Consider the following 108,911-nt stretch of genomic DNA (forward strand, 5'->3'; position numbering starts at 1 on the left):
CGTGAGGTCGAAGGTACCGCGCCCCGGAGGGCCCCTCGGACCAGGTGCGGGCGCCACCCCGGCCACCGAGCGGCCCGTGCCGATCACCACCGGGCGCAGCCGCGGGGCAATCCCTCAGGGCGGCCTCGGGCCGGCCGGCAGTGGCCTCAGACGGACCCGGCGGAGGTCGGAGACGGCGTCGGCCGGCCGCCGGGGCGCGGGCGGGGGCTAGGAGTGTCCGAGTTCCGCCGTCGACTCGTCCTCCGTGACCGGCACGGACCCCGAGTCAGAGGCCGGGCGCAGCGGGAACGGGTCCACCCGGGTCTCGTCGATGACCGGCGGGGCCGGCTGCGGGGGGCGCGGCATGACGGCGGCCTCGGAGTGTCCGCCGCAGCCGTAGGCCAGGGAGACCACGCGGCCGTCGGCCGGGGAGAACTCGTTGGCGCAGACGCCGAAGGCCTGGCCCAGGGAGCCGCCGACGGGGACGAGGAAGCCGCAGCTGACGCAGGCGGCCGGGGCGGACTGGGCCATGGGGGTCTTGGGGCCGAACGCCTCCTCCCAGCGGTCGGCCGCGGTGTGCAGCCCGTAGCGGGACAGGACGCGGGCCCGGCGCATGCCCAGTTCCTCGGCGACCGCCGCGATGGAGCCGCGGGACGGCGTGACCGCCAGGCGGGACGGGGGCTCCTCGGTGACGTCGGCGTCCTCGGCCTCCACCAGGTCGGCCATCTCGTGGGAGACCGGGGAGTTCGGCGCGGGCTCGTCCTCGCCCGAGTAGCCGGGCTCCAGGCGCAGATCCTCGGCGTCCGTGGGCAGCAGGTCGCCCGGGCCCATGTCGCCGGGGCGCAGCCGCTCGCTCCACGGCACCCACTCGGGCGCGAGCACCGCGTCCGGGCCGGGCAGCAGCACCGCCTCGTCCACCGTGACGATCTTCGCGCGGGAGGCCCGGGCCACCGTCACGGCCCAGCGCCAGCCCCGGTAACCGAGCTCGCGGCAGGCGAAGAAGTGCGTGACGACACGGTCGCCCTCGGAGACCACGCCCACGTGCTCACCGACGATGCCCGGCGCGGCGGCCTCCTCGGCTGCGGCACGCGCGAGGTCGACGGCCTCGGCGCACAGACGGTCGGGGGTGCGGCTTCGCGTTGTCGCTGCGCTCACAGGTATCGCTTCTCTCCATACGCCGTCTCGAGTGCGCCACTCCCAGCGCCAAGGCGGGACGGAGCGGACCAGGGGACCGCGTCGACGTCCTTCATCCATTCTGCGGGATGGCTGAGATACGCACGCTACCCTTCCGCCCCACTTCGCGTACACCGACCGGTTCCATGAACGACAACCCGGACAGTCACCCCACAGGCCCTATACAAGCGGTAATGGCACTACCCATCGCGTTCTCGGGGCACTATGACGACGTGGCAGCCGCGAAGACGCCCCAGGGCGCCACCGGGACCGGTGGGTCGAAAGGGGTCAAGGGAAGCAGCCGACCGAGCGGACCGGGCCGTCCGGGCGGCCCCCTTCGCGCGCTCGGCCGCGCCCTGCACTTCCCGGTGACCGGCACCGCCCGCGGCATCCGCAAGGCCACCCACGCGCACGGCGCCGGGGAGTCCGGCCTCGGCAAACTGATCGAGCTGCACGGCGTGAACGGCGCCGGGGACGTCATGATCACCGTCGCCCTCGCCTCCACCGTCTTCTTCTCCGTCCCGACCGACGAGGCCCGCGGGCGCGTCGCGCTGTACCTCGCCATCACCATGGCGCCCTTCACGCTCCTCGCGCCGGTGATCGGACCCCTCCTCGACCGCATCCCGCACGGCCGCCGGGCCGCGATGGCCGGGGCGATGCTGGCCCGGGCGCTGCTCGCGCTGGTCCTGTCCGGCGCGGTCGTCAGCGGCAGCCTGCAGCTCTACCCGGCCGCGCTCGGCGTGCTCGTCGCCTCGAAGGCGTACGGCGTGGTCAGAAGCGCCGTCGTGCCGCGCCTGCTGCCACCGCGCTTCTCCCTGGTGAAGGCCAACTCGCGGGTCACCCTGGGCGGCCTCCTCGCCACCGGCATCGCCGCGCCCATCGGCGCCGGTCTGCAGCAGATCGGCCCGCGCTGGCCGCTCTACGGCGCCTTCGTGATCTTCGTGGCGGGCACGGTCCTGTCGTTCACGCTGCCGCCGAAGGTCGACTCCGCCAAGGGCGAGGACCGGGCGCTGCTCGCGGCGGACGAACAGCATCTGCACGGGCCGCACCGCAAGCCGGTCAAGCGCCCCGGGCTGCGCACGGTCGGCCCGGCCGTCACCCACGCCCTGGGCGCCAACGCCTCGATCCGCTGCCTCACCGGCTTTCTGATCTTCTTCCTCGCCTTCCTGCTGCGCGAGCACCCGATCTCCGGCCAGAGCGCCGCCGTCTCCCTGGGGATAGTCGGCGTCTCCGCGGGCGCGGGCAACGCGCTCGGCACGGCGGTCGGGGCGTGGCTGCGCTCCCGGGCGCCGGAGATCATCATCGTGACGGTCGTGGCGTGCGTGCTGGGCGCGGCGATCACGGCGGCGGTGTTCTTCAGCGCGGTCCTGGTCGCCGGCCTGGCGGCGATCGCCGGCTTCGCGCAGGCCCTGGCCAAGCTGTCCCTGGACGCGCTGATCCAGCGGGACGTGCCGGAACTGGTCCGCACCTCGGCCTTCGCCCGCTCCGAGACGCTGTTGCAGGTGTCCTGGGTGCTGGGCGGGGCGGTCGGCATCGCCATGCCGCTCAACGGCACGCTCGGGCTCGCGGTGGGGGCGGCGATCGTCGGCACCGGGTGGCTGACGACCGTGCGGGGGCTGGTCGGCTCGGCGCGGCGCGGGGGCTCGGGGCGGGCCCGGGTGGCGTAGCGGAACGAGGGGGTCCGGGCACGCCGTACCCCGCGTGGGCGGTCCGGCGGGCGGGCCCGATAGCCTTCGGCCATGAACACGTTGCAATCCGCTGTGCGACGCCGCCGCGCCGTCGCCGTCGCCGGTGTCGTATCCGCCGGACTGCTCGTCCTGTCGGCCTGTGACAAGCCGACGCCGATGGCCACGGTCACCGTGGGCAGCGACTCGGTGAACTCCGAGGCCACCTGTGGTGGTGAGGGCGACGCGCTGAAGCAGTCCGACCTCACGCAGTGCCTGAAGGACAAGGGCATCAAGAGCATCTCCGTCGACCCGGACGAGACCGTCCGCTTCGGCGTCGACCCGGAGATCGCCGACAAGGGCTGGACGATCCTGATGAACGGTCAGCCGCTGACCGACGCCAGCAAGAAGACGTACCGCACGATTCCGGGCAGCGTGTTCTTCAACGCCCAGTACGGCGCGCAGGGCAACTCCACGCTCGTCTCCATCAAGGAGGGCGACAAGGAGCCGTCGGGCCTGTGGAACTTCAAGCTGAAGAAGGACGCCTGATCGCTGCCGCCGGGCCCGGCCGGGTGCTGGTCGCCACCGCTGTTCCCGTGGAGCGGGACGCGGTGGCGGCGGGTCTTCCGGCTGCCCGTGCGGGTGGCGAGGCCCCGCTCGACGTGATCACCGTCGGCGTGGGCCCCGCGTCGGCCGCCGCCGCCACCACCGCCGCCCTCACCGCCGCCGCCCTGCGGGACCGGCCCTACGACCTGGTGGTGTCCGCCGGGATCGGGGGCGGGTTCCAGCCGGACGCGCCCGTGGGGTCGCTGGTCGTCGCCGACGAGGTCGTCGCGGCCGATCTGGGCGCCGAGACCGAGGACGGGTTCCTGCCGGTCACCGAGCTGGGGTTCGGTACCGTCCGGCACCGGCCGCCCGGGGAACTGGTGCGGCGGGTCGCCGAGGCCACCGGGGCCCGGGCCGGGGCCGTGCTCACCGTGTCCACCGTGACCGGGACGGCCGCCCGGGCCGCCGCGCTCCGTGAGCGGCACCCCACCGCGCTCGCCGAGGCCATGGAGGGTTTCGGGGTCGCCGAGGCCGCCGCCGCGCAGGGCGTGCCCGTGCTGGAGATCCGGGCGGTCTCCAATCCGGTCGGCCCCAGGGACCGGGACGCCTGGCGCATTCCCGACGCGCTGGCGGCCCTGACCGAGGCGTTCGGGAAGCTCGCGCCCGTACTGGAGGGTTGGAACCGGCATGACCGCTGAGCAGCTGCAGATCGCGTACTCCCCCTGCCCGAACGACACGTTCGTCTTCGACGCCCTGGCCCACGGCCGCGTCCCCGGCGCCCCCGCGCTGGACGTGACCTTCGCCGACATCGACCTCACCAACGGCATGGCCGAGCGCGGCGAGTACGACGTGCTGAAGGTGTCGTACGCCGTGCTGCCGTACGTGCTGGACGACTACGCCCTGCTGCCCTGCGGCGGCGCGCTGGGGCGGGGCTGCGGGCCGCTGGTGCTGACCCGGGAGGCGGACGCCGACCTCACCGGGCGGACCGTCGCCGTGCCGAGCGAGAAGTCCACGGCGTACCTGCTGTTCCGGCTGTGGGCCGCGGACACGCTGGAGGGCGGGGTCGGCGAGATCGTCGTCATGCCGTTCCACGAGATCATGCCGGCCGTGCGGGACGGGAAGGTCGACGCGGGGCTCGTGATCCACGAGGCGCGCTTCACCTACCGGAACTACGGGCTGCACAAGCTCGCCGACATGGGCGAGCACTGGGAGCACACCACCGGCCTGCCGATCCCGCTCGGCGCGATCATCGCCAAGCGGTCGCTGGGCGAGGAGCGGCTGCGGGGGCTCGCGGACGCGGTCCGGGCGTCCGTGCGGGCCGCCTGGGACGACCCCGAGGCGTCCCGGCCGTACGTGATGGAGCACGCCCAGGAGATGGACCCGGCCGTGGCCGACCAGCACATCGGGCTGTACGTCAACGAGTTCACCGCCGACCTCGGCGAGGACGGCTACGCCGCCGTACGCGGACTGCTCACCCGCGCGGCGGCCGAGGGGCTCGTACCGCCCCTCGGCCCGGACGCGCTGCGGTTCCCCTGAGGCTCAGACGTCCAGCTGGTCGGCGACCGCGCGGAGCAGGCCCGCGATCTTCTTGCCGGCGGTCTTCTCGGGGTAGCGGCCGCGCTCCAGCATCGGCGTGATGTTCTCCAGGAGCGTCGTCAGGTCCTGGACGATCGAGGCCAGCTCGTCGGGCTTCTTGCGGGTCGCCGCCGCGACGGACGGGGTCGGGTCCAGGATCGTCAGGGACAGCGCCTGGTCGCCGCGCTGTCCGGCCACGACCCCGAACTCCACGCGCTGTCCCGGCTTGAGCGTCTCGACTCCGGCGGGGAGGACCGAGGAATGGACGAAGACGTCACCGCCGTCGTCGCGGGAGAGAAAGCCGAAGCCCTTCTCGCTGTTGAACCACTTGACCTTGCCAGTCGGCAAAGCACACGCTCCCTCGATCGCTCCCGGACTGGCCGGACACCCTTGATCTGCCGTTGAGACAGCCTACCGGGGGTCTCTCCACCGGAACACGCCTTAAAACGACACTGAGCCCCTACCAGTGAAGGCAGAGGCTCAAAGTGGTGGGGGAAGCGTGAGGGCTAGCCAAGGTGCCGGTAGAGGGTGGCGCGGGAGACTCCGAGAGCCTTGGCAATGGCAGTGATGCTCTCCCCCATAGCCTTACGAGCCTTGGCAACAGTCAGCACGTCCTCAGTGATGACGGAGGGACGTCCACCGGTACGCCCCTGAGCCTTGGCCGCGTCGAGACCAGCGCGGGTGCGCTCAACAATCAAGGAACGCTCGAACTCCGCCATGGCTCCGATGACTTGGAGCATGAGCCGCCCATCAGGAGTGCTGGGGTCAATGTTGGCGAGAGCGCCCGTAAGCACCTTGAAGCCAATACCGCGCTCCCTCAGAGCGCACCGTGGTCACCAGGTCGATAAGGGAGCGGGCGAACCTGTCCAGCTTCCAGACACAGAGGGAGTCACCCTCTCGCATGTAGTCGAGAGCCTTACCGAGTTCGGGACGGTCGGTGTTCTTGCCAGAAGCCTTGTCTACGAAGATGCGGGAGCAGCCAGCAGCCTTGAGAGCCCTTGATGAGGAGACCTACAAGCACGGAACGGCACACGTGGAAGTGACCGTGAAGGACACAATCATGGAAAAGGACAAGAAGGCATGGTGCGGGATTGAGGCCAAGGGAAGTGACGTTGCCCCGCGTCTGGCCGTGTCAGCCAACCGTATGAAGCTGGAGATGGACAGGCGCAAGATGGGGGTAGCCGGAATCCCGGCTAGGGGGGGGTAGCCGGAAAACCGACCAGGGGGTAGCCGAGAAACCGGCTACAAACAATAAGAAAGAACTAGAAGAAGTAACAAGACGAATGGAAAAATCGCTGCACCTGGCGTAGCCAGGGACAGCGAATGATTACAGGGAGAGTAATTCACTAGACCAGGGGAAACCAAGGGATAGACAGATTTGGGGTATGCCCTGGTTGAGACTAATACCCGCCTTCGGCGGATTGGGTTTCCCTGGTTTGCTTGATTAGGAATCCCCCGACTTCTCTATTGGCATTCCTCTGGTAATGGAATATCTCAGCCGGCTGGGGTACATTAATTCCCTTAGGAATGTCATTGAATAAGGCTACTGAATGGCAATTCCAAAGGAATTCCAGCCGTGACACCAAGGAAAGTGGGTAGTTCACGGGGTATCTCGACCAGATAGAGTTACTCCTGTTGGACACCACCAACTAAGGGAGCCAGTACCTCCAAGTTTGGAGATACCGGCTCCACGCCACTCTAGTTACTACTCTGGATAGTGCATGTTCATGTACCTATCCCGCTTAACAACCATGGTTCCTGCCTTGTACAGGCGCAGGATGAGAGCCTTCCTCCCTACCTGGTTCACCGCTTCCTCAATCGCCAGAATCTCGGCAGTCTTGCCGTTCCAGAGCCTCAGATGGTCACCCGCCTTCAACTTCCTCGCTGGCTTACGCGTTGGTCTGTTGATGTTGTTTACCTCCCTTCCTCAACTTCCCTTCTATCTTCTCACGCACCACTGACAAACAGACATGAGTCATTCCGCTTACCTGTGGCCGGGGCCGACGATTGCGGTCGACAGTGTTTCGTGAGCTGACCACAGGGGTAGGACCGGGACTCTGATCACGTGGGGGCTCTATGGATTCACAACTAATTGCTGCCCTGCTCGGAGGTACAGGCGTAGCTACGGGTGGACTTATAGCTGGTGCGTTCAGCCTCCTGAAGGGGAGGCAGGAGAACGCTACTCAGGAGCGTAAGCACCTCCTTGAGGAACGGTCACGGCATCGTGACGTACGGCGGGATATCTACGCTCAGTTCCTCAAAAAGGCAGGCCAGGTTTCTGAGCTGGAAGCTAAGAGGCTTCACGACACAGATTCCCGAGTCACCATGAGGCACCACTCATCAAGCGGCACCCGCGAAGATAGGGAATTTACAGATCAGTACGCTGCCCCTCTGAAAGACGCTATGGGAGAACTGATTGGGCTTGCTTTCCTTGTGGAGCTGAAAGGACCCGTATCGCTTGTCCCGCTCGCGCAATCTGTGGTGGTAGTTCACAAAGAAGTGCAGGACGTAATTCAGAGGAACCGAGCCGAGCATGGCCCGGGAGTCGGAGAGGCGTACAGCCAGGAGCTACAGGACGCAGAAACAGCCAGGGTGAATATTGAACGAGAATTCATCCAGGCTGCACGTTCTACGCTGCAAACGGATATAGAAGCCAGATGACAGAGGGCCCTTGGACCCTGGCTTGAGGAACATCTGCGCTTGGGCATGAGAGAGCCCCCAGACAAGGCGTCCAGGGGCTCTCTGAGGGCTTGGGCTACTCCCCCGGCTCCTCGTACGCCGGGAGCCTCTGTGCACGGCTCTCAGCGATGTTCAGAACGTCTGTCAGGCTCTCGATGAGCCGTCCGGCGATCCAGCGCAGCTCATCCGCTGTCAGCTTGGCTTCCTCCCCCACCATCGGCCGCGCCAACTCCACGATCACGGCTGCTGATTCGATCTGCTGAGTCTCGATCTTGTCTGCCAGGAGAGACAGGGGTGTGGGAGTGCCGTCCGTGACGAGATGCGCTGGCTTCCCTTCCGGCCCCTTCCAGGGCACCAGCCGGACATGACTAGGCTGGCTCACTGTCATCAGCTCCTCATAGCTGGTGGCCATGCCCCCGGACCGTTCGCCCGGTCGCGGGGGTCCTTCCGGAGCTGAGGATACGCGCATACGCGTATACGCGGTCGCGTGAATGCGCGTACTCACGGATGCTCGGTCCCATGGATCTTGACCGCAGCAAGCCCGTATGGCCCCAGGTTGCTGCCGAGCTACGCCGACGACTGGACGCCGGTACGTACGCCCCTGGCGAGAGGTTCCCTGCCGTGGTCGACCTTGCTGCGGAGTTGGACGTGGCTCCGTCGACCGTGCAGAAAGCCGTAGCGGCTCTCAGGGAAGAGGGGCGGCTCTATACCGTCCTGGGACAAGGATCGTTCGTCTCCAAGCCATAGAAAGCCGTACAGAGGTTCTGAGGACGGTTCTCGGCTACTGCCCCTCCCCTAAGAGACCCTAGGCACGCGAAAGACCGGACCACCCCGAATTGATATTCAATTGTTAAAGATAGGGGGGCGAATTCATAAACAATTCCATAAAAGAATAAGGCCCCACCATTTGGCAGGGCCTTTCTTTATGCCTCTCTTTATCGAGCGAACCCCAATGCCTTCCATCGGTATTCTTCGGTGACGTTATGACTAATCACCATTCTAGTCATCTTGCCTTTCTTTCCAGGGCGGGTAAGGGCAAGCTCATTAGCCATGGTCTGGATATCTCCCAGATCCATAACCATTCCCCTTTCGTTTTCATCCGCCCCCTTATCCCAAGCCCAGATCTTTACGCCATAGGTGCGGAGGAATTCCCTACGGTCTTCCTGGTCTTTGGACCCCCAGACTTCCCCGTACTTCTTACCCGTGGCTTTCAGTGTGGGGTTAGCCCTTTCCTCTTCCTGCTTAGCGAGTAGCGCGACCTTTGCCGACAGCCCTTTATGCATACGCCGGTAGGACTCTTCCTGTCCCTCCCCGTCGTACTCACCTGCCAGGAAGTCAGCTTCCAGCTTTTCCAGGCGTGCCCTAGCTGACTGGAGTTTCCTTGCCTGAGAGGGTCCCTTACCGGCTCGCTCGTACATGTCCCACGTGCCTACGCTCCCGCGAATCTCCTGGTCAACCCACGTATCGAGCACGTCAGCACGGACGTAAAGACCGACAGTGCAACCACCGCCCTTGAACTTGTTGGAGCAGCGGTAATACCTGTGTCCGGGAATCCTTTCTCCGTCTTTCCTGGTGTGGCCGGAATTCAGAAGGGAAGTAACCGGCGCTCCACAATTGCCACACCGGGCAATACCGGCAAGCAGGCTCTTTCCACCGGTGCGGCTTTCCGTTCCTACAGGCTTGGGAGCCGGTTTGATTCTGTCGACCAGGTCTGTCCATTCATCCATAGAAGCCAAAGGCTTTTCAGGAAGAATCACCGGCTCTCCCTGGTCGTCTAGAACGGCCTCCCCTTTGTACGTGTAGATACCGGGAACCCAAGAGGAGCGGATGAACTTATTGATGATGGTCGACTGCCATTGCGTTCCCTTGGTTGCCTCCCCCTTCAATTTCCTGAGGTGGTCTCCCCATGTGAGTACGCCACGCGCATTGAAGTCTCGGGCGATCCTGTGTGTGGACTGTCCCTCACGGACACGAGTGAAGATCTCTTCCACGTAAGGATAGAAGTCCTGGTCAATCTCCAAAACCTTCCTCTTGCCGCCCTCTACGGCCTTGATGCGGTAGCCGGTAGGCGGAGCGCCCGTAAGCCAGGAACGGTTCTCTAGGCGGCTCTGTACGCCGTTGAGGATGCGTGCCTGAATGGTGTCCCACTCAGCCTCAGCGAATACGGCAGTCATGCGAGCCATCATCTTTCCCTGAGGGGTGCTCAGGTCGAACCCCTCTTCAACACAGACGATGAACTTGCCGTGTTCCTGTGCCCACTCCAAGAGTTCGTTGAAGTGCATCGAGCGACGCGTAAGCCTGTCCATCTTGGCTGCAATGATCACGTCGAACTCATCAGCCTTGGACGTGAGCCAGCGTCCAAGCTTCGGACGCTTGAAGGGGCTCATCGAGCCGGATACGTCCGTGTCCTCTGCCTCCCCCACCAGGACGCCGGACAGGTGAGGAGAGCTGACGTGGTGTCGGATCACGCCACGTTGCCACTCGATGGACGTAGAGCCGTCCGAGTCGGCAGACAGGCGGAGACAGGCGAGGTAGCGCAGACCAGGTGGCATGAGGGGAGGCTAGCGGAGTCTGTGTGCCTAGGTAACCGGCTTGCTTGTGCTTCTGAAACGGCTCTTGATAGCACTCGGGCGGGTCGTACGACCCGCCGGTACCAAGGCTAATGCTCTTACAGCCGGTGACAAGACGTCACCGGGTTGTTCCTTCGCGCTGGGAACTACCCTGGTCGGGTGCGTGACAAAACCCAAACGAATTCCGCCGCGCCCGGTGACCGTCTGGTCCGTGCCGGAGCCGTCGTCTTCTTCATCGGTGCCGTGGCCACACTGGTCACGGTCGCCCCGCTGTTCCTCGGAACGACGCCCTTTCCGACGTACATGTTCGGATTGAGCATGCTCATGGCGGTCGGATTCCTGATGGCCGGTGCGGGAGTACTGCGTTCCGTCTCGGCCGGCCGGCGTCAGGCGCGCGCGGGACGGTAGTCCGAAAGCCACCCGGGGAATTCGCTCAGGCCGGTGAGGACGACGTCCGCGCCCGCCGCGCGCAGTTCCTCCGGGGAGCAGGGGCCGGTCGCCACGGCGACGGAGAGCGCGCCGGCCGTACGGGCCCCGCGGACGTCCCCGACGTGGTCGCCGACGTAGACGGCCGCGCCGTGCTCGCGCAGGGCCTCCGCCTTCTGCTCGGCCCACAGGTCGCCGATGACCGCGTCGGGCTCCAGGCCCAGGTGGGCGAGGTGCAGCTTGGCGTTGGGCTCGTACTTGGCGGTGACGACGATCGCGCGCCCGCCGGCCTCCCGGACCGCGGCGACGGCCTCCCGGGCCCCCTCCAGCGCCGGGGTCGCCTCGATGGCGATCGTCGGGTACATCGCCCGGTACAGGTCCGCCACGGCCGCCACCTCCTCGGCCGGGAACCAGTTGACCAACTCCTCGGCCAGCGGCGGCCCGAGCCGGGTGACCGCCAGATCGGCGTCGATGTACGTCCCCGTCCGCTCGGACAGCGCCAGGTAGCAGGCGCGGATGCCGGGACGGGAGTCGATGAGGGTCATGTCGAGGTCGAAGCCGACGGTGAATGCCATATGGGCCATTGTGCCCAGCCGGTCCGCACGGCAGACGCGCGCCCGGGGCGGCCGGCGGCGGCGCGCTAGCGGCGGCGCTGCGAACGCCAGACCAGGAACAGGGCCGACGTCACCGCCGCGCCCCGCACCACCCAGGGCCATGTCTGCGCCACCGCGTCGTTCATCGCGCCCTCGGCGATCGGCTCGCCCCAGCGGTCGTTCATCCGTCCCCACAGCCACACCAGGCCCGCCACCACCGCCGTACTGGGCAGGATCACCACCGCCCACTTCGTCTCCGCCGGGGTCAACCGGCGTGAGGCGTAGGCGATGAGCCAGCCGAGGAGGAGCACGAACCAGTTGCCGAGGACGGCGCCCGCGACGAGGAGGCCGGCCGCGATCAGGAGCAGGGGGTTGCTCCAGTTCCCGGCGGCGGGCAGCCCCGGGAGGAGACGGCGGCCCTTCTTCCCGGTCTCCTCCACCGGCTCGGCCGCCTCGACGGCGGGGGCCGGTTCCTGCTTCTCCGGCTCGGCCTTCCGCTGCGGCGGCGGCTTCAGCAAATCCGGCAGCTCCACCCCGCCCACGAAGCCCGGCACCTCGTCGCCCACGCCGAAGGGGCTGCTGTCGACCCGCCACCAGTCCGGCTGGAGCGCGCTGTCCCCGAGCTCGTGCCCGGCGGCCAGGTGCGGCGGGGCCGGGCCGTCGAAGGGCGCGGGCTGCGCCTGCTCGGCGGGCCGCGCCGGGCGGGGCCGCGGCACGACGCGCCGCACCCCCTTGGCCCGCTCCCGCCCCTGCGGTTCGCGGTCGGGCTGCACGGGCACGGCGGCGGGGGCGGCGCCCGGCTCGCGCCCGTCCGCCGCGGCGGCCACGACATCGTCGGGGCTGCCCAGACGGGTCAGGATGCGGCGGACGGCGGCGGGCGAGTCGACGGTGGCCCTGGCGCGGCGCCGGTCGATCTCGTTGCGCAGGTCCGCGACCAGGCGCATGCGGGTGGCCGACGACAACTGCTGCTGCTGGGCCACGTCGCCGACGCGGCTCAGATACTCGTAAACGACCTGGTCGCTCTCAATCCCCACGAAGTCCCCTCCGGGGCGGGTGCGTTGCGTGACGCCGTCGGACGACGGTACCGCGCGGACCGGCGGGGCTTCCAAAAGCACGGGGGGTGTCCGGGTGCGAGGCCGCGCACAGTCGGCCCGGCCGCCGGAGGCGACCCGCTACCGTGGACCGGATGAGCACCGAGGACAGGCCTGTGGCCCCCCGCTCCCTCGCGGAAGCGCTCCGCGCGCGGGGCGACGCCGCGCTGGGCGCGCTCCTGCGCAGCCGACCGGACCTCATCACGCCCGTGCCCACCGACCTCACGCAGCTCGCGACCCGCGCCGGCACCCGCGCCTCGGTAGTGCGGGCCCTGGAGCGGCTGGACCGCTTCACGCTGCAGACGGCGGAGGCGCTGGCCGTGGCGGCGGACCCGGCGGCCTACGACGAACTGCTCGGGCTCATGGCGGGCGACGCGGCCGACCCGGCAGTGGTGGCCGCCCTGCCGCACGCCCTGGACACGCTGCGCGAGCAGGCCCTGGTGTGGGGCGGCGACGACCGGCTGCGGCTGGTGCGCACGGCCCGTGAGCTGCTGGCACCCTCGCCGCAGCACCCCTCGCCGACGGGGCTGGGACCCACCGTGCAGGAGGCCACCGCGGGGATGTCCCCGGGGCGGATCCAGGAGATCGTCACGACGGCCGGGCTGCCCTCCACGCACGACTCGGTCTCGGCGGTGACCGCCCTGGCGGGGCTGTTCGGCGACCGCCGGCGGATGGCGGCCCTGCTCGCACAGGCCCCGGCCGACTCCCTGGAGGTGCTGGAGCGGCTGGTGTGGGGACCGCCGTACGGGCAGGTCACGGCCGATCCGGCGCCCCGGCTGCGCTGGCTGCTGGACCGCGGGCTGCTGCTGCCGACGGCGCCCGGGACGGTCGTGCTGCCGCGCGAGGTGGCGCTGCACCTGCGGCGGGGGCTGGCGCACCGGGCGCCCGAGCCGGTGCCGCCGGCGGTGGAGGCGGCCGCGGTACACCGTCCACAGGTTGTGGACAGCACGGCGGCCGGGCAGGCGTACACCGCGCTCGCGACCGTCGAGGAGCTGCTGAAGGACTGGGACGAGGGCGGCCCGGCGGTGCTGCGGGCCGGGGGCCTGAGCGTGCGGGACCTGAAGCGGACCGCCGTCGCCCTGGACGTGCCGGAGCCGGTCGCCGCGTTCTGGGTGGAGCTGGCGTACGCGGCGGGCCTGATCGCCTCGGACGGGGAGGCCGACGAGCGGTACGCGGCCACCCCGGCCTACGACGAGTGGCGCGAGCAGCCCCCCGCCGAGCGCTGGTCGGTGCTGGTCACGGCGTGGCTCGCGGCGACCCGGACGGCCGGCCTGGTCGGCGGGCGGGACGCCAAGGACCGGACGCTGTCGGCGCTCGGGCCGGGCCTGGACCGCTCGGCGGCGCCCGAGGTGCGCCACCGGGTGCTGGCCCTGCTGGCCGCCCTGCCGGAGGGGGCCGCGCCGGACCCCGAGTCGGTGCTGGCCCGGCTGCGCTGGGAGCGCCCGCTGCGCGGTGCCCGGCCCGAGGACGACCTGCGCGGCCGGCTCGCCCGCTGGACGCTGTCCGAGGCGGAGCTGCTGGGCGTCACCGGCCGGGGCGCGCTGTCGGCCCACGGCCGGGCCCTGCTGGGCGCGCCCGCGGCCGTGCCGAAGGACCGGCCGGCCGAGTCCTCCGGCCCCGGGGACAAGCTGCCCGTCCACCACCACCGCCCCGCCCCGCTGACGCCCCTGTCCCCCGCCGAGCAGGCCGTCGCCTCCGCGGCGGCGGCCCGGGTCCTCGCACCGCTGCTGCCCGAGCCGCTGGACCACGTGCTGCTGCAGGCCGACCTCACGGCGGTGGCGCCCGGGCCGCTGGAGCGGCCGCTCGCCGACATGCTGGGCGTGCTGGCGGACGTCGAGTCCAAGGGCGGGGCCACCGTCTACCGGTTCACGCCCGGGTCGGTGCGGCGCGCCCTCGACTCCGGACAGACCGCCTCCGACCTGCACGCCTTCCTCGCGGCCCACTCCCGTACGCCGGTGCCGCAGCCGCTGTCGTACCTGATCGACGACGTGGCCCGCAGACACGGGCAGTTGCGCGTGGGCGCGGCCTCGGCGTACGTGCGCTGCGACGACGACGCGATGCTCGGCGAGATCCTCGCCGACAAGCGGGCCGCCGGTCTTGGGCTGCGCCGGCTCGCGCCGACCGTGCTGGCCGCGCAGGCCGACCCGGCGGGTCTCCTGGAGGGCTTGCGGGCGATGGGGTTCGCGCCGGCCGCCGAGTCCGCCGAGGGCGACGTGCTGATCACCCGCGCCCTGGCCCGCCGCACCCCGCCGCGCTCCGCGCCCGAGCCGGTCCCGGACGGCCCGCCCGTGCCCGACGACACCCTCCTCGCGGCGGCCCTGCGCGCCATCCGCGCGGGCGACCTCGCCTCCACCACGCCGCGCAAGCCCGGCACGGCCCCGGCCGCCGACGGGGAGCTGCCGCGCACCGGCTCCGCCGAGACCCTCGCCACCATGCAGGCCGCCGTCCTGACCGGCGAGGCCCTGTGGATCGGCTACGTCAACGCCGAGGGCGCCGCCAGCCAGCGGGTCATCGCCCCGATCCGCGTCGAGGGTGGTTTCGTCACGGCGTACGACCACACCGCGGACGAGGTCCGTACGTTTCCGCTGCACCGGATCACCGGGGTGGCGGAGCTGGCGGACGACGCGGGCTGACGGCGCCGCGCCGGGCCTCTCACCCGTTCGGGTGCACGCCGGCGTTCATGCACGCCACGCCGGGGATGTCCCACCCTCGGGCGACCTTCCCGGGCCTGTCGCATCACGCGGGGTGCCCGGGGGCAGCCACGGGGTGTCCCTGTGAGCGCTGTCGAAAGGAACTTCCCGCATGCGCGCTGTTCGTCGAGTCGCCGCCGTCCTGGCCACCGCCGCCCTGATGACGTTCGGAGGGCTGGCCACCCCGGCCGCCGCGGTGAGCATCGATGTCGCCGGTCTGGTCCTGGAGACGCCGCAGATCTGATCGCCCGTCCGCGCGTTCACGGGCCGGCCCCGCGCCCGCGGGCCGGCCCGCGGCGACCGCGCCCGCCGTCGCCATCGCTGTCGCCGTCGCTGTCCTTGTCGCTGTCGCCGTCGCCGTCGCCGTCGCCGTCGCCGGGAAAGGTCCCGTCCGTCGTCTCCAGAAAGGCCCTGTCGTCCGCATGCGTGAAAAGCTGCCCGCCGTCGCCCTCGCCGCCGTCGCCCTCGTGGGCGCGCTCGCGTCCCCCGCCGCGGCGGCCGGGGCGCTGCCGCTGCCGCTGCCTGCCGCCGGTCCCGAGTCGCTGGTCACCGAGCCGCTGGTGACCGAGGGGGTCACCATCGAGGGTCCGCTGGTCCAGAACGTCAGTCTGCCCACGCTGCGCTAGCGCGCCGCGTCCGGTAGCTCTCGCCGTCCAGCCGCACCACCTCGGCGTGGTGGGCGAGGCGGTCCGTCAGCGCCGGGGCGGACGCGCCGAAGACCTCGTTCCAGCGGCCGAGGGGGCGGTCGCTGGTGACGATCAGGGAGGCCCGCTCGTAGCGGTGGGCGACCAGCTGGAAGAAGAGCCCGGCGGTGTCCGGGTCGAAGGGCGTGTAGCCGACCTCGTCGACGATCAGGAGGGGGTGTTCGTCGAGCGCGGCCAGCTCCGCGTCGAGCCGTCCGGCGGCCCGGGCGTCGGTCAGCCGGGCGGCCCACTCGGCGGCGGTGGCGAACAGCACCCGGTGCCCGGCCTGGCAGGCCCGTACGCCCAGGGCGACGGCCAGGTGGGTCTTGCCGGTGCCGGGCGGGCCGACGAACACCACGTTGCGCCGGGCGGCGACGAACTCCGCCTTGCCGAGCCGGGCGACGGTCTCCCGGTCGAAGCCCCGCGGGTGCCGCTCGTCGAAGTCCTCCAACAGCTTGCGGGCGGGGAAGCCGGCGGCCCGGATCCGGGCCTCCGCCTCACCGTCCGGGTCCGGCTGCCGGGGCACCGCGGGCGCGTCCGTGACGGCCTCGGGCCGGGGCTCGGGGGTGTGCTCGGTCCTGGGGCGCTCCACCGGCGGCCGGGCGGCGTGCGCGCGGTCGCCGTGCGCGGCCATCGGCCCGGACATGTACGCGAGGATCGCCGCCGAGAAGATGAACGCCATATGGATCACCGTCCCCCACAGCAGGGCGTGCTGCGAGGTGTGGTGGACGTCCACGAACATCTGGAGCAGATGGACCGAGGAGATGCCCACGATCGCCGTGGCGAGCTTGACCTTCAGCACGTTGGAGTTGACGTGCGAGAGCCATTCGGGCTGGTCACGGTGGCCCTGGAGGCCGATGCGGGAGACGAACGTCTCGTAGCCGCCGACGATCACCATGATCAGCAGGTTGGCGATCATGACGACGTCGACCAGCTTCAGCACGGCGAGCATGACGTAGGTCTCGGTGGCGTGGCCGCCCACGCACATGAGGATTAAGGTCCACAGCTCCTTGAAGAACTTGTAGACGTAGACGCCCTGGGCGGCCACGAGCCCGAAGTACAGCGGGGCCTGGAGCCAGCGGGTGGCGAACAGGGCGTATCCGAGCGTGGTGGTCGGGGGGTTCTGCACCCGCGCCATTCTTCGGGGCCGCGCCGGAAAAACTGAATTCACACCACACGTTGGGATGAATAGGCATTCAGTACGACCGCAGTCGCTTCCGGGACGCCCACGTCACACCCCCGCACGCCGACGATCAGGCACACTGGACGTTTGGCCGAGCACTCATGCCAGGGTGCCGCCTCCAGAAGGGACCCGCGTTGAACGGACCTCTCATCGTCCAGTCCGACAAGACCCTGCTCCTGGAAGTCGACCACGAGCAGGCCGACGACTGCCGCCGGGCCATCGCTCCGTTCGCGGAGCTGGAGCGGGCGCCGGAGCACATCCACACCTACCGGGTGACCCCGCTGGGCCTGTGGAACGCGCGCGCGGCCGGGCACGACGCCGAGCAGGTCGTGGACGCGCTCGTGCAGTACAGCCGCTACCCGGTGCCGCACGCGCTGCTCGTCGACGTCGCCGAGACGATGGACCGCTACGGCCGCCTCACCCTCTCCAAGCACCCCGCGCACGGTCTGGTCCTGACGACCACGGACCGCCCGGTGCTGGAGGAGGTGCTGAAGTCCAAGCGGATCGCGCCGCTGGTCGGCGCCCGGATCGACCCGGACACGGTCGCCGTGCACCCCTCCGAGCGGGGCCAGATCAAGCAGACGCTGCTGAAGCTGGGCTGGCCGGCCGAGGACCTCGCCGGGTACGTGGACGGCGAGGCGCACCCGATCGAGCTGGCCGAGGACGGCTGGGCGCTCAGGCCGTACCAGAAGCAGGCCGTGGAGAACTTCTGGCACGGCGGTTCGGGCGTCGTCGTCCTGCCCTGTGGTGCCGGGAAGACGCTGGTGGGCGCCGGGGCGATGGCCCAGGCGAAGTCGACGACGCTGATCCTCGTCACGAACACGGTCTCGGCGCGGCAGTGGAAGCACGAGCTGGTGAAGCGGACCTCGCTCACCGAGGACGAGATCGGCGAGTACAGCGGGACGAGGAAGGAGATCCGGCCCGTCACGATCGCCACGTACCAGGTGCTGACGACCCGGCGGAAGGGCGTCTACCCGCACCTGGAGCTGTTCGACTCGCGGGACTGGGGCCTGATCGTCTACGACGAGGTGCACCTGCTGCCCGCGCCGGTCTTCAAGTTCACGGCGGATCTGCAGGCGCGCCGCCGGATCGGTCTGACCGCCACGCTGGTCCGGGAGGACGGCCGCGAGTCGGACGTGTTCTCGCTGATCGGGCCCAAGCGGTTCGACGCGCCGTGGAAGGAGATCGAGGCGCAGGGCTACATCGCGCCCGCCGACTGCGTGGAGGTCCGGGTCAATCTGACGGACTCCGAGCGGCTCGCGTACGCCACGGCCGAGACGGAGGAGAAGTACCGCTTCTGTGCGACGACCGCGACCAAGCGCAAGGTCACGGAGGCGATCGTGCGCCGCTTCGCCGGGCAGCAGATCCTGGTGATCGGCCAGTACATCGACCAGCTGGACGAGCTCGGCGAGCATCTCGGGGCGCCCGTGATCAAGGGCGAGACGTCGAACGCGCAGCGGGAGAAGCTCTTCGACGCCTTCCGCGAGGGCGAGATCAGCGTGCTGGTGGTGTCCAAGGTCGCGAACTTCTCGATCGACCTGCCCGAGGCGACGGTGGCGATCCAGGTCTCGGGCACCTTCGGCTCCCGGCAGGAGGAGGCCCAGCGCCTCGGCCGGGTGCTGCGGCCCAAGGCCGACGGCCACCAGGCGCACTTCTACTCCGTGGTCGCCCGGGACACGATCGACCAGGACTTCGCCGCGCACCGGCAGCGCTTCCTGGCGGAGCAGGGGTACGCGTACCGGATCATGGACGCGGACGAGCTGCTCGCGGAGAGCTGACGCCGGCCGGGGCCCGTCACTTGCGGCGGACCACGCCGACTTCCTCTCCGTACTCACCGAGGATGACCACGTCGAAGGCGGCCACCGCGAAGACCTTGACGGCGCGCAGGGCGTCGCCGAGGCGGTGGCGGTGACTGCCGGACACGGCGGTGGCGCCGGGCGGGCGGCCCGGTGCCGGGGCGGGGTGGATGGTTGCTGCGCTCATGTCTCCATGGTGCGTTTCGTCCCGTAAGACCTGCGTCGGTCTCGGGACCGAACCTCGCGGGGCTCGGGTACGCCCCCGGGCGGACGCGGGCCCCTCGGGAGGAGGGCGGCGTCCCCTAGGGGACGAGAAAAGCGTTCGCGTCCACCGCGCCCGCTCCCCTAAAATCTCCGCTCTTGCCCGCCTCCCTCGACGGAGTGCCGCCGACCGGACGGAAACCGGCCGGCATCTCACCGCCCTTCCCCAGCAGGTCCCTTCCGGAGGCAGTCCCTTGTCCACGCCCGTCGACGACCCGCTCGCGCGTGAGCGCTCCCACCTCGCCGCGTCCCGTTCCGCCCTGCGCGCCATGCGCGAGGACGTCGAAGCCCTCGACATCAGCGACGTCACCGCGAACTGGGTGAACGCGGAGGTGCTCGCGCGCCAGATCGAGGAGCGCATCAAGGCCCTGGCCGACCTCAGCGAGACCCCGCTGTTCTTCGGCCGGCTCGACTATCTGCACGCGCCGGGCAGCGAGCAGGCCGAGGGGGCGGAGGGTGAGCGTTTCTACGTCGGGCGGCGGCATGTGCACGACCACGACGGCGACCCCATGGTCGTCGACTGGCGCGCCCCGGTGTCGCAGCCGTTCTACCGGGCGTCCAAGAAGGACCCGATGGACATCGCGCTGCGCCGCCGCTTCGGCTACACGGGCGGCGACCTCACGGCGTACGAGGACGAGCACCTCTCGGACCCCGCGGAGGCGGCCCGTACCAGCAAGCTGCTCCAGCAGGAGATCGAACGGCCGCGCGTGGGCCCGATGCGGGACATCGTCGCGACGATCCAGCCCGAGCAGGACGAGATCGTGCGGTCCGGCCTGTCCGGCACGGTGTGCGTGCAGGGCGGCCCCGGCACCGGCAAGACGGCCGTCGGCCTGCACCGGGTCGCCTATCTGCTCTACGCCCACCGCGAGCGCCTCGCCCGCACCGGCACGCTGGTCATCGGGCCGAACCGGTCCTTCCTGCACTACATCGAGCAGGTGCTCCCGGCCCTCGGTGAGCTGACCGTCCGGCAGGCCACCGTCGAGGACCTGGTCGCGCACGTCGAGATCAAGGGCACCGACGACGCCACGGCCGCGGTCGTCAAGGGGGACGCCCGCATGGCCGAGGTGCTGCGCCGGGCCCTCTACTCCCACGTCACGCTGCCCACCGAGCCGGTCGTGGTGGTGCGCGGCTCGCGCCGCTGGCGGGTTCCGGCGCACGAACTGGAGGACATCGTCCGGGAGTTGCTGGACCGCGACATCCGCTACGGCGCCGCCCGCGAGGCCCTGCCGCAGCGCATCGCGCACGCCGTGCTGGTGCAGATGGAACGCTCGGGGGAGGCGCCCGACGACCGGGTGCAGGACGCGGTGGCCCGCAACAGCGCGGTGAAGGCGGCGGTCAAGGCGATCTGGCCGCCGGTCGACCCGGCGAAACTGGTGCTGCGGCTGCTGTCGGACGCGGAGTTCCTCGCGGCCCACGCGGAGGGGATCCTCGACGCGGACGAGCAGAAGGCGATCCTCTGGGCGAAGCCGGCGCGCAGCGTGAAGTCGGCCCGGTGGTCGACCGCGGACGCCGTCCTGGTCGACGAGGCCACCGACCTGGTCCAGCGCACGCACTCCCTCGGCCACGTCGTCCTCGACGAGGCGCAGGACCTCTCCCCCATGCAGTACCGGGCGGTGGGCCGCCGCTGCACCACGGGCAGTGCGACGGTCCTCGGCGACCTGGCGCAGGGCACCACGCCGTGGGCGACGCGCAGCTGGGAGGAGGCGCTGTCCCACCTGGGCAAGCCGGACGCCGTGATCGAGGAGCTGACGGCGGGTTTCCGCGTCCCCACGGACGTCATCACCTACGCCTCACGCCTGCTGCCGCACATCGCGCCGGGCCTGACGCCGGTGGTGTCGATCCGCGAGAACCCGGGCCACTTCGAGGTCCGCCCGGTCTCCGGCACCGCCGACGTGGTCGCCGCCTGCCGCGAGTCGCTGCGCCACGAGGGCTCGACGGGCCTGATCGCGGCGGACGCCCGCGTGCCCGAACTGGCCGAGGCCCTGAAGGAGGCCGGCCTCCCGTATGTGGGCCCCGGCGAGGAGACCACCCGTGAGACCCGCCTGACCCTGGTCCCGGCGTCCCTGGCGAAGGGCCTGGAGTACGACTACGTGGTGCTGGACGAGCCCGGCGCGGTGGTCGACGGCGAACCCGACGAACGCACCGGCCTGCGCCGCCTGTACGTGGCCCTCACCCGGGCGGTCTCGGGTCTGACGGTGACCCACGCGGCTCCGCTGCCGGAGCAACTCGGGTAAGCGCCGGGCACCCTTCAGGAAGCGTCCACCGCGGCCCGCCACTCGGCCACGGCCTCGGCGGACACCGGCTCGTCCCAGCCCCCGGGGCGAGCCGCCCCGCCGATGTGGAAGCCGTCCACCCCGGCCTTCAGCAGCACCGGCACATGGTCGAGCCGCAGCCCGCCGCCCACCAGCAACTGCTGCCCGTACCCCGGCTCCCCGGCCCGCCCGGCCTCGGCGAGCAGCACGGGCAGTCCGCCGTCGACCCCGTCCGCCGACCCGGCCGTCAGGTAGGTGTCCAGCCCCGGCATCCCGTCCAGCTGCTTGCGCAGGGCGGCCCGGTCGGCGGCCCGGTCGATGGCCCGGTGGAACGTCCAGGGGCAGCCGTCCAGCGCGGCGACGACCCGCTCCACGGCCGCCAGGTCCACCGAGCCCCCTTCGTCGAGGAACCCGAGCACGAACTCCTCCGCCCCGGCCTGGCGCAACTCCGCGGCCGTGTCGGCGAGCCGGTCGACGTCCCCGGCCGCGAAGCCGTCCGCCAGCCGGATCATCACCCGCAGGGAGAGGTCCACGGCCCGCCGGATCCCGGCGACGGTCGCGGCCGACGGGGTGAGCCCGTCGGCCGCCATGTCGGTGACCAGTTCAAGGCGGTCCGCGCCTCCCGCCTGGGCGGCGACCGCGTCCTCGACGCCGAGGGCGATCACCTCCAGGACTGCACGCTTGCTCATGGGGCCCCTTCGTCGGCATGGCGTCGGCGTTCGGCGACAGGTCTAGTCCAATCAAAGACTACGCTGCCCACTCCGGCCGGCTCCCAAGCACCCTCCGGGGCCCGGGACCTCACCCGTAGATGTTCAGCTCGGCCGCCTCCACCCCGGCCAGCTCGAACGCGGGCGCCCCGTCGACCGGCCGCCCGGTGTACAGCCGCACCAGGGTCGCCCCGTCCCCGATGAACCGCCCCGGGGGCCGCTCCCCGCCGCTCTCGCCCAGCCGCAGCGGCTCGTCCAGGTCGTCGAGGTCGGCGTGGAGCGGCACGTGCCCCCGCTCGCGGGTGAGGCGGGCCAGCAGGGCGAGCGCGTCCGGCAGCCCGGCCCCGCCGTAGGCGCCCGCCTCCCCGAGGGCCTCGCGCACGTCACCGGCGTGCACCCACTCCCCCAGCGCCAGCCCGTCCAGCCGCCCGTCCGCCCCGGCGATCACCGGCCCGGCCTCGGTCATCCCGCGCTCCAGCTCGTCGACGACCTGCGCGTCGCTCCAGCCGGCCCGTTCGGCGATGTCCCGGTCGTTGGACCCGGGCGAGAACACGCCCGGCTCGAACCGGCCCTGCACCACCCGCGTCAGGGCGGCCGAACCGTGCGCCAGCACGTCCCGCACCGTCCAGCCCGGGCACGCGGCGACGGGCCGCGCGAAGTCCTCCCCGGTCCTGCCCCGCAGCAGCGGGATCAACGCGTCACGCTCGATCGTGAGCAGCCGGCCGGGCTGCTCGGGGTCCCGTACGTCGTGCACATCAGCAGGAGTCGTCATGCACCCCACGCTAGGTCCCCCACCCGGGTCGGCGGGAGAATGACCCCATGGCCGATCTCGACACCCTGCGCACCCGCTTCGCCCGCACCCTGGAGGCGGCCCGGGGGCCGGCCGGCGGTCCCGACCCGGCGCCGTACGCCGAGGACCTGCTCGGCCGCTGGCGGGAGCCGCAGCGCCGCTACCACACGGTCGAGCACCTCACGGCGGTCCTGGACCGCGTCGACCTGCTGGAGCAGTACGCGCGGGACCCGGAGGTGGTCCGGCTGGCGGCCTGGTTCCACGACGCGGTCTACCTGCCCGACCGCTCCGAGAACGAGGAACGCTCCGCGCGGCTGGCCGAACGGGCCCTCAGGGAAGCCGGCCTTCCCGACGCGAAGACGGCCGAGGTGGCCCGGCTGGTGCGCCTCACCGTCACGCACGACCCGGCGGACGACGACCCCGACGGCATGGTCCTGTGCGACGCCGACCTGGCGATCCTGGCCTCGCCGCCGTCGGCGTACGCCGTCTACACCACCGCGGTCCGCGAGGAGTACCACTTCGTCCCGAACGACGCATTCCGCACGGGCCGGGCCGCGATCCTGCGCCAACTCCTCGCCCTGCCCCGGCTGTTCCGGACCCCCTACGGGGCGGAGCACTGGGAGGCGACGGCCCGCTGCAACCTCGCCGCCGAGCTGGAAATGCTGTCGCTCCCGCCCCTGGACGCCTCGTAGCCTGCCCACCATGTGGACAACGGGTGCGGAACAGGTGGAGCAGGCCGTCGCCGAGTGCGTGGGCGTGCTGGGGGCGGTCGCCGGGCGGGACTGGGCGGGGGTGCGGGCCGGGCGGCTGGAGTGGAGCTGCCGGGAGACCGCGGTGCACATCGCGGACGATCTGATCGCGTACGCGGGGCAGCTCGCGGGGCGGGAGTCCGAGGCGTACGGCCCGTTCGAGATCGTGCTGGAGGAGGGGACCGACAACTCGGGCGTGCTGCGGGTGATCGGCACGATGGGCACGCTGCTGGCCGCCGCGGTCCGGACCACCCCGCGCGAGGTGCGGGCCTTCCATCCGTATCCGTTCCGCAGCGCGAACCGCGAGGGGTTCGCCGCCATGGGCGTCGCCGAGGTGCTGCTGCACACCCACGACATCGCCGAGGGACTCGGCATCGCCTACGAACCCGACCCGGCGCTGTGCGACTTCGTCCTCACCCGGATCTTCCCGCACGTCCAGCCCGGCCCCACGCCCTGGCGGACCCTGCTGTGGGCCACCGCGCGCGGCGAGCTGCCCGGGCGCGCGCCCGTGACGCAGTGGCGGTGGAGCAACAACCTGGTCATCGAGGCCGAGCGGCTCACCCTCCAGGGCGTCACCCCGGCGGCGGCCACCGATCTGTCCACGGTCGGCGACGGCGGCTTCGCCTGGCTCGACGGCGGGCCGGTCGAGGGCACCCGGGTCGGCGCCGGACTGGTGTACAAGCAGTACGAGGACGGCGTCCACCGGCCGGAGTGGGGCATGTACGTCCTGGTCCGCCGGGAGGACGGCCGCGCGCTCGGCGCCATGGGGTTCCACAGCGTCCCGGACGCCACGGGCCGGGTGGAGGTCGGCTACGACCTCGTCGAGGCGGCCCGCGGCCACGGCTACGCCACCGAGGCCCTGCGGGCGCTGTCGTCCTGGGCGCTGGACCGGCCGGAGGCGCGGGTGGTCGTCGCCACCGTGGAGCGGGACAACCTGCCCTCACAGCACGTCCTGGCGCGGGCCGGCTTCACCCGGGTCGCCGAGGACCCCGAGCACCTCACCTACGAACTGGGCGCACCCGGCGAGCGGTAGCGCCTCTTCGGCCGCCGCAGCCCCGCCCCGTACAGCAGCCGCACCACCTCGCGGCTGCTGACCTCCACGGCCCCGGCCTCCACCGCGTCCGCGTAGCGCTGGGCGGGCAGGTCGTAGTGGTCGCGTTCGAAGGCGCGGCGGGGCACGCCCAGGCGGGCGGCGAAGGTGTGCAGTTCGTCGAAGGAGACGTCGCTGACCAGGTGGGACCACAGGCGGCCGTGGCCGGGCCAGGTGGGCGGGTCGATGTAGATCGTCACGCCGGTCTCACGAGGACGCCGGCCCGCCGAGGGCCTCGCCGAGCGATCCCACCGCCGCGACCTTCACGCCGGCCTCGGTGCACACCCAGTGCGGGTCGGGCCCCAACTCCGGTTCCACGTCCAGCGCGTGCGGCTCGCCCGTGCCGCACACGGGGCACAGCGGCCAGCGGCCGTACCGCTCCAGCAGGGCGTCCTGGACGTCCTGCGCGACCAGGCCGGCGACGAACTGCGCGCCCTCCGGCCACTGCTCGACCCACCACCGCCGCTGGGTGATGGACTGCTCCACCAGCGACACGACGTCGGCGTCCGCGACGCGTCCCGCGACGAGGTCGGCGAGCACGAGGGCGCGCGCGGCATGCAGCGTCTGCTCCAGGGGGCTGATGGGGTCCATGCCCCCATTGTGCGCACTCTTGACCCCGACGCCGAGCCGAAAATATCTTTCAGAGGTGACCCAGAGAGTGAAGGAAATTTTCGCCAGGGAGCGCGGCGGCCCGGGCGGCACCCCGCCCGCCCCCGCCGCCCTCGCGGCCAAGGTCCGCACGCTCGCACCGTCGATGACGCGCTCCATGCAGCGCGTGGCCGAGGCCGTGGCGGGCGACCCGGCCGGCTGCGCGGCCCTCACGGTCACCGGCCTGGCCGAACTCACCGGCACCAGCGAGGCGACCGTCGTACGCACCGCCCGGCTGCTGGGCTATCCGGGTTACCGGGACCTGCGGCTGGCCCTCGCGGGTCTCGCCGCGCAGCAGCAGTCCGGCCGCGCCCCGGCCATCACGACGGACATCGCGGTGGACGACCCGATCGCCGACGTGGTCGCCAAGCTCGCCTACGACGAACAGCAGACCCTCGCCGACACCGCCGCCGGGCTGGACACGGTCCAGCTGGGCGCGGCCGTCACCGCCCTGGCCGCCGCCCGCCGCACCGATGTGTACGGGGTCGGGGCGTCCGGGCTCGTCGCCCAGGACCTCACGCAGAAGCTGCTGCGCATAGGGCTGATGGCGCACGCCCACAGCGACCCGCACCTGGCCGTCACCAACGCCGTGCAACTGCGCGCGGGCGACGTGGCGATCGCCATCACGCACTCCGGGTCGACCGGGGACGTCATCGAGCCGCTGCGGGTCGCCTTCGAGCGCGGGGCGACGACCGTGGCGATCACCGGCCGCCCGGACGGCCCGGTCACGCAGTACGCCGACCACGTCCTCACCACGTCCACCGCGCGCGAGAGCGAGCTGCGTCCCGCGGCCATGTCGTCCCGGACCGGCCAGCTCCTCGTGGTGGACTGCCTGTTCGTGGGGGTGGCGCAGCGGACGTACGAGACGGCGGCGCCGGCGCTGTCGGCCTCGTACGAGGCGCTGGCCCACCGGCATCGTCCCTGAGCCGCCGCCCCGCCCAGCACCGGAAAGACACGGAAAGAGCCGTCCATGACCTCCACCTCCAACCCCCGTGACCTCAGAGCCGAGTTGGAGTCCCTGACCACCGAGGCCTTCCGGCCGGACCTGGCGGACATCGACCGGCTGCCCACGCTGCAGATCGCCCGGCTGATGAACGGCGAGGACGCGACCGTCGCCGGGGCGGTCGCGGCCCGGCTGCCCGAGATCGCCGCCGCGATCGACGCCATGGCGCAGCGCATGGGCCGGGGCGGCCGCCTGGTCTACGCGGGCGCGGGCACGGCGGGCCGGCTCGGCGTGCTGGACGCCTCCGAGTGCCCGCCCACCTTCAACACCGACCCCTCCCGGGTCGTCGGCCTGATCGCGGGCGGCCCGGGGGCCGTGGTCACCTCGGTCGAGGGCGCCGAGGACTCCCGGGAGCTGGCCGGGGCCGATCTGGAGCCCCTCGGCCTGACCCCCGACGACACGGTGGTCGGCATCTCGGCGTCCGGCCGCACGCCCTACGCCATCGGCGCGGTCGAGCACGCCCGAGACCGCGGCTGCCTCACCGTCGGCCTGTCCTGCAACCCGGGCAGCCCGCTGGCGGCCGCCGCCGAGCACGGCATCGAGATCGTCGTCGGACCCGAACTCCTCACCGGCTCGACCCGCCTGAAGGCCGGCACGGCGCAGAAACTCGTCCTGAACATGCTGTCGACGATCACGATGATCCGGCTGGGCAAGACGTACGGGAACCTGATGGTCGACGTCCGCGCCTCCAACGACAAGCTCCGCGCCCGCTCCCACCGGATCGTCGCCCTGGCCACCGGTGCCGGTGACGAGGAGATCGAGCGGGCCCTGGCCGCCACCGACGGCGAGGTGAAGAACGCGATCCTGACGATCCTGGCCGACGTGGACGGCCCGACGGCGGCCCGGCTGCTGGAGGAGTCCGGCGGGCACCTGCGAGCGGCCCTGGAGGCCCGCCCGTAGGGGCGCCCGCGGACACCCCGGGCCCGTTCAGCCGGAGAGCTGGACGACCGCCTCCCGCTCGCCCTCCTGCTCCTGCTGTTCCCGCTCCGCCGCGGCCCGTTCGGCCAGGGCGTTGACGGCCGCGTTGAACCGCTCCGTGGAGGTCGGGTGGTCCGGGCCCAGCACGTACTCCTTGAGGACGCGGCGCTCGGGTGCCATCGGGTCGTGCAGCGGTGCCCGGACCGCGCGCAGGATCTCCGGCAGCCGGACGCACTCCCGGTCCAGGAGGTAGGCGCCCCCGGCGGTGGTGTACGCGGCCCGGAAGGCCTCGTCGGGCAGATCGTCGGCGTTGGTCAGGACGTACGGCTTCAGGCTCGCCACGAAGTCCGCGACCACGGACGACACATCGCTGATGAGCAGGTCGGCCCGGTCGAAGCACTCGTAGAGCGTGGGCAGTTGCCGGACGATCACCTGGTGCCGCACCGCGCCCCGGCTCTCCCAGAAGATCCGGTGCCACTCGGCCCGCAGCTCGTGCCACTCGGCCTCGCCGCTGCGGTCGGGCAGCCGGGCCTCGCGGGTCTGCTGCGCGTCGTCGCCGCCGAGCCGCCCCGACAGCTCACCGAGCCGGGCCTGGATCTCCGCGAGCCGCGACCGGGCGGCGGCGACAGCGGCCTCCACGCGCTCGCGGTCGCCCCGTTCGCCGTCGCGCCGCTCGTTGTCCGCGCGCAGCAACTCCCGGATCGCCCGGTCGGCTTCGGCCGCGGCGCGCGAGCGCTTGCCGGTCAGCGGATGCGGCTTGTAGAGGACCCGGACGTTCTCCGCCAGCAGCTTCTCGACCAGCGTCACGCCCATCGGGATCAGGGACGTGTGGCAGTCGTCGTCGCTCCAGCCCTCCCAGGTCGGCGCGTACAGGACGGTCGGCAGCGGCCCGGGCACGTGGTCCGCGTGGAGCCGGATCGACGACAGCTGCGGACGGCCCACCTCGACGATCGCGGAGTCGCTGATGGCGTGCCGCACCCGCTGGTACCGGTCGCGCCCGGCCCGTCCGGCGACCCAGATCTCGTCGTACACCTTGCTCACCCGGTTGCTGCTGGCGAGCTTGTCGCTGTCCCCGTGCCCGATGAACACGTGCTTGGCCTCGGCGACGCGCAGCATGTGCACGTTCTTGCCCGCGTTGCCGGGGTAGAGCACGACCCGCAGCTCGGGCAGTTCCAGCTGGGCCACGTCGTCGGCCTTCGGCACGCACAGCACCGGGATGGAGGTACGGCTCAGATAGCGGAACGAGGCCCGCTCGCGCAGGATGATCAGCGGCCTCCGGTCGAGCCGCTCCAGCGTCTCGATCCACATGTTCACCTGGTACATGAAGTCCCGGGAGACGGACGCGAAGCTGAAGTACAGCGCCACCTCGGGCCGGTACGCGGCCAGTTGGCGGTTCACCTCGGCGATCACCTGGTCGTCCGTCGGCATCCGCCGCGCCCGGCGCAACTGCCCCAGCAGCGCCAGCACGGCCGCCGCCGTCAGCCCGGCGGTCAGCGCGAACCCGGCACCGGCGGGCTGCCACGCCCCCACGGCGAGCGCGGTGAGCACTCCGGCGTGCGCCGGCAGGTCCAGGTGCAGCAGCTTGCGCAGGAAGCGCCGGTAGAGGAGGGCGGGCGGCGCCTGTGGAATGCCCGCCGCGCTCATGTCGAGGTTGCGCACGACCACGGGCAGGATGCGCCGGCGCCGGATGGCGTGATGCACGGCGGTGTAGAGGACCACCAGCGCGAAGTGCACGCTGAACACGGCCAGCGCGGTCACCAGCACGGCACCGGGCGCGTCCATCCGGTCGGCCAGGGCGAGCAGCATCACCGTCCGCACGGCGAACCGCATGGTGCGCGTCAGCTGCAGCGCGGCCAGCCGCCGCACGAAGGCGGGAGCGCGGGTGTGCAGCACCTCGTCGGCGGCGTAGCTCACGGCCGAGGCGGCGGCAAAGCCCCACAGCGACGGGAGCAGCGCGAAGGCGGGCAGGGCGGCGAAAGCGGCGGCGAACAGGAGTACGAGAAACAGGTCGGTCTTCCCACGCACACGCAGGACACCGCACCACCAACGGAGCGTCATGGCAGGCTTTCTCTGAGGAGATCGGTCTTCCGGAGTGGCGTGCGGTGGGGCGGACGCCGGGGTGTACGCGCGATACGCCTGTTCGACGACGCTGACGGCCCAATGGTTGTAGTCCACCCCCCGATCACCCTCACTTCACCGCGACTTCACCTCCCGATTGACCTGCCGCACGCGAGCCCGCAGTGCCTCCGAGACGGGCAGCGACCGCAGCACCTCGGTCAGCTGCTCGGCCGTCCGCACGTTGCACCGCCCCAGATCGACCAGGGCGAACGGCTCCCCGCTCGCGGCCGTGACGGGGTCGACCCGCAGGGACGGCAGTACGACACCGACTCCCGCGAGTGCGTCCCGCAGTGACTCCACGATCTCTTCGGTCGAGCGCACGCTTCCCTACCTCCACGCTGAGTTGTCAATTCACCACACAGCGTGTCCGAGCCGCCTCTAACCTGGCCAGATACGGCGGCCCAACAACCCGATGTGTACGACAGGGAGTTGCCCATGCCCGGATCCAGGGATCTCGACCCGTCCTCCTCCCCGCGGGCCCTCCTGGGCGCCGAACTCCGCCACGCCCGCGAGAAGGCCGGCCTCAGCCAGGAGGAACTCGGCCAACGGCTGTTCGTCAGCGGCTCGTTCATCGGCCAGCTGGAGGCGGGCACGCGCAGGATGCAGCGGGAGTACGCCCGCCTGCTGGACGAGGCGCTGAGGACGGAGGACTTCTTCCAGCGGCACTGCGGGGCGGCGGCCAAGTCGAGGTATCCGGAGCATTTCGCGGAGGCGGCGGAAGCGGAGGCGGAGGCGACCGAGATCCGGGAGTACGCACCCCTCCTGATCCCCGGCCTGCTCCAGACGCCTGCCTACGCGCGAGCCGTCTGCCGGGCCTACCAGCCAACGGCTCCCGAAGAGAAGATCGAGGAGCTCGTGACCGCGCGGATCGAGCGCGCCCGCCTGCTCGACCATCCAACAGAGCCCTTGTTGTGGGCCGTGCTTGACGAATCCGCACTCCGGCGGGTGACCGGGGGACCCGGGGTGATGGCAGAGGCGTTACGCCACATCGCGGACCTGGGCCGCCGCGGCCGGGCCATCGTCCAAGTGCTGCCGTTCGACGCGGGGGCACACCCCGCGATGGAGGGCTCGGTCAAGCTGATGGACTTCGAGGACGCCCCACCGCTGGTCTACTTCGAAGGCGTGGGCACCGGACGGCTGGACGACGACCCGGCGGTCGTCAAGCACCAGAAGTTCACCTACCAGCTCCTCACGGCCTGCGCGCTCTCCCCGAAGAACTCCCTGGCCGTCATCGAGGCGATGGCGGAGGATTACGCCCATGAGGAGCATCACTGAGGCCCGCTGGCACAAGTCCAGCTACAGCGGCGGCAGCGGCGGCAACTGCCTCGAAGTAGCCGACGGTCACCCCACCGTCGTCCCCGTCCGCGACTCCAAGAACCCCCACGGCCCGAAGCTCGTGTTCCGGGCCACCGCCTGGGCCGCGTTCGTCGCGAACCTCAAGGACGAGACGGCCTGAGCTTCGGGACCCGGGCTTCGAGCCCTGTTTTCAAGGAATGGGTGGAGGGCCTCAACCCGCCCTCCCACCCCGAGAGTTGACGGGGAGCGCTCGGCTTGCCACGGACGGTGACCAACCTCTAGCGTTCCCGCATACGCAACAGCCCCCGCCCGGTGCGCCAACACCTGCGGGGGCTTAACCAACGAGATCGAAGAGACCGATCCCATGGCTGACGCCCACTTTAGTGCTGCCCTCCCCTCCGCGCACCCCATGGCCAACCCCGGCTACGGCAAGCGCTCCACTCCGGACCAACTCCGGTCCACACCGCACGACTTCGCGCACCTCCCACCCCGCGAAGCCGCCATCGCCGCCTACCTCGACCGACTCCCCGACGGCGCCGACATCTCCGTGAAGACGCTGGCCAGACAGCTCCCGTACGGCCAGTGCGCCCTGAGCACCGCCCTCAACCGCATCCAGCAGGCGGGCCATCTGCGCCGGGGCCGGGAGTGCGTCACGGCCGACGACGGCAGCTCGCGCTGGATCACCCGATCGTGGTGGTCCCGCACGGCCCGGGATGACGACTGGTGGACGGCCTTCACACGCGGGGACGTGCCGAAGGCACCGCAGCGCCCCACCCGGTCCCGGGCGCAGATCCTCCTGGCCGCCCTCGGCCGCACCGCACCCGTGCTGTCGCTCTCCCAGGCCGACTGCGCGGCACTCGCCCCACTGGTGACGGAGTGGTTCGAGCGGGGCGCGTCGGAGGACGACGTGCTGCACGCCCTCACGGCCGGCCTGCCGACACCCGTGCACCACCCCGCCGCCCTGGTCCGCACCCGCCTGACAGGCAAACTCCCGCCCCCACCCGCCCCGCGCCCGCCACTGCGCGTACTGGAGTGCGCAAACTGCGGCGCACCGGGACGCCCGGAGTCCCTGCCGGGAGGGCGTTGCAGCGCCTGCCGGGGCGAAAGCGCCCCCGCGCAACCCCCCGCACCCCTGCCCGCCCCCTCCGTACACGATCACGCGGCCCGCATCCGCGCGGCGATGGACCAGCGCCGCCGGGAGAGGCTCGTGCGAACCGAGGACAATGGACGGTATGAACCACGCCCAGCTGACCGCACTCGGCCGTGCCCTCCGGCTTCTCGGTGAGCACGGGGAGGCCCTCACCGCCGACACCCCGGACGCCAAGCTGCACGAGGTGAAGGCGGATCTGCGGCGGGCCCTCGACCTGCTGGAGGAGAGCGTCTCGAACGCCGCGCCCAGCACCCGGTGCCCCGAGCATCCGAACGGCCCCGTGGACGAGGCCGCCCCGGACCTGTGTCTGCTGTGCGAGACCCGGCGCCGGGCGGCCCGCCGGAACGAGTTCAACGGGCCCGCTCCGCACCAGCCGCCGTCCGAGCCCGCCCAGTCGCGCTACGGCGTGCGCGGCGACCGCCCGCAGCCCCAGCAGCGCTGGCTGCCGGAGCTGTGGAACGGCCAGACGTGGCAGCTGTGCGGCACCCCGCGCCGGGACCGCCGCGAGGCCGAGCTGTACATCGCCGCCCAGCGCCGCGCGCCCCGGGCCGCCATGGCGTACCGGCTGGTGCACGAGTTCACGGACTACGAGGTGCTGCGGGTGTGGGGGACGCCCGTGCGGATCGACATCGAGCCGATGGGCAACCTCTAGGTCACAGCAGGGGCAGGGCCTCGAAGTCGTGCCCCTGCCACAGGCGCCGCGCGGTCTCCTCCGGGTAGGCCGTGACCACCGGCTCCGCGTCCAGCACCTGCACCAGCCGCCGCTGATCGTCGTACGCCGGCCAGCCCGGGTCGCCCGTCCTGGCGAACGCCGTCCAGGAGGAGCGGAAGCGGGCCGACAGCGCCAGGGCCTCGGCGGACGGCTCGGTCCCCGCGAACAGCAGCGCCCCCAGGTCCGCCCCGTACGTGCCGAACAGCAGTGGGAGGTCCAGGCCGTGGCAGGCGCCGAGCGCGCCGTCGTTGCCGGGGGCCGCCCAGGTCAGTTCGTAGACGTGCGCGGTGCCGCCGCCCGCGCGGTGTGCCTCGGCCAGGCGCAGGGAGGGCATGGCGAACAGCCAGTCCGTCTGGACGCGTTCGTACAGCTCGCTCGCGGAGGCGCCCGGGAAGGCCGTGCGGTAGGCCGCCTCCCCGTCGGGGCCGGGGCCGAACAGGCGCAGGGCCGCGCTCGCCCGCTCGTCGGTGATCCGGCCGAGCTGTCCGGCCAGGGTGAGGAAGAGGCGGTACTCGTCGCGGTTGTGGCCGACGAGCAGGTCGACGTCCTTCGCCGCTCCGGACGTCAGGGCCTGCCAGGGCGTCGCCGGGAGGACCTCGCCGTCGACCACCGGGGAGAAGGGGGTCACCGTGGGCGCCGCGCGGCCCCAGCGGTCGAGGTACTGCGGCATCTTCGGGCCCAGTGCCTCCCCCGCCGCCGTCAGCCGGCGCGGCTCCACCGACGACAGATCGGCGACCGTGGGGCGCAGACCCAGCTCGGCGGCCAGGGCGGTGCCCAGGTCCCGGGCCAGCTCGGCGGAGAAGAACGTCCCCGGCACGCTCTGCGCGATCGCCCGCCGGAACAGCCCGGCCGCGCGGTCCATCACCAGCAGCGAGGCCACCGATCCCGCGCCCGCCGACTCGCCGAAGACCGTGACCTGCCGAGGGTCCCCTCCGAACGCCTCGATGTTGTCGCGCACCCACTCCAGCGCGGCCACCTGGTCGAGCAGGCCCCGGTTGGCGGGGGCGCCCTCGATGTGGGCGAACCCCTCCATGCCGACGCGGTAGTTGAGGGTGACGACCACGACGTCCCCGTCGGCCGCGATGTGCCGGGCGTCGTAGCCGGGGCTGCCGGCGTGGCCGAGCTTGTAGGCACCGCCGTAGATCCACACCATGACCGGGCGGTGGGCGGCCGGGTCGGGGTCGGGGGTCCAGACGTTGACCGTGAGCCAGTCGTCGCCCTGGGGGACGTGGAACAGGTTCGGGCCGCCCATCAGGCCGAGGTCCTGCGGGGGCGGCGGGCCGAAGGCGTACGCCTCCCGTACGCCGTCCCAGGGCCGGGCTGGGCGCGGCTGCTGGAAGCGGGCCTCGCCCACCGGCGGTGCGGCGAAGGGTATGCCGCGGAAGACCGCGAGCCCCTCCTCGCGGCGTCCGCGCACCGCACCGGCGGTGGTGCGCACCACCGGTCCGGGCTGCTCGCAGGGGCCGTCCGCGGGCGGGCGGGGCTCGGTCGTCGTCATCTGGGTCTCCTCACGGATGCCGGTGATCAGGCGCTCGGCCAGTGTCCTTGACCGAGGCAACCGGATCCAGGCACCCGTGGGCGGACCCCGGGTCAGCTGAGGGTCTTCAGCGCCGCCGCGTCGTACGGCGCCAGCTCGTCGAAGCGGCCGTCGAGGACCTTGCGCGCCCACTGCGGGTCCTGCAGCAGCGCGCGGCCGACGGCGACCAGGTCGAACTCGTCGCGCTCGAAGCGGTCCAGGAGGTTGTCGAGGTCGCCGAGCTCGGCGCCCTGCCCCTGGAAGGCCTTGAGGAAGTCGCCGTTGAGGCCGACGGACCCGACGGTGATGGCGGGCTTGCCGGTGAGCTTCTTGGTCCAGCCGGCGAGGTTCAGGTCGGAGTCGTCGAATTCGGGCAGCCAGTAGCGGCGCGTGGAGGCGTGGAAGGCGTCGACACCCGCCGCGGCCAGCGGGGTGAGGATGGACTCCAGCTCCTCCGGGGTCTCGGCGAGGCGGGCGCCGTAGACGTCCTGCTTCCACTGCGAGTAGCGGAAGATGACGGGGAAGCCGGGGGAGACGCTCTCGCGGACGGCCGCGACGATCTCCGCCGCGAACCTGGTGCGGGCCACCCGGTCGCCGCCGTAGGCGTCGGTGCGGCGGTTGGTGCCCTGCCACAAGAACTGGTCGAGCAGGTAGCCGTGGGCGCCGTGCAGCTCCACGCCGTCGAAGCCGATGCGCTCGGCGGCCGCGGCGGCCTCGGCGAACGCGCCGACCACGGCGTCGATGTCGGCCTGCGTCATGGCCTTGCCGGTGGGCTCGTCGGCGCCGATGCGCAGCCCGGAGGGGCCGACGGCGGGGGCGTCCGCGACGGGCGGCTCGCCCTGCTTGCGGACCATGCCGATGTGCCACAGCTGGGGCACGATCCTGCCGCCCGCGGCATGCACCGCCTCGGCGACCTTCGCCCAGCCCGTCAGTTGCTCCTCGCCGTGGAACCGCGGCACGCGGTCGCTCTGCCCGGCCGACTCGTGCCCGACGTAGGTGCCCTCGGTGACGATCAGCCCGACTCCGGCGGCGGCGCGTCGCGCGTAGTAGGAGACGACGTCCTCGCCGGGCACGCCGCCCGGGGAGAACATGCGCGTCATGGGCGCCATCACGATCCGGTTGGGGACGGTCAGACCGCCCAGGGTGACGGGCCGGGACAGGATTTCGGCGGCACGGGAGGCGGCGACGGTCACGTGGGGGCTCCTTCGGATACCGGACAGTATGCTCATACCAGGCAGTATGTGCACGTGCATCGGACCCCAGGTTCAACCATGCGGCCCGCCGCCGCCATCCCGTGCCCCCTGTGATCCCGCACACGCCGAAGGGCGGCACCCCTGCCGGAGCAGGAAGTGCCGCCCTCCGAAAGGACGTCGACCGACTCAGTCGATCAGAAGTCCATGTCACCGCCCGGCATGCCGCCGCCGGCCGGCGCGGCGGCCTTCTCCGGCTTGTCGGCGATGACGGCCTCGGTGGTGAGGAACAGCGCGGCGATGGAGGCGGCGTTCTGCAGCGCGGAACGGGTCACCTTCGCCGGGTCGATGATGCCCTCGGCGATCATGTCGACGTACTCACCGGTCGCGGCGTTCAGGCCGTGGCCGACGGTGAGGTTGCGGACCTTCTCCACGACGACGCCGCCCTCGAGACCACCGTTGACGGCGATCTGCTTCAGCGGGGCCTCCAGCGCGAGCTTCACGGCGTTGGCGCCGGTCGCCTCGTCACCCTCGAGCTCCAGCTTCTCGAAGACCTGGGAGGCCTGCAGCAGGGCCACGCCACCACCGGCGACGATGCCCTCCTCGACGGCCGCCTTGGCGTTGCGCACGGCGTCCTCGATGCGGTGCTTGCGCTCCTTGAGCTCCACCTCGGTGGCGGCACCGGCCTTGATGACCGCGACACCGCCGGCGAGCTTCGCCAGGCGCTCCTGCAGCTTCTCGCGGTCGTAGTCCGAGTCGCTGTTCTCGATCTCGGCGCGGATCTGGTTCACGCGACCCTGGACCTGGTCGGCGGAGCCGGCACCGTCGACGATGGTGGTCTCGTCCTTGGTGATGACGACCTTGCGGGCCTTGCCCAGCAGGTCGAGCGTGGCGTTCTCCAGCTTGAGGCCGACCTCCTCGGAGATCACCTCGCCGCCGGTGAGGATGCCGATGTCCTGCAGCATCGCCTTGCGGCGGTCGCCGAAGCCCGGGGCCTTGACGGCGACGGACTTGAAGGTGCCGCGGATCTTGTTGACGACCAGGGTCGACAGGGCCTCGCCCTCGACGTCCTCGGCGATGATCAGCAGCGGCTTGCCCGACTGCATGACCTTCTCCAGGAGCGGGAGCAGGTCCTTGACGTTCGAGATCTTGGAGTTCGCGATCAGGATGTACGGGTCGTCGAGGACGGCCTCCATACGCTCCATGTCGGTGGCGAAGTACGCCGAGATGTAGCCCTTGTCGAAGCGCATACCCTCGGTGAGCTCCAGCTCCAGACCGAAGGTCTGGGACTCCTCGACGGTGATGACGCCTTCCTTGCCGACCTTGTCCATGGCCTCGGCGATGAGCTCGCCGATCTGGGTGTCGGCGGCGGAGATGGAGGCCGTGGAAGCGATCTGCTCCTTGGTCTCGACGTCCTTCGCCTGCTCCAGCAGGGCGGCGGAGACGGCCTCGACGGCCTTCTCGATACCGCGCTTGAGGGCCATCGGGTTGGCGCCGGCGGCCACGTTGCGCAGACCCTCGCGCACCAGGGCCTGGGCGAGAACGGTCGCCGTGGTCGTACCGTCACCGGCGACGTCGTCCGTCTTCTTGGCGACTTCCTTGACCAGCTCGGCGCCGATCTTCTCGTACGGGTCCTCGAGCTCGATCTCCTTGGCGATGGAGACACCATCGTTGGTGATCGTGGGCGCGCCCCACTTCTTCTCGAGGACGACGTTGCGGCCCTTGGGGCCGAGCGTCACCTTCACGGCGTCCGCGAGCTGGTTCATGCCGCGCTCGAGGCCGCGCCGCGCCTCCTCGTCGAACGCGATGATCTTGGCCATGTGAAGTGGTCCCTCCAGGACTGGGGGTGATTACTTCGGACCGCGCCCGCGCCCGCGACGGACGGCCCCCGACCGGTGGTTCCTTGCCCCACCTGGTCCGTGGCCTCACCGACCCGGTCCTTACGTTGTCACTCTCACCTTCAGAGTGCTAACGCAATGATTAGCACTCGGGCATGGCGAGTGCAAGCGCCTCCGGGGGATCGACCGGGGGCGTCAGCCACCCGCGAACACCCCCCTGCACCCCCCGCGAGCAGGCCGAAGGGCCCGCACCCCAGGGGGTACGGGCCCTTCAGAGAAGACCTGTCGCTTGCGCGTTGGTCGTGGTGCGCGTTCAGGCGGTGACGCGAACCATGTCGGCCTGCGGGCCCTTCTGGCCCTGCGAGATCTCGAACTCGACCCGCTGGCCCTCTTCCAGGGTGCGGTAGCCGTCCATCTGGATCGCGCTGTAGTGGACGAAAACATCCGCACCACCGTCGACCGCGATGAAGCCGTACCCCTTCTCCGCGTTGAACCACTTGACGGTGCCCTGAGCCATGCCTAACTCCCCTATTACTGGCCCTTGCACAGATCCACACTTCGCGGACCCGGGTCAGACCTCACCCCCCACGGTTGGGGGCGTGCGCCGGAACGCGTCGACCGCGGCTGAATGTATCTGTCCAACTGCCGTCTGCAACAGGTCAATCGGACGAGAATTCTGGACGCGCAGGGTCCGGAATGTGGGGAGAATTCGCCCGAATTCAGGGCAAGTCGGGCCACACAAAATGCGCAAAAGCCGCGAAAGACAAGCGCACTTTGGCTACATCTTGTCGGGCTCGCGGCAGGAATTCAGGGTTCCGATCAGGGGATCGGGATCGCGTTCCCCAACTGTACCGCGCTCAATCACGCAGAATTGCCCCCTCCGCTTCTCTCACGGTGGGGGCAATTCGATGAACTCTCCGTGACCGGCATTACTCCAGGTAACAATCAAGCCGGTCGACCGGTCGCGACCGGCTCAGCCTCCGGCGACGGCCGGGATGATCGAGACGCCGGCACCGTCCGGGGTGGCCGTCTCCAGCCCCTGCTCGAACCGCACGTCGTCGTCGTTCACGTACACGTTGACGAACCGGCGCAGCTTCCCCTGGTCGTCCAGCACGCGCGCGGCGATACCGGTGTGGTTCTTCTCCAGATCGGCGATGACCTCGCCCAGGGTCGCCCCCTCGGCGGCGACCTCGGCCTGCCCGCCGGTGTAGGTACGCAGGATGGTGGGGATACGAACGGTGACGCTCATCGGATATGTCCTCCGGTTCTTTTTGAGCAACGGCTGGGGCACGCCCTCAGGGGCGCGGGGAACTGCGCGACCAGCCCCCACCGGCCCGCAGCGAACAACGATGCTCAGACGAGCCCGGCCTCACGGAACGACTCCAGGCTGGGCCGAATGGTCGCCGTGAGCCCCGTGCCCGCCACCGCGTCCAGCGTCTTCAGACCATCCCCGGTGTTGAGCACCACAGTCGTCTTCGTCGGGTCGAGAACCCCGTTCTCGATCAGCTTCTTGGTGACACCCACCGTCACCCCACCGGCGGTCTCCGCAAAGATCCCCTCGGTCCGCGCAAGGACCTTGATCGCATCGACGACCTGCTCGTCCGTCACGTCCTCCACCGCACCGCCCGTGCGCCGCGCGATGTCCAGCACATACGGCCCGTCCGCCGGGTTGCCGATCGCCAGCGACTTGGCGATCGTGTCCGGCTTCTGCGGCCGCACCACGTCGTGCCCGGCCTTGAACGCCGTCGACACCGGCGAGCAGCCGAGCGCCTGCGCGCCGAAGATCTTGTACGGCTTGTCCTCGACGAGCCCGAGCTTGATCAGCTCCTGCAGGCCCTTGTCGATCTTCGTGAGCTGCGAGCCGGAGGCGATCGGCACCACGATCTGGTCGGGCAGCTCCCACCCGAGCTGCTCGCAGATCTCGTACGCCAGCGTCTTGGAGCCCTCGGCGTAGTACGGCCGCAGGTTGACGTTGACGAAGCCCCAGCCCTCCCCGGCCGGGTCGCCGATCAGCTCGGAGCAGAAGCGGTTCACGTCGTCGTAGTTGCCCTCGATGCCGACGAGCTCGCCGCCGTATACCGCGGCCATGACGACCTTGCCCTGCTCCAGGTCGTGCGGGATGAACACGCAGGAGCGGAAGCCGGCGCGGGCCGCGGCGGCGCCCACCGCACCGGCCAGGTTGCCGGTGGAGGAGCAGGAGAGCGTCGTGAAGCCGAAGGCGCGGGCGGCCTCCAGGGCCTGCGCGACGACGCGGTCCTTGAAGGAGTGCGTCGGGTTGCCGGAGTCGTCCTTGACGAAGAGCTTGCCGGCGTCGACGCCCAGCTCGCGCGCGAGGTTGTCGGCCTGGACGAGCTTGGTCCAGCCCGGGTTGAGGTTCGGCTTGTCCGCCACGTCGGCCGGGACCGGCAGCAGGGGGGCGTAACGCCAGATGTTCGCGGGGCCCGCTTCGATCTTCTTGCGCAGCTCCTCGGCGTCGTAGGCCGAGAAGTCGTAGGCGATCTCCAGCGGGCCGAAACACTCCTCGCAGGCGAAGACCGGGCCGAGGGGCACGCGGTGACCGCACTCGCGGCAGCTCAGAGCGGCGGCCGGGCCGAGGTCTACGGTGGAGTTCGTGGTGCTTGCAACAGTCTGCACAGCCATGTGAGGCGAGGCCCTTTCTCCTCATCTTCCTCACGACGCATCTCGCCGTGAGACGGATTTGGCACCTTCCCTAGCCGGGAGCCTCGCGCTGTGGTCGCCAGTGACCTACGAGAACCGACTGGAGGGTTGCCGGGGCTTCATCGGGCCGTTTCCCTCTGCCCCTCTGGATGAGCTGTATGTGGTTGTAAACGACGGCCGACCCCGGACATGCGATGGTCACCCGCGTTGTTCAAGACTGTAACCGACGACCAGGACAGTTGAGATAGTCGTCCGAACCGCGAGACGCGTCACATTCCGTCCCGCCGAGAGAACGCTAAGGAGCCGCCACGGTGCTGGAAGAAGTCGAGCGCTGGCTGAGCACCCGTTCCTGGTCCGCGACCGAGCGTCCGCTCCACCGGATCATGGCCGCCAAGCAGCGCACGGGCCGCACGGTGAGCGTGGTGCTGCCCGCCCTGAACGAGGAGGAGACGGTCGGCGACATCGCCGCCGTCATCCGGCACGACCTGATGCTGCAGGTCCCGCTCGTCGACGAACTGGTCGTCGTGGACTCGGGATCGACCGACCGCACCGCCGAGGTGGCCGCCGCCGCGGGCGCGACGGTGGTGCACCGCGACGCGATACTCCCGCGCGTCCCGGCCGTGCGCGGCAAGGGCGAGGTGCTGTGGCGCTCGCTGCTCGTCACGCACGGCGACATCGTCTGCTTCATCGACGCGGACCTGCGGGACTTCTCGTCCGACTTCGTCTCGGGGATCGTGGGCCCGCTGCTCACCGACCCGGACGTGGCCCTGGTCAAGGGCATGTACGACCGTCCCCTCGGCGGCGCCGCCGGGCAGGGCGGCCGGGTCACCGAGCTGATGGCCCGCCCGCTGCTCAACATGCACTGGCCGCAGCTGGCCGGGTTCGTGCAGCCGCTGGGCGGGGAGTACGCGGCCCGCCGCTCCCTGCTGGAGCAGCTGCCGTTCCCCGTGGGGTACGGCGTCGAGCTGGGCATGCTGGTCGACGCCCTGCACCTGGCGGGCCTCGACGCCCTCGCCCAGGTGGACGTCGGGGTGCGCAAGCACCGGCACCAGGACGGGCAGGCGCTGGGCCGGATGGCCGCCGAGATCTACCGCACGGCACAGCTGCGGCTGGCCCGGGGGCATCTGATCCGGCCGTCCCTGACCCAGTTCGAGCGCGGCGGGGACGGCTTCGAACCGCGCACGTACTCCGTCGACACCGAGGAACGTCCGCCGATGGTGGAGATCACCGAGTACCAGGCCCGGAAGGCGGCCTGACCGGGGCCGTTTTCGGCCGGACGCGGCAGGTCCGTACGTTTGAGCGTTTACAGGCCGGGCTAGGTTGAGGCCTATGGGTTCGACGTACGGTTCTGCACGGGTACTGGTGGCCTCCAACCGGGGCCCGGTCTCCTACACGGTCGGTGAGGACGGTTCGCTGGACGCCAAGCGGGGCGGCGGCGGACTGGTCTCGGGGCTCTCCGCGATCGGCTCCGACGCGGACGCGCTGTGGGTCTGCTCGGCGCTGTCCGACGGCGACCGGGAGGCGGTCCGGCGCGGGGCCGGCGAGGACGGCGTGCGCATGCTGGACATCCCGGCCGACGTGCACGCCGACGCCTACAACGGCATCGCCAACTCGGTGCTGTGGTTCGTGCACCACATGCTCTACCAGACACCGCTGGAGCCGGTCTTCGACGCGGAGTTCCGGCGCCAGTGGGCGTCCTACGAGACGTACAACCGGGCGTTCGCCGAGGCGCTGGCCGAGGAGGCGGCGCAGGGCGCGGTGGTCGTGGTGCAGGACTACCACCTGACGCTGGTGCCGGGCATGCTCCGCGAGCTGCGCCCGGACCTCAGGATCGGGCACTTCTCGCACACGCCGTGGGCGCCGCCCGAGTACTTCCGGATGCTGCCGGACGACGTGGCCGGGCAGGTGCTGCGCGGCATGCTCGGCGCGGACCGGCTGGGCTTCCTCACCCAGCGCTGGGCGGACGCCTTCACCGCGTGCGCGGAGCGGTTCGCGGGCGGGCTCGGCGGCACGCGCATCGGCGTGCACGGGCTGGGCGCCGACGCGGACTTCCTGCGCGAGCGCGCGCACCGGCAGGACGTCGAGGAGCGGATGGCCGCGCTGCGCGAGGAGATCGGCGAGGGCCGGCGCACCATCGTCCGGGTCGACCGCACCGAGCTGTCCAAGAACATCGTGCGCGGCCTGCTGGCCTACCGGCGGCTGCTCCAGGCCCACGGCGAGTGGCGCGAGCGCGTGGTGCACGTGGCTTTCGCCTACCCCTCGCGGCAGGACCTCGCGGTGTACCGGGACTACACGGCCGAGGTGCAGCGCCTCGCGGACGAGATCAACGCCGAGTTCGGCACGCCGGGCTGGACACCGGTCGTGCTGCACGTCAAGGACGACTTCGCCCGCTCCCTGGCCGCCTACCGGCTGGCCGACGTCGCCCTCGTCAACCCCATCCGCGACGGCATGAACCTGGTCGCCAAGGAGGTCCCGGTGGTCTCCGACGGGGGCTGCGCGCTGGTGCTGTCCCGGGAGGCCGGGGCGCACGAGGAGCTCGGCGAGGACGCGATCACGGTCAACCCCTACGACATCACGGGCACGGCCGCCGCCCTGCACGAGGCGCTGTCGATGCGCCCCGAGGAGCGGGCCGAGCGCAGCAAGCGCCTCGCGGCGGCGGCCACGGCGCTGCCGCCGGCGCGGTGGTTCCTGGACCAGCTGGAAGCACTGCAGGGATGAGCGGCCCGATGCCCGCGTCGCAGCCGCTGCCCACGCCCACCACCAAGGCGGGCCTGGAGGGCCTGGACGCCCTGCTGGCCCGCCCCGGCAAGGCCCTGATCGGCCTGGACTTCGACGGGACGCTCGCGCCGATCGTCGCCGACCCGGAGCTGGCCCGGGCCCACGCGGACGCCGTGCCCGCGCTGGCCGCGCTCGCGCCGAAGGTCGCCGCCGTGGCGGTGATCACGGGCCGGCCGGCCGCGGTCGCCGTACGCAACGGCGCCTTCGCCGGCGTACCGGGCCTGGAACACCTGGTCGTCCTCGGGCACTACGGCGCCGAGCGCTGGGACGCCCGCAGCGGTGAGGTGAGCACGCCCGAGCCGCATCCGGGTGTGGCGGCCGTCCGCGCCGAGCTGCCCGGGCTGCTCGACGGCACCGGGACCTTCGTCGAGGACAAGGGCCGGGCCGTGGCCGTCCACACCCGTCGGGCGCCCGATCCGCAGGCGGCCTTCGAGGCCCTGCGCGCACCGCTGACGGCCCTGGCGGACCGGCACGGCCTGATCGTCGAGCCCGGCCGCATGGTCCTGGAACTGCGCCCGCCCGGCATGGACAAGGGCGTCGCCCTGCGCGCCCTCGCCCGGGAGATCGGCGCGGAGTCCGTCCTCTACGCCGGGGACGACCTCGGCGACCTGCCCGCCTACGCGGCCGTCGACGCCCTGCGCGAGGAGGGCACTCCGGGCCTGCTGGTGTGCAGCGGCAGCGACGAGGTGACCGAGCTGCGGGAGCGGGCGGACGTGGTGGTGGACGGCCCGGAGGGCGTCGTGGCGCTGCTGCGCGAGCTGGCCGATCGGATGGGCTGAGCCCTCTCGCCGCCGATCAGCGTTCCGACCGGCGCCGCTCCCGTATCCGCCGCAGCCGGTTGACCGTCACCGGATCGTGGGCCAGGGCCCGCGGGTCGTCCAGCAGGGCGTTGAGGAGCTGGTAGTAGCGCACGGGCGCCAGGCCCAGCTCCTCGCGCACGGCCCGCTCCTTCGCGCCCGGCCCGGGGAAACCGCGGCGCTCCAGCGCGAGAATGTCCAGCTCCCGCCGCCCGAGCCCACCGCCGCCCGTGCCCCCGCCGGCGTCGCTGCCCGCGCTGCTGCCCGCGTCCCTGCCTGCGTCGCTGCCCGCGTCCCCGCCCGCGCCCTTGCCCGCGTCGCTGCCCGCGCTGCCCGCGCCTCCGCCGGCGTCGCTGACCGCGCTGGTACCCGCGTCCCTGCCCGCGTCGCTGCCCGCGCTGCCCGCGCCCCCGCCGCCGCCCCTGCCCGCGCCCTTGCCCGCGCCCCCACCGGCGTCGCTGACCGCGCTGGTGCCCGCGTCCCTGCCCGCGCCCCCGCCCGCGTCCTTGTCCTCGTCCATGGACGGCACCGTAACGCCCGCCACCGACAGGGGGCCTACTCCGCGCTCTCCGCCCGGACCGCCGCCGCCTGGAGGTGGCCGAGGACGCCCGTGGGGCTGCCGCCGGGGGCGACGGCCTTGCCGATCTGCGTCTTGACCAGGGCACTGACGTCGGCCCAGGAGGTCTTGCCGACCGGATACAGCTCCGAGGACAGCAGCTCCTCCAGGAACGGCCTGAGGTGCTTGTCCCGGTCGGCGGCGGTCATGGTCGCCGACGCGGAGGCGGTGACCGGCAGCAGGTCGTACTCGCGGGAGAAGGCCAGCACGTTCTTCTCGCTGTAGACGAAGTCGAGGAAGTCGCCGATCTGGTCGCGGTGCCCGTTCTCGCGGAAGGCCATCATCCAGTCGGCCACACCGAGCGTGGACTTGCTCGGGCCCTCCTTGCCGGGCATGGGCACCATCCCGTACTTCACGCCCTTGTCCCCGGCCATCTTCATCAGGGAGGGGTGGCCGTTGAGCATGCCGACCTGGCCCTTGGCGAAGGCGGCGAACGCGTCGGCCCGGTTGAGCTCGCCGGGCGCGACCGGCCCGGTCAGGTCCTTGCCGACCAGTTCGTCCTTCAGCCAGGTGAAGGTCTCGATGTTCTCCGGGGAGTCGATGCCGTAGCTGTCGACGCTGTCGGTGTAGCCGCCCCCGCCGCTGAGCATCCACTGCATGGTCTCGGCCTGCGCCTCCTCGGGGCCGAGGGGCAGCGCGTAGGGGTACTTCACGCCCTCGGCCTTGAGCGCCTCGGCGGCGTCGGCCAGGTCGTCCCAGCTCTCGGGCGGGGTGACGCCGGCCTTCGCGAAGAGCGTCTTGTTGTAGAAGAGCACGCGGGTGGAGGAGGCGAACGGCATGCCGTACTGCACGCCCTTGACCTGGCCCGCGGAGGCCAGCTGACCGACGAAGTCGGCCTGCACGGGTATGGAGAGCAGCTCGTCGGCCTTGTAGAGCTGGTTCTGCGCCGCGTAGTCCGCGTAGGCGCCGATCTGCGCCATGTCCGGCGGGTCACCGGCCGAGACCATCTCCCGGACCTTGCGGTCGACGTCGTTCCAGGAGTAGACGCTGACGTCGATCGTGACGTCCGGATGGTCGGCCTCGTACTCCGCGGCGAGCTTGTCCCAGTACTTCTTCGAGCTGTTGGCCGCGCTGTCGCCGTAGTCGGCGGCGACCAGCTTCAGGGTGACGTCCCCCGAGCCGCCCGTGACGCCGCAGCCGCCGAGGACCGCCGTCATGCCCAGTGCGGACGCCACCGCGATCGTTCCTGCCATACGCCGACGCTGCACCGCAGTTCTTCCCCAACCCTGGCGTCCCGCACCGCACTCCGGCCCGGTCCGCCACCCGAAACTTTTCGATATCCGGATTAAGGTCTACACCACGTGAGTGGACTAGACCTCTTGCGGGTCCCCGGGTCACACTGTTCTCCGTGAGACATGTCATCGCCCTCGACGTGGGCGGCACCGGGATGAAAGCCGCCCTGACCGGGCCGGAGGGCGAGGTCCTGCACCGGGCCCGCCGGGCCACCGGGCGCGCCCAGGGACCGGACGCCGTGGTCGCCGGCATCCTCGACTTCGCCGCCGAGCTGCGCGCCTACGGCACCGAACGGCTCGGCACGCCCGCGTCCGCCGCCGGCGTGGCCGTCCCCGGCATCGTCGACGAGGCCGAGGGCACCGCCGTCTACGCGGCCAACCTCGGCTGGCGCGACGTCCCGCTGCGCGGCCTGCTGACCGAGCGGCTGGGCATCCCGGTCGCCCTCGGGCACGACGTGCGCACCGGCGGCCTCGCCGAGGGCCGGGTCGGGGCGGGCCGGGGTGCCGACCGCTTCCTCTTCGTGGCGCTGGGCACCGGCATCGCGGGCGCCATCGGCGTCGACGGCCGGGTGGAGGCGGGGGCGCACGGCTTCGCGGGCGAGATCGGCCACATCGTCGTACGCCCCGGCGGGGCCCCCTGCCCCTGCGGCCAGCGCGGATGTCTGGAGCGCTTCGCGTCGGCGGCGGCCGTGAGCGAGGCGTGGGCGGCCGCCTCCGGCACCCCGGGCGCGGACGCGGCGGACTGCGCCAAGGCGGTGGACGCCGGCGACCCCCGGGCCCTCGCGGTCTGGCAGCAGGCCGTGGACGCCCTGGCCGACGGCCTGGTCACGGCCCTGACCCTGCTGGACCCGCGCACGCTGATCATCGGCGGCGGTCTGGCGGAGGCGGGGGACACCCTGTTCACACCCCTGCGGGAAGCGATCCGCAGCCGCATCACCTTCCAGAAGCAGCCGTCACTCGTCCCGGCAGCGCTGGGGGACGGTGCCGGCTGTCTGGGGGCGGGCCTGCTGGCCTGGGATCTTCTGGCATCGACCGACCGTATGGAGGTAACGCCCTGATGGCAGCCCACCCAGGGGCGCGGGGAACTGCGCGACCAGCCACCCACCACCCGCACCCCGCCACGGCCGACCGCCCCACGGTCCTGACCGGCGCGACCGTGGTCCTCCCCACAGGAACCGTCGACAACGGCCGGCTGGCCGTCGACGGCACCCGCATCGCCGCCACCGCCCCCGAGAACGCCCACGTCATCGACGCCACCGGCCACTACGTGGTCCCCGGCTTCGTCGACCTCCACAACCACGGCGGCGGCGGAGCGTCCTTCACCTCCGGCTCGGTCGACGACATCCTCAAGGGCATCCACACCCACCGCCTGCACGGCACGACCACCCTGGTCGCCTCCACCGTCACCGGCGGCATGGACTCCCTCGCCCGGCGCGCGGGCCTGCTCAGCGAACTCGCCGAGCAGGGCGAGATCGCCGGCATCCACTTCGAGGGACCGTTCATCTCCCCCTGCCGCAAGGGCGCCCACTCCGAGGAGCTGCTGCGCGATCCGGACCCCGCGCAGGTCCGCAAGCTGATCGACGCCGCCCGGGGCCGGGCGAAGATGGTCACGCTGGCCACCGAGCTGCCCGGCGGCCTGGACTCCGTCCGCCTGCTCGCCGACCACGGCGTGATCGCGGCCGTCGGCCACACGGACGCGACCTACGAGCAGACGGTCGAGGCCATCGACGCGGGCGCCACCGTCGCCACGCACCTGTTCAACGCGATGCCGCCGGTGGGCCACCGCTCCCCCGGCCCGATCACCGCGCTCCTGGAGGACGAGCGGATCACGGTCGAGCTGATCAACGACGGCACGCACCTGCACCCGGCCGCGCTGCAGCTGGCGTTCCACCACGCGGGCGCCCACCGGGTCGCCTTCATCACGGACGCGATGGACGCCGCAGGCTTCGGCGACGGGCGCTACTGGCTGGGCCCCCTGGAGGTGGAGGTCGCCGACGGCGTGGCCCGGCTGCTGGCGGACGGCACGATCGCCGGCTCGACCCTCACGCTGGACCGGGCCTTCCAGCGGGCGGTCACCGTCGACGGCCTGTCCGTCGAGGACGCCGTGACGGCGCTGTCGGCCACCCCGGCCCGCCTGCTCGGCCTGGACGACACGATCGGCTCACTGGAGCCCGGGAAATCCGCCGACCTGGTCCTGCTGGACTCCGCGTTCGAACTCAAGGGCGTGATGCGCCGGGGCGAATGGGTGGTCGGTCCCCAACTGGGCTGATCCATCCCGCAGTCGGGAGACGGTGGCCGGCTCCAGGACTGGGCCGACCGCCGTCTCTTTGGCATGATCGAGCTTCCGGACCGTTCATGTCAGCCAGCGCATCGGGGGAGGTCGGCCCAGGTGATCCTCACGGTCACACTGAACACCGCTCTCGACATCACCTACCGCGTGGGGTCCCTCAGGCCGCACGCCTCCCACCGCGTCTCCGAGGTGACGGAACGCCCCGGCGGCAAGGGCGTCAACGTCGCCCGGGTCCTGGCGGCGCTCGGGCACGAGGTGACGGTGACCGGTTTCAAGGGCGGGGCGACGGGCCGGGTCGTCCAGGAGAAGCTCGCGGAGGTCCCGCGGGTGGCGGACGCCCTGGTGCCGGTCTCCGGCGCGACCCGCCGCACCATAGCCGTGGTCGACGAACGCACCGGCGACACGACCCAGCTGAACGAACCGGGCCCGGTGATCACCCCCGCCGAGTGGTCGGCCTTCCAGGAGGCCTACGCGGACCTGCTCCACGGCGTCCTTGCGGTGGCCCTGTGCGGCAGCCTGCCGCCGGGCGTGCCGGTGGGCGCGTACGCGGGCCTGGTCCGCACGGCCCGGGCCGCCGGGGTCCCGGTCCTGCTCGACACCAGCGGTGAACCGCTGCGCCGGGGCGTCGCCGCCCGCCCCGACATCATCAAGCCGAACGCGGACGAGCTGGCGGAGCTGACCGGCTCCTACGAGCCCCTGCGCGCCACCCAGGACGCCCGCAGGCGGGGCGCCGGCGCGGTGGTCGCGTCCCTCGGCCCCGAGGGCCTTCTGGCAGCCACCCGCGAAGGCCGCTGGCGGGCCACCCCGCCGGCCCCGGTCCGGGGGAACCCGACGGGCGCCGGCGACTCCGCGGTCGCGGGCCTGCTGTCGGGCCTGGCGGACCACCTCCCCTGGCCGGACCGCCTGACCCGGGCCACGGCCCTGGCGACGGCAACGGTGAGCGCACCGGCGGCCGGGGAGTTCGACCGGGGGCTGTACGAGGAACTGCTGGAGAAGGTGGCGGTGACGGCTGAGGTCACCGCGGCGTGAGCGCGCCGGGCGGGCTCAGTCCTTGACCTGGCCCGCCTTCAGCCGGAGCTGGTCCAGCAGGACGTTGCACTTGTCGCCGGCCTCGCAGGAGACCGTGATCGTGTTCGTGCCCTTGTTCAGGGTCGGCCAGGCGTAGGTCTCGGTCCAGCCCTTGGCGAAGTCGCCGCCCTTGGCGCCGGTGAAGTTGCCCATGTTCAGCTTGCTGCCGAACGGCTTGCCGTTCACGGTCAGCGTCATCTTCTGGTCCTCGTCGACCGTGCTGTACCGGGCGAAGACGGTGTACACACCGTCCTTGGGGACGCCGTTGACGGTCCACGTGACCGAGGAGCCGGGCTGGTTGAGGTTGCCCACGTAGATGCCGCCGTCGGACTGGGCGCCCTGCACGTCCTGGGCCAGTGCCGCGCCACCGCCGAGGCGCAGCGCCTTGGCGTCGATGGTCGGCAGGTCGGCCTCGCTCCCGCCGTCGGCCTTGGTGGCCGAAGGGCTCGGCTTCGACTCCTCGGACTGGGTCGGGGTCGTGCCCGACGCGCCGTCCGACTCGCCCTTGTCCTTGTCGCCGCCGACCATCGCCACGCCGATGCCGATCACGACCGCGGCGACCACCGCGATCGCGCCGATCAGCAGCCCCTTGGTGTTGGGCCCGCGTCCACCCCGGCCGCCGTGACCGCCGTGACCGCCGGACGCCATCGCCGTCTGGGTCGTGGGAGCACCGCCGGGCAGCGTCTCCGGCGCCGCGTAGTGGGCGCTCGGCTGGCCGTACGCGCCCTGCTGCTGCGGAACCTGCCCGTAGGGCGCCTGCTGCGGCTGCTGGCCGTACTGGCGCGTGCCCACCGTCCGCACCCGGTTGACCGAGTTCGGGTAGCCGTAGCCACCGGACGGCGGCTGGGCTCCGTTGGCCTGCCCGTCGGCGTAGAGATAGCCGAACGGGTCGTCGTCCTCGGGCGTGCTCGCGCCGTTGTTGCCGGGCGTCATCCCTTGGTCTCCTCAGTCAGGTGCGGTGCGTGCGGTACGGGTCGTGAGAACGCGAGCCTACCCGCTCCCAGTGACCCAAACAGGTGACTCAGACCGCATCAACTCGCTGACCTGGGGTTCACCCCGCGCGTCTGTGTTGTTTGGGACGAGATCGTTTCTCGACGTACATCCGCTCGTCAGCGGATTTCAACACTTCGTCCGCCGTCATTCCACAGTGTGCCCATCCGATGCCGAAGCTGGCGCCCACGCGGACGGCCCGCCCCTCGGCGCGGATGGGCTGGATGATCTCGTTGCGCAGGCGGACCGCGAGGTCCTGCGCGTCGGCCCGGCCGAGCCCGTCGGCCAGGATGACGAATTCGTCACCCCCGAGCCGGGCGACCGTGTCGCCGTCGCGCACGCCGTTGCTCAGCCGCCGGGCGACCTCGATGAGCACCGCGTCACCCGCGTTGTGCCCGAACCGGTCGTTGATCGACTTGAAACCGTCGAGGTCGCAGAAGAGCACCGCGAGGCCCTTGGTGCCGTCGTCGTGCTCGCCGTCCGGGGCGACGGTGTGGACGTGGTGGTCGTAGGCGTCGTACGGCTCCCCGCCCTGCCGGAAGTCGAACCCGGGCCCCACCACGTCGAAGGCGGGGTGGCCGTAGGCCGCGTCGTGGGACTCGGCGGTGGCGGAGTGCGGGGCGGCTCGCCGGCACAGGCGCGCGGAGAGCCGGGAGCGCAGCTCCGCGGAGTTCGGCAGGCCGGTGAGCGAGTCGTGCGAGGCGCGGTGGGCGAGCTGCAGCTCGCGGCGCTTGCGCTCCTCGATGTCCTCGACGTGCGTGAGCAGGAACCGCGGGCCGTCGGCGGCGTCCGCGACCACGCTGTTGCGCAGGCTGACCCAGACGTACGTGCCGTCCCGGCGGCCCAGGCGCAGCTCGGCGCGGCCGCCCTCGGCCGAGGTCCGCAGCAGCGTGCCTATGTCCTCGGGGTGGACCAGGTCGGAGAACGAGTAGCGGCGCATCGCGGAGGCCGGCCGGCCCAGCAGCCGGCACAGGGCGTCGTTGGTGCGCAGGATCCGGCCGTGCTGGTCGCCGCCCATCTCGGCGATGGCCATGCCGGACGGGGCGTACTCGAAGGCCTGCCGGAAGCTCTCCTCGCTCGCCCGCAGCGCCTGCTGCTCGCGCTCCAGGCGGACCAGGGCGCGCTGCATGTTCGCACGCAGACGCGCGTTGCTGATGGCGATGGCGGCCTGGAAGGCGTACATCTGGAGCGCCTCACGGCCCCAGGCGCCGGGCCGGCGGCCGTTGCGCGGGCGGTCCACGGAGAGCACGCCGATCAGCTCGCCGCACGTACCGCTGCCCTTCGGGGCGGGCGCGTACATCGGCGCGAAGAGCCGGTCGGCCGGATGCCACTCGTCCTCGAAGCGGGGGGCGGGGCCGTCGGTGTACCACTGCGGGACGTCGTCGTCGTCGAGGACCCAGCCCTCGGTGTGCGGTATGAACACCAGGTCGCCCCAGTGCTCACCCATGCCGAGGCGCCGCTCCCAGGAGTCGCGCGAGCCGACGCGGCCGGTGATGAGGGCCTCGGCGGCGGGGTTCCCGGCGAAGGCGGCGACGACCAGGTCGCCGTCCGGCCGTACGAGGTTCACGCACGCCAGCTCGTACCCGAGGGCGGCGACGACGCCCTCCGCGACCGTCTGCAGTGTGTCCGCCAGGCTGCGGGCCGTGTTCATGTCGGCCATGACCTGGTGCAGTTGTCGCAGGGACGCAAGACGGACATAGGGCTCCGACTCGGTCTCCATGCTCGCCCTCCCCCCGAGTACCTCGCAGCGAATCAAGAATCAAGGGTTCTCATCGGCGTACGTCCTGGCAGCTTCCCCGCCACTGAATCACAGCGCGCTGCCCACTCGGTACACAGGGTCAACAATTCCTGCCCCTTGTGACTCAAGTCACAGGTAAACCTGAACAATTGAGTGGAGTTTCTGCGTTCTTCACGTGCGGCTCCCGAACGCAGAGTTTGTCGGGGTGCGCACATGTTTCTCCGGCCCGCTCCCCGCGTCCGTCGCTGGTCCTAGGACCGTGATCGGGCGAGGGCCCGATGCGCGGCGCGCGAGAGGGAGATTAGCGTTTCCGTCGTGCCGAACACTCCCGCTGCCACGTCCCCGATCATTCCGTCGCCCGCCTCCGGGCATGCTGAGGGGGTGAGCAACGACGAGTTCCGCGCCGCCATGTCCCGGCTGGCCTCGGGCGTGGTCCTGGTGACCGCGCAGGAGGCGCCGCTCGACCCGGACGACCCCACGGCGCCCGGCGGCGAGGACGTGGGCATGACGGCCACGGCCTTCATGTCGGTGTCCCTGGACCCGCCCCTGGTGCTGGTGAGCCTGCGCAACGGCTCCCGCATGGACGAGTTGCTGGAGGAGCAGGAGCTGTGGGCGGTCTCGGTGCTGTCCGAGAGCCAGCGGCACATCGCGGGCCGCTTCGCCATGAAGGGCCGCGTCAGCGACCGCCTGCTGTTCGCCGACATCCCGTACACCCGCGGCGAGTACACCGGCGCGCCCCTCGTCGGAGGCGCCCTGGCCGTCCTGGAGTGCCGCACCGAACAGCGCGTGCTCTCGGGCGACCACACCCTGGTGATCGGCCGGGTCCTCACCGCCCGCGTGCCCAGCGCGGAGGGCGGCCCGCTGACGTACTTCCGCGGCCGCTACCGGCAGTTGGGCTGACAGACCGGCCGCAGAAACCGTTCGGCGACCAGCGGGCCGCCCGCCTAGGGTGCGCCCATGACGACGACCGGCCCCCGCCTCGAAGAGATCACCCCGGCCAACCTGGACGCCGCCCTCGGCATCCGCGTCCACGCCGCCCAGGAGCACGCGGTCGCCCCGGTCGTGAAGTCGCTGGCGGAGGCCTATGTGCACCCGGGGGTCGCCTGGACGCGGCTGATCCTCGACGGTGACCGCCCGGTCGGCTTCCTGATGGCCTTCCTCGACATCGACTGGTTCGGCGACGGCAGTGTCCGCCGCTCGGGCCTGTGGCGGCTGAACATCGCGGCCGGTGAGCAGGGCATGGGGTACGGCCGCTTCGCCGTCGAGTCGGTCGCGCGAGAGCTGCGCCGCCGCGGCAGCGAGCGGCTCCACGTCACCTGGCACCCGGGCCCGGACGGACCCGAGGGCTTCTACCTGAGCCTCGGCTTCCGCCCGAACGGCGAGACCAGCGGCGGCGAGACGGTGGGGGTGCTGGAGCTGCGCTAGGGCCTGTCGTTTGGATCACGGCGCAGGGCATCGGCAGCACCTGTCGAACGCCGGTGAGCGGGGCCTGGTGCGTGCAGCTGCAAGGCGGAGGAGGGAGTCGATGCGGAGCATCGGCGAGTGACGACAACGCGGCAGATGTGCGTGCCAGGACCCGCGTCTGCGCCGTGATCCAAACGACAGGGCCTAGCTCCAGCCCTGCGAGGAGCGTCCGCGCTTGGTCTCGGCGCGCTGCTTCTTCTCCCGCAGCCGGCGCTCGTTGATGCCGCGCGGGATACGGGTCGGCTTGCGGGGCTTGGGCGGGGGCGCCGTGGCCTCGGCCAGCAGCGCGGCCAGGCGTACGGCGGCGGCCTCGCGGTTGCGCCACTGGGAGCGGTGCTCGGAGGACCGCACGGTGATCACGCCGTCGGCCAGGCGGCCGGCCAGCCGCTCCAGCGCCCGCCGCTTCCACACCTCCGGCAGCGCCTCGGTCCGCGCCAGGTCGAAACTCAGCTCGACCTTGGAGTCACTGGTGTTGACGTGCTGCCCGCCCGGCCCCGAGGAACGCGAGAAACGCCACATGAGCTCGGCCTCGGGCAGGGAGACGGAGCCGCGGATGACATGAGGACCGGACATGCCGTCCATGTTCCCGCTCCTGTCCGGTCCACGTCACCCGAATATCCGCGAGTAAAGAAAGTAAAGGAGCTGGAACCTCGCGTACCCCTCTCCACGTTCATGGGGGTAGCTGTAGCTTCTGTGCCGCAGCTTCTCTGCAGCACGTAAACGAGGGAAGGGACTCCCAACAATGGCTGTAAGCCTGTCCAAGGGTGGCAACGTCTCGCTCACCAAGGAGGCTCCGGGCCTGACCGCCGTCACCGTGGGCCTCGGCTGGGACGTCCGCACCACCACCGGCACGGACTTCGACCTCGACGCCTCCGCGATCGCGGTCAACAACCAGGGCAAGGTCTACTCGGACGCCCACTTCGTCTTCTTCAACAACAAGCAGACGCCGGACAACTCCATCGTCCACACCGGTGACAACCGCACGGGTGAGGGCGCCGGCGACGACGAGGCGATCAACGTCAACCTCGCCGCCCTCCCGGCCGACATCGACAAGATCGTCTTCCCGGTGTCGATCTACGACGCCGAGAACCGCAGCCAGAACTTCGGCCAGGTCCGCAACGCCTACATCCGCATCATCAACCAGGCCGGCGGCGCCGAGATCGCGCGCTACGACCTGTCGGAGGACGCGGCCACGGAGACGGCCATGGTCTTCGGCGAGCTCTACCGCAACGGCGCCGAGTGGAAGTTCCGCGCCGTAGGCCAGGGCTACGCCTCGGGCCTGGTCGGCATCGCCCAGGACTTCGGCGTAAACGTCTGACCCACACCGAGCCACCGAAGCAAACCCCGGGCCGGAAAACCGGCCCGGGGGGCTTCTCCCTCAGGGACATGGGCGGCTCGTCTTCAGGGACGCGGGCGCTTCTTCCTCAGAGGCCCGGGCGGCCTCTCCCTCAGGACGCGGGCGACTCCTCCTCAGAGGCGCGGGCGGCTTGTCCCTCAGGGACGCGGGCGCTTCCTCCTCAGAGGCCCGGGCAGCCTCTCCCTCAGGGACGCGGGCGGCTCCTCCTCAGAGGCCCGGGCGGCTTCTCCCCAAGGGGCGCGGGGAACTGCGCGACAAGCCCCCACCCACCGGCACCGCACCACGCACCCGAGCCCCCCGGATCCTCGTACCACCGCCCCTCCCCACCCCGCTCAGGCCCTCTCCGGCCTGCCCTCCCCATACAGCCACTCCTCCCAGATCCCCTGGAAATCCACCCCTGGCGCCCGCGACTCCACGTACGCCGTGAAGTCGGCCGTATCGGCGTTCCCGTACCGGTACTCCGCCGCCCACCCCTTCAGAATCCCCCAGAACCTGTCGTCCCCGACGGCCTGACGGACCTTCTGCAGCACCATCGCCCCCCGCCAGTACACGGGCGGGTCGGAGATCCGCGCGGCGCTCGGCGGATCCGCCGGCGGGAACGCCCAGACGGCCTCCCCGGCCTCCCGCGTGGCGAAGTACTCGCCGGAGTACAGCGCGTCGAAGGTCTCCTGCGCGCTCCGCCCGCCGTGCTCCTCCTCCCACAACCACTCCGCGTACGTCGCGAAGCCCTCGTTCAGCCACATGTCCCGCCAGCTGCGTGGCGAGACGGAGTCGCCGTACCACTGGTGCGCGAGCTCGTGGACGAGGAGCGTGATGTCGGGGGCGCCCGGGAAGACCGGCCGGGTCTGGGTCTCCAGCGCGTAGCCGAGGTCGGGCGCGTGGTCCACGATCGCGCCGGTCGAGGAGAACGGATACGGCCCGAACCGCCGCTCCGCCCACCGCAGCACCTCCGGGATCCGCCCCAGCACCGGCCGGCTCGCCTCCGCCTCCGCGGGGTCGACGGCCGTGTAGACGGGCAGTCCGCGTTCGGCCTGGGACCGGCCGGCGCCGAAGCGGCCGATGTCGAAGCGGCCGATGTCGCGGCCGGTGCCGAAGCGGCCGATGTCGAAGCGGCCGATGGCAAGCGTGGCGAGGTAGCTCGCCATCGGCTCGGAGGTCCGCCACTCGAACGTCGTCCGGCCCCGCGCGGTGCTCTCGCCGCGCAACTCCCCGTTGGACACGGCCCGCAGCCCCTGCGGCACGGTCACCGCGAGGTCGTACGCCGCCTTGTCGGAAGGATGGTGATTGCCGGGGAACCACGTCATGGAGCCGGTCGGCTCGCCCAGCGCGAGCACCCCGTCCGCCGTGCGCAGCCAGCCCTCCCGGGAACCGTCCGGGTCGGTGACCGTCTCGGGCGCGCCGGAGTAGCGGACGGTCACCCGGAACGTCTCGTCCCGGTCGACGTCCTCACGCGGCCGGACCGTGAGCTCCTGCCCCGCCCGGTTGAACCGGGCGATCTCATCACCGACGGTGACCTTCTCGACCTCCAGGCCGAGCAGGTCGAGGTTGAAGGCCGAGAGGTCCTGGGTGGCCCGGGCGGTGAGGGTGGCCGTGCCGGTGAGGCGGTGCGCGTCCGGGTCGTAGGCCAGGCGCAGGCCGTAGTGGGAGACGTCGTAGCCGCCGTTGCCCGCCTTGGGGAAGAACGGGTCGCGTACGCCGGAGCCGCCCGGGGTGCCGTGCACTCCGCCCCCGCAGCCGGTGAGGGCGAGGAGACCGGCGAGCAGGGCGGGGACAAGTCGTGCAGATCGGGCCACGCCCGCGATCCTACGGTCGCGTGACACCATCACCTGCGTGCTCGACATCGGCTACGCCCTCTCCAACCGCTTCCCCGACCCGCCGCAGACCGACTACCGCCGCGCGGACGTCCGCGCCCTGCGGCACGACCTGTTCTGCGGTGACGTCTACCTGGCGGACACCAAGACCGACCACGAGGTCTCCACGGCCTGGGGGTGGGTGCCGGTGCTGGACTTCGCATGGGCGCTGTGCGACATCGTGGAGCGGATCGACCGGGACCCGGCGGGCTCCCGGGCGTCCCGGCCGCAGCGGGCGGAGCTGGACTTCACCGAGTCGACCGACCGCATGCTCTTCGAGCGCCGCTTCGGGTGGGTGGACATCGAGGCCGACTGGATGCGCGCGGAGGAGCCCCCGCTCACCGTCTCCCACGCCGAACTGCGCCGCGAGGCGCGGGACTTCCTGCACGACCTGATCGCCGACCTGACGGACCTGCACGACGACCTAGCGGAGAACCCGGCGATCTGGACCCTCCAGGCCCGCTTCCCCCGCCTGCCCTAGCCCACCACGCCGGCGGTCAGCCCTCCACCCTGATCCCCCACTGCGCCGCCAGCACCGGGGCCAGGTCCAGCAGCTGGGCCGGGCTGATCACCGCCCCGGCGAGCCGGTCCAGGCCGCGGCTGATCTCCAGGGACGCGGCCCCGCGCAGGTCGACGTCCACCAGGGTCGCCGCGTGGAGGTCGGCCCCCTTCAGCACGCAGTCGGCGAACTCGACCCGCTCCAGGCGGGCCCCGCCGAAGTCCGGCTCGACGAGCACACAGCCCTCGAAGACGACGTCTCTGAGCCGGGCCGTGCGCAGATTCAGATAGTCGATCTTGCCACCGCGGATCACCACCCGCTCCAGCACCGCCCCGTGCAGCTGCGGTCCGCCGAGCCGGGCGTCGGTCAGCTCCACATCGCGCAGAGTCGTCTCGGCGAGGTCGGTGCCGACGCCCCGGACGCCGGTGAGGGCCGAGTCCAGCACGCGGGCGTGCCGCAGCCGCGTCTCGTCCAGCGCACAGCCCTTCAGCGCGCAGTCCATGAACCGCGCGCCCGAGCCGTCCTGCCCGGACAGATCCCGCTCCCGGAACTCCAGCCCGTCGTAGTCCCCGTCCGGCTCCAGGCCGCCCCCCTCGTACGGCTCCAGCACCGGCAGCCGCACCTCCGGTCGCCGCGCGCCCTTCACACCCGTACCGCCCGCCGCTCTCCTCGCCATCCCCCCATGCTGCACCACGCCACTGACAACGCTCCTGACCTGCACCGAATCCAGCCATGTCACATTCCGGGCCGTCGTTCGGTCGTACCTGCAGAAGGCGACCCCGACCCGAGGGAGATCCCCAGTCATGCAACGCATCACCGTCATCGGCGGCGGCTTCGCCGGACTGACCGCGGCCATCACCGCCGCCGAGGCCGGCGCCGAGGTCACCGTCCACGAGGCCCACCACACCCTCGGCGGCCGGGCCCGCACCGCCGAGGGCCCCTACCGCACCAACGAGGGGCCGCACGCCCTCTACAACGGCGGCCCGCACTGGGCCTGGCTCAAGCAGCGCGACCTCATCGGCCCGCTCGCCCCGCTGCCGCCCCTGGAGGCCGCCCGGCTGCGCTTGCGCCACCACGGCGTCCTGCGCCGGACCCCGCCCTTCGCGATGCTGAAGCTGCTGCGCCGGAACGCCGCGCAGGCGCCGGTGGACGTCGACTTCCTCACCTGGGCGACCGGCGTCGCGGGCGAGGAGGGTGCCCGGGCCGCCGCCCACTACTCCGCCGTCGCCCTCTTCCACCACGACCCCGGATCGCTGTCGGCCGCGTTCGTGCAGGAGCGGCTGCGCCGCGCCACCAAGCTGCCGCCCGAGGCGCACTACCCGCGCGGCGGCTGGTCGAGCATCATCGACCGGATGGCCGCCCGCGCCTGGAACCTGGGCGTGCGGGTGGAGACCCTGTCACGCGTCGACACGCTCCCCACCGACTCGCCCGTGGTCGTCGCGACCTCCCTCGACGCCGCCCGGCGCCTGCTCGGCGACGACTCGCTGAGCTGGCCGAGCGGCCGTACCGTCCTCGTCGACCTGGCCGTGCGCACGCGCCGCGGGGACGCCTTCGCGGTCTCCGACCTGGACGCGCCCGGCTGGCTGGAGCGGTTCACCGCCCAGGACCGCACGCTCGCCCCGGCCGGCGAGCAGCTGATCCAGGGCCAGCTCCCGATCGCCCCGCACGAGTCGAAGGCCGACGGCACCGCCCGCGCCGAGCAGTTGCTCGACCTGGGCTTCCCGGGCTGGCGCGAGCGCGTCACCTGGCGGCGCGAGGCCGTGGCGAAGGGCCGGACGGGCGCGGTCGACCTGCCCGGCACCAGCTGGCGCGACCGGCCGGCCGTGGACCGGGGCGACGGCGTGTACCTCGCCGGCGACCAGGTCGCGGCCCCCGGTGTGCTCTCGGAGGTCTCCTTCAACAGCGCCCTGACGGCGGTGTCCCTGGCCCTCGGCCGGCACGAGCTTGACCTGAAGCAAGCTTGAGGTTGAACGCTGGGGCCGACCGACCACGAAGCGCACAGCCCCGACCACACGAGGAGCCCGCCATGCACGCCATCCGCCTGCACGCCTTCGGCCCGGCCGAGAACCTCATCTACGAGGAGACCGAGGACCCCCGCCCCGGCCCCGGCCAGGTCCGTGTCGCCGTGAAGGCGGCGGGCGTCCACCTCCTGGACGCGGCCCTGCGCGAGGGCATGCCGGGCGGCCCCGCGCAGGAGCCGGCGCCCCTGCCCACCATCCCAGGCCGCGAAGTCGCCGGCGTCGTGGAGTCCCTGGGCGCGGACGTCGACCCGGGCTGGCTCGGCAAGCGGGTCGTGGCCCACCTGGGATTCGTTCCCGGCGGCTACGCCGAGCTGGCCGTCACCGACGCCGGACGCCTGCACGAGATCCCCGGGAACCTCGACTTCGCCGAGGCCGTCGCCATGATCGGCACGGGCCGTACGGTGATGGGCATCCTGCAGTTCGCCGAGCCCGGCCCCGACACGGTCGCGGTCGTCCCGGCGGCCGCGGGGGGCATCGGCACCCTCCTCGTGCAGTACGCCAAGAACGCCGGCGCGACCGTCGTCGGGCTGGCGGGCGGGCCGGAGAAGGTCGCCCGGGTGCGCGCCGGCGGCGCCGACCTCGCCGTCGACTACACGGACCCGGACTGGCCCGGGAAGGTCCGTGCCCACCTCGGCGGCCGGACCGCCACGGTCGTCTTCGACGGCGTCGGCGGCGACGTGGCCCGCGAGGCCGTCGCCCTGCTCGGCCCCGGCGGCCGGCACATCGTCTTCGGCTGGTCCGGCGAGGGCATCCGGGACGGCGGGCCCTACCTGGTCGAGGGGGTGTCGGAGCAGGTCCTCGGCCCCGTGATGCTGCAGAAGGCCGGCGGCCCCGACCCCGTCCGCACCCTGGAGCTGCGCGCCCTGACCGAGGCCGCCGCGGGCCGGCTCACCCCGGCCGTGCAGCGCTTCCCGCTCGCCGGGGCCGCGGCGGCGCACCGCGCGCTGGAGAACCGGGGGACGATCGGCAAGGTGGTCCTGGAGCCCTGACCCCGGCCTCCGGCACCACAGCAGCCCCTTCCCCCCTGTCCCTTATTCACATGACGCCCCCGGCCCGCCCCACTACCGTGCCTGGACGTGATCGAGATTCCCCGGGAACTGGCCGCCGCACAGGAGAAGTACAACGGGGAGGCGGGCCGGGCCTTCATCGCCGCGCTGCCGGATCAGGCGGCCCGCTTCCTCGACCACTGGGCGCTGACACCCGACGGACCGCCCATGCACGGCGTCTCCGCCCTGGTCCTCCCGGTCCGCGACCGGGACGGTACGCCCGCGGTCCTCAAGCTCCAGATCCTCGACGAGGAGAGCGAGGGCGAGCCCGTCGCCCTGCGCTTCTGGGACGGCGACGGGGCCGTCCGCCTCCTCGACCACGACGAGCCCACCGGCACGATGCTGCTGGAACGCCTCGACGAGACCCGGATGCTCTCCCACGTCCCGGACGCACACCGGGCCGTCACCACGATCGCCGGACTCCTCGCCCACCTCACCTCCTCCCCCGCCCCGCCCGGCCTGCGCCGCCTCGGCGACATCGCCCGCGACATGCTCGACCAGACCCCACGGGCACTGGCCCGCATCGCCGACCCGGAGGCACGCGGTCTGATCGCGGACTGCGCGGCCGCCGTCCGCGAGGTCGTCGACGAACCGGGCGACCGCCTCCTGCACTGGGACCTGCACGACGAGAACGTCCTGGCCTCCGACCGCGCCCCCTGGCTCGCCATCGACCCCAAGCCCCTGGCGGGCGACCCCGGCTTCGACCTCTGGCCGGCCCTGGCCAACCGCTACGACGCGGACGACATCCGCTGGCGCTTCGACGCCATGACCGACATCCTCGCCCTGGACCGCCCCCGCGCCCGGGCCTGGACCCTCGGCCGCCTTTTGCAGAACACCCTCTGGGACCTGGAGGACGGCAACCCGGTCGACGAGCAACAACTGGAAATGGCCCGCCGCCTGATGAATCCCTGAGGTCCCAGACGCCTACCCGGTCACCTCGTCGATGCGCCAGCCGACGATCCCGGAGGCTCCCGCGAGGCCGTCGACATCGACCTCGACGTGAGCCGGCACCTCCACAAGACGCTGCCGGACCGGAACACCGTCACACGCCACGGTCCGCGGCGCGGAACGTTTCACCGACACGGTGAGGCGGACCTCCCCGGCCCCCGAGCAGACGACCGCCAAGGAGTAGGACGCGCCGGCCGACAAGACGGACCGGGTATGAATCCCATCCCGCACACGCTCCACCCCCGACTCCACGAACGAGTCCCCCGACCCGTCCACCCCGCCCACACCCAGCACCTTCTCAACCCGCTTCTCCAGCACCTTCTCCTGGCCGCTCACCCCAGAGGACGAAGCACCCGGCCGCGAACCCTCCGGCGCCCCTCCCTCGCCCCCTGATCCACCGCCACTGCATCCGACGACGAACGCAGCAGCCGGCACCACGACAAGAAGTTGCACAACGCGACGCATGAACCGCTTTCCGTAGAAGCCCGTCCTGGTCATCGCGAGAAGGACACCGCCCTCCCCCCTGACGACAAAACCCCAGGTCGGAGCAGTTCCGACCTGGGGTTTCAGCAGAGCCCCCTGTCGGATTCGAACCGACGACCTACGCATTACAAGTGCGTTGCTCTGGCCAGCTGAGCTAAGGAGGCGCGCGCGCTACGACGCCGTGCGCGAGGCGGCACCACTGTACACAGAGGCCGTTACCCGGAGCCACGGAGTTGGGGCCACCCCCGGTCCGGATCGAAAATTTCCGCGAAGTTCACATGCCCGGAACTACTGACAGACGTGTGAACGCCAGGTACCGTCCTGAGCCAGTTCACACGCGTGGACTACACCACAACGGAACACCGTCGTGGCACCGCCTTCCTACTCGGATCGTCCGGCACGTTCCTGCCGGTAGAAGGGGTTCATCCACCATGGCCACTGTGCAGTTCGACAAGGCGACCCGGATCTACCCGGGCTCCACCAAGCCCGCCGTCGACGCGCTCGACATCGACATCGAGGACGGCGAGTTCCTCGTCCTCGTCGGCCCGTCCGGCTGCGGCAAGTCCACCTCGCTCCGCATGCTCGCGGGGCTCGAGGACGTCAACGCCGGCGCCATCCGCATCGGTGACCGCGACGTCACCCACCTGCCGCCGAAGGACCGGGACATCGCCATGGTGTTCCAGAACTACGCGCTCTACCCGCACATGACCGTCGCCGACAACATGGGCTTCGCGCTCAAGATCGCCGGCGTCAACAAGGCGGAGATCCGGCAGAAGGTCGAGGAGGCCGCGAAGATCCTCGACCTCACCGAGTACCTCGACCGCAAGCCGAAGGCCCTCTCCGGCGGTCAGCGCCAGCGTGTCGCCATGGGCCGCGCCATCGTGCGTGAGCCGCAGGTGTTCCTCATGGACGAGCCGCTGTCCAACCTGGACGCCAAGCTCCGTGTCTCCACGCGTACGCAGATCGCCTCCCTCCAGCGCCGCCTCGGCATCACCACCGTCTACGTCACCCACGACCAGGTCGAGGCCATGACGATGGGCGACCGCGTGGCGGTCCTCAAGGACGGTCTGCTCCAGCAGATCGACACCCCGCGCAACATGTACGACAAGCCCGCCAACCTCTTCGTCGCCGGCTTCATCGGCTCCCCGGCCATGAACCTGGTCGAGGTGCCGGTCACCGACGGCGGCGTGAAGTTCGGCAACTCGGTCGTGCCGGTGCAGCGTGACGCGCTCTCCGCCACCAGCGACAAGACCGTCACGGTCGGCGTCCGCCCCGAGCACTTCGACGTGGCCGGCCCCGAGTCCGACCAGGGTCTCGCCGTCACCGTCAACGTCGTCGAGGAGCTCGGCGCCGACGCCTACGTCTACGGCACCGCCAAGCTCGGCGACGACTCCAAGGACCTCGTCGTCCGCGTCAACGGCCGTGACGTCCCGGAGAAGGGCAGCCAGCTGCGCGTCGTCCCGCGCTCCGGCGAGACCCACGTGTTCTCCACGTCGAGCGGCGAGCGCCTCTCCGACTGATCAACCGGCGAACGCACAACCCCGGGTGAATCACCCAGGTTGACGAAGAAGGGCCCCGCGAGCTGCTGCGGGGCCCTTCTCGTTGTCGACAAATACCCCGGCAGACCGGACGTTTCGAGCGTTGTGCGTCAACCCAGTACCCAAAAAGGGGCACTTCCTCATCCCCCGAACCGGTGACTAAATGTCTACAAACCATTACCGGGCGCTACCCTCACACGCGTGAAGCACTCCAACAACCCACAGACGCGACGCGGCCGGGGCCCCGCCCGCCGGATCGGCCGCACCCTCGCTTTCGTCCTGCCCGTCGTCCTGGTGCTCTCCGGGACCCTCGCGGTCACCCGAGTCAACTGGTCGGGCTACTCCACCGACCCGGTGCTCACCGCAGCGGACACCGCCACGTCCGCCGGCGCCTCCCGCGCCGCCAAGCGCGCCCCGCAGGACGTCCTGCGCGACAGGCTGCTGACCGAGCTGCAGGAGGAGAACCCGGGCGTCGCCCTCACCCACCTCCAGCAGGCCGTCAACGGCCGCCCGTCGCTGGCGAAGCACTGCAAGTCCATCGCCCGGGCCCTCGGCGAGGCGGCCGTCCGGGTCTATGGCCCGACCCGCGCCCAGTCCTACGCCCGCCCGGTCTGCGACACGGCCTTCGCCACAGGTGTCGCCGCGGCACACAGCTGAGCGCCCCACTCCGGCGCAGGCCGCCGGACCAGCAGGGCGAGAAAGCCCGTCACACACGACGCGGGAAGCCTCTTCCCCCCGTCGCCCCGGGCGGGACGCCACGTACAGTTCGGTCTCATGAGCGATCCGAACGCCGCGTCCCGCCCCGTTCAAGCCGTCGTTCTGGCCGGCGGCCAGGGCTCCCGGCTGCGTCCGTACACCGACGACCGGCCCAAGCCGATGGTCGAGATCCCCGGGACGGGGACTCCGATCATCGGCCATCAGCTGTCCTGGCTCGCCGAGGAGGGCGTGACGGACGTCGTGGTCTCCTGCGGCCACCTCGCCGATGTGCTCCAGAAGTGGCTGGAGACGGCCGAACTGCCCCTGTCCGTCACCACCGTCGTCGAGCCCGAGCCCCTCGGCCGCGGCGGCGGTCTCAAGTACGCCGCGGCGCGTCTCCCTCACCCCGACCGGCCCTGGTACGCCACCAACGGGGACATCTGGACGCGGTTCTCGCTGCGCGACATGGCCGGCTTCCACGCCGAGCGTGACGCGATCGCGACGGTGGCGCTGGCGCGCCCCCGGCTGCCGTGGGGCGCGGTGAAGACCGACGGCTTCGGCCACATCACCGACTTCATCGAGGCCCCGCCCTCGACGTTCGAGATCAACGCGGGTGTCTACGTCTTCTCCCCCGAGTTCGCGGGGCTGCTGCCGCAGCGCGGAGACCACGAGCGGACGACGTTTCCGCATCTGGCCCGGGAGCGGCGCCTCGCCGGGTTCACGATCCCGCAGGGCTCGTACTGGCGGGCCATCGACACGGCGAAGGACCTCACGGAGGCGGCCAAGGAACTGGCAGCCCTGAGCCGCTGAGCACACCACCCGCGCCCTCCAGACACCGGACATGGCCAAGGGCCCGCACCCCCGGCTAGCCAGCCGACCAGCGCCCAGGCAGGTCCGGGCCCCGCACCTCCCGGCCGGCCAGGGGGGCGCTGAGGACCCGTCTGCGGCCTCCCGGCACCGGGCATCGGCAAGGGGGCCCGCACTTCCGGCCAGCCAGCCACAGGGGGGCGCCGAGGACGCCGTCCGCAGCCTCCCGGCACCCCGGCAACGACAAGGCCCCACCCCCTCCCGGCCGGACGGCACCCCGCATCGGCGAGGCCCCGCCCCTCCCGGCAAGCCGGTCAGCCCGCGCCCCGGCATCGGCAAGGGCCCCGCACCTCCCGGTGCGGGGCCCTTGGCGTGTGCCGGGCGGCTAGCCCAGGAGGCCGCCCACCAGACCCGGGCGGCCCGTGGACGAGGAGCCGTCGCCGCCCGTGCCGCCACCGCCGGTCGAGCCCGAGCCGCCCGTGGCGCTGCCGCCGGACGTGGGACCGGAGGTCGTGGTCGGCGCCTGGTCGACCGGGGAGGACTGCTGGGGCGGGGCCTGGCCGCCGGTGCCCTGCGTCTGGCTCGGAGAGCCGCCGGTGACCGTGCCGGTGTCGCGGGTGGCGTCCGGCCGGGTCGTGGTGCCCGCGCTGGGGCTGGCCGAGCCGGCCGTGGCGCCCTGCGTGGGCGAGGTGGAGGCCGACGGCGTCCGCTTCTCCTGCCGCTTGCCGGGCTCGCCGGGCAGCGGGGAGCCGGGCAGTTCGTTGCGCGGGGCCTCGCCGGGGCCCGGGACGACGACCCGGTCGGCGTCGCGGACGGCACCGCCGAGCAGCGAGCCGACGAGCAGCGTCAGGCCGATGGCGACGGCGGTGACCAGGGCGCCCCGGCGCAGCACGTAGCGGCGCAGGTCCCAGATGTCGGCGCGGGGGCCGAGGCGCCGCCAGGCGCTGCCGGCCAGGCGGCCGTCGACGGAGTAGACGGGCGCTCCGGCGATGATCAGCGGGGACCAGGCGGCCAGGTAGATGATGTCGGGCGTCTCGTAGGCCGGGACGCTCTTCCAGCTGACGGTGACCAGCAGCGCGGCGGAGAGCAGGGCGCCGAAGGCCGCGGCGACGCGCTGCCAGCAGCCCAGGACCGTCAGGACGCCGACGATGACCTGCGCGAAGGCGATGACCAGGCCGGAGCCCACCGGGTGTTCGAGGGCGAACTGGCGCAGCGGCTCGGCGACTTCCCAGGGGTGCAGGGTGTTCAGCCACTTCACCATGGAGCCGCGCTTGCCGCCGTCGAAGTAGACGGGGTCGCACAGCTTGCCCATGCCGGCGTAGATGGAGATGAAGCCGAGGAAGACGCGCAGCGGGAGCAGGACGACGCCGAGGTTCATGCGGCGGCCCGGGTAGTAGGCGTGCCGCGCCGGGTCGTCGCCGTGCCGCCTGGAGCGCCGCCCGGCCGTCTCCTCCTCGCCGGGGAGTTCCTCGAAATCGGCTTCCGTGTAGGCGGGTTCGTCGTAGGCGGCTTCGTCGTAGGCGCTGCCGACCGTACGCATGGGCGGCAGCAGCCGGGTGCCGTCGGCGGGGTCGTGGGAGCGCTGGGGGCCGACCACGGGGGTCTCGACGGTCTGGACGAGGTCGTCCTCGTAGCCGTCGCCCGGGTACCCGGTGGCGTAGCCCGCGCCCTCGTGGCCGTCCACGCGCGAGATGACCTGGGTGGCGCCGGCGTCGGCGGGGGGCTCCTCGGCGTGCCGGACACTCTCGTGCCGCACGGCCTGCAGCAGCCGGTGGGCGCCGGTGTCGTCGGGCGCGGATCTGCCGCTCCAGACGACCGGCCGGCGCCGGGTGGTGGCCCCGTCCGCCGCGCCCCCGGCGGTGACGACGGGGATGCGGGCGGTGTCCTCGGTGGCGTTCAGATGCCGTGCGACCCGGGGGGACTGGACGCGACGCGTCGATCCGCCCAACTGCACGCGGAAACTCGCGTGGTTGACGATGACCTGCGCCGGGTCGCTCGGCACCTTCACCATGCTCAGCGCGGGAGCGTCGTCGAGTCCCGACGAGCGGTCCCCCGTGAGTGTGCGGGGTGTTCTGGTGTCCACACTCATCTAACCGAGTGACGTCGGGTTAGGACACTGCTTTGACCCGCCCTATCTGTCCGGACCCCGTCAAGCTTGTCCTCGTCGCCCCGATGACCCCGCAATTACCCCGCACGGGTGAAGTGCCGGACACGTGTTCAGGCGCGTCGGCGAGCCGCCTCGTAGAGCACGATGCCCGCCGCCACACCGGCGTTGAGCGACTCGGCGCCACCCGGCATGGGGATCCGCACCCGGAAGTCACAGGTCTCCCCGACGAGCCGGGACAGGCCCTTGCCCTCGCTGCCGACGACGATCGCGACCGGGCCCTCCAGGGCCTCCAGCTCGGTCAGTTCGACGTCACCGTCGGCGGCGAGTCCGACGACCACGACACCGGCCTTCTTGTACGCCTCCAGCGCGCGCGTCAGATTCGTGGCGCGGGCGACGGGCGTCCGGGCGGCCGTACCGGCGGACGTCTTCCAGGCACCGGCCGTCATCCCGGCGGCCCGCCGCTCGGGCACCACGACGCCGTGCCCGCCGAAGGCGGAGACGGACCGGACGACCGCGCCCAGGTTGCGCGGGTCGGTGACGCCGTCCAGCGCGACGATCAGCGGGTCGGCACCCTCGTCGGCGGCGGCGTCGAGCAGGTCCTCGGGGTGGGCGTACTCGTACGGCGGGACCTGGAGGACCAGGCCCTGGTGGTTCAGCCCGTTGGTCATCCGGTCGAGCTCGGGGCGCGGCGCCTCCATGAGGTTGATGCCGCCGCGCTCGGCCGCGAGTTGCAGGGCCTCGCGCACCCGCTCGTCGTTGTCGATGAACTGCTGGACGTACAGCGTGGAGGCGGGCACGCCCTCGCGCAGGGCCTCGTAGACCGGGTTGCGGCCGACGACCAGCTCGGAGGCCGACTTGCCGCCGCGCCCGCGGGCCGCGGGGCGGCGCGAGGTCTGGCGCGCCTTGGCGTTCGCGAGCCGGTTCTTCTTGTGTCCCTTGCGCATCTCGGCGGGCGGGGTGGGGCCCTTGCCCTCCAGGCCCTTGCGCCGCTGGCCGCCACTGCCGACCTGCGCGCCCTTCTTGCCGGACATGCGGCGGTTGTTGGCTGCCATGACCTACCTGTCTCTGCTGTCGCCCTGGGGCGGTGAACTGCGTACGTCTATGAAGTGTGCCGCCCGGAGTCCCGGACGGCACAATCGATCTTCCGGCCGCGGCCGGGCTAGCGCGGGCCGAGGCTCCAGCGCGGGCCCTGCGGGCTGTCCTCGATGACCAGGCCGGACTGGCCCAGCTGGTCACGGATGGCGTCCGCGGTCGGCCAGTCCTTGCGGGCCCGGGCGGCCTCGCGCTGGTCGAGGACCATGCGCACGAGCGTGTCCACCACGCCGTGCAGGTCCTCGCCGCGGTCGCCCTCCCCGGCCCACTGCGGATCCAGCGGGTCGAGGCCGAGCACGCCGAGCATCGCGCGGACCTCGGCGAGCCGGGCCACGGCGGCTTCCTTGTCGTCGGCGGCCAGGGCGCTGTTGCCCTGCCGGACGGTGGTGTGCACCACGGCCAGCGCCTGCGGCACGCCCAGGTCGTCGTCCATGGCCTCGGCGAACGCGAGCGGCACCTCGGCGGCCGGCTCGACGACACCCGCCTTCTCCACCACGCGCTGCACGAAGCCCTCGATCCGCGCGAACGCCGACTCGGCCTCGCGCAGGGCCTCCTCGCTGTACTCGATCATCGAGCGGTAGTGCGGGGTGCCGAGGTAGTAGCGCAGCACGATGGGGCGCCACCGCTTGACCATCTCGCTGACCAGCACGGAGTTGCCGAGCGACTTGGACATCTTCTCGCCGCTCATGGTGACCCAGGCGTTGTGCACCCAGTACTGGGCGAAGTCGTCGCCGTAGGCCTTGGCCTGCGCGATCTCGTTCTCGTGGTGCGGGAAGACCAGGTCGAGGCCGCCGCCGTGGATGTCGAAGGCGGACCCGAGGTACTTGTGGGCCATCGCCGAGCACTCCAGGTGCCAGCCGGGACGGCCGCGGCCCCAGGGCGTCTCCCAGTCGGGCTCGCCCGGCTTGGTCGCCTTCCACATGGCGAAGTCGCGCGGGTCGCGCTTGCCGGAGACGCCCTCGTCGGGCTGGCGCAGGTCGTCGATGTCCTGGTTGGACAGCGCCAGGTACTCCGGGAAGGAGCGGACGTCGAAGTAGACGCTGCCGTCGGCGACGTAGGCGTGCCCGCGCTCGATGAGGCCGCGCATCATCTCGACCATCTCGGTGATGTGGCCGGTGGCGCGCGGCTCGTAGGTCGGGGGCAGGCAGCCGAGGGCCTGGTAGCCGTCGTTGAACGCCCGCTCGTTCTCGTAGCCGATGGCCCACCAGGGGCGGCCCTGGTCGGCCGACTTGGCGATGATCTTGTCGTCGATGTCGGTGACGTTCCGCACGAACGTGACGTCGTAGCCGCGGTACTCGAACCAGCGGCGCATGATGTCGAAGTTCAGACCCGAGCGGATGTGCCCGATGTGCGGGGCGGCCTGCACGGTGGCGCCACACAGGTAGATCGAGACACAACCCGGCTTGAGCGGGGAGAAGTCACGGATCTGCCGGGCGCTGGTGTCGTACAGGCGAATGGTCACGGTTCCTAGGGTAGTGGGCCCTGGGGAGTGCGCGGCCCCGATCGGCCCGTCAGGCTCGTTCCGCGCGCACCACCAGGGCCGTCGCCACCGCCATCAGGCCTTCCTCGCGCCCCGGGAAGCCCAGACCGTCCGTGGTCGCGCCCGACACCGACACCGGGGCCCCGGCCGCCTCCGACAGGATCTTCTGCGCCTCGTCCCGGCGCTTGCCGATCTTCGGCCGGGGGCCCACCACCTGGACGGCGATGTTGCCGATGCGGAAGCCCGCCTCGCGCACGATCCGGGCCGCCTCGGTGAGCAGCGTGACGCCGGACGCGCCCGACCACTCGGGCCGGCCCGTGCCGAAGTGCTGTCCGAGGTCGCCGAGGCCCGCGGCGGAGAAGAGGGCGTTGCAGGCGGCGTGGGCGACGACGTCGGCGTCGGAGTGGCCCGCCAGGCCCGGGCCCTCGCCCTCCCACTTCAGGCCGGCGCACCACAGGTCGCGGCCCTCCTCGAAGGCGTGGATGTCGGTGCCGATGCCGACCTGGGGCAGCGGGAAGCCGTCAGAAGCCATCGTTGAGCCTCCTGCGGGCCAGGACCGCCTCGGCGAGGACCAGGTCCAGGGGGCGGGTGACCTTGAAGGCCTCCTCGTGGCCGGGGACGGCCACGACCGTGAGGCCGAGCTGCTCGACCATGCCGGCGTCGTCGGTGACGTCCCCGGTGACCGTCTCGTGCGCCCGGACCAGCGTGGCCCGGTCGAAGCCCTGCGGTGTCTGCACCGCCCGCAGCCGCGCGCGCTCCGGCGTGGCGACGACGGGCTCGGGCTCGCCGGGCGTCCGCGCCGGCTCGACCTGCTTGACCGTGTCGGCGAGCGGCAGCGCCGGGACCACGGCCGGGGCGCCGTCGCGTACGGCCTCGATCACGGCGTCGACCGTGTCGACCGGGACCAGCGGCCGGGCCGCGTCGTGCACCAGCACGATGTCGTGGCCCGGCGGCAGCGCGTCCAGGCCGAGCTTCACGGACTCCTGTCGGCTCTGCCCGCCGGGGACGACGAGGAAGTCGGTCCGCTCGGGCAGCGCGTGGGCGTCGAGCAGCGACTTGACCTCGGCGGCGCCGTCGGGCGGGGCCACGACCACGACCAGGGAGACGGCGCGGGAGGCGGCCATGGCGCGGACGGCGTGGATGAGCATGGGGGTGCCGCCCAGCGCGCGGAGCGCCTTGGGGGCGCCCGGGCCGAGCCGTACCCCACGGCCGGCGGCCGGGATCACGACCGCCGTACGGGCCGTCGCGGGGGCGGCGGGCGGCGAGGGACGCGAATCGTCAGACATCGGTTCCTGTCAGGTTTGTGTGCTGGCCTGGCGTGGGTATGGCCTGGGAAGTGCCGGGCGCGACGCGCTCGACCGGACCCTTCCGTGACGCTGGTCGAGCCGGCTGCCCGGGCCCGGCACGCCACACACCGGGGGCGTGAGTGATAGCACATCCCGGGGGTACGGCGCACCGGCGTTGAGGTACGAACATGCCGCAGCGCCCGGCGACAGGAATTTCGTCATCGGGCACCGCGGCATTTCGATGTGCTGAGCTGATCAGCGCAGTATTGATCGGCAGAGCGCTGAGCGACTCACCTCAGGAGGCGAGAACCTCGTCGAGCAGGGCCTCGGCCTTGTCCTCGTTGGTGTTCTCCGCGAGCGCGAGCTCGCTCACCAGAATCTGGCGGGCCTTGGCGAGCATGCGCTTCTCACCGGCGGAGAGTCCGCGCTCGCGCTCACGACGCCACAGGTCACGCACGACTTCCGCGACCTTGATGACATCGCCGGAGGCGAGCTTCTCCAGGTTTGCCTTGTAACGACGGGACCAGTTCGTGGGCTCCTCGGCGTACGGCGCGCGCAGCACCTCGAAGACCCGGTCCAGCCCGTCCTGACCGACCACATCACGCACGCCGACGAACTCCGCATTGTCCGCTGGCACACGTACCGTCAGGTCGCCCTGGGCGACCTTCAGCACCAAGTAGGTCTTGTCCACGCCTTTGATCTGGCGAGTTTCGATGGCCTCGATCAGCGCGGCCCCGTGATGGGGATAGACCACGGTGTCGCCAACCTTGAACGTCATGTGACAGGTACCCCTTCCGTGGCTATCCAGGGTAACACGGATACGGCGTCTACTGAATGGCGTTTTCGCAGGTCAGGGCATATCTCGGGGCTTGACAACTCCGACAGGAACGTGCTTCGGACAGGGAGTGGAAGAAGGTATTCGCAGGTGGGAGCCACTGTCCGGGCCGAGTGAAACGCGTACGTTACACGCATCCGGAGCGCCGCCCAGACGGCCGAACATCCCGAAATGTCCGGTTCCATGTGATCGACTTCCGCTACTCCGTTCGGCGGCCCGAGCGGCTTCCCGCCGAATCCGGAATTGATCACGCGACCCCCGGACGAGCCCCGGGTGATCCATTTTCCGGGCGGCGCGCGCATTCCTTCACGGAAGTTTTGCGGTACGGCCCGGGACTCTTATGTGAATGCCGGACGAGCACCCGGCAATGTGACGCACGAGTCATGTGTGAAGCACGGGGCGGCTGAGACGCAGGTGGGATCGGAGGCGCCGGGGGGTCGGGTGCGCCCGCGCGGGAACGGCTCGGTAACCTAAGGCCCGCTGACAGACCCTTAGGGCGGCTTTATCGGCCGCTCCGTACGAGTCAAGGAGTTGCCGCCGCCGTGAGCAGCAGCCTTCGACGCGGCGCCCTCGCCGCTGCCGCCATCGCGTTCTCGGTCGCCTCGCTCGCCGCGTGCGGAGCCGGCCACAACGCCCAGACGCTGGAGATCAAGCCGGACAACGCGGCCACGAGCGTCGGGGACATCAAGATCCAGAACGCGATCGTGATCACGCAGCCCGACCTCGAGTCGACCGGCCCGGCCGCGATCTCCGCGACCTTCTTCAACGAGGGCAGCACCGCCCAGACGCTGGAGTCCATCACCCTGCCCGGCACCGGCAAGACCGCCGAGCTGAAGCCGGCCAAGGGCGGCAGCCTGACCATCCCGGCCGGCGGCTCGCTGATCCTGGGCGGCAAGGACAACGCCACGGCGATGCTGCCGAGCAGCCGCGAGGCCGTGCAGGACGGCAACGCCCAGAAGGTCACCTTCACCTTCAGCAAGACGGGTGACGTGAGCCTGCGCGCGTTCGTCGTCCCGGCCGAGCACTACTTCAAGGAGTGGGGCCCGACCGAGGTCCCGGCCGCCCCGGGCGCGTCGGCCTCCCCGTCCGGCTCCGCGTCGGGCAGCCCCTCGGGCTCGCCGGCCGGCACCGAGAGCCCCGCGGCGGGCGAGACGCCGGGCGGCGAGGAGTCGCCGGCCACGCCGACCGACGCGGCCTCCGCCAGCGCGACGGCGGGCGCCGGGCACTGACGCCCACGGCACCGACACGACGAAGGGCGGGACCTCTCCGGGAGAGGTCCCGCCCTTCGTGTGTCACACGCCGGCCTACGGCTCGAACTTGTAGCCCAGGCCGCGGACCGTCACCAGGTAGCGCGGGGCGCCCGGGTCCGGCTCGATCTTGGCGCGCAGGCGCTTGACGTGGACGTCGAGGGTCTTGGTGTCACCGACGTAGTCGGCGCCCCAGACCCGGTCGATGAGCTGCATGCGGGTCAGCACGCGGCCGGCGTTGCGCAGCAGCATCTCCAGCAGGTCGAACTCCTTCAGCGGCAGGTCGATCTTGGTGCCGCCGACGGTGACCACGTGCCGGTCGACGTCCATGCGGACCGGACCGGCCTCCAGCGCGGCCGGGGTCACCTCCTCCGGCTCGCCCCGGCGGCGCAGCACGGCCCGGATGCGGGCGACCAGCTCGCGCGAGGAGAACGGCTTGGTGACGTAGTCGTCGGCTCCTATCTCCAGCCCGACGACCTTGTCGATCTCGCTGTCCTTGGCGGTGACCATGATGACGGGGACGTTGGAGCGGCCGCGCAGCTGGCGGCAGACCTCGGTGCCCGGCAGGCCGGGCAGCATCAGGTCGAGCAGGACGAGGTCGGCGCCGTTGCGCTCGAACTCGTCGAGTCCGTCGGGCCCGGTGGTCGCGACGGCGACCTCGAAGCCCTCCTTGCGGAGCATGTACGACAGGGCGTCGGAGAAGGACTCCTCGTCCTCGACGACGAGCACACGGGTCACGGAAGGACCTCCGGGGCGGGAAGCGTTTCGTACGCAGTGGAATCGGGAGATGTGGGGGTGGCCCGCCCGGCCTCCTGATCGAGGCCCGCGCTTCCTGCGCGTTCGTCCCGGGCGGGCTGCTGAGGTGCGTGGTCGCGGGCCGCGGCGGCCTCCGGCAGCCGCAGGGTGAAGGTGGAGCCCTGGCCTTCGGCGCTCCACACGGTGACCTCCCCGCCGTGCGAGGCGGCCACGTGCTTGACGATGGCCAGTCCCAGCCCCGTGCCACCCGTGGCACGGGAGCGGGCCGGGTCGACGCGGTAGAAGCGCTCGAAGATGCGCTCCTTGTCCTTCTCGGAGATGCCGATGCCCTGGTCGGTGACGGCGATCTCGATGTGCTCCCCGCCGGCCGCGCTCACCCGGCGGGCCGCTATGCCGACGCGGGTGCGGGCGGGCGAGTAGTTGACCGCGTTCTCGACGAGGTTGCCGAGGGCGGCCGCGAGCTGGCCGCGGTTCCCCCAGACGCGCAGGTCGGCGGTGCCGCCCGCGGCCATGGTGATCTGTTTGGTGCCGGCCTGGTGCCGGCAGCGGTCGATGGCCTCGGCGACGAGCTCGTCCACGCGGACCGGCTCGGCGTCCTCCAGCGGGTCGTCGTTCTGGACCCGGGAGAGGTCGATCAGTTCCTGCACCAGGTTCGTCAGCCGGGTCGCCTCGATCTGCATGCGCCCGGCGAAGCGCTGCACGGCCTCGGGGTCGTCGGAGGCGTCCATGACGGCCTCGGAGAGCAGCGACAGGGCGCCGACGGGCGTCTTCAGCTCATGGCTGACGTTGGCGACGAAGTCGCGCCGGACCGCCTCGATCCGGCGGGCCTCGGTCAGGTCCTCCACGAGCAGCAGCACCAGCCGGGAGCCGAGCGGCGCGACCCGCGCGGAGACGGCCAGGGCCTCTCCGCGTCCGGTGCCGCGCCGGGGCAGGTCCAGCTCGACCTGGCGTATCTCCCCGTCGCGCCGGGTGTCCCGGGCCATCTGCAGCATCGGCTCGACGGCGAGCTTGCCGCCGCGGACCAGGCCGAGGGCGTACGCCGCCGAGCTGGCCTTGACCACGCCGTCCGCCTCGTCGAGGACCACGGCGGAGGATCTGAGGACCGACAGGACCGTGTCCACGCCTGGCGGGAGCACCGCGTCCGTGTGCAGGGAGGTGCGGGTCGGGCGCTTCTGCTCGCGCTCACTCCAGCGGAACGCCAGCATGGCGATGACGCCGGTGAGCACCCCGGCGATCGCTGCCACTGCGGCGACCGCCGCGTTCACGTCCATGCACCCAGGTTAGGCATGGCTCGGGCACCCTCCACAGCCGTCGGACTGCGAGCTCGAACACTCGTCGCCCAGAGTTCACCTTGGAGCCAGTATTGGTTCATTTGGGATGCCGGAAACGGACGCGTACGGGCCGGAACGTGGGAGCGTGGGGTGCGGACCGTCACTCGTACTACGGTCGTACCGCCGATGTGTCGGTGGGGGCCCGGCCCTTGAACCCCCGACTTGAACGCACGAGAGGGAACCCTGATGCGGGACGCGTACCACGAGGAACTGGACTCGATCGGCGACGGTCTGGTGGAGATGGCCCGGCTGGTCGGGTCGGCGATCGGGCGCGCCACGACCGCCATGCTCGACTCCGACCTGAAGCTGGCCGAGAACGTGATCGAGGCCGACCAGAAGGTCGACGAGCTCCAGCACGAGCTGGAGGCCCGGGCGATAGCCCTGCTGGCGCGGCAGCAGCCGGTGGCGACGGACCTGCGCATCGTCGTGACGTCGCTGCGCATGTCGGCCGACCTGGAGCGCTCGGGCGACCTCGCCCAGCACGTGGCGAAGCTGGCGCGGCTGCGCTACCCGAACCGGGCGGTCCCGAGCGACCTGCACGCCACGATCCTGGAGATGGGCCAGCTCGCGCAGCGGCTGATGGCGAAGGCCGCCGAGGTGATCATCACCAAGGACGTCGACCTGGCGCTGCAGCTGGAGCAGGACGACGACGCGATGGACCTGCTGCACCGCACGCTGTTCCAGCACCTGATGGACGACCGCTGGAAGCACGGCATCGAGACGGCCGTGGACGTCACGCTGCTGGGCCGCTACTACGAGCGGTTCGCCGACCACGCCGTGTCGGTCGCCAAGCGGGTGGTGTACCTGGTGACGGGCGAGCACGCGGACGAGCTGCAGGTGGATGTGCAGCCGGAGATCCAGGCGGTCGCGGGGGGCGAGGGGGCCTGACCTCCGGCCCTGCGAGGCGTGAAACGGCGGGCGGGATTCGCCTGGGGCGGGCCCTGCCGGGGTGGGAGACGGCCGGGGCGGGGTTCGGCCGGGGCGGACCCTGCCCGGGCGTGGAACCGCCGGGCGGGGTTAGAGGTGGGGCGGGCGCTGCCACGGCATGAAATGGCCGGGCGGGGTTTTGGGTGGGGCGGGGCCCTGCCGGGGCGTGAAATGGCCGGGCGGGGTTCGGTCGGGGCGCGCGGGCGCCTCAGTGCGCCGTTGATGCGCCCAGCGGACCGGGCGTCCAATGGGCTCAGGCACCAGCCTCCAGGAGGGAACCATGGCCGAATCCCCCAGCACCACGCCCGACCCCACGCAGCAGCGCGAGACCAAGCAGCCCGCCGAGCTCAGGAACCTGCCCCTGATCGCCGCGTGCGGCTGCGGCTCGGGCTGCGGCTGCGGGTGTCAGTCGGGCAGCCCCTGCCAGTGCGGCTGACGCCGGCACGTCGTCCGTACGACCTGCGGGGCCCCGGCGGTGCGCCGGGGCCCCGCAGCGTTGAGGTCGCCCGGCGGGCGGTACGGGCGGAGCATGGGAGGTACGGAACGGAGGGGGACGGGCGTGAATTGCCGAACGGGAAGGAGGCACGGGCCATGGCCAAGTTCATGGATGTCCACCACAGCATGAAGGGCATCACGGCGGATCAACTGCGTGAGGCCCACGACGCGGACCTCGCCATCCAGGGCGAGGAGCAGGTCACCTTCGAGAAGGCCTGGGCGGACCCGGAGTCCGGCGTCGTCTACTGCCTCTCGGAGGCCCCGTCGGCCGAGGCGGTCCAGCGGATCCACGAGCGGGCCGGGCACAAGGCGGACGAGATCCATCCGGTACCGCTGACGGTGTCCTGAGCGGAGGGGCCGGGCGGGTCCGGACGCGCTCGGGCAGGCCGGTTGTCAGTGGCGGGCACGGGGTTTCCCACCGCGCGGCGGGCTTGGGAGGGCCGGGGGGCCGGAGGGTGCCCGGCCGACACCTGCCCCTCACCTGCCCTTCCGGCACCTGCCCTGCCGACACCTGCCTTTCCGGCACCGACTGCGCGCACGGCAGGGCCACTGCCACACCTCCAGCCCTGGCGAGTCCCAGCCCTGCTGTCGGTCAGCTCCGCTGTCACTGCCCGACGCGGCCGTCGATCCGTTCGCGCAGGAGGTCGGCGTGGCCGCAGTGGCGCGCGTACTCGGCGATCTGCGCCAGCAGGACGTCGCGCAGCTGGAGTCGGCCGCCGGGCTCGGGGCCGAGGTCGGAGTGGCCGGCGTTCGTGGTGTTCAGGTCGGTGACGCCGGCCAGGTAGCGGTCGGTGCGCTCCGACTCGATCCGCCACTGGCGCCAGGCGTCGTCCACGACCGCCTGGTCGGGCAGCGCGCCGTTGAAGTCGCCGTCGCGGTCGTCGTGGGTGCGGTAGATCTTCGGCGCGTCCTCACCGGCCATGACGCGACGGAAGTGCCGCTCCTCCTCGGTCAGATGCCGCACCAGCCCCAGCAGCGACATCGTGGACGGCGGAACGGACCGCCGGGCCATCTGCTCGGCGTCCAGCCCCGCGCACTTCATCTCCAGAGTGAGGCGGTAGGTGCGCAGATAGTCGATCAGCAGACCGTGCTCCCCGACGGGCTCGGCGTCGCTCTCCCGGGGGTCGTCGTCCGGGTCGACCCACATGTCGGGGTGGACGGTCGACTGGGTCCACCGGGTTGTCGTGCCGGTGTCACTGGTGTGCTCGTCCGAGGCCATGGGGGCATGGTGGACGGGTCGCGGAGGGTCCCGCCACCGAATTCCCGGGAGCCGTACCGACGTCGGCCGGCAGCGCGCGGCAACGGCTCACTTGCCCGCTTCGGGTCCGTACCACTGCAGGGCCTGCCCCGTGACGGCGGCGATGCACTCGAAGTCCCGGTCTCGGTGCAGCAGGGTCAGCCCCTGCAACTCGGCCGTGGCGGCCACGACGAGGTCGACGGCCCCCGCGCTGCGGTGCTGTCCGCGTTGGGTGAGGATCTCCTGGACCCGCCAGGCACGGTCGTAAGCCCGGTCGTCCACCGGTACCCAGCCGAAGATCAGGCGCAGGTCCTCGATGCCTTGTGCACGGTCGGCGGGGGAACGTGCGCTGAAGAAGAACTCCAGCTCGGTGATGGGGCACGTGGCGATGAGACCGGCGGCCGCCGCCTGGTCCCATCCGTACTGCTCGGCGTCACCACGCAGCATGCGTGCAAGGGCGCTGGTGTCGATCAGGAACTGCGCGGCGTTCACCGGCGGTAGTTGCCCTTGTCCTCGAAAAGATCGAGGTCGAAGGCTCCCACTTCTGCCGCCGCCCTGAGGCGCGTGAGTGCCAGCGCTCGCCGCCGGTTCTCCAGCACCTCGCGGAGAGCGGTGTTCACCGTCTCCTTCTTGGTGCTGGTACCCAGCGCCTTCGCCACGTCCGCGACCAGCTGGTCATCGAGATCGATAACGGTCCGACTCATCACATGCACCCCTTGATATCAACTGCGCCATCGATTATATCTGGCTCGTGGCAAGCATGACGGAGCGTCCCTTCCTCTTCCTCGACGTGGACGGTCCGCTCATCCCGTTCGGATCGTCGTCCGGTCACCTGCAGACCGCCGTTGCCGGCTCCTCGATGTCTCCCGATGAGGGGAACCCGCTGTTGCAGCGGCTCGACCCTGGGCTCGGAGCGCGCCTCACGGCTCTGGGCTGCCGGCTCGTATGGGCGACGACCTGGATGGAGGAGGCGAATGAAACCGTCTCCCCACGCATCGGGTTGCCGAGGCTGCCCGTTGTGCAATGGCCGCGCTTCCGGGCCGACGAAGGTCCGCGCGGCTTGCACTGGAAGACCCGCCCACTTGTCGAGTGGACCGATGGCCGGCCGTTCATCTGGATCGACGACGAGATCAGCGCCATGGATCGCCTGTGGGTCGAGGCCAGCCACCCCGGACCGTCACTGCTGCATCGCGTCGACCCAACCGAAGGCCTCACGAACGCCGACCTCCGCACGCTCAGCGACTGGGTCTGCGCGGTCACTCGGACCCGGGCCTGACGCTCCGCGCCAAACCGACGCGACACGGCGGTCGAGGGCTCGTACCCTCCGGTGCGGAGAGGGGCGAGAGTGGTGATGCCAGACAAGTACGTCTTGCTGGTGTGCGACGAGGTGCCCCATGACGTAGTGCTCACCGACATCGGCGTCCGTGTGCTGGAGGTCGTTCAGGTCGTTCGTCGACTGACTGACTTGAGCCTCTGGCGCAGCAAGGTCCTTGCGACGCAGTCCCCCTCTCTGATCCTCGTGGGCGTGCCGCAGGAAGACGCCGAGGCAGCCGTGACGGCCCTGCGCGAGGTGGGAGCACAAGCAGAGGCGAGGGAGCAGCCGGAGCCGGGCTTCCCCAGCCACTGAGCACGGCCCACCCAAGCAGCTGACGGCCCGGAGACCGCCCCGCTCCAGCAACAAGGCCCCTGCCGGCGGAGGAACCACCGGCAAGGGCCTTGAACAGCGCTGCTTACTTCTTCTTGCCCTGGTTCTTGACCGCCTCGATGGCTGCTGCTGCTGCCTCGGGGTCCAGGTACGTGCCGCCCGGGTTGAGGGGCTTGAAGTCGGCGTTCAGTTCGTAGGAGAGCGGGATGCCCGTGGGGATGTTCAGGCCCGCGATGTCCGCGTCGGAGATGCCGTCCAGGTGCTTGACCAGGGCGCGGAGGCTGTTGCCGTGGGCCGCGACCAGGACCGTGCGGCCGGTCAGCAGGTCGGGGACGATCGCGTCGAACCAGTACGGGAGCATGCGGACGACGACGTCCTTCAGGCACTCCGTGCGCGGGCGGAGCTCCGGCGGGAGGGTCGCGTAGCGCGGGTCGGAGAACTGGGAGTACTCGGCGTCGATGTCCAGCGGCGGCGGCGGGGTGTCGTAGGAGCGGCGCCACAGCATGAACTGCTCCTCGCCGAACTCGGCGAGAGTCTGGGCCTTGTCCTTGCCCTGGAGAGCGCCGTAGTGGCGCTCGTTGAGGCGCCAGCTGCGGTGGACCGGGATCCAGTGGCGGTCCGCGGCCTCCAGGGCCAGCTGGGCCGTGCGGATCGCGCGCTTCTGGAGGGACGTGTGGACCACGTCGGGCAGCAGGCCGGCGTCCTTGAGCAGCTCACCGCCGCGGACCGCCTCCTTCTCGCCCTTCTCGTTGAGGTTCACGTCCACCCAGCCGGTGAACAGGTTCTTCGCGTTCCACTCGCTCTCGCCGTGGCGGAGGAGGATCAGCTTGTACGGTGCGTCGGCCATGCCCCAGAGCGTAATCCACGGTTTCGCCCGTTCGCGTGGCTGCCCGGCAGGCGGACGTTTGACGGGATCTGTTAATTGAGTGGCCCCCGTCAAGCCGACGATTGTAACGTTCGCTTACTGCCAGTGCCGCTTACATCTGCGTGCCGCCGTCCGCATCCTGTCGCCTCCGGGGGAGACCATGCCGTACGCCCTGCGTGCCCGACGTGCCGTCCGGGAGACGGTCTCAGGTCTCCCCCGGGAGTTCTGGTGGCTGTGGACGAGCACGCTCGTCAACCGGCTCGGCGCGTTCGTCGCGACGTTCATGGCGCTGTACCTGACCCTCGACCGCGGCTACTCCGCGACCTACGCCGGTCTGGTCGCCGCCCTGCACGGGCTCGGCGGGGTGATCTCCTCACTCGGCGGCGGCGTGATGACCGACCGGCTGGGGCGGCGCCCGACGCTGCTGATCGCGCAGGTCGCGACCGCCGCCTCCGTCGCGCTGCTCGGCTTCGTGCGCGACCCGGTCGCGATCGCCGGCGTCGCCTTCCTCGTCGGCATGGCGAGCAACGCCTCGCGACCGGCCGTGCAGGCGATGATGGCCGACATCGTCCGGCCCGAGGACCGCATCCGCGCCTTCTCCCTCAACTACTGGGCCATCAACCTGGGCTTCGCCGTCTCCTCCATGGCCGCCGGGTTCATCGCCGAGGTCAGCTACCTCGCCGGTTTCCTCCTTGAAGCGGGCATGACGCTGGCCTGCGCGATCGTCGTCTTCCTGCGGGTGCCGGAGTCCCGGCCGGCCGAGTCGGTGAAGACCGCCCCGGGCTCCGACGGCTCGGTCGGCCTCGGGACGGTACTGCGCGACGGGCGCTTCATGAGCGTCGTCGGGCTGTCGTTCCTCATCGCGCTGATCTTCCAGCAGGGGTCGGTGGGGCTGCCGGTGGCGATGGGCGCGGCGGGGTTCACCCCGGCCGAGTACGGCATGGCGATCGCCGTCAACGGTGTGCTGATCGTGGTGCTCCAGATCCCGGTCACCCGCTTCATCGAACACCGCGACCCGCGCCGGCTGCTCGTCGTCTCGTCGGTCCTCGCGGGATACGGCTTCGCGCTGACCGCCTTCGCGGGGTCGGTCGGGGTCATCGCGCTGACGGTGTGCGTGTGGACGCTCGCCGAGATCGTGAACGCGCCGACGCAGACCGGCCTCGTCGTACGGCTGTCCCCGACGCACGGACGCGGGCGCTACCAGGGCATGTACACGATGTCCTGGTCGGTCGCGGCCCTCGTCGCCCCGCTGCTCTCCGGGTTCGTGATCGACCGGTTCGGGGCGGAGTGGCTGTGGGGGTTCTGCGCGGTGCTCGGGACGGTCGCCGGTGTGGGGTACGGCGTGCTGATGCGGCGGCTTCCGGAGGAGACGGCGGGGGTTGAGGCCCGGGTCGAGGCAGGGGTCGAGGCGGGGGTTGAGGCCCGGGTCGAGGCAGGGGTCGAGGCGGAGGCCGGACCGGAGTCCGGGCCGGTCCAGCCCGCGAAGGGGGCCGTGCGGGCGCAGCCGGAGGTGGGAGCGGGGTGAGCCACAACCCCGCGCACCACACGCCCCGGTGCATCCAGGCGCAGCCGTGAAGCGCCCTCACCTCCGGCGCAGAAGCCCCTTACCCCCGGCGTAGAAGCCCCTTACCTCCGGCGTAATCGACGCCCGCGCCCCCGACCCGACAGGCTGGCCTCATGACCACCACCGCAGAAGCCACCCGCGCCACCGTGCAGAAGTTCCTCGAACTCCGGCTCGCCGGCGACACCGAGGGGCTCGCCGCGCTGTTCGCCGACGAAGTCGACTGGGTGCTCGCCGAGAACCCCGTGGTGCCCTGGATCCGGCCCCGGTCGACCGCCGCCGAATGTGCCGCCCAGGCCGACGACTTGGCGCGGTACACCGTCCCCGAGGACGCCCGCGCGTCCGTCGACACCCTCCTCGTCGACGGGGCCGACGCCGTGCTGATGGGGCATCTCGCCGGGACCGTACGGGCGACCGGGAAGTCCTTCTCCGGGCCCTTCGCCCTGCGGCTCACCGTCGAGGACGGGCGGATCACCCGGCACCACCTGTACGAGAACAGCGTGTCCATCGCGGCGGCCTGCACTCCGTGACGCCCTCGCGCGTCCAGGCCGTCAGCCACCGACGACCGCCGACAACCCGCCAGTACTGCCGCTCGTCAGCCGCCGACAACCCGGCAGCACTGAGACTCGTCAGCCGCCGACGACCCGCCAGTACTGCCGCTCGTCCTCGTCCCGCACGACCACGCCCAGCCGCAGCAACTCCCCGCGCAGCTCCCGGGCGTCGGCCCCGCCGTCCTTCCGGGCGCGGGCCAGGGCCCGGGCCCGCAGCAGCGCGTCCGCGCCGGGCGGCAGGCCGGGCGTGCCGGGGACCCAGCGGCGGAAGTCCGCCTGGTAGGGGGCCTGTTCGGCCCAGCTCCAGCCGTACGCGGTGAGCGTGTCGGCGAGCCGGCGCCAGGGCAGGCCGCAGGGTTCGCGGGCCAGTTCCAGGCCGCTCGGGGCGAGGGCGACGAGCTGCTTGCCGTCCCGGAAGAGGACGTCGATCCGCTCGCGGGGGAACTCCTGGGTGCGGTCCCTGATCGTCAGGGCCAGGTGGGTGGCGGTGACGCGGACCGACAGGGACTCGTGGACCGCCGTGAAGCCGAGCAGCAGACCGCCGAGCGCGCCCACCGCGACCGTGCCGAGGGTGAGGGCGGGTTCCGGGACCGAGGTCAGCAGATCGGCCGGGCCCTTGAGCGGAGCCCACGGCAGGGACAGCAACAGCCGCGCGAGGAACGGCAGCAGCGCGCCGGCGACGGCACCACAGGCGACGCAGACGAGGACGACGACCCAGGCCGGTTCGCTGAGTTCGGCGGCCTGGTCCGTCCGCGGCGCGGGGCTCTTGTGCAGGGGTACGTTCCCGGCTTCCTCCATGGCACCGAGTCTGGGCGGGCGGCCGCCGCCGCGTCATCGGCCGTTGGTCTACCGGCCCACGACTTTGGTCGCCACCCCGCCCGCGCACGCACCTTCGATCGCCGCCCCGCCCGCGCACGCACCTTCGATCGCCGCCCCGCCCGCGCACGCACCTTCGATCGCCGCCCCGCCCGCGCACGCACCTTCGATCGCCGCCCCGCCCGCGCACGCACCTTCGGTCGCCACCCCGCCCGCGACCACCCGTTCACGGGTGCATGCGCGCCCCCTTCACCACCTTGTCCACCGCGTTCTTCGGGCCGTACACCGCGAGCCCCACCAGGTCCAGTTCCGCCGTCGGCACCGCGCGTACGGCCGCCCGGTTGTCGCGGTCGTTGCCCGTCGCGAAGAGGTCGGAGGTGAAGACCGAGCGGGGCAGGGAGCGGGACAGGGCCCGGGTGTGCGCCGTCGTGAGGGTCTCCTTCGTGGCCTCGAAGACCAGCACCGGCTGGCGGAACATGGGCAGGTACGGCACGCCGTCCGCGTCCTCGTACGGTGCGCCGATCACCTCGGGGATCTGCGTTCCCAAGCCGCTGACCAGGAACGACGTGACGTTGAGGCGCTGCCAGGGCTCCAGGTCGGCGCGCAGCAGCACGGCGATCTTCGTGTCGAAGCGGATCGGCTCCGCCCCGGCGGGTTCGGTGATCGTGTTCATGATGCGAGCGTGCCCGGCCGTCCCGGACCGGGTCTTGTACGTTCTTTGCATGGCCTCACAGCCCGCCCGCACGACCCCGGACCGGCAGCGGATCGTCTCCGCCTGGCGGCCGGCCGTCCCGGGTGTCGTCGAGGTCTTCCACGCCCGGTTCACCGCGTACGCCTATCCGATGCACGTCCACGACGCCTGGACGCTGCTGATCGTCGACACCGGCGCCGTACGGTACGACCTCGACCGGCACGAGCACGGCACGCCGCACGACACCGTGTCGCTGCTGCCGCCGCACGTGCCGCACAACGGCTCGCCCGTCACCGAGGAGGGCTTCCGCAAGCGGGTGCTGTACCTGGACGCGACGTATCTCGGCGACGAGCTCATCGGCGCCGCCGTCGACCGGCCCGATCTGCGCGACCCGCTGCTGCGGCGGCGCGTCGGGCAGGTGCACGGCGCGCTGGCCCGGCCCGGTGAGGAACTGGAGGCCGAGAGCAGGCTGACGTTCATCGGGGAGCGGCTGCGCGACCATCTGCGGGGGGAGACCGGCCGGGCCCGTCCCGCCGATCCGGTCCTCGCCCGGCGGCTGCGCGAGCTGCTGGACGAGCGGGTCGTCGAGGGCGTCGGGCTGCGGGAGGCCGCCGGGCTCGTGGGAGCCCACCCCGCGCATCTCGTCCGGGCCTTCAGCACCGCCTACGGCATCGCCCCGCACCAGTACCTGACGTCCCTGCGCGTGGGCCGCGCCCGCCGCCTGCTGCTCGAAGGGCGACCACCGGGCGAGGTCGCGGTGGCGACCGGGTTCTACGACCAGTCCCATCTCACCCGGCACTTCCGGAAGCTGGTGGGGGTACCGCCCGGGCGCTACCGGGCGGCGCCCTAGGGTCGCTCCGGGCGGGCGCCCTAGGACCGCTCCGGCTGGCGCCCTAGTGCCACTCCGGGCGACGCCCTAGGACCGCTCCGGGCGGGCGCCCTAGGACCGCTCCGGCCGGCGCCCTAGGACCGCTCCGGGCGCTGCGTCAGGTGTGCGAAGGCGTCGAGGTTGCGCGTGGACTCGCCCCGGGACACCCGCCACTCGTACTCCTTGCGGATGGCCGAGGCGAAGCCGAGTTCCAGCAGGGTGTTGAAGCTGCCGTCGGCGGCCTCCAGGACCTGGCCGAGCAGGCGGTCGATCTCCTCGGCGGTGACGGCGGGCAGGGAGAGGCGGCCGGTGACGTAGACGTCGCCGTGCCGGTCGACGGCGTAACTCACGCCGTACAGCTTGAGGTTGCGCTCCAGCAGCCAGCGGTGGACGCCCTGTTCGTTCTCGTCGGGGTGGCGGATGACGAAGGCGTTCAGCGACAGGGAGTGGCGGCCGACGATCAGGGAGACGGTCGTCTTCAGCTTGCGGGTGCCCGGGAGTTGCGCGACGTAGGTGCCCGGCTGGGGACTCTCCCACTCCAGGCCGGCGTCCTTCAGCACTCCCTCGATGACCTGTGCCGCACGCTGTTCCAGATCGGATTCACCCATGCAGCGAGCGTACGCGACGGCGGTGCGCCGCCACGGCGGCCGTGTAGACGTCGGCGGTGGCGGCGGCGGCGGTGTCCCAGCCGAAGGACTGGGCGTGCCGGGCGGCCTGCTCGCCGAGCCGGGGCGTCAGGTGCGGGTCGTCGGCGAAGGCGCCCAGCACGCGCGCGTAGTCGGCCGGGTTGTGGCCGCGGACGAGGAAGCCGGTGTGGCCGTCGCGCACGGCGACCGGCAGGCCGCCGACCGCCGCCGCGAGCACGGGGGTGCCGGCCGCCTGGGCCTCTATGGCGACCAGCCCGAAGGACTCGCTGTAGGAGGGCATGACCAGGACGGAGGCGGCGCGGAACCAGTCCGCGAGCTGCTCCTGGCCGACCGGCGGGCGGAACCGTACGACGTCCGCGATGCCGAGGCGGGCGGCGAGCTTCTGCAGGCCCTCGGGCTTGGCGAGTCCGCTGCCGCTGGGGCCGCCGACGACGGGCACGAGGATGCGCGAGCGCAGCTCGGGGCGCTCGTCGAGGAGGACGGCCACGGCGCGCAGCAGCACGTCGGGGGCCTTCAGGGGCTGGATGCGGCCCGCGAAGAGCGGGATGAGGGCGTCCTGGGGAAGGCCGAGGCGGGCCCGGGCGGCGGCGCGGCCGTCGGCGGGCGAGAAGCGGCGCAGGTTCACGCCGGGGTGGACCACGGCGACCTTGCCGGGGTCGGCCGCGTAGTGCCGGACGAGTTCGTCGGCCTCTTCGGTGGTGTTGGCGATGAGGCGGTCGGCGGCGTCGACGATCTGGGTCTCGCCGATGACGCGGGCGGCGGGCTCGGGGGTGTCGCCGTCGGCGAGGTTGGCGTTCTTGACCTTGGCCATGGTGTGCATGGCGTGCACCAGCGGGACGCCCCAGCGCTGGGCGGCGAGCCAGCCGACGTGGCCGGAGAGCCAGTAGTGGGAGTGCACCAGGTCGTAGTGGCCGGGGCGATGGCCGGCCCAGGCCTGCATCACGCCGTGCGTGAAGGCGCACAGCTGGGCGGGCAGGTCCTCCTTGTTGAGGCCCTCGTAGGGTCCGGCGTCGACGTGCCGGACGAGCACGCCGGGGGCCAGTTCGACGGTGGGCGGCAGGGCGGCGGCGGTCGCGCGCGTGAAGATCTCGACCTCGATGTTGATCGCGGCGAGGCGCTGCGCGAGCTCCACGATGTAGACGTTCATGCCGCCGGCGTCGCCGGTGCCCGGCTGGTGGAGCGGGGAGGTGTGCACGGAGAGCATGGCGACGCGGCGGGGCCTGCGGTGCAGCCGCAGACGCGCGGGCGTGGACGCCGAGCGCCGCCCGAGCCTGCCGATGTACTGGCTCACGTGGCGTTCCTCCTCGCTCAGGGCATGCCTTTCGCAGGGCGCACGGTGCCCTCCGACGTGGTCCAACACCGGAGGAAGTCGCTCCATTTCCCGGTTCGCGAGTTTTACCGAATCATTACCGCCGGTCGCTCAACCGTTCGACGCCTTACGATCACGGGCATGCCAGTGCCCCCACCGCACCCCGCGCCCCCGCCCGAGGAGCTGCTCCCCTGCCCGTGCTGCGGCCACCGGACCCTCGGCGAGCTGTGGGCCTACGAGATCTGCCCGGTCTGCTTCTGGGAGGAGGACCCCTTCCAGCTCCGCTTCCCCACCGCCGGCGGCGGCCCCAACCACGGACTCAGCCTGGTCGAGGCGCAGGCGAACTACCGGCGGACCGGTGCCGTGACGGAGGAGATGCGGCGCCACGTACGGCCACCGCGTCAGGACGAGCCGCTGGATCCCGGCTTCCGGCCCGCCGACCCGGCCAGGGACCCGTTCGAGCGGGGACCGGCCCGCGACCCCATGCCCGAGGACCTCACCACCCTGTACTACTGGCGCCCCACCTACTGGCGACGGCACCTCGCGCCCCGGCAGGACGACCCGTAGGCCCGAGCAGGCCTGCGCCCCGGGCCCGGGAGGGCCGGCGCCCGATGGGCCCGGGAGGGCAAGAGCGGGCCCCGGGCCGCATACCCTCGTAGGCATGACCGCCCGCGCCGCCACCCGCCCCCTGGGAACGGTGACGCGCGGGACGACCAACCCGAACCGGCTGCGCCGCATGGACCGCTGGATCGCGGCCACGCACGGCGCCGAGCTGCGCCGCGCCGCCGACCCCGTGGCCGTGGACCTGGGGTACGGCGCCGCCCCCTGGACCGCCGTCGAGCTGCTGCAGCGTCTGCGCACGGTGGCGCCACGCGCGCGGGTCGTGGGGATCGAGATCGAGCCGGCCCGGGTCGCGGCGGCGCTGCCCTACGAGCGGGCGGGGCTGGTCTTCCGGCACGGCGGCTTCGAGCTCCCGATCCCGCAGCGGCCCCTGCTCGTCCGCGCGGCGAACGTGCTGCGGCAGTACGAGGAGGACCAGGTCGCGGCCGTGTGGAAGCGGCTGTGCGGGCGCCTCGCCCCGGCCGATCCCGCGACCGGCTCGCGCGGCGGGCTGCTGGTCGAGGGGACCTGCGACGAGATCGGACGCCGGCACGTGTGGGTCGCGCTCGGCCCGGAGGGGCCCCGCACGGTCACCTTCGCGACCCGGCTCGGCTCCCTGGCCCGCCCCTCCGACCTGGCCGAGCGCCTGCCGAAGGCGCTCATCCACCGCAACGTCCCGGGCGAGCCCGTGCACGCCTTCCTGCGCGACTTCGACCGCGCCTGGGCGGCCGCCGCGCCCTACGCCTCCTACGGCGCCCGCCAGCGCTGGATCCGGGCGGTGCGTGACCTGACGGCCGACTGGCCGGTGGTGGACAGCCCGGCGCGCTGGCGGCAGGGCGAAGTGACGCTCCGGTGGGGGGCGTTGGCGCCGCGCGGGTGAGGACTCCCCGACGGGTGCGGGCGCTTGGGCGCGAAGGGGCCCTGACCCGGCGCCTTTGACACCCGCTCGGGTGCGAAGGCAGCCGGGCCGACGGCGCCTTTGACACCCGCTCGGACCCGAAGGGACCCGGGCCGGCGGCGTCTCCGACACCCGCTCGGACGCGAAGGGACCCGGGCCGGCGGCGTCTCCGACACCCGCTGGGAGCGAAGGGGCCCTGACCCGGCGCCTTCGACACCTCGACACCCGCTCGGACGCGAAGGGGCCCTGGCCGGGCGTCTCCGGCACGAGGGAACGATCGTGGTGAGTCGTTCGTCACACACGGGGGGAGATCGCGGGGCGGGGGCATGACGGGGCGGGAGTGGCGGGAAGTACTCCCTCTGTCGTTTTGCCCGCCGGCATGGCAGCATCCCTGGCGAACCGCATGTTACTGACGGTTAATCAGTTGGGGGACGACATATGGGAACGGGCAAGCGTGGCCTGATCGCGACGGCCGTGGCCGTGGTCTGCGCGATCACGGTGCTGGCAGCGCCGGGCACGGCATTCGCGAGTCCCCACCCCGACCCCGAACCGACCTCCACCGCGAGCCCGGCCCGCACGCCCGGCCCGGACCTGGAAGCCGTCCGCGAGAAGCTCGACAAGCTCTACCGCGCGGCGGCCCGCGCCACCGACGAGTACAACGCCGCCGAGGAGAAGGCCGACCGGCAGTCCGCCGAGATCGTCAAGCTGGCCAAGAAGATCGTCAAGGGCAAGGAGCGGCTGGAGCAGCTCAGGAAGCGCGCGGGCGCCGCTGCCGCCGCCCAGTACCGCGGCGGCGGGCTCCCGCCCGAGGCCCGCCTGATGCTCAGCGACGACCCGCAGGAGTTCCTCGACGGCACGGGCCGCGTCCGCCAGGGCCACCACGCGACCAAGGGCCTGCTCGGTGAACTGACGCGCACACAGCAGGACTTGGAGCAGTACGCCAAGGACGCCTCCGCGCAGTGGAAGAAGCTGGAGGCGGGCCGCAAGGCCAAGGCCGCCGCCCAGAAGAAGATCGAGAAGCAGATCGCGCAGGCCGAGAAGCTGGAGTCCGAGCTGCGCGCGGAGGAGCAGGAGCGCCTCGCCGAGCTGGAGCAGGAGGCCGCGGACGAGGCCCAGACCGCCTGGCTGGACTCCGGCATCCTCGCCGAGATCGACGGCAAGGCCTCCGAGCAGGGCAAGAAGGCCGTCCAGTACGCCACGGCCCAGGTCGGCAAGCCGTACCAGTGGGGCGCCGAGGGTCCGAAGAGCTACGACTGCTCGGGCCTGACCTCACAGGCCTGGATCAGCGCCGGACGCGGCATACCGCGCACGTCGCAGGAGCAGTGGAAGCAGCTGCGGCGCATCGACGTCCGGCAGATGCGGCCCGGCGACCTCATCATCTACTTCGACGACGCCAGCCACGTCGCGATGTACATCGGCGACGGGGCGATCGTGCACGCCCCGCGGCCGGGCCGGACGGTCACCATCGCCGGGGCGGGATCCATGCCGATCCTCGGAGTGGTCCGGCCGGACGCCGGCTGAATCGCCCACCGCACACCGGATATCGGACGCCGGGCATCGGACGCCGGGCACCGGCGGCGGACCACCGAAACCCGCGGTGACCTGCGACACGTGACCCACCCCACGCCGAACACCCGCACCGACAGCGCGCCGACGTGACGTTCGTCATCCCCGCGGCATCCCACCCCTGTCCAACTGCGGGGCCATATCGCGGCATATGACACTGGCCGATGGCACAGCGGCGTGGCTCACACCATTCCAATGCGGCGCCGACACCCGCTATGGTCCCGGTCGGTGGGTCGAGGTCCCTCGCCCCCGCCATGCCCTCGGGGGGAGGGAAGGAACCCAAGACAATGCCCGTACCCATACCGCGGCAGAGAGCCATCCCGGCCGCGGAGAGTGGTCAGGCGCAGGCCGCGTCCGCATGCGGCGGCTCCGCCGAGGACTCCCTGACGGACGCCTCGGCGCAGACCCCGCGCACCCCGGACACCGCCGGAAACACCACGGACAAGGTGGAGCACCACCCCGCCCACACCAACCTGACGCTGCTGCTGATCGAGGACGACCCGGCGGGCTCACCGATCGTGCCGGACATGCTCGACCAGGCCGGCAAGCCGATCCGCGTCCGCACGGCCCGCAACCTCACGGAGGCCGAGCGGCTGCTGACCGACGACGTCCACTGCATCCTGCTGGACCTCGCGCTGTCCGCGCCCGGCCGCAGCGACTCCGACGACGAGCTCGCCGTGCTCCGGCACGTGCTGGAGCTCGCCCCCCGGCACGCCGTCCTGGCGCTGACCGCGTCGGGCGACGCCGAGCGCGGCGCGGAGGCGGTGCGCGTGGGCGCCCAGGACTACCTTTTCCGCGACGAGCTGGACGGCCGGCTGCTGAGCCGCGCGATCCGCTACGCGGTGGAGCGCAAGCGCTCCGAGTCGGCCGAGCGCCGGCTCGCCGAGGGCAAGCTGCGCGCGCAGGAGAACCGCCGACTGGAGCGCGGCCTGCTGCCGACCCCGCTGCTGGAGGGCTCCTCGCTGCGCTTCGCCGCCCGCTACCGCCCGGGCCGCTCGCGCGCCCTGCTCGGCGGTGACTTCTACGACGTCGTGCGCACGCCGGACGGCACGGTGCACGCCATGATCGGTGACGTCTGCGGCCATGGCCCGGACGAGGCCGCCCTCGGTGTGGAGCTGCGGATCGCGTGGCGTGCGCTGACGCTGGCGGGCCTGTGCGGCGATCAGCTGCTGGGCACGCTGCAGCAGGTGCTGGAGCACGAGCGGGCCGACGACGAGATCTTCGCGACCCTGTGCACGGTGGACATCGCGCCGGACGGCCGCCGAGCCGGACTGTGCCTGGCGGGCCACCCCTCCCCGCTGCTGGCCGGCCCCGGCCGGCCGGCCCGGCTGCTGCCGTACGACAACAACGGCCCGGCGCTCGGGCTGCTGCCGGGGGCGCGCTGGCCGCGGATGCAGGTGGAGCTGGGCGCCGAGTGGAGCCTGATGCTCTACACCGACGGTCTGATCGAGGGCCGCGTCGGCGAGGGCGGGGAGCGGCTGGGCCAGGAGGGCATGACCGAGATGGTCCGCCGCCAGTTCGCCGAGGGACTGCGCGGCGAGCGGCTGCTGCAGGCGGCGGTGAACGAGGTACGCGACCTCAACGGCGGCGAGCTGACGGACGACGTGGCGGTACTGCTGCTGGACCGGGTGCCGTAGCCGGGACTCCGCCCTGCGGATCCGGGTGCGTTAGCCGGGGCTCCACCCTGCCGAGCCGGGTGCCGTAGCCGGGATTCCGCTCTGCCCGGCGTGGTCTAGCGGCCGCCGTTGTACGGGCCGTACGGGCCGTCGCTGCTGGAGCCGCGGCTGCTGCGGCCGCCGCCCGGGAGGGCGCGGATCGCCGGGCGTACGTCGACCATGTACACGATCGTCGCGATGAGGCCGATGATCGGCAGGAACGACAGGATCGGGAAGAGCAGGTTCACCACGAAGGCGATCCCGAGGATGATCAGCCAGAACGGCTTGGTCTTCTTGTCGGCCGCGCGGTAGGCGTCCTCCCGGCGCACGGCGGCGTCCAGGAGGGCGAAGCCGCTGAAAACGATCAGGGCCATGCTCAGAAGCCACATAAACCCTGCGAAGCCCTGCATCAGCACAACGTCCACCACCCGACTCGGCTCGTCCCTACTGCGGTCACCGTACCCGTACAACGGGCCGGGCACCCCCAGGGTGCCCGGCCCGCGTCGGCCTCCGGTTACTTCGCCGGGGGCGTCGTCTTCTTGGCGGTGCCGGTCTTGCGCGCCGGGGCCTTCTTGGCCGGGGCCTTCTTCGCCGCGGCGGCCTTGGCCTCGGAGGCGATGACCTCGGCGGGCTTCGCCGGCTCCTCCGCGACCTTGACCGGCTCGGGCTTCGGCTCGACCGCGATCGCCAGCTCCTCGACGCTCTCGGCGACGTCCTCGATGCCGTCGGCGGCCTCGCCGCGCCAGGTGCGGACGGCCTTCTCGCCGTGCTCGGCGACCTTCTCGTAGGTCTCGCGGGCCTTGACGGCGTACTCGGCGGCCACGCCGACGCCGCGCAGCGCGAGGTCCTGGGCGCTCTCGCCGAACTTCTTCAGGTCCGCGTCGATCGTGCTGCCGATCTTCTTGACGTCGAAGGAGCCGATGAACTCCGTGACCTTGTTCTGCAGGTTCTCCTGCGTCTCCTTGACGCGGGCGGAGGCCTCCTTGGCCCGGGCGGAGGCCTTCTCCTGGACGGCCTTGGTGTCGGTGTTGCGCACGGCGTCGAACCGGGCCGGCGCCTCGGACCGCAGCTGCTCGACCAGGGCCGGCACCTTCTTGGCCTGCTGAAGGGCGAGGTCGGCGGTGCCCGCCGCGAAGTAGAGCGGGGTCGGGTCGCTGAGGGTCTTGCGCAGGTCGTCGGTGATGGCCATGGTGATGGTCCTCCCGGATTCTGTCTGAGGGTTCGGCTGAGGGTTGGTGATCCGCGGCGGTGGCCGGTGCCCTGGTCCGGCTCAGCCGGCCGTCCGCCGCGGATCGGTGTCGCTGCCGCCGGCGCCCTTGCGGGTGCGGCGGGTGGCGGGCGTGCCGCCGTCGGTCTTGCGGGTGCGGCGGACCGGCGTGGCGGGGGCGGACCCGTCGCCGTCACTGTCGCCGTCGGCGGGGAACTCCACGGTCCGGTCGCCGCCGTCGGCCGTGCGGGGCCGGCGTATCCCGGTACCGGCACCGGAGGCGTCCCCGCGCGAGACTCCGTCCACGGCCCCGGCGCCGTCCACGGCCACGACGCCATCCACGGTCACCGCGCCGGTCGCGGCCACCACACCGTCCGCGGCCACCACGCCATCCGAGCTCCCGAACCCGTTCTCCTTGCGGAACGACTCGTAGATCTGCAGCAGCACCTGCTTCTGCCGCTCGTTCAGCGTGGGATCGGCGAGGATGACCGCGCGGGTCTCCACCTCGTCCCGGTCCCGCTCGGCGTCGAGGATCCCGGCGCGGACGTACAGCGTCTCGGCGGAGATCCGCAGGGCCTTGGCGACCTGCTGCAGCACCTCCGCGCTCGGCTTGCGCAGCCCGCGCTCGATCTGGCTCAGGTACGGATTGGACACCCCGGCGGCGTCGGCGAGCTGCCGCAGCGACAGCTGCGCGTTGCGCCGCTGCTCGCGGAGGTAGTCACCGAGATTGCCGACGTTGAGCGATGCCATGACTCCACAGTGCAGCACCGCGCTAACTATTGCAAGCACCCGCTTGCAAAAGTGCGCCACACCACCCGGCCGGCCGCTCGCCGCGCAGGCTCCCGGGTGTCACGCCGTCCGGGCTGGTACCCCGACGATGCAGAAGGGATGCCCGGCAGGATCGGTCAGGACGCGCCACTTCTCCGCGTTCGGCTGCCGGTCCGGCCTGCCCGCGCCCAGCTCCAGCAGCCGGGCCTCGGCCCGGTCCAGGTCCTCGACCCGGAAGCAGCAGTGCAGTTGCTGGGGCACCGCCGGGTCGGGCCAGCTGGGCGGGCGGTGTCCGTCGACCCGCTGGAAACCGAGGGTGAGGTTCCGCCGATCCGCCCGGAGGTGGCATGTCCGTCTTGGCGAGCACACGCTAACTGCCGCAACTCCTCGGCCTGTACGCCAGAAACGTGCCCGACCGTCTCCCGGAGCCGCCCTCCGGTTCCTGCACCACCCGCGTCGTGACCACCAGCCCGGCCTCCTCCAGCAGGCCGGCGATGCGGTCCGGCGGGAGCAGGTACGACGCGTAGGACACCGGGTGGTCGCCGTAGGCCCGGGTCGGGCGCAGGTGCTCGCCGTCGCCCACGTGGCCGGCCAGCATGAGCACGCCGCCGGGCGCGAGGGTGCGGTGGAACTCGGCGAAGACGGTGGGCAGATGGCGGGGCGGGGTGTGGTGCGTGGCGTAGTGGGCGAGGATGCCGCCGAGCTCGCCGCTGCCGATGTCCAGGGCCGTCATCGAGCCGGTGGTGAAGCGGAGCTCCGGGTGGGCCGCCCGGGCCAGTTCGACCATGCGCGGTGAGAGGTCGACGCCGAACGCCCGCACTCCGAGGGCGGACAGGTGGGCCGTCACCTTGCCGGGGCCGCAGCCCAGGTCGGCGACCGGCCCCAGGGGCCGGGCGAGTTCGGCGAAGGCGGCGAGCATGGCGCGGGACACCGGGTCCAGTCCGGCCGGTTCGCTCACGCGCCGGGCGTACTCCGCGGCCACGGTGTCGTACGACTCCCGGACCTCGGTGAGATAGGAGGGGTCGGTCATGCCGAGACGCTAGTCGCCGGGCGCTGACACTTCGGCCGTACGCCCGTGGCAGTACCCCGGGTTGCTCCCGCCGGCAGACGCCGCAGCGGTCGGGGACCGGCAGCGTGGGGCGGGTGAAGACCAACACCTCGAAACCGCGGCTCGGGCGGGTCGGGCGGCGGGGCGTGCTCGTCGTGCATGTCCTCGCCTCCGCGAGCTGGCTCGGGCTCACGCTCGGGCTGCTCGCGCTCGGCGTCACCGCCGCGACGACCGGTTCCGCCGTGACCATGGAGACCTCCGTACGCGCCATGCGGCTGTTCGCCGACTGGCTGCTGCTGCCCGTCGCGTTCCTGACCCTCCTCAGCGGTCTGGTGCTGTCCCTCGGCACCCCGTGGGGGCTGGCGCGGCACCGGTGGGTCGTCACGAAGTTCTGGCTGACCCTCGCCACCACCACCGCCACGGCGTTCGCCCTGCGCCCCGGCGTGCACGCGGCCGTCAGCGCCGTCGCCGCGGGCGGGCCGCTGCCCGACGCCGGGGACGTGCTGTTCGGACCGGTCGTCTCGCTGTCCGCCTACGTCTTCATGACCGCGATCTCCGTCCTGAAGCCATGGGGACCGACCCGGCGGGGAAGGAGGCTGCGAGCGCTCGCGACACGACCCCGACAGCAGGCCTAAAGAACATTGCCACTTGCCTAAAGATGTTAGGCAAGTGCACAATCGTTTTCGGCAGGCAGGAGGGAGCGTCATATGGCACGCGCAGGACTGACCCCGGAGCGACTGACCCGGGCCGGGGCGGAACTCGCCGACGAGGTGGGCTTCGACCAGGTCACCGTCTCGGCACTGGCCCGGCGGTTCGACGTCAAGGTCGCGAGCCTGTACTCGCACGTCAAGAACTCCCAGGACCTCAAGACCCGGATCGCCCTGCTCGCGCTCACCGAACTCGCCGACCGCGCCGCCGAGGCCCTGGCCGGACGGTCCGGCAAGGACGCGCTGGCCGCCCTCGCGAACGTCTACCGCGACTACGCCCGGGAGCACCCCGGCCGCTACGCCGCCGCCCAGCTGCGGCTGGACCCCGAGACGGCCGCCGCGAGCGCCGGCGTCCGGCACGCCCGGATGACCCGGGCCCTGCTGCGCGGCTACGACCTGACGGAACCCGACCAGACCCACGCCGTCCGGCTGCTGGGCAGCGTCTTCCACGGCTACGTCAGCCTGGAGCTGGGCGGCGGGTTCAGCCACAGCGCCCCCGACACCGACGTCACCTGGGCGCGGATCCTCGACGCCCTCGACACGCTGCTGCGCAACTGGCCCGCACCGGGCGAACCCCCTACGGACCCCCGAGGCTGACACCATGCACACCGAGCCCGACTGGATCACCACGCCCCTCACCGCGGACCTGCTGCGCGGCGCCCTCGACCTGGAGCGCACCGAACACGGCCTGCTCCCGCACCGGCTGCCGGCCCGGGCCCGCGCCCAGAACACCGACGCGCAGCTGGCCATGGCCGAGGCCCAGCCCTCCGGCGTACGGCTGGCCTTCCGCACCGCCGCGACCGCCGTCGAGCTGGACATCCTGCGCACCAAGCGCGACTACAGCGGCTTCCCGCCCCGCCCGGACGGCCAGTACGACCTGCTCGTCGACGGCCGCCCGGCCGGCCAGGCCCCGGCGAACGGCGGCAACGTCCTCACGATCGACCTGGCCACGTGGAGCGGCACGGTGACCGACGGCCCGGTCGGCACCGTCCGCTTCACGGACCTGCCCGCGCGCGAGAAGGACGTCGAGATCTGGCTCCCGCACAACGAGACCACCGAGCTCGTCGCCCTGCGCGCGGACGCGCCCGTGCAGCCCGCACCGGACCGGGGCCGCAGGGTGTGGCTGCACCACGGCAGTTCGATCAGCCACGGCACCGATGCCGCGAGCCCGACGGGCGTGTGGCCGGCGGTGGCCGCGTTGCAGGGCGGGGTGGAGCTGATCAACCTCGGGCTGGGCGGCAGCGCGATGCTCGACCCGTTCACCGCGCGGGCCATGCGGGACACCCCGGCCGACCTGATCAGCGTCAAGATGGGCATCAACATCGTCAACCAGGACGTGATGCGGCGGCGCGCCTTCGGGCCGGCCCTGCACGGCTTCCTCGACACGATCCGCGAGGGGCACCCCGACACGCCGCTGCTGCTCGTCTCCCCCATCCACTGCGCCATCCACGAGACCACGCCCGGGCCCACCGCCCCGGACCTGAGCGCGGTCGGCGAGGGCCGGCTGCTGTTCTCCGCCATGGGCGACCCGGCGGAGATCCCCACCGGGAAGCTCACGCTCGGCGTCGTGCGCGAGGAGATGGCCCGCATCGTGCACCAGCGCGCCGCTGAGGACCCCCACCTGCACTACCTCGACGGACTCGACCTCTACGGCGAGACCGACGCGGCCGAACTCCCGCTGCCGGACCGGGTCCACCCCGACGCCGCCACCCACCGCCGCATCGGCGAACGCTTCGCGGAGCGGGCCTTCACCGGCAAGGGCCCCTTCGCCGAGCCCGCACGCCCCGGCGACTGAGCGAGGCCGGTGGCCCCCCGGCCACCAGCCGTACGGCGGCGGAACGTGGTGCCGTGCCGGCCCCGTTCAGAAGGGCAGGCCTCCTCAGCCGCGGCCGGAAGGGCAGGGGCCTCGTCAGCCCTGTTCAGGAAGGCAGGGGCCTCGTCAGCCCCCTTCAGAAGGGCAGGGGCCTGGCGCGCACCACGTCCAGCCGGGTCACCGCCCGCGTCAGCACCACGTACAGCCGGTGCAGCCCCCGTTCCTCCGCCTCGGCGACGGCCGCCGGCTCCACGGCCACGACATGGTCGTACTCCAGGCCCTTGACCAGGCTCGCCGGCACCAGCGAGACCCGGGCGGCGGGTTCCTCCGGGCCCGCCGCCGCGATACCGGCCGCGTCCAGGGCCGCCCGCAGCCGGGCGACGTCCGCGTCCGCGGCGACGACCCCGACCGAGCCCTCCCGCCCGAGCGCGTCCCGTACGGCGTCCACGACCGCGGCGGGCACCGCGCCGGGGGCCGTCTCGCGCTCGCGCACCTCCCCGTCGCCGCGCATGGAACGGGCCTCGGGCACGTCGACGTCCAGCCGCCGCAGCAGGCGGTTGGCGAGTCCGACCACGGCCCGCGGCACCCGGAAACCCGTGGTGAGGGCGACCACGGCCGCGTTCGGTTTGCCCAGGTGGGCGAGGGTCTCGGGCCATGAGCGCGCCGCCCACGGCGTCGTCCCCTGCGCGAGGTCACCCAGCACCGTCAGGGAACCGAACCGGGCCCGGCGGGCGATGGCCCGGCACTCCATCGGCGACAGATCCTGCGCCTCGTCCACGACGACGTGCCCGTACCCCTCCGGGTGCTCGATCAGCCCGGCCACCTCGTCGAGCAGCACCAGATCGGCGGCCGACCAGCGGGCCGACTTCCACGACCGGGGCGGCCTCGCCCACAGCAGCGCCCGCTGCTCCCGGGGGTCGAGCACGCCGTCGGCGGCCGCCGCCAGCGCCGCCGCGTCACCGAGCAGGGAGGCGACGACCTCCTCGGGCCGCACCCGGGGCCAGACGGCGTCGAGGTACGCGGACACCGGCCGCGCCCGCTCCACGCGGCGCACCCAGGCGTTCGGGGGCGGCCCGGCCCGCCGCTCCACCTGCTCCAGCAGGCTGCGTACGATCCGCGCCCGCACCCGCTCCCGGCCGACCCCGTACGGCGGTTCCTCCTGCCGCACGTCCGACACGATCCGCTCCAGTTCCGCCTCCGGCACCCGCCAGCGGTACGACCCGTCCGGCACGGCGAGCGGGCCGGCCCCCTCGGTGCGCACGCGCGCGTACAGCGCCCGCCGCAGCACCCGCGCCATCCGGGCGTCATGCTTGACGACGGCGGCGGAGTCGTCGTCGACGGCACGGACCGGCCAGTGGGCGATCTCCTCGGCGAGCGTCGACTGCCGCACGCCCGTCTCGCCGAGGGCCGGCAGCACCTCCGCGATGTACGACAGGAACGTGCGGTTGGGCCCGAGGATCAGCAGACCGCCGCGCCGGATGCGCTGCGGGTGGGTGTAGAGCAGGTAGGCGGCCCGGTGCAGGCCGACGGCGGTCTTGCCGGTGCCGGGCGCGCCCTGCACGCACACCGACAGCGCCAGGTCACCGCGGACGAGGTCGTCCTGCTCCGGCTGGATGGTCGCGGCGATGTCCCGCATGGGCCCGACCCGCGGCCGTTCGATCTCCCGGGCGACGATCTCGCTGCTCCGGCTCTCCCCCGCCCCCAGGTGCTCGTCCTCCAGGCCGGTCAGGTCGGCGGAGTCGCCCCGGCTACCAGGCGCCCACCCGAACCGGCGGCGTACGGCCACGCCCTGCGGGTCCCGGGCGGAGGCCTGGTAGAAGGCGCGCGAGACGGGTGCGCGCCAGTCGACGACGAGCGGCGGTTCGGCCGGGTGCTCGGAGATCCGCAGCCGCCCGATGTGCAACGCGCCCTGCTCCCCGCGCAGGGCGCCGAAGAACAAGGGCCCCTCGGGCAGTTCCCGCAGCGCCTTGGCCCGGCTGCGCAGCCGGTAGCCGAGGACCTCGGCGTCGGCGCCGGACGCGGAGACGTCCTCTCCGGCGACGACCTGGTCACCGGCGCCCTCGACCATGGCGGCGAGGGCGTCCCGGCAGCGGTCGTGATGGGCGCGTTCCCGGTCGAGGGCGGACTGCAGGGCGGGCTCGGTCGACGTCATTCCACCGAGCGTACCCAAAAAACGTAACCAAGTTAAATCTCTTACTCGGTTCCACTTCTCTCGCGGTCCGCCGGCCACCCGGCCGCCAGCCGGCCGAAGGCCCGCTCCGCCGCCGCCACCGCGTCGGGCCGCACGTCCGCCACCCGCTCCCCGGCCGCGATCCGCCGCCAGTTCTCCAGCGCGAGGACCCGCAGCACGGCCATGACCTGCCCGGCCGCGAGCCGCGCGTCGAGATCACCCCCGAGCACCTCGGCGAGCGCGGCCTCGGACCGCTCCTGGTGCGTGTGCGCCCGGGCGACCAGCGAGGGCGTCCCGTAGAGCAGGGCGTGGAAGGCGAGCACCTGGGGGTCGTCGTTGAGCCCGGTCACCGGGTCGGACCGCTCCAGCCCGGCCAGGAAGTGCCGCCGCAGCGCCTGAACGGGCGGCTCCCCGGACTCCGCCACCACCCGCGCGGCCTCCCCCTCGTGATCGGCGATCCGGTAGAGCACCAGATCCTCCTTCGCCGGGAAGTACCGGAACAGCGTCGGCTTGGAGATCTCGGCAGCCGCCGCCACCTCCGCGACGGACACCGCGTCGAACCCCTTCTCCAGAAAGAGCCGGACGGCGATGTCCGACACGGTCGCGTACATCCGCTGCTTCTTGCGCTCACGCAGGCCGGGGTGGGTCATGGGGGGAGCCTACGCAGTGCCCCGGCCGCCCGGTCCGCGGCTAGGCGAGGGCGCGGGCGAGGTACGGGTTCGCCAGCGAGCGGGCCGGGAGGCCGAGGGAGGCGGTGGCGGCGGCCAGGGTCATGGCGTACGAGTCGACGGCCCGGCGGACGTTGGGCGCGTCCAGGCCGGAGCCGGTGACCAGCCGGTCGAGGTCGACGTAGGCGGAGCGGACGATCTCGACCCACCGGTAGACCCGCCAGTCCTTGCGCCAGTCCCGGGTGTACTCGGCGGAGAGCGTGTTCTCCCACTGCCGCAGCATGCGCTCCCTGATCTCCGGCCTGGTCGGCGTGAGGTGGATGTGCCGGACCAGGTCGTACAGCGGATCGCCGACCATCGCCATCTCCCAGTCGATGATGGTGAGGGCCAGATGGTCGCGCTGGGAGTGGCGGACGAGATTCCAGGGGTTGAGGTCCCCGTGCAGCAGCGCGTGCCGGCGCGGGGTGACGCGGTGCCGGGCGAGGATCTCGCTCAGCCGGTCGGCGTCCGGCAGCCCCAGCGCCTTCGCCACCTGCTGCGACTCCCGGGGCAGTCCCCGCACCAGGGCGACCAGTTGCTGGCTGAGCCAGGTGTAGAAGTCCCACGGCCCGGTGAGCGGGTCGAGTCCGGCGTGGTCGACCCGGGTCAGCTGCCCGAGCTGGTAGATCAGCCCGTCGGCCTCGTGCGGCAGCAGGCCGTTCACCGGGTGGCTCGGGGGCCGGTCACTGTGCAGCGGCCCGGCGTAGGTGTGGATGGCGAAGGCGTCCCCGCCGTGGCTCCGGCCCAGCGCCAGCACCCGGGGTGCCGTCACGTCCACCTCGGAGCGGGCGATGGCGCGCAGCACCGCGTGCTCGCTGAGGTGGCTCGGCTCCCGGCGGCAGAACGAGGGGATCCGGCGCCGTACCACCACCGGGACGTCGATGTGCGGCACGCGGACCACGGAGTTGAGGTGGGCGGTACCCCGGAAGACCCGGCCGGCCGGGGTCATCCCCTCCGCGACCAGGGCGTCGCGGACGGCCGAGTGCGGGAAGTCGGGCTGTTCCGGGACCCGCTTGTCGGGGGTCCAGGTGAGCGGCGGGACCGGGCGGAAGCCGGTGGGCCGCCGGTGCCGGGACTCCCGCCGGCGCAGCAGCACCCGCTCGATCTCCGTCCCGCTCGGCACCCGGGCGAGCCCGAGCGGCTCGGCGGCGGCCTCCAGCGCCCGGTGGACGGCGGCCGTGGCCTCCGTCAGACTCCGGTCGTCGAGCCGGTCGTCCAGCGCCCGGGCGGCCCGCATCACGTCCGCGTACAGCGACTGGGCCCGCTCGAAGGCGACGTAGTGGCGCAGGTCCCTGGTCAGGCCGTTGACCGCCGAGGGCCGCAGCTCCTCCATGGCTCCGGCCCAGGCGTCCCGCACCTCGTCCCACTGGGAGACGGGGTAGCGCATCCGGACCAGGTGGGTGGCGAGTTCGTGCAACGGGTCGCCGTAGGTGGCGAGCTCCCAGTCCACGACCGCGACGGACCGGCCGTCGGTGGACACGATGAGGTTGTCGCGGTGCAGGTCGGTGTGGAGCAGGGTGTACGGCCGCCGTGCCATGGCGGGGATCCGCTCGGCCAGGCGCGTCAGCGCGTCGGCGGGCACTCCGAGCGCCTCGAACAGCCCTCCGAACTCGGGCCAGTTGGGCTGCCGGATCTGCCGGTCGGCCAGGTGGGCCAGGGTGCGCAGGAACCCCCGGCTGCCCGTGTCGCCGCCGGGTCGTACGCCCGGCAGGAGCGGCAGGGACTCCCTGCGGACCTGCGACATACGGGCGACCGTCCGCATGAGCGACGCGACGAGGGGGCGGGCGACGGGTGCGCCGTCGCTGTGGAGGCTCGACAACGGGACGCCCTCCACATAGCTGTGGACCGCCGAACCGTTCTGCCTGGCGAGACACTCGGGGGCCCGGGGCAGCACGCCGCCGATGGCGCGCAGCACATCGGGCTCCCTCCAGGTCCGGATCACCACGGGCAGCACGTTCAGGGCCCGTTCGCGCACTATCGCCGGGGTGCCGGCCTCACGCCTCACGAACTGGGCCATGGGCTCGGTCAGGGGCAGGACGAAGTTCCGGTTGTGATGGCCGTCGTACATCACGCCGTCTGTCTTCGCCCGCCGCACGAACTCCCCGTAAGGATCGTGCGCGGGGGCCCTCCCGGGAAAAGGAGGGGAAACCGGCTGCGGAGGCACCGGCGCTCCTGGATCAAAGTGCGAAGCTCTGGAAAGTGTTGCAGAGCCTAGCGCCGCCCCGATGCCCGCACGACTCGAGTCTTGCGATCGGTGGTCTCAATGAGGTAACCGCGAAGGCTGACGGACCTCGTCGTCCCGCGCCAGCTGTGTCCACAGGGAGTCGAACCACTCCTGCTGGCTGCGGACGAAGGACGACCCGGGAGAGGCCTCGTCCCCGTCCTTGACGTGGTATGTCAGGGTCGCTTCTATGCCGAGCACGTCGAGTGCCTCGATCTCCTCGTCGGTGTCGTCGAGCAGGATGCTGCGTTCGATCAGCGTGTACGGGCCGAACAGCGCCTCTTCACCGCGGGCCAGGTAGAGCTTGAAGGTGGGTGTCAGAGGAACTCGGCGCACCCGCACTTCGACGAACGGCACACAGGCCCCCTCGCGGAGGTCGTGCAGGGTGCGCTTCAGGCTCCCCACGTGCTCGCGGGTGATCCGGTGCAGCCGCGACTGGGCCCGGCCGTCCGCGGGGTTCGCCTTGCTTCGCGGGTACGGCAGTTCCAATTCCTCATCGGGCACCATCATGCGCAGGGTGATGCGCTCCGGACTCAGATCTCCCGCACGAATGCGTTCCGCCTGCAGCCTGATGTGCGCATCGAGAGTCTCGGACGTGAGGGTGTACACGTCGAGCACGACCTCGGGCCGCTCGAATGCCCGCCCGATGAAGGACGCCAACGTGTGAGTTCGGCCCCGCGTGTCCGCCATGGTCAGTTCCACACGCCCCAGAACCGTGGAGGCGCTCCCCTGCCGGGACTCGATCAGCCCTTCGTCGCTCAGCACCTTCAGCGCTCGCTGCACGGTGTCCCGTGCCACGCCGAACCGGGATGCGAGCTCTCGCTGCGGTGGCAGGTGGGCGCCCGGCGGATAGGTGCCGTCGGCCATGGCTGACCGCAGAGCCTTCAGGACCCGCTCCTGCGCCCTGCCCGGCACACCTGCGTGACTGTCCTCACTCACATGCCGAACGTACCGCTTCGCACTGTCGAGCAAACCACTTTCCACCCGATTTTCAGTCCAATTGGACGGCTCGTTAAGGGATCTATCGGTCCGGGAACAACAAATGTGAGTCAACCAGTCCAATAGCAGTCCAGTTGGCTGCGCATGGCTGGTCCACACGGGGAGGGCAGATGATCGGTATGCGAGTGGGAGGGGTGGTCGTCCAGTTCGCCATCTCACAGGCGGTGGAGGTGTTCTACGGCCCGATGGGCGTGGCACTCCTGGTCACGGGAGCGACGCTGATCCTGCTGCGCCTGTACGTACGGCGGGTGCACCTGTACTGGTGGGTGCTCCTCTTCTTCACCGTGCTGATGATGCAGGGCTGACACCTCGGCAGCGGTTCAGGGCGTGCCCTTCAACGCGTGCAGTACGTCCTCCAGGGAACCGACGATGTGGGCCGGGTCGACTCCCGCGGCGACCAGCAGGTCCCGCTTCTGCTGGTTGCGGGCGTAGCCGAGGAACGGGACGCCCAGGGCCCGGGCCGCCTGGTAGTCCGTCCCGGCGTCGCCCAGCATCAGGGCCTGCGACGGCTGCGCGTCCAGGGACTCCAGGGCCAGGGAGAGGCAGTGGGGGTCGGGTTTCATCCGGGCGAGATTCTCGGTGCGCCCGAAGATGTGGGGGAAGCAGCCCGTGAGCTGCCGGCTCTCCACATAAGCAGCCGCGGCGCGGGCGGAGTTGTTCGTGGTGATGGCGAAACGGGCACCCAGCGCCGACCACGTCCTGATGAGCGGGTCCGCGTACGGCGTGGGAAACGCCCGGGGGACCGCCGTGAGCTCCTGCTCGGTCAGCCACCCCTCCAGCCGGGCGATCGGAGCGCTGTCGGCATGGCGCTGGGCGACCAGGAGCAGCACGGCCTGCGGGTCGGGATCGAAACGTTCCTTCTCATTGAGGAGCTCGTCCAGCCCGAGCCGCTGCAGCTCCTTCACGAGGTCCCGCGCCACCCCGTTGGCCGGATGGCCCGCGAACAGCCGGCAGATCGGTCCGTCCAGGTCCCACAGGACGTAACGGACCGGAGCGAGCAGTTTCCGCAGTTCTTCGGTTGGCGTCACCGCACCAGTCTGCGTCGTATCAGAAGTCACTAGGAGAGTGTCAGGTCCGTCGTGATGGTTTCCCAGAGGGCGTCGAACCACTTCTGGGATTCCTCCACGAACGCCGCGTCCCGGCGACCCGCCCGCTTCAGGAAGGAGAAGAGCAGGGACTGCGAGCCGAGGACGTCGTACATGTCGAGCGCACGGCCGCCCCACTCCTCCTCGCGTCGGGTCAGCATGTAGTAGCCGATCAGCGCTTCTTGCTCGTTGAGGAGGTACAGCTTGACCGGCGGAGTGAAGGGCAGTGCCCGGAACCGCACCCGTACGTCCATGCCGTGCGTGGCGCGGAGCGTCAGCAGGTTGTGCTCCAGGACCCTCAGCTGGGCGTTGCGCATCTCCAGCCAGCGTTGGTGCACCGCGTCGTCCGCGCCCTGTTCCTCCACGAGACGCGGGAAGGCCAGGTTGATGTCCCGGGACGGGAGCAGGACCCGCAGGTCGATCGAGGCGGGGCGGCTGCGGCCCTCGTGGATCCGCCGCAACGGCTCCCCCAACGCCACCATCAGCGTCTCCGACGTGTGGCAGACCACGTCCACCTGGACCGCCGTCGCCGAGAACGCCTCCATCAGGCGGGGGGCCAGGCCGACCATCGTCGGCTGGGGCTCGTCGCGGGCCGGGGCGGGGACGGCGATGCGTGGGGGGCTGCCCTTGGAGACGTTGGTGAGGAGGCCGTCCTCCTGGAGTACGCGCAGGGCCTGGCGGACGGTGCCGCGCTCCACGCCGAACCGCTCCGCGAGTTCGGCCTGGGTGGGCAGCCGGTCGCCCGGCCTGAGCTCGCCGGCGCGGATGCGTTCCCGCAGGTCGTCGGCGATCTCCTGGGGCGAGAGCCTTCTGCTGCCGTTCACTGCCACGTTCTCCGTCACGTCCTCCGCCACGTCCTTGCCACGCTCTCCGGGGTCACGACCAAACGCTACAACTCTGATCCATCTAGCGGGAGTTGTTTGAAAGTTGTTTATGACTAGCGGCCAAGTGGGGACAACTTAATCAGAGTTGGTTGCCAACTTCTTGGAGTTGGCGGAAGTTTTGCTTCCGAAGGGGGAATCCGATGCCTGCCCTCGCTCTCCTCTCCGCCGCCTTCGTCGTCGCCTTCGAGCAGCTCGTGCAGTGGAAGTACGGCCCGGCCGGCATCGTCGGCCTGCTCCTTCTCACCGTGGGCCTCAAGGCCAAGAGCCCGGCCGTCAGCTCCGTGGGGGCCGTCGTCCTCGCGCTGCTGATGACGGGACCCGCCCGATGAGTCACCGCGCCTGCCCGGATCAACCACCGTGGGAGACCTCAGCTCGTGAGCACCAGCTCCGAACTGATCGTCTCCCACAGTGCGTTGAACCACAGGTGCGACTGCTCGACGAACGTCGTGTCGCGCAGGCCGGGCCCCTGCCGGAAGGAGAACAGCATCGACCGGGTGCCCTGGGCGTCGTACATCTCCAGGTGCTCGTGGTCGAACTCCGCCTCCCGGCGGGTCAGCGTGTAGTACGCGAACAGCGCCTCCGCGCCGTTGAGCAGGTACAGCTTCACCGGCGGGGTGAAGGGCAGCGCCCGGAACGTGACGTGCACGTCGATGCCGTGGGTGGCGCGCAGGGCCAGCAGATTGTGCCGGAGCACCTGCCCCTGGGCGTTGCGCATCGCCAGCCACCGCTCGTGCACCCAGTCGTCGCCGTGCCCCTCGACCGGCACCGGGAAGGCGAGGTCGATGTCCCGGCTGGGCAGCAGGACCCGGACGTCGACCTTGGCCGGTTTCAGCCGTCCCGCGTGGATCTGGCGCAGTGGCTCACCGATGGCGAGCGTGAGCGAGACGGACGTCAGGCACACCGCGTCGATCTCGACGTGCTCCGCCGCGAAGGCCGCCGCGATCCGGGGCGCGAGCGCCACCGTCGTGGGCAGCGGCGGCGCTTCCGGGCCGGTCAGCGGCCCGGCCGGATCCGCGGCGACGGTCGCCGGGCTGCCCTTGGAGACGTTGGCCAGCAACCGCTCGCCCTGCAGGATGCGCAGCGCCCGGCGCACCGCTCCGCGCTCGACTCCGAACTCGTGGGCCAGCTGGGCCTGGGTGGGCATGCGTTGCCCCGGCTGCAGCGCCCCCGACCTGATCCGGGCGCGCAGCTCGTCGGCCACCTCGCGATGTGTTCTCTGTGACCGCTGCGACCTCTTCCGCCCATTGACGGAGGCGTGTTCGGGGTCCACATCCCAACGCTACAACTTCCCGCCATCCTTGGGCAGTTCGGCGGAAGGTGGTTATGAGCCGCTTCCAAGTGGAGATAAGTACAGAGAAGTTGGTCACCAACTTGCGTGACATGGTCAGACCTTCAGGGCGTTGGCCAGTCCGTTCGGGGGCTCCCTTCCGGAGGGGAGCCGGGAGCCCCACCGGCACGACCACCACAACCGAACAGCTCGCTACGGATGCGGGTCCCCGTCCACCGGCAGAAGGGAGCGGCTCAGAACAGGTCCGGGCACCACGGCCGCCTGGGCGTACGCAGCAGGGCGTCGGCCTTCCGGGCGGCGCCCGCTCGTTCTTCCCGCACCCGCCCCAGCGCCGCCAGCCGCACCGCCGACTCGTCCCCGAGCCACAGCGCCCCCAGCTCGCCCACGCCGAGCGTCAGGTCCGCGCTCGCGGTGGTGGGCGCGCACACCGCCCCACCGGGCGCGGCCTCCAGCCGGTAGCGCCCGCCGGTCAGCCCGTCCACGCCGGCGACCTCCAGCACCAGCGTCCCCTCCCCCTCGTACGTCCGCGCCTCAAGCGCCCGTTCGACGTCGAGGATGCGCACCCACAGCCAGTCCGCCAGGGACGTGATCGCGGCCGCCCGCGGATCGGGCAGCAGGTGCGGGAGCAGGTCGTCGGGGGCCCGCCAGCCGCTCTTGACCTTCACGACCCAGTCGACCGAGCACAGGTACTGCCACAGGGCGCGCTCCGCGGCCGGCGTCACGCCGGTCAGCCAGCGCACCGTCGCCGTGTTCAACGGCTGCTTGGCATCGCCCCAGTTGTCGTCCACGTCGTACGCCGCCATGCCCTCGACCTCGCCGGAGGCCGAGCGGTACACGACGTAAAAGGGGTCCTTCCAGGACGGGTCGACCCGTACGGCGCCGGTGTTCCACTTCCACCACAGCTCGTCGCGGTCGATGGCGCCGGGCTGGCGGCGGCACAGCCGCGCGTGCAGTTCGGGGCCGAGCTTGCGGACCTCCTCACCGTCCACCAGGTCGATCCGGCCGCCGTCGGCCGGGCCCGCCCAGCGGGCGTCGAGACCGACGCGCGGCACGTCGACCGTCCACTCGGCCATCCACGTGGCCGGACCGAAGCCGTAGCGGCCGTAGATCGGGTACTCGGCGGCGACCAGCGTGGCGACGACGTCCCCGCGTTCCCTGGCGGCGGCCAGGTCCCGCGCCATCATCCGGCTGAGCAGCCCCCGGCGGCGGTGGGTGGCGTGGACGGTGACCCCCGAGACGGCGTCGGCCCTGACGCCCGCCCCGCCGACGGCCGTGAGCTCCTGGTCGAAGGAGCGGAAGGTCGCCACACACCGGCCGCCGTCGAAGGCGCCGAGGTAGCGGCCGGGGACGAACCGCTCGCGGCGGCCCTCGATCTCCTCCTCGGACAGCGCGGGCACCCGCAGGAAGCCGGTGTTCACGGCGCGCAGCCAGTCGGTGAACTCTGCTTCGGTGATGGGGCGTACGTCGATGCCGTCGGCACGTGAGGCGGAGGTCATGGCCTCACGCTAGGCGGAGGGCCGGCCGGTGTCGCGCCAATATCCGACCGGCCCCCGGCGCCGAGCCTCGGGGCGCCGATGTCCGACCGGCTCCCGGCGCCGAACCTCGGGGGCGCCGATGTCCGGCCGGCCCCTCCCCGGCCCCCTGGAGGGAGGCGGCTCAGTGCAGCAGGTCGTCGACCTGCGCCTCGCCCTCCCGGTAGCGGCGCGCGATCTCCGCGCTGCACTCGTCGGCCGTGCGCTGCAGCCGCTGCCGGCGCCGGGAGACCTGCTGCTCGTGCCGCACGAGCCGCGCGATCCCCGTGTTCAGCTCCAGGTCCGTACGCGCGTCCAGGTCGGACAGCTCGACCTCGTCGAGCATCTCCGCGGCCAGCCGCCGGTACTCCTCGCCCTGCGGGGTGCCCAGGGTGACGTGCCGGGCGGAGGAGCGGTGCCGGGCCGGGGCGTCCTGCAGGATCTCCGCCAGCCGCTCCACGACGGACGCCTCCGCGGGAGCGGGGGCCACCTCCACCGGCGTGCGCCGCGCCAGCTCCGCGCGCAGGATGTCGATACGCCCCTGCAGCAGCCGCCGCAGATAGCTGAGGTCGGCCTCGTCGCGCTGGGCCTCGCGGCGCAGCGCGCGCAGCTCGGGCAGGCTCAGCGCGGTCGGACCGGGCCCGGGAGCGTCCCCGGGCAGCCGGGGGCTGTCCGTGCGCTGGGTGGGCGGCCGGTGGTACTCCGACGTCCCGATCCCCGTGTATGCCGACCGGACAGCCCCCGGGTGCTGCCCGGTGCTTGGTGTGCTCATGTGCCTCAACCGTCCCCTCGACCGGTGTGTGAATGCATCGTGCCACCCCAAGTGGCCGCTATGGGAACGAGTGCCCCCGATAGGCCCCAGATGGGCGGTTAAGCAGCAAAATACGGTCCAGCACTGGCAGTTGGCGCCCGGCGCAAACCACCCTTTCGGGCCATGCGCGCACCGCACGCGGCACTGACTTCACCTCCCGGCATGATGGACACATGCGAGCTGTGGTGCAGAGGGTGGACGGCGCGAGCGTCGTCGTGGACGGCGAGACGGTGGGGTCGATCGAGGGCGAGGGGCTGTGCGTCCTCGTCGGCGTGACCCACGAGGACACCAAGGAGAAGGCCGCCCAGCTGGCCCGCAAGCTGTGGTCGATCCGCATGCTGCACGACGAGAAGTCCTGCAGCGACACCGGCGCCCCCCTGCTGGTGATCAGCCAGTTCACGCTCTACGGAGACGCCCGCAAGGGCCGCCGCCCCACGTGGAACGCGGCCGCCCCCGGGGACGTCGCCGAGCCGCTGGTGGACGAGGTGGTGGCTCAGCTGCGCTCGCTGGGCGCGACGGTGGCGACGGGCCGTTTCGGGGCGGCGATGCGTGTATCACTGACGAACGACGGCCCGTTCACCGTGCTGATCGAAATCTGACCCGAAAGATCTACAAGCCTTACGGCTCGACGACGACTTCCTGGGCCGCGGCCGTGTCACCGGCCACCAGCGGAGCGTCCACGGCCACGTTCCGCTTGACCAGGGCGAGGGCGACCGGGCCCAGCTCGTGGTGGCGGGCGGAGGTCGTGATGAAGCCGATCTTCCGGCCGTCGGGCCCGTCCTCCGCGAGGCGGAGCTCGGTGCCGGCCACCGGCAGGTGGACCTCGCTGCCGTCCAGGTGCAGGAAGACCAGGCGGCGCGGCGGCTTGCCCAGGTTCTGCACCCGGGCGACCGTCTCCTGGCCCCGGTAGCAGCCCTTCTGAAGATGCACCGCCGAGCCGATCCAGCCCAGCTCGTGCGGGATGGTGCGGTGGTCGGTCTCGAAGCCGAGCCGGGGCCGGTGCTGCTCCACGCGCAGCGCCTCGTAGGCGAGGATCCCGGCGGGCGGCCCGGCCTGCGCGGCGTACGCCTCCAGGTCGGCGCGCGGCAGGAACAGGTCCCGGCCGTGCGGGGTCTCCCGGACGGCGACGCCCTCGGGGACCTCGGCGATGGAGCCGGCCGGCAGGTGGACGACCGCGATGTCGGCGGTCCGGTCGGCGACCTCGACCTTGTAGAAGAACTTCATCGACTCCAGGTAGGCGATCAGCGCCTCCTGGGTGCCCGGCTCGACGTGGGCCCAGACCGTCTCCCCGTCGTCGACGAGGTACAGGGCGTGCTCGATGTGGCCGTTCGCGGAGAGGATCAGCGCCTCGGTGGCACGGCCCGGCGGGAGCTCGCTGACGTGCTGGGTGAGCAGCAGGTGCAGCCAGGCCAGCCGGTCCTCGCCGGTGACGGTGACGACCCCCCGGTGGGAGAGGTCCACGAAT

Annotated in this window: 116 protein-coding genes, 1 tRNA gene and 1 riboswitch (1 of these 118 running past the window's edge); of the genes, 55 read left to right on the top strand and 62 right to left on the bottom strand. The window is 71.9% G+C overall.

Features of this window, described 5'->3' with window-relative positions:
* Positions 1–207 precede the first annotated feature (207 nt).
* A complete protein-coding gene (locus CHR28_RS22905; RefSeq protein WP_094055569.1) occupies positions 208–1,134 on the bottom strand; it encodes a DUF3027 domain-containing protein in 927 nt (308 codons plus the stop codon).
* Between the two features lie 251 nt (positions 1,135–1,385).
* Here CHR28_RS22905 and CHR28_RS22910 point away from each other — a divergent pair, with 251 nt between their 5' ends.
* From CHR28_RS22910 to CHR28_RS22925, 4 genes are all read left to right on the top strand, one after another.
* The gene (locus CHR28_RS22910) at positions 1,386–2,819 is read left to right on the top strand and encodes an MFS transporter (RefSeq protein WP_094055714.1); all 1,434 of its coding nucleotides are present in this window, start codon (positions 1,386–1,388) and stop codon (positions 2,817–2,819) included.
* 72 nt (positions 2,820–2,891) lie between these two features.
* On the top strand, positions 2,892–3,365 hold the full coding sequence (locus CHR28_RS22915) for a DUF2771 domain-containing protein (protein WP_179272532.1): 474 nt from the start codon (positions 2,892–2,894) through the stop codon (positions 3,363–3,365).
* A complete protein-coding gene (locus tag CHR28_RS22920; RefSeq protein WP_094055571.1) occupies positions 3,335–4,060 on the top strand; it encodes a futalosine hydrolase in 726 nt (241 codons plus the stop codon). Before CHR28_RS22915 ends, CHR28_RS22920 begins: the two co-directional genes overlap by 31 nt.
* Entirely contained in the window at positions 4,050–4,898 is an 849-nt protein-coding gene (locus CHR28_RS22925) for a 1,4-dihydroxy-6-naphthoate synthase (RefSeq protein WP_094055572.1), read from the top strand. Before CHR28_RS22920 ends, CHR28_RS22925 begins: the two co-directional genes overlap by 11 nt.
* Positions 4,899–4,901: 3 nt before the next feature.
* On the opposite strand, the gene CHR28_RS38820 is transcribed toward CHR28_RS22925, so the two are convergent.
* The 3 genes from CHR28_RS38820 to CHR28_RS38470 form a co-directional block, all read right to left on the bottom strand.
* Positions 4,902–5,285 (bottom strand): cold-shock protein, encoded by a 384-nt coding sequence (locus CHR28_RS38820; RefSeq protein WP_010035896.1) that lies wholly within the window; start codon positions 5,283–5,285, stop codon positions 4,902–4,904.
* 158 nt (positions 5,286–5,443) lie between these two features.
* A complete protein-coding gene (locus CHR28_RS38465; protein WP_256984349.1) occupies positions 5,444–5,731 on the bottom strand; it encodes a recombinase family protein in 288 nt (95 codons plus the stop codon).
* The gene (locus CHR28_RS38470; protein WP_256984372.1) at positions 5,703–5,906 is read right to left on the bottom strand and encodes a recombinase family protein; all 204 of its coding nucleotides are present in this window, start codon (positions 5,904–5,906) and stop codon (positions 5,703–5,705) included. Before CHR28_RS38470 ends, CHR28_RS38465 begins: the two co-directional genes overlap by 29 nt.
* Before the next feature lie 1,107 nt (positions 5,907–7,013).
* Here CHR28_RS38470 and CHR28_RS37520 point away from each other — a divergent pair.
* Positions 7,014–7,598: a hypothetical protein gene (locus CHR28_RS37520; protein ID WP_143655877.1), complete on the top strand. Its 585-nt coding sequence runs from the start codon at positions 7,014–7,016 to the stop codon at positions 7,596–7,598.
* Positions 7,599–7,692: 94 nt separating this feature from the next.
* On the opposite strand, the gene CHR28_RS22940 is transcribed toward CHR28_RS37520, so the two are convergent.
* A complete protein-coding gene (locus CHR28_RS22940) occupies positions 7,693–8,028 on the bottom strand; it encodes a hypothetical protein (protein ID WP_256984350.1) in 336 nt (111 codons plus the stop codon).
* A gap of 107 nt (positions 8,029–8,135) precedes the next feature.
* Here CHR28_RS22940 and CHR28_RS22945 point away from each other — a divergent pair, with 107 nt between their 5' ends.
* A complete protein-coding gene (locus tag CHR28_RS22945; RefSeq protein WP_094055716.1) occupies positions 8,136–8,363 on the top strand; it encodes a GntR family transcriptional regulator in 228 nt (75 codons plus the stop codon).
* 188 nt (positions 8,364–8,551) lie between these two features.
* On the opposite strand, the gene CHR28_RS22950 is transcribed toward CHR28_RS22945, so the two are convergent.
* Positions 8,552–10,168, bottom strand: coding sequence for a recombinase family protein (locus tag CHR28_RS22950; RefSeq protein WP_094055573.1), 1,617 nt, complete (start codon positions 10,166–10,168; stop codon positions 8,552–8,554).
* A gap of 177 nt (positions 10,169–10,345) precedes the next feature.
* Here CHR28_RS22950 and CHR28_RS38475 point away from each other — a divergent pair, with 177 nt between their 5' ends.
* Positions 10,346–10,594, top strand: a complete 249-nt coding sequence (locus tag CHR28_RS38475) for a hypothetical protein (protein WP_094055574.1) — start codon at positions 10,346–10,348, stop codon at positions 10,592–10,594.
* On the opposite strand, the gene CHR28_RS22960 is transcribed toward CHR28_RS38475, so the two are convergent.
* Both CHR28_RS22960 and CHR28_RS22965 read right to left on the bottom strand, forming a co-directional pair.
* On the bottom strand, positions 10,573–11,196 hold the full coding sequence (locus tag CHR28_RS22960; RefSeq protein WP_094055575.1) for an HAD family hydrolase: 624 nt from the start codon (positions 11,194–11,196) through the stop codon (positions 10,573–10,575). The two genes, CHR28_RS38475 and CHR28_RS22960, sit on opposite strands and share 22 nt — an antisense overlap.
* Positions 11,197–11,252: 56 nt before the next feature.
* Positions 11,253–12,239, bottom strand: coding sequence for a hypothetical protein (locus CHR28_RS22965; protein WP_094055576.1), 987 nt, complete (start codon positions 12,237–12,239; stop codon positions 11,253–11,255).
* A gap of 152 nt (positions 12,240–12,391) precedes the next feature.
* Here CHR28_RS22965 and CHR28_RS22970 point away from each other — a divergent pair, with 152 nt between their 5' ends.
* From CHR28_RS22970 to CHR28_RS22975, 3 genes are all read left to right on the top strand, one after another.
* Positions 12,392–14,929: a helicase C-terminal domain-containing protein gene (locus CHR28_RS22970; RefSeq protein ID WP_094055577.1), complete on the top strand. Its 2,538-nt coding sequence runs from the start codon at positions 12,392–12,394 to the stop codon at positions 14,927–14,929.
* Positions 14,930–15,098: 169 nt separating this feature from the next.
* Complete coding sequence (locus tag CHR28_RS38480) at positions 15,099–15,230, top strand: hypothetical protein (protein WP_256984351.1); 132 nt, start codon at positions 15,099–15,101, stop codon at positions 15,228–15,230.
* A 178-nt stretch (positions 15,231–15,408) separates the two neighbouring features.
* Entirely contained in the window at positions 15,409–15,612 is a 204-nt protein-coding gene (locus CHR28_RS22975; RefSeq protein ID WP_094055578.1) for a hypothetical protein, read from the top strand.
* Here the strand turns inward: CHR28_RS22975 and istB are convergent.
* Positions 15,590–16,807 carry an IS21-like element helper ATPase IstB gene (gene istB, locus CHR28_RS22980; RefSeq protein WP_094055579.1) on the bottom strand — a complete coding sequence of 406 codons (1,218 nt, stop codon included), beginning with the start codon at positions 16,805–16,807 and terminating at the stop codon, positions 15,590–15,592. The genes CHR28_RS22975 and istB overlap by 23 nt on opposite strands.
* A gap of 179 nt (positions 16,808–16,986) precedes the next feature.
* Here istB and CHR28_RS22985 point away from each other — a divergent pair, with 179 nt between their 5' ends.
* Entirely contained in the window at positions 16,987–18,630 is a 1,644-nt protein-coding gene (locus tag CHR28_RS22985; RefSeq protein ID WP_094055580.1) for a DNA repair helicase XPB, read from the top strand.
* 16 nt (positions 18,631–18,646) lie between these two features.
* Here CHR28_RS22985 and CHR28_RS22990 read toward each other — a convergent pair whose 3' ends face one another.
* Positions 18,647–18,835, bottom strand: a complete 189-nt coding sequence (locus tag CHR28_RS22990; RefSeq protein WP_094055581.1) for a hypothetical protein — start codon at positions 18,833–18,835, stop codon at positions 18,647–18,649.
* Positions 18,836–19,103: 268 nt separating this feature from the next.
* Between CHR28_RS22990 and CHR28_RS22995 the strand changes: the two genes are divergently transcribed.
* Positions 19,104–21,143, top strand: a complete 2,040-nt coding sequence (locus CHR28_RS22995; protein WP_094055582.1) for a HelD family protein — start codon at positions 19,104–19,106, stop codon at positions 21,141–21,143.
* 14 nt (positions 21,144–21,157) lie between these two features.
* Here CHR28_RS22995 and CHR28_RS23000 read toward each other — a convergent pair whose 3' ends face one another.
* Positions 21,158–21,850, bottom strand: a complete 693-nt coding sequence (locus tag CHR28_RS23000; protein ID WP_094055583.1) for a copper homeostasis protein CutC — start codon at positions 21,848–21,850, stop codon at positions 21,158–21,160.
* Positions 21,851–21,959: 109 nt separating this feature from the next.
* Entirely contained in the window at positions 21,960–22,640 is a 681-nt protein-coding gene (locus tag CHR28_RS23005; RefSeq protein ID WP_094055584.1) for a maleylpyruvate isomerase family mycothiol-dependent enzyme, read from the bottom strand.
* A gap of 47 nt (positions 22,641–22,687) precedes the next feature.
* Between CHR28_RS23005 and CHR28_RS23010 the strand changes: the two genes are divergently transcribed.
* Positions 22,688–23,350 (top strand): HD domain-containing protein, encoded by a 663-nt coding sequence (locus tag CHR28_RS23010; protein ID WP_094055585.1) that lies wholly within the window; start codon positions 22,688–22,690, stop codon positions 23,348–23,350.
* A gap of 10 nt (positions 23,351–23,360) precedes the next feature.
* Positions 23,361–24,440, top strand: a complete 1,080-nt coding sequence (locus CHR28_RS23015; protein WP_373453378.1) for a GNAT family N-acetyltransferase — start codon at positions 23,361–23,363, stop codon at positions 24,438–24,440.
* Here CHR28_RS23015 and CHR28_RS23020 read toward each other — a convergent pair.
* Positions 24,410–24,697: a DUF4031 domain-containing protein gene (locus CHR28_RS23020; protein WP_094055587.1), complete on the bottom strand. Its 288-nt coding sequence runs from the start codon at positions 24,695–24,697 to the stop codon at positions 24,410–24,412. The two genes, CHR28_RS23015 and CHR28_RS23020, sit on opposite strands and share 31 nt — an antisense overlap.
* 7 nt (positions 24,698–24,704) lie before the next feature.
* Positions 24,705–25,088: a hypothetical protein gene (locus CHR28_RS23025; protein ID WP_094055588.1), complete on the bottom strand. Its 384-nt coding sequence runs from the start codon at positions 25,086–25,088 to the stop codon at positions 24,705–24,707.
* Positions 25,089–25,143: 55 nt separating this feature from the next.
* On the opposite strand from CHR28_RS23025, the gene CHR28_RS23030 reads away from it, so the two are divergent.
* The gene (locus CHR28_RS23030) at positions 25,144–26,070 is read left to right on the top strand and encodes a MurR/RpiR family transcriptional regulator (protein ID WP_094055589.1); all 927 of its coding nucleotides are present in this window, start codon (positions 25,144–25,146) and stop codon (positions 26,068–26,070) included.
* A 45-nt stretch (positions 26,071–26,115) separates the two neighbouring features.
* Positions 26,116–27,048, top strand: a complete 933-nt coding sequence (gene murQ / locus CHR28_RS23035) for an N-acetylmuramic acid 6-phosphate etherase (RefSeq protein WP_094055590.1) — start codon at positions 26,116–26,118, stop codon at positions 27,046–27,048.
* A 27-nt stretch (positions 27,049–27,075) separates the two neighbouring features.
* Here the strand turns inward: murQ and CHR28_RS23040 are convergent, their stop codons facing one another.
* Complete coding sequence (locus CHR28_RS23040; protein WP_094055591.1) at positions 27,076–29,124, bottom strand: hypothetical protein; 2,049 nt, start codon at positions 29,122–29,124, stop codon at positions 27,076–27,078.
* A 135-nt stretch (positions 29,125–29,259) separates the two neighbouring features.
* The gene (locus CHR28_RS23045) at positions 29,260–29,505 is read right to left on the bottom strand and encodes a hypothetical protein (protein WP_094055592.1); all 246 of its coding nucleotides are present in this window, start codon (positions 29,503–29,505) and stop codon (positions 29,260–29,262) included.
* Positions 29,506–29,619: 114 nt separating this feature from the next.
* On the opposite strand from CHR28_RS23045, the gene CHR28_RS23050 reads away from it, so the two are divergent.
* The 4 genes from CHR28_RS23050 (at position 29,620) to CHR28_RS23065 (ending at position 32,282) form a co-directional block, all read left to right on the top strand.
* Positions 29,620–30,459, top strand: coding sequence for a helix-turn-helix domain-containing protein (locus CHR28_RS23050; RefSeq protein ID WP_094055593.1), 840 nt, complete (start codon positions 29,620–29,622; stop codon positions 30,457–30,459).
* Entirely contained in the window at positions 30,443–30,640 is a 198-nt protein-coding gene (locus CHR28_RS23055; protein WP_094055594.1) for a DUF397 domain-containing protein, read from the top strand. The genes CHR28_RS23050 and CHR28_RS23055 overlap by 17 nt, the downstream gene beginning before the upstream one ends.
* 249 nt (positions 30,641–30,889) lie before the next feature.
* Entirely contained in the window at positions 30,890–31,765 is an 876-nt protein-coding gene (locus CHR28_RS23060; protein ID WP_256984354.1) for a hypothetical protein, read from the top strand.
* Positions 31,713–32,282 carry a hypothetical protein gene (locus CHR28_RS23065; RefSeq protein ID WP_094055595.1) on the top strand — a complete coding sequence of 190 codons (570 nt, stop codon included), beginning with the start codon at positions 31,713–31,715 and terminating at the stop codon, positions 32,280–32,282. The genes CHR28_RS23060 and CHR28_RS23065 overlap by 53 nt, the downstream gene beginning before the upstream one ends.
* 1 nt (position 32,283) lies before the next feature.
* On the opposite strand, the gene CHR28_RS23070 is transcribed toward CHR28_RS23065, so the two are convergent.
* The 6 genes from CHR28_RS23070 to thrC all read right to left on the bottom strand — a co-directional run bounded on the left by CHR28_RS23070 (position 32,284) and on the right by thrC (position 39,526).
* Complete coding sequence (locus CHR28_RS23070; protein WP_094055596.1) at positions 32,284–33,840, bottom strand: carboxylesterase/lipase family protein; 1,557 nt, start codon at positions 33,838–33,840, stop codon at positions 32,284–32,286.
* A gap of 92 nt (positions 33,841–33,932) precedes the next feature.
* On the bottom strand, positions 33,933–35,087 hold the full coding sequence (locus tag CHR28_RS23075; protein WP_094055597.1) for an NADH:flavin oxidoreductase: 1,155 nt from the start codon (positions 35,085–35,087) through the stop codon (positions 33,933–33,935).
* A 158-nt stretch (positions 35,088–35,245) separates the two neighbouring features.
* Complete coding sequence (gene groL / locus CHR28_RS23080; protein WP_094055598.1) at positions 35,246–36,868, bottom strand: chaperonin GroEL; 1,623 nt, start codon at positions 36,866–36,868, stop codon at positions 35,246–35,248.
* Between the two features lie 331 nt (positions 36,869–37,199).
* The gene (locus tag CHR28_RS23085) at positions 37,200–37,403 is read right to left on the bottom strand and encodes a cold-shock protein (RefSeq protein ID WP_004986573.1); all 204 of its coding nucleotides are present in this window, start codon (positions 37,401–37,403) and stop codon (positions 37,200–37,202) included.
* Positions 37,404–37,859: 456 nt separating this feature from the next.
* Positions 37,860–38,135 carry a ubiquitin-like small modifier protein 1 gene (locus CHR28_RS23090; protein WP_010035955.1) on the bottom strand — a complete coding sequence of 92 codons (276 nt, stop codon included), beginning with the start codon at positions 38,133–38,135 and terminating at the stop codon, positions 37,860–37,862.
* A gap of 104 nt (positions 38,136–38,239) precedes the next feature.
* Positions 38,240–39,526 carry a threonine synthase gene (thrC, locus tag CHR28_RS23095; RefSeq protein ID WP_094055599.1) on the bottom strand — a complete coding sequence of 429 codons (1,287 nt, stop codon included), beginning with the start codon at positions 39,524–39,526 and terminating at the stop codon, positions 38,240–38,242.
* Positions 39,527–39,544: 18 nt separating this feature from the next.
* A riboswitch (SAM riboswitch) is annotated at positions 39,545–39,700 on the bottom strand.
* A 155-nt stretch (positions 39,701–39,855) separates the two neighbouring features.
* On the opposite strand from thrC, the gene CHR28_RS23100 reads away from it, so the two are divergent.
* From CHR28_RS23100 to otsB, 3 genes are all read left to right on the top strand, one after another.
* Entirely contained in the window at positions 39,856–40,800 is a 945-nt protein-coding gene (locus CHR28_RS23100; RefSeq protein ID WP_094055600.1) for a glucosyl-3-phosphoglycerate synthase, read from the top strand.
* 73 nt (positions 40,801–40,873) lie between these two features.
* Positions 40,874–42,262: an alpha,alpha-trehalose-phosphate synthase (UDP-forming) gene (locus CHR28_RS23105; protein ID WP_094055601.1), complete on the top strand. Its 1,389-nt coding sequence runs from the start codon at positions 40,874–40,876 to the stop codon at positions 42,260–42,262.
* An 8-nt stretch (positions 42,263–42,270) separates the two neighbouring features.
* A complete protein-coding gene (gene otsB, locus CHR28_RS23110) occupies positions 42,271–43,101 on the top strand; it encodes a trehalose-phosphatase (protein WP_094055602.1) in 831 nt (276 codons plus the stop codon).
* A 16-nt stretch (positions 43,102–43,117) separates the two neighbouring features.
* Here otsB and CHR28_RS23115 read toward each other — a convergent pair whose 3' ends face one another.
* Both CHR28_RS23115 and CHR28_RS23125 read right to left on the bottom strand, forming a co-directional pair.
* Positions 43,118–43,321: a DUF3263 domain-containing protein gene (locus tag CHR28_RS23115; RefSeq protein WP_094055717.1), complete on the bottom strand. Its 204-nt coding sequence runs from the start codon at positions 43,319–43,321 to the stop codon at positions 43,118–43,120.
* A gap of 353 nt (positions 43,322–43,674) precedes the next feature.
* On the bottom strand, positions 43,675–44,928 hold the full coding sequence (locus CHR28_RS23125) for an ABC transporter substrate-binding protein (protein WP_094055603.1): 1,254 nt from the start codon (positions 44,926–44,928) through the stop codon (positions 43,675–43,677).
* 155 nt (positions 44,929–45,083) lie between these two features.
* Here CHR28_RS23125 and CHR28_RS23130 point away from each other — a divergent pair, with 155 nt between their 5' ends.
* From CHR28_RS23130 to CHR28_RS23140, 3 genes are all read left to right on the top strand, one after another.
* Positions 45,084–46,025, top strand: a complete 942-nt coding sequence (locus CHR28_RS23130) for an ROK family protein (protein ID WP_094055604.1) — start codon at positions 45,084–45,086, stop codon at positions 46,023–46,025.
* On the top strand, positions 46,025–47,236 hold the full coding sequence (nagA, locus tag CHR28_RS23135) for an N-acetylglucosamine-6-phosphate deacetylase (RefSeq protein ID WP_179272533.1): 1,212 nt from the start codon (positions 46,025–46,027) through the stop codon (positions 47,234–47,236). Before CHR28_RS23130 ends, nagA begins: the two co-directional genes overlap by 1 nt.
* Before the next feature lie 120 nt (positions 47,237–47,356).
* Entirely contained in the window at positions 47,357–48,286 is a 930-nt protein-coding gene (locus CHR28_RS23140) for a 1-phosphofructokinase family hexose kinase (RefSeq protein WP_094055605.1), read from the top strand.
* A 15-nt stretch (positions 48,287–48,301) separates the two neighbouring features.
* Here the strand turns inward: CHR28_RS23140 and CHR28_RS23145 are convergent, their stop codons facing one another.
* Complete coding sequence (locus tag CHR28_RS23145) at positions 48,302–49,258, bottom strand: carbohydrate-binding protein (RefSeq protein ID WP_094055606.1); 957 nt, start codon at positions 49,256–49,258, stop codon at positions 48,302–48,304.
* A gap of 118 nt (positions 49,259–49,376) precedes the next feature.
* A complete protein-coding gene (cdgB, locus tag CHR28_RS23150; RefSeq protein WP_094055607.1) occupies positions 49,377–51,035 on the bottom strand; it encodes a diguanylate cyclase CdgB in 1,659 nt (552 codons plus the stop codon).
* A gap of 333 nt (positions 51,036–51,368) precedes the next feature.
* On the opposite strand from cdgB, the gene CHR28_RS23155 reads away from it, so the two are divergent.
* Positions 51,369–51,953, top strand: coding sequence for a flavin reductase family protein (locus CHR28_RS23155; RefSeq protein WP_094055608.1), 585 nt, complete (start codon positions 51,369–51,371; stop codon positions 51,951–51,953).
* A gap of 57 nt (positions 51,954–52,010) precedes the next feature.
* Positions 52,011–52,478 carry a GNAT family N-acetyltransferase gene (locus CHR28_RS23160; RefSeq protein WP_094055609.1) on the top strand — a complete coding sequence of 156 codons (468 nt, stop codon included), beginning with the start codon at positions 52,011–52,013 and terminating at the stop codon, positions 52,476–52,478.
* A gap of 183 nt (positions 52,479–52,661) precedes the next feature.
* On the opposite strand, the gene arfB is transcribed toward CHR28_RS23160, so the two are convergent.
* Positions 52,662–53,099, bottom strand: a complete 438-nt coding sequence (gene arfB / locus CHR28_RS23165) for an alternative ribosome rescue aminoacyl-tRNA hydrolase ArfB (RefSeq protein WP_094055610.1) — start codon at positions 53,097–53,099, stop codon at positions 52,662–52,664.
* A gap of 160 nt (positions 53,100–53,259) precedes the next feature.
* Here arfB and CHR28_RS23170 point away from each other — a divergent pair, with 160 nt between their 5' ends.
* Positions 53,260–53,835 (top strand): TerD family protein, encoded by a 576-nt coding sequence (locus CHR28_RS23170; RefSeq protein ID WP_094055611.1) that lies wholly within the window; start codon positions 53,260–53,262, stop codon positions 53,833–53,835.
* Positions 53,836–54,206: 371 nt separating this feature from the next.
* On the opposite strand, the gene CHR28_RS23175 is transcribed toward CHR28_RS23170, so the two are convergent.
* Positions 54,207–55,697 (bottom strand): M1 family metallopeptidase, encoded by a 1,491-nt coding sequence (locus CHR28_RS23175; protein ID WP_256984373.1) that lies wholly within the window; start codon positions 55,695–55,697, stop codon positions 54,207–54,209.
* A 7-nt stretch (positions 55,698–55,704) separates the two neighbouring features.
* Between CHR28_RS23175 and CHR28_RS23180 the strand changes: the two genes are divergently transcribed.
* The gene (locus CHR28_RS23180; protein WP_094055613.1) at positions 55,705–56,205 is read left to right on the top strand and encodes a hypothetical protein; all 501 of its coding nucleotides are present in this window, start codon (positions 55,705–55,707) and stop codon (positions 56,203–56,205) included.
* Between the two features lie 16 nt (positions 56,206–56,221).
* Here the strand turns inward: CHR28_RS23180 and CHR28_RS23185 are convergent, their stop codons facing one another.
* On the bottom strand, positions 56,222–56,899 hold the full coding sequence (locus tag CHR28_RS23185; RefSeq protein ID WP_256984356.1) for a pentapeptide repeat-containing protein: 678 nt from the start codon (positions 56,897–56,899) through the stop codon (positions 56,222–56,224).
* A 127-nt stretch (positions 56,900–57,026) separates the two neighbouring features.
* Here CHR28_RS23185 and CHR28_RS23190 point away from each other — a divergent pair, with 127 nt between their 5' ends.
* From CHR28_RS23190 to CHR28_RS23200, 3 genes are all read left to right on the top strand, one after another.
* Entirely contained in the window at positions 57,027–58,187 is a 1,161-nt protein-coding gene (locus tag CHR28_RS23190; protein WP_094055615.1) for an FAD-dependent oxidoreductase, read from the top strand.
* Between the two features lie 62 nt (positions 58,188–58,249).
* Entirely contained in the window at positions 58,250–59,233 is a 984-nt protein-coding gene (locus tag CHR28_RS23195) for a zinc-binding dehydrogenase (RefSeq protein ID WP_094055616.1), read from the top strand.
* Between the two features lie 81 nt (positions 59,234–59,314).
* On the top strand, positions 59,315–60,202 hold the full coding sequence (locus CHR28_RS23200) for an aminoglycoside phosphotransferase family protein (RefSeq protein ID WP_373453381.1): 888 nt from the start codon (positions 59,315–59,317) through the stop codon (positions 60,200–60,202).
* A gap of 12 nt (positions 60,203–60,214) precedes the next feature.
* On the opposite strand, the gene CHR28_RS38485 is transcribed toward CHR28_RS23200, so the two are convergent.
* Positions 60,215–60,736 (bottom strand): hypothetical protein, encoded by a 522-nt coding sequence (locus CHR28_RS38485; RefSeq protein WP_256984357.1) that lies wholly within the window; start codon positions 60,734–60,736, stop codon positions 60,215–60,217.
* Between the two features lie 75 nt (positions 60,737–60,811).
* Positions 60,812–60,885 (bottom strand) — tRNA-Thr (locus CHR28_RS23210).
* A 267-nt stretch (positions 60,886–61,152) separates the two neighbouring features.
* On the opposite strand from CHR28_RS23210, the gene CHR28_RS23215 reads away from it, so the two are divergent.
* The 3 genes from CHR28_RS23215 (at position 61,153) to CHR28_RS23225 (ending at position 63,765) form a co-directional block, all read left to right on the top strand.
* A complete protein-coding gene (locus CHR28_RS23215) occupies positions 61,153–62,241 on the top strand; it encodes an ABC transporter ATP-binding protein (protein ID WP_094055618.1) in 1,089 nt (362 codons plus the stop codon).
* A 219-nt stretch (positions 62,242–62,460) separates the two neighbouring features.
* Positions 62,461–62,916, top strand: coding sequence for a hypothetical protein (locus CHR28_RS23220; protein ID WP_094055619.1), 456 nt, complete (start codon positions 62,461–62,463; stop codon positions 62,914–62,916).
* A 117-nt stretch (positions 62,917–63,033) separates the two neighbouring features.
* On the top strand, positions 63,034–63,765 hold the full coding sequence (locus CHR28_RS23225; RefSeq protein ID WP_094055620.1) for a nucleotidyltransferase family protein: 732 nt from the start codon (positions 63,034–63,036) through the stop codon (positions 63,763–63,765).
* 382 nt (positions 63,766–64,147) lie between these two features.
* Here CHR28_RS23225 and CHR28_RS23230 read toward each other — a convergent pair whose 3' ends face one another.
* From CHR28_RS23230 to CHR28_RS23255, 6 genes are all read right to left on the bottom strand, one after another.
* Positions 64,148–65,851: a DoxX family protein gene (locus tag CHR28_RS23230; RefSeq protein WP_179272534.1), complete on the bottom strand. Its 1,704-nt coding sequence runs from the start codon at positions 65,849–65,851 to the stop codon at positions 64,148–64,150.
* 128 nt (positions 65,852–65,979) lie between these two features.
* A complete protein-coding gene (rlmB, locus tag CHR28_RS23235; RefSeq protein ID WP_094055622.1) occupies positions 65,980–66,921 on the bottom strand; it encodes a 23S rRNA (guanosine(2251)-2'-O)-methyltransferase RlmB in 942 nt (313 codons plus the stop codon).
* 107 nt (positions 66,922–67,028) lie between these two features.
* Entirely contained in the window at positions 67,029–68,423 is a 1,395-nt protein-coding gene (cysS, locus tag CHR28_RS23240; protein ID WP_094055623.1) for a cysteine--tRNA ligase, read from the bottom strand.
* Between the two features lie 49 nt (positions 68,424–68,472).
* Positions 68,473–68,973 (bottom strand): 2-C-methyl-D-erythritol 2,4-cyclodiphosphate synthase, encoded by a 501-nt coding sequence (gene ispF, locus CHR28_RS23245; RefSeq protein WP_094055624.1) that lies wholly within the window; start codon positions 68,971–68,973, stop codon positions 68,473–68,475.
* Positions 68,963–69,727 (bottom strand): 2-C-methyl-D-erythritol 4-phosphate cytidylyltransferase, encoded by a 765-nt coding sequence (gene ispD / locus CHR28_RS23250; RefSeq protein ID WP_094055625.1) that lies wholly within the window; start codon positions 69,725–69,727, stop codon positions 68,963–68,965. Before ispD ends, ispF begins: the two co-directional genes overlap by 11 nt.
* A 295-nt stretch (positions 69,728–70,022) precedes the next feature.
* Positions 70,023–70,505: a CarD family transcriptional regulator gene (locus tag CHR28_RS23255; RefSeq protein WP_003953493.1), complete on the bottom strand. Its 483-nt coding sequence runs from the start codon at positions 70,503–70,505 to the stop codon at positions 70,023–70,025.
* Between the two features lie 599 nt (positions 70,506–71,104).
* Between CHR28_RS23255 and CHR28_RS23265 the strand changes: the two genes are divergently transcribed.
* A complete protein-coding gene (locus CHR28_RS23265) occupies positions 71,105–71,791 on the top strand; it encodes a DUF461 domain-containing protein (protein ID WP_094055627.1) in 687 nt (228 codons plus the stop codon).
* Positions 71,792–71,866: 75 nt separating this feature from the next.
* Here CHR28_RS23265 and CHR28_RS23270 read toward each other — a convergent pair whose 3' ends face one another.
* Together CHR28_RS23270 and CHR28_RS23275 are read right to left on the bottom strand one after the other, a co-directional pair.
* Positions 71,867–72,547, bottom strand: coding sequence for a response regulator transcription factor (locus CHR28_RS23270; protein WP_030243122.1), 681 nt, complete (start codon positions 72,545–72,547; stop codon positions 71,867–71,869).
* Positions 72,544–73,836 (bottom strand): sensor histidine kinase, encoded by a 1,293-nt coding sequence (locus CHR28_RS23275; RefSeq protein WP_094055628.1) that lies wholly within the window; start codon positions 73,834–73,836, stop codon positions 72,544–72,546. Before CHR28_RS23275 ends, CHR28_RS23270 begins: the two co-directional genes overlap by 4 nt.
* Positions 73,837–74,082: 246 nt before the next feature.
* Here CHR28_RS23275 and phoU point away from each other — a divergent pair, with 246 nt between their 5' ends.
* From phoU to CHR28_RS23290, 3 genes are all read left to right on the top strand, one after another.
* A complete protein-coding gene (gene phoU / locus CHR28_RS23280) occupies positions 74,083–74,784 on the top strand; it encodes a phosphate signaling complex protein PhoU (RefSeq protein WP_094055629.1) in 702 nt (233 codons plus the stop codon).
* A 319-nt stretch (positions 74,785–75,103) separates the two neighbouring features.
* Entirely contained in the window at positions 75,104–75,259 is a 156-nt protein-coding gene (locus tag CHR28_RS37840) for a hypothetical protein (protein WP_179272535.1), read from the top strand.
* A gap of 155 nt (positions 75,260–75,414) precedes the next feature.
* Complete coding sequence (locus CHR28_RS23290) at positions 75,415–75,666, top strand: SCO4226 family nickel-binding protein (protein WP_094055631.1); 252 nt, start codon at positions 75,415–75,417, stop codon at positions 75,664–75,666.
* 256 nt (positions 75,667–75,922) lie between these two features.
* Here the strand turns inward: CHR28_RS23290 and CHR28_RS23295 are convergent, their stop codons facing one another.
* The 3 genes from CHR28_RS23295 to CHR28_RS23305 all read right to left on the bottom strand — a co-directional run bounded on the left by CHR28_RS23295 (position 75,923) and on the right by CHR28_RS23305 (position 77,259).
* The gene (locus CHR28_RS23295; protein ID WP_094055632.1) at positions 75,923–76,537 is read right to left on the bottom strand and encodes a DinB family protein; all 615 of its coding nucleotides are present in this window, start codon (positions 76,535–76,537) and stop codon (positions 75,923–75,925) included.
* A gap of 87 nt (positions 76,538–76,624) precedes the next feature.
* Positions 76,625–77,047, bottom strand: coding sequence for a PIN domain nuclease (locus CHR28_RS23300; RefSeq protein ID WP_094055633.1), 423 nt, complete (start codon positions 77,045–77,047; stop codon positions 76,625–76,627).
* Positions 77,044–77,259 (bottom strand): type II toxin-antitoxin system VapB family antitoxin, encoded by a 216-nt coding sequence (locus CHR28_RS23305; RefSeq protein ID WP_094055634.1) that lies wholly within the window; start codon positions 77,257–77,259, stop codon positions 77,044–77,046. The genes CHR28_RS23300 and CHR28_RS23305 overlap by 4 nt, the downstream gene beginning before the upstream one ends.
* A gap of 47 nt (positions 77,260–77,306) precedes the next feature.
* On the opposite strand from CHR28_RS23305, the gene CHR28_RS23310 reads away from it, so the two are divergent.
* Positions 77,307–77,831 carry an HAD domain-containing protein gene (locus tag CHR28_RS23310; RefSeq protein ID WP_094055635.1) on the top strand — a complete coding sequence of 175 codons (525 nt, stop codon included), beginning with the start codon at positions 77,307–77,309 and terminating at the stop codon, positions 77,829–77,831.
* 75 nt (positions 77,832–77,906) lie between these two features.
* The gene (locus CHR28_RS23315; protein WP_094055720.1) at positions 77,907–78,182 is read left to right on the top strand and encodes a ribosomal protein L7/L12; all 276 of its coding nucleotides are present in this window, start codon (positions 77,907–77,909) and stop codon (positions 78,180–78,182) included.
* 103 nt (positions 78,183–78,285) lie between these two features.
* Here the strand turns inward: CHR28_RS23315 and CHR28_RS23320 are convergent, their stop codons facing one another.
* Positions 78,286–79,047, bottom strand: a complete 762-nt coding sequence (locus tag CHR28_RS23320; RefSeq protein WP_094055636.1) for a phosphoglyceromutase — start codon at positions 79,045–79,047, stop codon at positions 78,286–78,288.
* A gap of 178 nt (positions 79,048–79,225) precedes the next feature.
* On the opposite strand from CHR28_RS23320, the gene CHR28_RS23325 reads away from it, so the two are divergent.
* Positions 79,226–80,590 (top strand): MDR family MFS transporter, encoded by a 1,365-nt coding sequence (locus CHR28_RS23325; RefSeq protein ID WP_094055637.1) that lies wholly within the window; start codon positions 79,226–79,228, stop codon positions 80,588–80,590.
* A 152-nt stretch (positions 80,591–80,742) separates the two neighbouring features.
* Complete coding sequence (locus tag CHR28_RS23330; protein ID WP_094055638.1) at positions 80,743–81,156, top strand: nuclear transport factor 2 family protein; 414 nt, start codon at positions 80,743–80,745, stop codon at positions 81,154–81,156.
* A 99-nt stretch (positions 81,157–81,255) separates the two neighbouring features.
* On the opposite strand, the gene CHR28_RS23335 is transcribed toward CHR28_RS23330, so the two are convergent.
* Positions 81,256–81,975, bottom strand: coding sequence for a YqeB family protein (locus CHR28_RS23335; protein ID WP_094055639.1), 720 nt, complete (start codon positions 81,973–81,975; stop codon positions 81,256–81,258).
* A gap of 244 nt (positions 81,976–82,219) precedes the next feature.
* Entirely contained in the window at positions 82,220–82,666 is a 447-nt protein-coding gene (locus CHR28_RS23340) for a DUF2000 domain-containing protein (protein ID WP_094055640.1), read from the bottom strand.
* A gap of 49 nt (positions 82,667–82,715) precedes the next feature.
* Between CHR28_RS23340 and CHR28_RS23345 the strand changes: the two genes are divergently transcribed.
* Positions 82,716–83,534, top strand: coding sequence for a helix-turn-helix domain-containing protein (locus CHR28_RS23345; protein ID WP_094055641.1), 819 nt, complete (start codon positions 82,716–82,718; stop codon positions 83,532–83,534).
* Positions 83,535–83,647: 113 nt separating this feature from the next.
* Here the strand turns inward: CHR28_RS23345 and CHR28_RS23350 are convergent, their stop codons facing one another.
* Positions 83,648–84,160 (bottom strand): YbjN domain-containing protein, encoded by a 513-nt coding sequence (locus CHR28_RS23350; protein WP_094055642.1) that lies wholly within the window; start codon positions 84,158–84,160, stop codon positions 83,648–83,650.
* Entirely contained in the window at positions 84,153–85,490 is a 1,338-nt protein-coding gene (gene mshA / locus CHR28_RS23355) for a D-inositol-3-phosphate glycosyltransferase (protein ID WP_179272536.1), read from the bottom strand. Before mshA ends, CHR28_RS23350 begins: the two co-directional genes overlap by 8 nt.
* A gap of 159 nt (positions 85,491–85,649) precedes the next feature.
* On the opposite strand from mshA, the gene CHR28_RS23360 reads away from it, so the two are divergent.
* From CHR28_RS23360 to CHR28_RS23375, 4 genes are all read left to right on the top strand, one after another.
* A complete protein-coding gene (locus CHR28_RS23360) occupies positions 85,650–86,075 on the top strand; it encodes a CPCC family cysteine-rich protein (protein ID WP_094055644.1) in 426 nt (141 codons plus the stop codon).
* Between the two features lie 94 nt (positions 86,076–86,169).
* A complete protein-coding gene (locus CHR28_RS23365) occupies positions 86,170–86,988 on the top strand; it encodes a class I SAM-dependent methyltransferase (RefSeq protein ID WP_179272537.1) in 819 nt (272 codons plus the stop codon).
* Positions 86,989–87,444: 456 nt separating this feature from the next.
* Positions 87,445–88,527 (top strand): C40 family peptidase, encoded by a 1,083-nt coding sequence (locus CHR28_RS23370; RefSeq protein WP_094055645.1) that lies wholly within the window; start codon positions 87,445–87,447, stop codon positions 88,525–88,527.
* Positions 88,528–88,859: 332 nt separating this feature from the next.
* Positions 88,860–90,209: a PP2C family protein-serine/threonine phosphatase gene (locus CHR28_RS23375; RefSeq protein ID WP_094055646.1), complete on the top strand. Its 1,350-nt coding sequence runs from the start codon at positions 88,860–88,862 to the stop codon at positions 90,207–90,209.
* 95 nt (positions 90,210–90,304) lie between these two features.
* Here the strand turns inward: CHR28_RS23375 and CHR28_RS23380 are convergent, their stop codons facing one another.
* From CHR28_RS23380 to CHR28_RS23400, 5 genes are all read right to left on the bottom strand, one after another.
* Entirely contained in the window at positions 90,305–90,637 is a 333-nt protein-coding gene (locus CHR28_RS23380) for a DUF2516 family protein (RefSeq protein ID WP_179272540.1), read from the bottom strand.
* Between the two features lie 104 nt (positions 90,638–90,741).
* Positions 90,742–91,416 carry a hypothetical protein gene (locus tag CHR28_RS23385; RefSeq protein WP_094055647.1) on the bottom strand — a complete coding sequence of 225 codons (675 nt, stop codon included), beginning with the start codon at positions 91,414–91,416 and terminating at the stop codon, positions 90,742–90,744.
* Positions 91,417–91,497: 81 nt separating this feature from the next.
* The gene (locus CHR28_RS23390; RefSeq protein ID WP_094055648.1) at positions 91,498–92,184 is read right to left on the bottom strand and encodes a helix-turn-helix domain-containing protein; all 687 of its coding nucleotides are present in this window, start codon (positions 92,182–92,184) and stop codon (positions 91,498–91,500) included.
* Between the two features lie 99 nt (positions 92,185–92,283).
* The gene (locus CHR28_RS23395) at positions 92,284–92,571 is read right to left on the bottom strand and encodes a VOC family protein (protein ID WP_256984359.1); all 288 of its coding nucleotides are present in this window, start codon (positions 92,569–92,571) and stop codon (positions 92,284–92,286) included.
* Position 92,572: 1 nt separating this feature from the next.
* Positions 92,573–93,232, bottom strand: coding sequence for a class I SAM-dependent DNA methyltransferase (locus tag CHR28_RS23400; protein WP_094055649.1), 660 nt, complete (start codon positions 93,230–93,232; stop codon positions 92,573–92,575).
* Between the two features lie 113 nt (positions 93,233–93,345).
* On the opposite strand from CHR28_RS23400, the gene CHR28_RS23405 reads away from it, so the two are divergent.
* From CHR28_RS23405 to CHR28_RS23415, 3 genes are all read left to right on the top strand, one after another.
* The gene (locus tag CHR28_RS23405) at positions 93,346–93,885 is read left to right on the top strand and encodes a DUF2269 family protein (protein WP_094055650.1); all 540 of its coding nucleotides are present in this window, start codon (positions 93,346–93,348) and stop codon (positions 93,883–93,885) included.
* Positions 93,886–93,957: 72 nt separating this feature from the next.
* Positions 93,958–94,554, top strand: coding sequence for a TetR/AcrR family transcriptional regulator (locus CHR28_RS23410; protein WP_094055651.1), 597 nt, complete (start codon positions 93,958–93,960; stop codon positions 94,552–94,554).
* Between the two features lie 4 nt (positions 94,555–94,558).
* Complete coding sequence (locus CHR28_RS23415) at positions 94,559–95,752, top strand: GDSL-type esterase/lipase family protein (protein WP_094055652.1); 1,194 nt, start codon at positions 94,559–94,561, stop codon at positions 95,750–95,752.
* A 154-nt stretch (positions 95,753–95,906) separates the two neighbouring features.
* Here the strand turns inward: CHR28_RS23415 and CHR28_RS23420 are convergent, their stop codons facing one another.
* The 4 genes from CHR28_RS23420 to CHR28_RS23435 form a co-directional block, all read right to left on the bottom strand.
* The gene (locus CHR28_RS23420) at positions 95,907–97,922 is read right to left on the bottom strand and encodes a HelD family protein (protein ID WP_094055653.1); all 2,016 of its coding nucleotides are present in this window, start codon (positions 97,920–97,922) and stop codon (positions 95,907–95,909) included.
* A gap of 41 nt (positions 97,923–97,963) precedes the next feature.
* Positions 97,964–98,590 (bottom strand): TetR family transcriptional regulator, encoded by a 627-nt coding sequence (locus tag CHR28_RS23425; RefSeq protein WP_094055654.1) that lies wholly within the window; start codon positions 98,588–98,590, stop codon positions 97,964–97,966.
* A gap of 40 nt (positions 98,591–98,630) precedes the next feature.
* Positions 98,631–100,715 (bottom strand): aminoglycoside phosphotransferase family protein, encoded by a 2,085-nt coding sequence (locus CHR28_RS23430; RefSeq protein ID WP_094055655.1) that lies wholly within the window; start codon positions 100,713–100,715, stop codon positions 98,631–98,633.
* A gap of 192 nt (positions 100,716–100,907) precedes the next feature.
* On the bottom strand, positions 100,908–101,807 hold the full coding sequence (locus CHR28_RS23435; protein WP_256984362.1) for a winged helix-turn-helix domain-containing protein: 900 nt from the start codon (positions 101,805–101,807) through the stop codon (positions 100,908–100,910).
* Between the two features lie 170 nt (positions 101,808–101,977).
* Between CHR28_RS23435 and CHR28_RS37525 the strand changes: the two genes are divergently transcribed.
* Positions 101,978–102,172, top strand: coding sequence for a hypothetical protein (locus CHR28_RS37525; protein ID WP_143655879.1), 195 nt, complete (start codon positions 101,978–101,980; stop codon positions 102,170–102,172).
* Between the two features lie 15 nt (positions 102,173–102,187).
* Here the strand turns inward: CHR28_RS37525 and CHR28_RS23440 are convergent, their stop codons facing one another.
* Entirely contained in the window at positions 102,188–102,895 is a 708-nt protein-coding gene (locus CHR28_RS23440) for an HAD family hydrolase (RefSeq protein ID WP_256984363.1), read from the bottom strand.
* 29 nt (positions 102,896–102,924) lie between these two features.
* Entirely contained in the window at positions 102,925–103,794 is an 870-nt protein-coding gene (locus tag CHR28_RS23445; RefSeq protein ID WP_094055724.1) for a GntR family transcriptional regulator, read from the bottom strand.
* Between the two features lie 182 nt (positions 103,795–103,976).
* Here CHR28_RS23445 and CHR28_RS23450 point away from each other — a divergent pair, with 182 nt between their 5' ends.
* The gene (locus tag CHR28_RS23450) at positions 103,977–104,165 is read left to right on the top strand and encodes a hypothetical protein (protein ID WP_094055657.1); all 189 of its coding nucleotides are present in this window, start codon (positions 103,977–103,979) and stop codon (positions 104,163–104,165) included.
* A 38-nt stretch (positions 104,166–104,203) separates the two neighbouring features.
* On the opposite strand, the gene CHR28_RS23455 is transcribed toward CHR28_RS23450, so the two are convergent.
* From CHR28_RS23455 to CHR28_RS23465, 3 genes are all read right to left on the bottom strand, one after another.
* Positions 104,204–105,106 (bottom strand): winged helix-turn-helix domain-containing protein, encoded by a 903-nt coding sequence (locus CHR28_RS23455; RefSeq protein WP_094055658.1) that lies wholly within the window; start codon positions 105,104–105,106, stop codon positions 104,204–104,206.
* Between the two features lie 251 nt (positions 105,107–105,357).
* Entirely contained in the window at positions 105,358–106,620 is a 1,263-nt protein-coding gene (locus tag CHR28_RS23460; RefSeq protein WP_094055659.1) for a GNAT family N-acetyltransferase, read from the bottom strand.
* Positions 106,621–106,780: 160 nt separating this feature from the next.
* Positions 106,781–107,407, bottom strand: a complete 627-nt coding sequence (locus CHR28_RS23465; protein WP_094055660.1) for an RsiG family protein — start codon at positions 107,405–107,407, stop codon at positions 106,781–106,783.
* 212 nt (positions 107,408–107,619) lie between these two features.
* Between CHR28_RS23465 and dtd the strand changes: the two genes are divergently transcribed.
* Entirely contained in the window at positions 107,620–108,045 is a 426-nt protein-coding gene (gene dtd / locus CHR28_RS23470; protein WP_094055661.1) for a D-aminoacyl-tRNA deacylase, read from the top strand.
* A gap of 19 nt (positions 108,046–108,064) precedes the next feature.
* Here the strand turns inward: dtd and ygfZ are convergent, their stop codons facing one another.
* Positions 108,065–108,911: the 3' portion of a CAF17-like 4Fe-4S cluster assembly/insertion protein YgfZ gene (ygfZ, locus tag CHR28_RS23475; RefSeq protein ID WP_094055662.1), read on the bottom strand. It continues 119 nt past the right edge of the window; 847 of the gene's 966 nt are visible here — the last part of the coding sequence; its start codon lies off the right edge, out of view; the stop codon is at positions 108,065–108,067.

It is taken from the genome of Streptomyces sp. XY006, assembly GCF_002237655.1.
Lineage (GTDB): Bacteria > Actinomycetota > Actinomycetes > Streptomycetales > Streptomycetaceae > Streptomyces > Streptomyces levis.

Excerpts from the sequence above, each read along its gene's own strand:
- CHR28_RS22915 (WP_179272532.1), top strand. The coding sequence starts at position 2,892 with ATGAACACGTTGCAATCCGCTGTGCGACGCCGCCGCGCCGTCGCCGTC.
- CHR28_RS22925 (WP_094055572.1), top strand. The coding sequence starts at position 4,050 with ATGACCGCTGAGCAGCTGCAGATCGCGTACTCCCCCTGCCCGAACGAC.
- CHR28_RS37520 (WP_143655877.1), top strand. The coding sequence starts at position 7,014 with ATGGATTCACAACTAATTGCTGCCCTGCTCGGAGGTACAGGCGTAGCT.
- CHR28_RS22940 (WP_256984350.1), bottom strand. The coding sequence starts at position 8,028 with ATGGCCACCAGCTATGAGGAGCTGATGACAGTGAGCCAGCCTAGTCAT.
- CHR28_RS22945 (WP_094055716.1), top strand. The coding sequence starts at position 8,136 with ATGGATCTTGACCGCAGCAAGCCCGTATGGCCCCAGGTTGCTGCCGAG.
- CHR28_RS22950 (WP_094055573.1), bottom strand. The coding sequence starts at position 10,168 with ATGCCACCTGGTCTGCGCTACCTCGCCTGTCTCCGCCTGTCTGCCGAC.
- CHR28_RS22960 (WP_094055575.1), bottom strand. The coding sequence starts at position 11,196 with ATGGCCCATATGGCATTCACCGTCGGCTTCGACCTCGACATGACCCTC.
- CHR28_RS22970 (WP_094055577.1), top strand. The coding sequence starts at position 12,392 with ATGAGCACCGAGGACAGGCCTGTGGCCCCCCGCTCCCTCGCGGAAGCG.
- CHR28_RS38480 (WP_256984351.1), top strand. The coding sequence starts at position 15,099 with ATGCGCGCTGTTCGTCGAGTCGCCGCCGTCCTGGCCACCGCCGCCCTG.
- CHR28_RS22975 (WP_094055578.1), top strand. The coding sequence starts at position 15,409 with ATGCGTGAAAAGCTGCCCGCCGTCGCCCTCGCCGCCGTCGCCCTCGTG.
- istB (WP_094055579.1), bottom strand. The coding sequence starts at position 16,807 with ATGGCGCGGGTGCAGAACCCCCCGACCACCACGCTCGGATACGCCCTG.
- CHR28_RS22990 (WP_094055581.1), bottom strand. The coding sequence starts at position 18,835 with ATGAGCGCAGCAACCATCCACCCCGCCCCGGCACCGGGCCGCCCGCCC.
- CHR28_RS23000 (WP_094055583.1), bottom strand. The coding sequence starts at position 21,850 with ATGAGCAAGCGTGCAGTCCTGGAGGTGATCGCCCTCGGCGTCGAGGAC.
- CHR28_RS23005 (WP_094055584.1), bottom strand. The coding sequence starts at position 22,640 with ATGACGACTCCTGCTGATGTGCACGACGTACGGGACCCCGAGCAGCCC.
- CHR28_RS23010 (WP_094055585.1), top strand. The coding sequence starts at position 22,688 with ATGGCCGATCTCGACACCCTGCGCACCCGCTTCGCCCGCACCCTGGAG.
- CHR28_RS23015 (WP_373453378.1), top strand. The coding sequence starts at position 23,361 with ATGTGGACAACGGGTGCGGAACAGGTGGAGCAGGCCGTCGCCGAGTGC.
- CHR28_RS23025 (WP_094055588.1), bottom strand. The coding sequence starts at position 25,088 with ATGGACCCCATCAGCCCCCTGGAGCAGACGCTGCATGCCGCGCGCGCC.
- murQ (WP_094055590.1), top strand. The coding sequence starts at position 26,116 with ATGACCTCCACCTCCAACCCCCGTGACCTCAGAGCCGAGTTGGAGTCC.
- CHR28_RS23040 (WP_094055591.1), bottom strand. The coding sequence starts at position 29,124 with ATGACGCTCCGTTGGTGGTGCGGTGTCCTGCGTGTGCGTGGGAAGACC.
- CHR28_RS23050 (WP_094055593.1), top strand. The coding sequence starts at position 29,620 with ATGCCCGGATCCAGGGATCTCGACCCGTCCTCCTCCCCGCGGGCCCTC.
- CHR28_RS23055 (WP_094055594.1), top strand. The coding sequence starts at position 30,443 with ATGAGGAGCATCACTGAGGCCCGCTGGCACAAGTCCAGCTACAGCGGC.
- CHR28_RS23060 (WP_256984354.1), top strand. The coding sequence starts at position 30,890 with ATGGCCAACCCCGGCTACGGCAAGCGCTCCACTCCGGACCAACTCCGG.
- CHR28_RS23065 (WP_094055595.1), top strand. The coding sequence starts at position 31,713 with ATGAACCACGCCCAGCTGACCGCACTCGGCCGTGCCCTCCGGCTTCTC.
- CHR28_RS23070 (WP_094055596.1), bottom strand. The coding sequence starts at position 33,840 with ATGACGACGACCGAGCCCCGCCCGCCCGCGGACGGCCCCTGCGAGCAG.
- CHR28_RS23075 (WP_094055597.1), bottom strand. The coding sequence starts at position 35,087 with ATGAGCATACTGTCCGGTATCCGAAGGAGCCCCCACGTGACCGTCGCC.
- groL (WP_094055598.1), bottom strand. The coding sequence starts at position 36,868 with ATGGCCAAGATCATCGCGTTCGACGAGGAGGCGCGGCGCGGCCTCGAG.
- CHR28_RS23085 (WP_004986573.1), bottom strand. The coding sequence starts at position 37,403 with ATGGCTCAGGGCACCGTCAAGTGGTTCAACGCGGAGAAGGGGTACGGC.
- CHR28_RS23090 (WP_010035955.1), bottom strand. The coding sequence starts at position 38,135 with ATGAGCGTCACCGTTCGTATCCCCACCATCCTGCGTACCTACACCGGC.
- thrC (WP_094055599.1), bottom strand. The coding sequence starts at position 39,526 with ATGGCTGTGCAGACTGTTGCAAGCACCACGAACTCCACCGTAGACCTC.
- CHR28_RS23105 (WP_094055601.1), top strand. The coding sequence starts at position 40,874 with ATGGGTTCGACGTACGGTTCTGCACGGGTACTGGTGGCCTCCAACCGG.
- otsB (WP_094055602.1), top strand. The coding sequence starts at position 42,271 with ATGCCCGCGTCGCAGCCGCTGCCCACGCCCACCACCAAGGCGGGCCTG.
- CHR28_RS23125 (WP_094055603.1), bottom strand. The coding sequence starts at position 44,928 with ATGGCAGGAACGATCGCGGTGGCGTCCGCACTGGGCATGACGGCGGTC.
- nagA (WP_179272533.1), top strand. The coding sequence starts at position 46,025 with ATGGCAGCCCACCCAGGGGCGCGGGGAACTGCGCGACCAGCCACCCAC.
- CHR28_RS23145 (WP_094055606.1), bottom strand. The coding sequence starts at position 49,258 with ATGACGCCCGGCAACAACGGCGCGAGCACGCCCGAGGACGACGACCCG.
- cdgB (WP_094055607.1), bottom strand. The coding sequence starts at position 51,035 with ATGGAGACCGAGTCGGAGCCCTATGTCCGTCTTGCGTCCCTGCGACAA.
- CHR28_RS23160 (WP_094055609.1), top strand. The coding sequence starts at position 52,011 with ATGACGACGACCGGCCCCCGCCTCGAAGAGATCACCCCGGCCAACCTG.
- arfB (WP_094055610.1), bottom strand. The coding sequence starts at position 53,099 with ATGGACGGCATGTCCGGTCCTCATGTCATCCGCGGCTCCGTCTCCCTG.
- CHR28_RS23170 (WP_094055611.1), top strand. The coding sequence starts at position 53,260 with ATGGCTGTAAGCCTGTCCAAGGGTGGCAACGTCTCGCTCACCAAGGAG.
- CHR28_RS23175 (WP_256984373.1), bottom strand. The coding sequence starts at position 55,697 with ATGGTGTCACGCGACCGTAGGATCGCGGGCGTGGCCCGATCTGCACGA.
- CHR28_RS23185 (WP_256984356.1), bottom strand. The coding sequence starts at position 56,899 with ATGGCGAGGAGAGCGGCGGGCGGTACGGGTGTGAAGGGCGCGCGGCGA.
- CHR28_RS23190 (WP_094055615.1), top strand. The coding sequence starts at position 57,027 with ATGCAACGCATCACCGTCATCGGCGGCGGCTTCGCCGGACTGACCGCG.
- CHR28_RS23195 (WP_094055616.1), top strand. The coding sequence starts at position 58,250 with ATGCACGCCATCCGCCTGCACGCCTTCGGCCCGGCCGAGAACCTCATC.
- CHR28_RS38485 (WP_256984357.1), bottom strand. The coding sequence starts at position 60,736 with ATGACCAGGACGGGCTTCTACGGAAAGCGGTTCATGCGTCGCGTTGTG.
- CHR28_RS23215 (WP_094055618.1), top strand. The coding sequence starts at position 61,153 with ATGGCCACTGTGCAGTTCGACAAGGCGACCCGGATCTACCCGGGCTCC.
- CHR28_RS23225 (WP_094055620.1), top strand. The coding sequence starts at position 63,034 with ATGAGCGATCCGAACGCCGCGTCCCGCCCCGTTCAAGCCGTCGTTCTG.
- CHR28_RS23230 (WP_179272534.1), bottom strand. The coding sequence starts at position 65,851 with ATGAGTGTGGACACCAGAACACCCCGCACACTCACGGGGGACCGCTCG.
- rlmB (WP_094055622.1), bottom strand. The coding sequence starts at position 66,921 with ATGGCAGCCAACAACCGCCGCATGTCCGGCAAGAAGGGCGCGCAGGTC.
- ispF (WP_094055624.1), bottom strand. The coding sequence starts at position 68,973 with ATGGCTTCTGACGGCTTCCCGCTGCCCCAGGTCGGCATCGGCACCGAC.
- ispD (WP_094055625.1), bottom strand. The coding sequence starts at position 69,727 with ATGTCTGACGATTCGCGTCCCTCGCCGCCCGCCGCCCCCGCGACGGCC.
- CHR28_RS23255 (WP_003953493.1), bottom strand. The coding sequence starts at position 70,505 with ATGACGTTCAAGGTTGGCGACACCGTGGTCTATCCCCATCACGGGGCC.
- CHR28_RS23275 (WP_094055628.1), bottom strand. The coding sequence starts at position 73,836 with ATGGACGTGAACGCGGCGGTCGCCGCAGTGGCAGCGATCGCCGGGGTG.
- phoU (WP_094055629.1), top strand. The coding sequence starts at position 74,083 with ATGCGGGACGCGTACCACGAGGAACTGGACTCGATCGGCGACGGTCTG.
- CHR28_RS37840 (WP_179272535.1), top strand. The coding sequence starts at position 75,104 with ATGGCCGAATCCCCCAGCACCACGCCCGACCCCACGCAGCAGCGCGAG.
- CHR28_RS23290 (WP_094055631.1), top strand. The coding sequence starts at position 75,415 with ATGGCCAAGTTCATGGATGTCCACCACAGCATGAAGGGCATCACGGCG.
- CHR28_RS23295 (WP_094055632.1), bottom strand. The coding sequence starts at position 76,537 with ATGGCCTCGGACGAGCACACCAGTGACACCGGCACGACAACCCGGTGG.
- CHR28_RS23305 (WP_094055634.1), bottom strand. The coding sequence starts at position 77,259 with ATGAGTCGGACCGTTATCGATCTCGATGACCAGCTGGTCGCGGACGTG.
- CHR28_RS23315 (WP_094055720.1), top strand. The coding sequence starts at position 77,907 with ATGCCAGACAAGTACGTCTTGCTGGTGTGCGACGAGGTGCCCCATGAC.
- CHR28_RS23320 (WP_094055636.1), bottom strand. The coding sequence starts at position 79,047 with ATGGCCGACGCACCGTACAAGCTGATCCTCCTCCGCCACGGCGAGAGC.
- CHR28_RS23325 (WP_094055637.1), top strand. The coding sequence starts at position 79,226 with ATGCCGTACGCCCTGCGTGCCCGACGTGCCGTCCGGGAGACGGTCTCA.
- CHR28_RS23330 (WP_094055638.1), top strand. The coding sequence starts at position 80,743 with ATGACCACCACCGCAGAAGCCACCCGCGCCACCGTGCAGAAGTTCCTC.
- CHR28_RS23335 (WP_094055639.1), bottom strand. The coding sequence starts at position 81,975 with ATGGAGGAAGCCGGGAACGTACCCCTGCACAAGAGCCCCGCGCCGCGG.
- CHR28_RS23340 (WP_094055640.1), bottom strand. The coding sequence starts at position 82,666 with ATGAACACGATCACCGAACCCGCCGGGGCGGAGCCGATCCGCTTCGAC.
- CHR28_RS23345 (WP_094055641.1), top strand. The coding sequence starts at position 82,716 with ATGGCCTCACAGCCCGCCCGCACGACCCCGGACCGGCAGCGGATCGTC.
- CHR28_RS23350 (WP_094055642.1), bottom strand. The coding sequence starts at position 84,160 with ATGGGTGAATCCGATCTGGAACAGCGTGCGGCACAGGTCATCGAGGGA.
- CHR28_RS23360 (WP_094055644.1), top strand. The coding sequence starts at position 85,650 with ATGCCAGTGCCCCCACCGCACCCCGCGCCCCCGCCCGAGGAGCTGCTC.
- CHR28_RS23365 (WP_179272537.1), top strand. The coding sequence starts at position 86,170 with ATGACCGCCCGCGCCGCCACCCGCCCCCTGGGAACGGTGACGCGCGGG.
- CHR28_RS23370 (WP_094055645.1), top strand. The coding sequence starts at position 87,445 with ATGGGAACGGGCAAGCGTGGCCTGATCGCGACGGCCGTGGCCGTGGTC.
- CHR28_RS23375 (WP_094055646.1), top strand. The coding sequence starts at position 88,860 with ATGCCCGTACCCATACCGCGGCAGAGAGCCATCCCGGCCGCGGAGAGT.
- CHR28_RS23380 (WP_179272540.1), bottom strand. The coding sequence starts at position 90,637 with ATGCAGGGCTTCGCAGGGTTTATGTGGCTTCTGAGCATGGCCCTGATC.
- CHR28_RS23385 (WP_094055647.1), bottom strand. The coding sequence starts at position 91,416 with ATGGCCATCACCGACGACCTGCGCAAGACCCTCAGCGACCCGACCCCG.
- CHR28_RS23390 (WP_094055648.1), bottom strand. The coding sequence starts at position 92,184 with ATGGCATCGCTCAACGTCGGCAATCTCGGTGACTACCTCCGCGAGCAG.
- CHR28_RS23400 (WP_094055649.1), bottom strand. The coding sequence starts at position 93,232 with ATGACCGACCCCTCCTATCTCACCGAGGTCCGGGAGTCGTACGACACC.
- CHR28_RS23410 (WP_094055651.1), top strand. The coding sequence starts at position 93,958 with ATGGCACGCGCAGGACTGACCCCGGAGCGACTGACCCGGGCCGGGGCG.
- CHR28_RS23415 (WP_094055652.1), top strand. The coding sequence starts at position 94,559 with ATGCACACCGAGCCCGACTGGATCACCACGCCCCTCACCGCGGACCTG.
- CHR28_RS23420 (WP_094055653.1), bottom strand. The coding sequence starts at position 97,922 with ATGACGTCGACCGAGCCCGCCCTGCAGTCCGCCCTCGACCGGGAACGC.
- CHR28_RS23425 (WP_094055654.1), bottom strand. The coding sequence starts at position 98,590 with ATGACCCACCCCGGCCTGCGTGAGCGCAAGAAGCAGCGGATGTACGCG.
- CHR28_RS23430 (WP_094055655.1), bottom strand. The coding sequence starts at position 100,715 with ATGTACGACGGCCATCACAACCGGAACTTCGTCCTGCCCCTGACCGAG.
- CHR28_RS37525 (WP_143655879.1), top strand. The coding sequence starts at position 101,978 with ATGATCGGTATGCGAGTGGGAGGGGTGGTCGTCCAGTTCGCCATCTCA.
- CHR28_RS23450 (WP_094055657.1), top strand. The coding sequence starts at position 103,977 with ATGCCTGCCCTCGCTCTCCTCTCCGCCGCCTTCGTCGTCGCCTTCGAG.
- CHR28_RS23460 (WP_094055659.1), bottom strand. The coding sequence starts at position 106,620 with ATGACCTCCGCCTCACGTGCCGACGGCATCGACGTACGCCCCATCACC.
- CHR28_RS23465 (WP_094055660.1), bottom strand. The coding sequence starts at position 107,407 with ATGAGCACACCAAGCACCGGGCAGCACCCGGGGGCTGTCCGGTCGGCA.
- dtd (WP_094055661.1), top strand. The coding sequence starts at position 107,620 with ATGCGAGCTGTGGTGCAGAGGGTGGACGGCGCGAGCGTCGTCGTGGAC.